This is a genomic window from Pseudomonas sp. P867, assembly GCF_019891455.1.
Classification (GTDB): Bacteria; Pseudomonadota; Gammaproteobacteria; order Pseudomonadales; family Pseudomonadaceae; genus Aquipseudomonas; species Aquipseudomonas synxantha_A.
The window spans coordinates 112,656-227,998 of sequence record NZ_JAFLXB010000003.1 but is presented as its reverse complement, the minus strand read 5'-3'; the positions used below and the strand labels follow the sequence as shown (position 1 = coordinate 227,998).

94 protein-coding genes, 1 tRNA gene and 3 pseudogenes (2 of these 98 cut by a window edge) are annotated in these 115,343 nt (G+C 59.8%); 52 read left to right on the top strand and 46 right to left on the bottom strand.

The window, feature by feature from the left end:
* Together J1G33_RS07435 and J1G33_RS07430 are read right to left on the bottom strand one after the other, a co-directional pair.
* On the bottom strand, nt 1-605 hold the 5' portion of the coding sequence (locus J1G33_RS07435; protein WP_223017873.1) for a stage II sporulation protein M. Its footprint begins 376 nt before the window's first position; 605 of the gene's 981 nt are visible here — the first part of the coding sequence; its start codon is at nt 603-605; its stop codon lies beyond the left edge, outside the window.
* Nucleotides 602-1,294, bottom strand: coding sequence for an RDD family protein (locus tag J1G33_RS07430; protein WP_032879683.1), 693 nt, complete (start codon nt 1,292-1,294; stop codon nt 602-604). Before J1G33_RS07430 ends, J1G33_RS07435 begins: the two co-directional genes overlap by 4 nt.
* A gap of 167 nt (nt 1,295-1,461) precedes the next feature.
* Between J1G33_RS07430 and sbcB the strand changes: the two genes are divergently transcribed.
* Nucleotides 1,462-2,889 carry an exodeoxyribonuclease I gene (gene sbcB / locus J1G33_RS07425; RefSeq protein ID WP_223017872.1) on the top strand — a complete coding sequence of 476 codons (1,428 nt, stop codon included), beginning with the start codon at nt 1,462-1,464 and terminating at the stop codon, nt 2,887-2,889.
* 90 nt (nt 2,890-2,979) lie between these two features.
* Here the strand turns inward: sbcB and mvaT are convergent, their stop codons facing one another.
* On the bottom strand, nt 2,980-3,354 hold the full coding sequence (gene mvaT, locus J1G33_RS07420) for a histone-like nucleoid-structuring protein MvaT (protein ID WP_005790963.1): 375 nt from the start codon (nt 3,352-3,354) through the stop codon (nt 2,980-2,982).
* Between the two features lie 350 nt (nt 3,355-3,704).
* On the opposite strand from mvaT, the gene purU reads away from it, so the two are divergent.
* Nucleotides 3,705-4,553, top strand: a complete 849-nt coding sequence (gene purU / locus J1G33_RS07415; protein ID WP_005790961.1) for a formyltetrahydrofolate deformylase — start codon at nt 3,705-3,707, stop codon at nt 4,551-4,553.
* 124 nt (nt 4,554-4,677) lie between these two features.
* Here the strand turns inward: purU and J1G33_RS07410 are convergent, their stop codons facing one another.
* The 4 genes from J1G33_RS07410 to J1G33_RS07395 all read right to left on the bottom strand — a co-directional run bounded on the left by J1G33_RS07410 (nt 4,678) and on the right by J1G33_RS07395 (nt 9,679).
* A complete protein-coding gene (locus tag J1G33_RS07410; RefSeq protein ID WP_223017871.1) occupies nt 4,678-5,787 on the bottom strand; it encodes a lysylphosphatidylglycerol synthase transmembrane domain-containing protein in 1,110 nt (369 codons plus the stop codon).
* The gene (locus tag J1G33_RS07405) at nt 5,775-6,527 is read right to left on the bottom strand and encodes a polysaccharide deacetylase family protein (protein WP_223017870.1); all 753 of its coding nucleotides are present in this window, start codon (nt 6,525-6,527) and stop codon (nt 5,775-5,777) included. Before J1G33_RS07405 ends, J1G33_RS07410 begins: the two co-directional genes overlap by 13 nt.
* Nucleotides 6,520-7,641: a glycosyltransferase family 1 protein gene (locus tag J1G33_RS07400; RefSeq protein WP_148852631.1), complete on the bottom strand. Its 1,122-nt coding sequence runs from the start codon at nt 7,639-7,641 to the stop codon at nt 6,520-6,522. The genes J1G33_RS07405 and J1G33_RS07400 overlap by 8 nt, the downstream gene beginning before the upstream one ends.
* Nucleotides 7,642-7,789: 148 nt before the next feature.
* On the bottom strand, nt 7,790-9,679 hold the full coding sequence (locus tag J1G33_RS07395) for a methyl-accepting chemotaxis protein (RefSeq protein ID WP_103734708.1): 1,890 nt from the start codon (nt 9,677-9,679) through the stop codon (nt 7,790-7,792).
* Nucleotides 9,680-9,884: 205 nt separating this feature from the next.
* On the opposite strand from J1G33_RS07395, the gene J1G33_RS07390 reads away from it, so the two are divergent.
* Nucleotides 9,885-11,363 (top strand): helicase HerA-like domain-containing protein, encoded by a 1,479-nt coding sequence (locus J1G33_RS07390; protein ID WP_103734709.1) that lies wholly within the window; start codon nt 9,885-9,887, stop codon nt 11,361-11,363.
* A 3-nt stretch (nt 11,364-11,366) separates the two neighbouring features.
* Here J1G33_RS07390 and J1G33_RS07385 read toward each other — a convergent pair whose 3' ends face one another.
* Nucleotides 11,367-11,822: a DciA family protein gene (locus J1G33_RS07385; protein ID WP_005790949.1), complete on the bottom strand. Its 456-nt coding sequence runs from the start codon at nt 11,820-11,822 to the stop codon at nt 11,367-11,369.
* Nucleotides 11,823-12,128: 306 nt separating this feature from the next.
* Between J1G33_RS07385 and secA the strand changes: the two genes are divergently transcribed.
* The 3 genes from secA (at nt 12,129) to J1G33_RS07370 (ending at nt 17,170) form a co-directional block, all read left to right on the top strand.
* Nucleotides 12,129-14,864, top strand: coding sequence for a preprotein translocase subunit SecA (gene secA / locus J1G33_RS07380; protein WP_005790947.1), 2,736 nt, complete (start codon nt 12,129-12,131; stop codon nt 14,862-14,864).
* A gap of 124 nt (nt 14,865-14,988) precedes the next feature.
* On the top strand, nt 14,989-16,206 hold the full coding sequence (gene argJ / locus J1G33_RS07375; protein WP_005790945.1) for a bifunctional glutamate N-acetyltransferase/amino-acid acetyltransferase ArgJ: 1,218 nt from the start codon (nt 14,989-14,991) through the stop codon (nt 16,204-16,206).
* Nucleotides 16,207-16,225: 19 nt separating this feature from the next.
* Nucleotides 16,226-17,170, top strand: coding sequence for a Nudix family hydrolase (locus J1G33_RS07370; protein ID WP_032881235.1), 945 nt, complete (start codon nt 16,226-16,228; stop codon nt 17,168-17,170).
* Between the two features lie 118 nt (nt 17,171-17,288).
* Here J1G33_RS07370 and J1G33_RS07365 read toward each other — a convergent pair whose 3' ends face one another.
* From J1G33_RS07365 to J1G33_RS07355, 3 genes are read right to left on the bottom strand one after another with little or no spacing between them, the layout of a single operon-like run.
* On the bottom strand, nt 17,289-17,867 hold the full coding sequence (locus tag J1G33_RS07365; RefSeq protein WP_005790941.1) for a cob(I)yrinic acid a,c-diamide adenosyltransferase: 579 nt from the start codon (nt 17,865-17,867) through the stop codon (nt 17,289-17,291).
* 2 nt (nt 17,868-17,869) lie between these two features.
* Nucleotides 17,870-19,906 (bottom strand): ATP-binding protein, encoded by a 2,037-nt coding sequence (locus J1G33_RS07360; protein WP_223017869.1) that lies wholly within the window; start codon nt 19,904-19,906, stop codon nt 17,870-17,872.
* A gap of 46 nt (nt 19,907-19,952) precedes the next feature.
* A complete protein-coding gene (locus J1G33_RS07355; protein WP_223017868.1) occupies nt 19,953-20,870 on the bottom strand; it encodes a putative 2-dehydropantoate 2-reductase in 918 nt (305 codons plus the stop codon).
* 123 nt (nt 20,871-20,993) lie between these two features.
* Here J1G33_RS07355 and J1G33_RS07350 point away from each other — a divergent pair, with 123 nt between their 5' ends.
* A complete protein-coding gene (locus J1G33_RS07350) occupies nt 20,994-21,479 on the top strand; it encodes a YajQ family cyclic di-GMP-binding protein (RefSeq protein WP_003193880.1) in 486 nt (161 codons plus the stop codon).
* Between the two features lie 136 nt (nt 21,480-21,615).
* A complete protein-coding gene (locus tag J1G33_RS07345) occupies nt 21,616-22,458 on the top strand; it encodes a mechanosensitive ion channel family protein (protein ID WP_005790935.1) in 843 nt (280 codons plus the stop codon).
* A gap of 181 nt (nt 22,459-22,639) precedes the next feature.
* Here the strand turns inward: J1G33_RS07345 and J1G33_RS07340 are convergent, their stop codons facing one another.
* Nucleotides 22,640-23,938: an OprD family porin gene (locus tag J1G33_RS07340; protein WP_078822193.1), complete on the bottom strand. Its 1,299-nt coding sequence runs from the start codon at nt 23,936-23,938 to the stop codon at nt 22,640-22,642.
* 741 nt (nt 23,939-24,679) lie between these two features.
* Between J1G33_RS07340 and J1G33_RS07335 the strand changes: the two genes are divergently transcribed.
* Both J1G33_RS07335 and J1G33_RS07330 read left to right on the top strand, forming a co-directional pair.
* Nucleotides 24,680-25,105 carry an HIT domain-containing protein gene (locus J1G33_RS07335; protein ID WP_032879698.1) on the top strand — a complete coding sequence of 142 codons (426 nt, stop codon included), beginning with the start codon at nt 24,680-24,682 and terminating at the stop codon, nt 25,103-25,105.
* A gap of 3 nt (nt 25,106-25,108) precedes the next feature.
* Complete coding sequence (locus J1G33_RS07330; protein WP_005790924.1) at nt 25,109-25,315, top strand: SlyX family protein; 207 nt, start codon at nt 25,109-25,111, stop codon at nt 25,313-25,315.
* Between the two features lie 73 nt (nt 25,316-25,388).
* On the opposite strand, the gene J1G33_RS28055 is transcribed toward J1G33_RS07330, so the two are convergent.
* Nucleotides 25,389-25,991, bottom strand: a complete 603-nt coding sequence (locus J1G33_RS28055) for a cold-shock protein (protein ID WP_005790922.1) — start codon at nt 25,989-25,991, stop codon at nt 25,389-25,391.
* A 428-nt stretch (nt 25,992-26,419) separates the two neighbouring features.
* Between J1G33_RS28055 and J1G33_RS07320 the strand changes: the two genes are divergently transcribed.
* The 20 genes from J1G33_RS07320 to J1G33_RS07225 all read left to right on the top strand — a co-directional run bounded on the left by J1G33_RS07320 (nt 26,420) and on the right by J1G33_RS07225 (nt 52,782).
* Nucleotides 26,420-26,893 (top strand): Dps family protein, encoded by a 474-nt coding sequence (locus J1G33_RS07320; protein ID WP_003193874.1) that lies wholly within the window; start codon nt 26,420-26,422, stop codon nt 26,891-26,893.
* 181 nt (nt 26,894-27,074) lie between these two features.
* Nucleotides 27,075-27,428: a ribbon-helix-helix domain-containing protein gene (locus J1G33_RS07315; protein WP_032803701.1), complete on the top strand. Its 354-nt coding sequence runs from the start codon at nt 27,075-27,077 to the stop codon at nt 27,426-27,428.
* 170 nt (nt 27,429-27,598) lie between these two features.
* Nucleotides 27,599-27,820, top strand: coding sequence for a zinc ribbon domain-containing protein (locus J1G33_RS07310; protein ID WP_003193872.1), 222 nt, complete (start codon nt 27,599-27,601; stop codon nt 27,818-27,820).
* A gap of 108 nt (nt 27,821-27,928) precedes the next feature.
* Nucleotides 27,929-29,704 carry an aspartate--tRNA ligase gene (gene aspS, locus J1G33_RS07305; RefSeq protein ID WP_005790914.1) on the top strand — a complete coding sequence of 592 codons (1,776 nt, stop codon included), beginning with the start codon at nt 27,929-27,931 and terminating at the stop codon, nt 29,702-29,704.
* Nucleotides 29,705-29,840: 136 nt separating this feature from the next.
* Nucleotides 29,841-30,587, top strand: a complete 747-nt coding sequence (locus J1G33_RS07300) for a YebC/PmpR family DNA-binding transcriptional regulator (protein WP_032879699.1) — start codon at nt 29,841-29,843, stop codon at nt 30,585-30,587.
* A gap of 171 nt (nt 30,588-30,758) precedes the next feature.
* On the top strand, nt 30,759-31,283 hold the full coding sequence (gene ruvC, locus J1G33_RS07295; RefSeq protein WP_005790910.1) for a crossover junction endodeoxyribonuclease RuvC: 525 nt from the start codon (nt 30,759-30,761) through the stop codon (nt 31,281-31,283).
* Nucleotides 31,284-31,351: 68 nt separating this feature from the next.
* Entirely contained in the window at nt 31,352-31,963 is a 612-nt protein-coding gene (gene ruvA / locus J1G33_RS07290; protein WP_003175802.1) for a Holliday junction branch migration protein RuvA, read from the top strand.
* On the top strand, nt 31,964-33,022 hold the full coding sequence (ruvB, locus tag J1G33_RS07285; protein WP_005790907.1) for a Holliday junction branch migration DNA helicase RuvB: 1,059 nt from the start codon (nt 31,964-31,966) through the stop codon (nt 33,020-33,022).
* A 140-nt stretch (nt 33,023-33,162) separates the two neighbouring features.
* Entirely contained in the window at nt 33,163-33,618 is a 456-nt protein-coding gene (gene ybgC, locus J1G33_RS07280; RefSeq protein WP_003175800.1) for a tol-pal system-associated acyl-CoA thioesterase, read from the top strand.
* Between the two features lies 1 nt (nt 33,619).
* Complete coding sequence (gene tolQ / locus J1G33_RS07275) at nt 33,620-34,315, top strand: protein TolQ (RefSeq protein WP_003193865.1); 696 nt, start codon at nt 33,620-33,622, stop codon at nt 34,313-34,315.
* 23 nt (nt 34,316-34,338) lie between these two features.
* Entirely contained in the window at nt 34,339-34,791 is a 453-nt protein-coding gene (tolR, locus tag J1G33_RS07270) for a protein TolR (protein ID WP_161793227.1), read from the top strand.
* Nucleotides 34,791-35,864: a cell envelope integrity protein TolA gene (gene tolA / locus J1G33_RS07265; RefSeq protein WP_005790902.1), complete on the top strand. Its 1,074-nt coding sequence runs from the start codon at nt 34,791-34,793 to the stop codon at nt 35,862-35,864. Before tolR ends, tolA begins: the two co-directional genes overlap by 1 nt.
* Nucleotides 35,865-35,881: 17 nt before the next feature.
* Entirely contained in the window at nt 35,882-37,162 is a 1,281-nt protein-coding gene (tolB, locus tag J1G33_RS07260) for a Tol-Pal system beta propeller repeat protein TolB (protein ID WP_032803700.1), read from the top strand.
* A gap of 55 nt (nt 37,163-37,217) precedes the next feature.
* Nucleotides 37,218-37,718, top strand: a complete 501-nt coding sequence (gene pal / locus J1G33_RS07255; protein WP_003193861.1) for a peptidoglycan-associated lipoprotein Pal — start codon at nt 37,218-37,220, stop codon at nt 37,716-37,718.
* Between the two features lie 6 nt (nt 37,719-37,724).
* Entirely contained in the window at nt 37,725-38,555 is an 831-nt protein-coding gene (ybgF, locus tag J1G33_RS07250; protein ID WP_148852625.1) for a tol-pal system protein YbgF, read from the top strand.
* A 164-nt stretch (nt 38,556-38,719) separates the two neighbouring features.
* On the top strand, nt 38,720-39,367 hold the full coding sequence (queE, locus tag J1G33_RS07245; RefSeq protein WP_223017867.1) for a 7-carboxy-7-deazaguanine synthase QueE: 648 nt from the start codon (nt 38,720-38,722) through the stop codon (nt 39,365-39,367).
* 123 nt (nt 39,368-39,490) lie between these two features.
* Nucleotides 39,491-39,566 (top strand) — tRNA-Lys (locus J1G33_RS07240).
* A gap of 401 nt (nt 39,567-39,967) precedes the next feature.
* Entirely contained in the window at nt 39,968-41,689 is a 1,722-nt protein-coding gene (locus tag J1G33_RS07235) for a ShlB/FhaC/HecB family hemolysin secretion/activation protein (RefSeq protein ID WP_223017866.1), read from the top strand.
* Between the two features lie 30 nt (nt 41,690-41,719).
* A complete protein-coding gene (locus tag J1G33_RS07230) occupies nt 41,720-52,252 on the top strand; it encodes a filamentous hemagglutinin N-terminal domain-containing protein (RefSeq protein ID WP_262416750.1) in 10,533 nt (3,510 codons plus the stop codon).
* Nucleotides 52,249-52,782, top strand: coding sequence for a DUF2247 family protein (locus J1G33_RS07225; RefSeq protein WP_223017865.1), 534 nt, complete (start codon nt 52,249-52,251; stop codon nt 52,780-52,782). The genes J1G33_RS07230 and J1G33_RS07225 overlap by 4 nt, the downstream gene beginning before the upstream one ends.
* Nucleotides 52,783-53,043: 261 nt before the next feature.
* On the opposite strand, the gene J1G33_RS07220 is transcribed toward J1G33_RS07225, so the two are convergent.
* On the bottom strand, nt 53,044-53,292 hold the full coding sequence (locus J1G33_RS07220; protein WP_223017864.1) for a DUF3077 domain-containing protein: 249 nt from the start codon (nt 53,290-53,292) through the stop codon (nt 53,044-53,046).
* A 381-nt stretch (nt 53,293-53,673) separates the two neighbouring features.
* On the opposite strand from J1G33_RS07220, the gene J1G33_RS07215 reads away from it, so the two are divergent.
* From J1G33_RS07215 to J1G33_RS07205, 3 genes are all read left to right on the top strand, one after another.
* Nucleotides 53,674-55,059 carry an IS4 family transposase gene (locus J1G33_RS07215; protein WP_223017863.1) on the top strand — a complete coding sequence of 462 codons (1,386 nt, stop codon included), beginning with the start codon at nt 53,674-53,676 and terminating at the stop codon, nt 55,057-55,059.
* A 128-nt stretch (nt 55,060-55,187) separates the two neighbouring features.
* On the top strand, nt 55,188-56,033 hold the full coding sequence (locus tag J1G33_RS07210) for a hypothetical protein (protein WP_223017862.1): 846 nt from the start codon (nt 55,188-55,190) through the stop codon (nt 56,031-56,033).
* Complete coding sequence (locus J1G33_RS07205; protein WP_223017861.1) at nt 56,030-56,392, top strand: hypothetical protein; 363 nt, start codon at nt 56,030-56,032, stop codon at nt 56,390-56,392. Before J1G33_RS07210 ends, J1G33_RS07205 begins: the two co-directional genes overlap by 4 nt.
* Nucleotides 56,393-56,489: 97 nt before the next feature.
* Here J1G33_RS07205 and J1G33_RS07200 read toward each other — a convergent pair.
* Nucleotides 56,490-56,651 (bottom strand): annotated as a pseudogene (locus tag J1G33_RS07200) (integrase core domain-containing protein); the annotation flags it as partial.
* Between J1G33_RS07200 and J1G33_RS07195 the strand changes: the two are divergent.
* The 7 genes and pseudogenes from J1G33_RS07195 to J1G33_RS07165 all read left to right on the top strand — a co-directional run.
* Nucleotides 56,641-56,856 (top strand): annotated as a pseudogene (locus J1G33_RS07195) (hypothetical protein); the annotation flags it as partial. The pseudogenes J1G33_RS07200 and J1G33_RS07195 sit on opposite strands and share 11 nt — an antisense overlap.
* A 69-nt stretch (nt 56,857-56,925) precedes the next feature.
* Nucleotides 56,926-59,529 carry an autotransporter domain-containing protein gene (locus tag J1G33_RS07190; protein ID WP_223017860.1) on the top strand — a complete coding sequence of 868 codons (2,604 nt, stop codon included), beginning with the start codon at nt 56,926-56,928 and terminating at the stop codon, nt 59,527-59,529.
* A gap of 288 nt (nt 59,530-59,817) precedes the next feature.
* The gene (locus J1G33_RS07185) at nt 59,818-60,558 is read left to right on the top strand and encodes a helix-turn-helix transcriptional regulator (protein WP_223017859.1); all 741 of its coding nucleotides are present in this window, start codon (nt 59,818-59,820) and stop codon (nt 60,556-60,558) included.
* A gap of 260 nt (nt 60,559-60,818) precedes the next feature.
* Nucleotides 60,819-62,300 carry a TolC family protein gene (locus J1G33_RS07180; protein WP_223017858.1) on the top strand — a complete coding sequence of 494 codons (1,482 nt, stop codon included), beginning with the start codon at nt 60,819-60,821 and terminating at the stop codon, nt 62,298-62,300.
* Nucleotides 62,297-63,448, top strand: coding sequence for an HlyD family secretion protein (locus J1G33_RS07175; RefSeq protein WP_223017857.1), 1,152 nt, complete (start codon nt 62,297-62,299; stop codon nt 63,446-63,448). Before J1G33_RS07180 ends, J1G33_RS07175 begins: the two co-directional genes overlap by 4 nt.
* On the top strand, nt 63,441-64,988 hold the full coding sequence (locus J1G33_RS07170; protein ID WP_103734724.1) for an MDR family MFS transporter: 1,548 nt from the start codon (nt 63,441-63,443) through the stop codon (nt 64,986-64,988). Before J1G33_RS07175 ends, J1G33_RS07170 begins: the two co-directional genes overlap by 8 nt.
* Before the next feature lie 86 nt (nt 64,989-65,074).
* Nucleotides 65,075-65,536, top strand: a complete 462-nt coding sequence (locus J1G33_RS07165) for an SRPBCC family protein (RefSeq protein ID WP_223017856.1) — start codon at nt 65,075-65,077, stop codon at nt 65,534-65,536.
* A 37-nt stretch (nt 65,537-65,573) separates the two neighbouring features.
* Here J1G33_RS07165 and J1G33_RS27835 read toward each other — a convergent pair.
* The 3 genes and pseudogenes from J1G33_RS27835 to J1G33_RS07155 form a co-directional block, all read right to left on the bottom strand.
* Nucleotides 65,574-65,660, bottom strand: a pseudogene (locus J1G33_RS27835) (outer membrane lipoprotein carrier protein LolA); the annotation flags it as partial.
* A gap of 31 nt (nt 65,661-65,691) precedes the next feature.
* Nucleotides 65,692-70,647 (bottom strand): hemagglutinin repeat-containing protein, encoded by a 4,956-nt coding sequence (locus J1G33_RS07160; protein WP_223017855.1) that lies wholly within the window; start codon nt 70,645-70,647, stop codon nt 65,692-65,694.
* Nucleotides 70,648-70,753: 106 nt separating this feature from the next.
* Nucleotides 70,754-72,469, bottom strand: coding sequence for a ShlB/FhaC/HecB family hemolysin secretion/activation protein (locus J1G33_RS07155; RefSeq protein ID WP_223017854.1), 1,716 nt, complete (start codon nt 72,467-72,469; stop codon nt 70,754-70,756).
* A gap of 471 nt (nt 72,470-72,940) precedes the next feature.
* Here J1G33_RS07155 and nadA point away from each other — a divergent pair, with 471 nt between their 5' ends.
* Nucleotides 72,941-73,999: a quinolinate synthase NadA gene (nadA, locus tag J1G33_RS07150; protein ID WP_032879720.1), complete on the top strand. Its 1,059-nt coding sequence runs from the start codon at nt 72,941-72,943 to the stop codon at nt 73,997-73,999.
* Nucleotides 74,000-74,122: 123 nt separating this feature from the next.
* On the opposite strand, the gene J1G33_RS07145 is transcribed toward nadA, so the two are convergent.
* The 12 genes from J1G33_RS07145 to arcD (J1G33_RS07090) form a co-directional block, all read right to left on the bottom strand.
* The gene (locus J1G33_RS07145) at nt 74,123-74,611 is read right to left on the bottom strand and encodes an RDD family protein (protein ID WP_005790850.1); all 489 of its coding nucleotides are present in this window, start codon (nt 74,609-74,611) and stop codon (nt 74,123-74,125) included.
* A 94-nt stretch (nt 74,612-74,705) separates the two neighbouring features.
* Nucleotides 74,706-74,927 carry a cold-shock protein gene (locus J1G33_RS07140; RefSeq protein WP_014719702.1) on the bottom strand — a complete coding sequence of 74 codons (222 nt, stop codon included), beginning with the start codon at nt 74,925-74,927 and terminating at the stop codon, nt 74,706-74,708.
* Between the two features lie 392 nt (nt 74,928-75,319).
* Nucleotides 75,320-76,444, bottom strand: a complete 1,125-nt coding sequence (gene gcvT, locus J1G33_RS07135; RefSeq protein WP_005790848.1) for a glycine cleavage system aminomethyltransferase GcvT — start codon at nt 76,442-76,444, stop codon at nt 75,320-75,322.
* A gap of 39 nt (nt 76,445-76,483) precedes the next feature.
* The gene (locus J1G33_RS07130; protein ID WP_223017853.1) at nt 76,484-77,860 is read right to left on the bottom strand and encodes an L-serine ammonia-lyase; all 1,377 of its coding nucleotides are present in this window, start codon (nt 77,858-77,860) and stop codon (nt 76,484-76,486) included.
* Nucleotides 77,861-78,019: 159 nt separating this feature from the next.
* Entirely contained in the window at nt 78,020-80,857 is a 2,838-nt protein-coding gene (gcvP, locus tag J1G33_RS07125; protein ID WP_223017852.1) for an aminomethyl-transferring glycine dehydrogenase, read from the bottom strand.
* A gap of 10 nt (nt 80,858-80,867) precedes the next feature.
* Nucleotides 80,868-81,251, bottom strand: coding sequence for a glycine cleavage system protein GcvH (gcvH, locus tag J1G33_RS07120; RefSeq protein ID WP_223017851.1), 384 nt, complete (start codon nt 81,249-81,251; stop codon nt 80,868-80,870).
* Nucleotides 81,252-81,661: 410 nt separating this feature from the next.
* Nucleotides 81,662-83,170: a sigma-54-dependent transcriptional regulator gene (locus J1G33_RS07115; RefSeq protein WP_005790844.1), complete on the bottom strand. Its 1,509-nt coding sequence runs from the start codon at nt 83,168-83,170 to the stop codon at nt 81,662-81,664.
* Between the two features lie 209 nt (nt 83,171-83,379).
* Nucleotides 83,380-83,742: a DUF5064 family protein gene (locus J1G33_RS07110; RefSeq protein WP_194439052.1), complete on the bottom strand. Its 363-nt coding sequence runs from the start codon at nt 83,740-83,742 to the stop codon at nt 83,380-83,382.
* 18 nt (nt 83,743-83,760) lie between these two features.
* The gene (gene arcC / locus J1G33_RS07105; protein WP_005790840.1) at nt 83,761-84,690 is read right to left on the bottom strand and encodes a carbamate kinase; all 930 of its coding nucleotides are present in this window, start codon (nt 84,688-84,690) and stop codon (nt 83,761-83,763) included.
* A gap of 151 nt (nt 84,691-84,841) precedes the next feature.
* Nucleotides 84,842-85,852, bottom strand: coding sequence for an ornithine carbamoyltransferase (locus J1G33_RS07100; protein WP_005790837.1), 1,011 nt, complete (start codon nt 85,850-85,852; stop codon nt 84,842-84,844).
* A gap of 12 nt (nt 85,853-85,864) precedes the next feature.
* A complete protein-coding gene (gene arcA / locus J1G33_RS07095) occupies nt 85,865-87,121 on the bottom strand; it encodes an arginine deiminase (RefSeq protein ID WP_122733621.1) in 1,257 nt (418 codons plus the stop codon).
* A 25-nt stretch (nt 87,122-87,146) separates the two neighbouring features.
* Complete coding sequence (gene arcD / locus J1G33_RS07090) at nt 87,147-88,574, bottom strand: arginine-ornithine antiporter (RefSeq protein WP_032879725.1); 1,428 nt, start codon at nt 88,572-88,574, stop codon at nt 87,147-87,149.
* 404 nt (nt 88,575-88,978) lie between these two features.
* On the opposite strand from arcD (J1G33_RS07090), the gene arcD (J1G33_RS07085) reads away from it, so the two are divergent.
* Both arcD (J1G33_RS07085) and J1G33_RS07080 read left to right on the top strand, forming a co-directional pair.
* The gene (gene arcD / locus J1G33_RS07085; RefSeq protein WP_005790831.1) at nt 88,979-90,406 is read left to right on the top strand and encodes an arginine-ornithine antiporter; all 1,428 of its coding nucleotides are present in this window, start codon (nt 88,979-88,981) and stop codon (nt 90,404-90,406) included.
* Nucleotides 90,403-91,266 (top strand): AlkA N-terminal domain-containing protein, encoded by an 864-nt coding sequence (locus J1G33_RS07080; protein WP_223017850.1) that lies wholly within the window; start codon nt 90,403-90,405, stop codon nt 91,264-91,266. Before arcD (J1G33_RS07085) ends, J1G33_RS07080 begins: the two co-directional genes overlap by 4 nt.
* A gap of 571 nt (nt 91,267-91,837) precedes the next feature.
* On the opposite strand, the gene J1G33_RS07075 is transcribed toward J1G33_RS07080, so the two are convergent.
* From J1G33_RS07075 to J1G33_RS07050, 6 genes are all read right to left on the bottom strand, one after another.
* On the bottom strand, nt 91,838-93,187 hold the full coding sequence (locus tag J1G33_RS07075) for a CoA transferase (protein WP_223017849.1): 1,350 nt from the start codon (nt 93,185-93,187) through the stop codon (nt 91,838-91,840).
* 40 nt (nt 93,188-93,227) lie between these two features.
* The gene (locus J1G33_RS07070) at nt 93,228-94,571 is read right to left on the bottom strand and encodes a HAMP domain-containing sensor histidine kinase (RefSeq protein ID WP_223017848.1); all 1,344 of its coding nucleotides are present in this window, start codon (nt 94,569-94,571) and stop codon (nt 93,228-93,230) included.
* 65 nt (nt 94,572-94,636) lie between these two features.
* Nucleotides 94,637-95,095, bottom strand: a complete 459-nt coding sequence (locus J1G33_RS07065; protein ID WP_005790823.1) for a hypothetical protein — start codon at nt 95,093-95,095, stop codon at nt 94,637-94,639.
* A 103-nt stretch (nt 95,096-95,198) separates the two neighbouring features.
* Complete coding sequence (locus tag J1G33_RS07060) at nt 95,199-95,876, bottom strand: response regulator transcription factor (RefSeq protein WP_032879729.1); 678 nt, start codon at nt 95,874-95,876, stop codon at nt 95,199-95,201.
* 100 nt (nt 95,877-95,976) lie between these two features.
* Entirely contained in the window at nt 95,977-96,276 is a 300-nt protein-coding gene (locus J1G33_RS07055; RefSeq protein ID WP_005790820.1) for a YciI family protein, read from the bottom strand.
* A gap of 1 nt (nt 96,277) precedes the next feature.
* Entirely contained in the window at nt 96,278-96,874 is a 597-nt protein-coding gene (locus J1G33_RS07050; RefSeq protein WP_005790819.1) for a septation protein A, read from the bottom strand.
* Between the two features lie 87 nt (nt 96,875-96,961).
* On the opposite strand from J1G33_RS07050, the gene J1G33_RS07045 reads away from it, so the two are divergent.
* The 6 genes from J1G33_RS07045 to rluB all read left to right on the top strand — a co-directional run bounded on the left by J1G33_RS07045 (nt 96,962) and on the right by rluB (nt 101,900).
* Nucleotides 96,962-97,825 (top strand): PHP domain-containing protein, encoded by an 864-nt coding sequence (locus J1G33_RS07045; protein WP_078822167.1) that lies wholly within the window; start codon nt 96,962-96,964, stop codon nt 97,823-97,825.
* A gap of 13 nt (nt 97,826-97,838) precedes the next feature.
* Nucleotides 97,839-98,468 (top strand): L-threonylcarbamoyladenylate synthase, encoded by a 630-nt coding sequence (locus J1G33_RS07040; RefSeq protein ID WP_003193796.1) that lies wholly within the window; start codon nt 97,839-97,841, stop codon nt 98,466-98,468.
* Nucleotides 98,469-98,588: 120 nt separating this feature from the next.
* Nucleotides 98,589-99,287, top strand: coding sequence for a ScpA family protein (locus J1G33_RS07035; protein ID WP_164365898.1), 699 nt, complete (start codon nt 98,589-98,591; stop codon nt 99,285-99,287).
* 12 nt (nt 99,288-99,299) lie between these two features.
* The gene (gene scpB / locus J1G33_RS07030) at nt 99,300-100,214 is read left to right on the top strand and encodes an SMC-Scp complex subunit ScpB (protein ID WP_032879731.1); all 915 of its coding nucleotides are present in this window, start codon (nt 99,300-99,302) and stop codon (nt 100,212-100,214) included.
* A gap of 129 nt (nt 100,215-100,343) precedes the next feature.
* On the top strand, nt 100,344-100,535 hold the full coding sequence (locus tag J1G33_RS07025; RefSeq protein WP_032879732.1) for a DUF1289 domain-containing protein: 192 nt from the start codon (nt 100,344-100,346) through the stop codon (nt 100,533-100,535).
* 144 nt (nt 100,536-100,679) lie between these two features.
* Nucleotides 100,680-101,900: a 23S rRNA pseudouridine(2605) synthase RluB gene (gene rluB, locus J1G33_RS07020; RefSeq protein WP_005790814.1), complete on the top strand. Its 1,221-nt coding sequence runs from the start codon at nt 100,680-100,682 to the stop codon at nt 101,898-101,900.
* Nucleotides 101,901-102,091: 191 nt separating this feature from the next.
* On the opposite strand, the gene J1G33_RS07015 is transcribed toward rluB, so the two are convergent.
* A complete protein-coding gene (locus tag J1G33_RS07015; protein ID WP_032879733.1) occupies nt 102,092-103,051 on the bottom strand; it encodes a hypothetical protein in 960 nt (319 codons plus the stop codon).
* 73 nt (nt 103,052-103,124) lie between these two features.
* Complete coding sequence (locus J1G33_RS07010) at nt 103,125-103,262, bottom strand: hypothetical protein (protein ID WP_003237751.1); 138 nt, start codon at nt 103,260-103,262, stop codon at nt 103,125-103,127.
* A gap of 647 nt (nt 103,263-103,909) precedes the next feature.
* Here J1G33_RS07010 and J1G33_RS07005 point away from each other — a divergent pair.
* Both J1G33_RS07005 and arfB read left to right on the top strand, forming a co-directional pair.
* Nucleotides 103,910-105,328, top strand: a complete 1,419-nt coding sequence (locus J1G33_RS07005) for an amino acid permease (protein WP_032879735.1) — start codon at nt 103,910-103,912, stop codon at nt 105,326-105,328.
* Nucleotides 105,329-105,437: 109 nt separating this feature from the next.
* Complete coding sequence (gene arfB / locus J1G33_RS07000) at nt 105,438-105,851, top strand: alternative ribosome rescue aminoacyl-tRNA hydrolase ArfB (protein WP_003193787.1); 414 nt, start codon at nt 105,438-105,440, stop codon at nt 105,849-105,851.
* On the opposite strand, the gene J1G33_RS06995 is transcribed toward arfB, so the two are convergent.
* From J1G33_RS06995 to J1G33_RS06985, 3 genes are all read right to left on the bottom strand, one after another.
* Nucleotides 105,848-107,044: an MFS transporter gene (locus tag J1G33_RS06995; RefSeq protein WP_005790807.1), complete on the bottom strand. Its 1,197-nt coding sequence runs from the start codon at nt 107,042-107,044 to the stop codon at nt 105,848-105,850. The genes arfB and J1G33_RS06995 overlap by 4 nt on opposite strands.
* 103 nt (nt 107,045-107,147) lie before the next feature.
* On the bottom strand, nt 107,148-107,330 hold the full coding sequence (locus tag J1G33_RS06990) for a hypothetical protein (protein ID WP_032879737.1): 183 nt from the start codon (nt 107,328-107,330) through the stop codon (nt 107,148-107,150).
* 434 nt (nt 107,331-107,764) lie between these two features.
* Nucleotides 107,765-108,076 (bottom strand): DUF962 domain-containing protein, encoded by a 312-nt coding sequence (locus J1G33_RS06985; RefSeq protein ID WP_005790802.1) that lies wholly within the window; start codon nt 108,074-108,076, stop codon nt 107,765-107,767.
* A gap of 161 nt (nt 108,077-108,237) precedes the next feature.
* Here J1G33_RS06985 and J1G33_RS06980 point away from each other — a divergent pair, with 161 nt between their 5' ends.
* Complete coding sequence (locus J1G33_RS06980) at nt 108,238-109,296, top strand: AraC family transcriptional regulator (RefSeq protein WP_032879739.1); 1,059 nt, start codon at nt 108,238-108,240, stop codon at nt 109,294-109,296.
* Here J1G33_RS06980 and J1G33_RS06975 read toward each other — a convergent pair.
* The 5 genes from J1G33_RS06975 to J1G33_RS06955 all read right to left on the bottom strand — a co-directional run.
* Nucleotides 109,253-110,707 carry a TrkH family potassium uptake protein gene (locus J1G33_RS06975; protein ID WP_032879741.1) on the bottom strand — a complete coding sequence of 485 codons (1,455 nt, stop codon included), beginning with the start codon at nt 110,705-110,707 and terminating at the stop codon, nt 109,253-109,255. The genes J1G33_RS06980 and J1G33_RS06975 overlap by 44 nt on opposite strands.
* 220 nt (nt 110,708-110,927) lie before the next feature.
* Nucleotides 110,928-112,256: an imelysin family protein gene (locus J1G33_RS06970; protein ID WP_032879743.1), complete on the bottom strand. Its 1,329-nt coding sequence runs from the start codon at nt 112,254-112,256 to the stop codon at nt 110,928-110,930.
* A gap of 126 nt (nt 112,257-112,382) precedes the next feature.
* Nucleotides 112,383-114,434, bottom strand: coding sequence for a GGDEF domain-containing phosphodiesterase (locus J1G33_RS06965; protein WP_148852603.1), 2,052 nt, complete (start codon nt 114,432-114,434; stop codon nt 112,383-112,385).
* A gap of 229 nt (nt 114,435-114,663) precedes the next feature.
* Nucleotides 114,664-114,873 (bottom strand): hypothetical protein, encoded by a 210-nt coding sequence (locus J1G33_RS06960; RefSeq protein WP_146097885.1) that lies wholly within the window; start codon nt 114,871-114,873, stop codon nt 114,664-114,666.
* Between the two features lie 150 nt (nt 114,874-115,023).
* Nucleotides 115,024-115,343 carry the 3' portion of a Fe-Mn family superoxide dismutase gene (locus tag J1G33_RS06955; protein WP_003212997.1) on the bottom strand. The gene runs 277 nt beyond the window's last position, so 320 of the gene's 597 nt are visible here — the last part of the coding sequence; its start codon lies off the right edge, out of view — the gene reads right to left on this strand; its stop codon occupies nt 115,024-115,026.

The window sequence follows — 115,343 nt, the reverse complement described above, 5'->3', positions numbered from 1 at the left end:
AAGCCGTTGAAAATCAGGAAGAACACGCTGCCCAGGCCAAACAACAGGCCGGCGGCAAACGTCTGGAAGGCGATGCCGATGTTGTGCATCACGTAATAGCCAAACATCATCCAGTCCTCGCTGGCTGCACGCTCGGCAGCGCGCCCCAGACGACTGGCGGCGGGGTCGTACATGCCCTGCATCTCGGCCACCTGTTGGGCGCTGACGATGCTGTAGATCAGGTCGGGGAACAGGTAGACCAGCAGTGCAATGCCCACCAGGCTGCCGAAGAACAGCAGACCGGCGATCAGTACGAAGCGCCACTGTTCGCGTACCAGGCATGGGAAATCGGCGAGCAGGAACGCCAGTATCTTGGCCGCCAGTTGGCTGCGATGACGATACAACTGTTGATGGCCGCGCAGCGCCAGTTGCTGCAGCCGGTCTACCAGGTAGCTGCTGTAGCCACGCTGTTGGGCCAGGGCCAGGTGTTGGCACAGGCGTCGATACTGGTGAGGGAAGTCAGCCACTCCGCCAGCCTTGGCTTTGCCTTGCTCCAACTGCTCAAGTTGCTGCGCGAAGGTTTGCCATTGCTGCTGGTGGCGGCTTTCAAAAAGACTCTGCTTCATGTCGGCCCCAATAAGCCACGGGCCACACCGTTGAGTTGCTCCACGGCGCGTGCCGGAGGCACTTGCAGGGGCGTGGCGAGGATCGCCGCCAGTTCATGAACGCGTTCGGCAGACAGCTCGGCCTGGCGCTCGGCAAAACCGAGGATGGCCCGCTGTTCGCTCAACTCCAGTGCAAAGGGCAGCCGCAGCGCGGCGGCTTGAGGGATACGCGGGCGCACCAGCGGTAGTTCGCGGTAGACCACCAGTGTACCGGCGGCCAGATCGCCCAGACGCTTGAAGTGCGGGTGTTGCAGGCAACTGATCGCACCGAGGAAATAACCAAAAGGCAGCATGTCGACAAAGCGCAGCAGGTTGCGGATCAGCGACGCCGACCAGCCAATCGGGGTGCCGTCATCCTGCACCACCCGCAGGCCCATGACCTGCTTGCCCGGCGAGCAGCCCTGGTTGAGCACTTCAAACAGCACCATGTACCACCAGCTCACCAGGAACAGCAGCAGCGACCCCAGCCCGATGCCAATATTGCCCAGCAGCGCCAGGGGCACCAGCAGGATGCCCATGATGATGCCACGCACACCCAGGTCGAATGCAAAAGCCAATGCCCGGGATGGCAGGCCGGCAGGGCGCAAGGGCAGGTCGATCCCCTCCGGGGTCTCGATTTGGTAATGGGTATCCAAAGGAGCTGGCGGCATTGCGATCCCTGGCAGTGCAAAGTGGTTAGGAGACACGGATGCTAGCAGTGTCGACGCTGGAAGCAACCACTCAAGGTTTTGCTGGATATTTATACAGTAAAGGTATCGCTGGCCCCAGGCACCTTGCAGCGCCTAGACTTTGTCGGTCTTCAGCACAGGAATAGCCCGTGACCTCGATTTTCTGGTACGACTATGAAACCACCGGTATCAACCCGCGCAACGATCGCCCGCTCCAGGTAGCCGGTATTCGCACTGATCTCGAACTCAACGAGGTCGGTGCGCCGATCAATCTTTATTGTCAGCCCGGCGACGATATTCTGCCCCATCCGGCTGCGTGCGCGATCACCGGCATCACGCCAGGCGTCCTGGCACAGAAGGGCCTTGCCGAAGCCGACTTCATGACCCGGGTGCACGCCGAGTTGGCCGTGCCAGGCACCTGCGGCGCCGGTTACAACACGCTGCGGTTTGACGATGAAATGACGCGCTACAGCCTGTACCGCAATTTTTTCGACCCTTACGCGCGCGAGTGGCAGGGCGGTAACAGCCGTTGGGATTTGATCGACGTGATGCGCACTGCCTATGCGCTGCGGCCGGAGGGCATTATCTGGCCTGAGCAGGACGGGCGCGTGACGCTCAAGCTGGAGCGGCTGACCCACGCCAATGGTATCGACCATGGTCAGGCACACGATGCGTTATCTGATGTGCGTGCAACCATCGCCCTGGCGCGATTGGTTCGGCAAAAGCAGCCCAGGCTGTACGAGTGGTTATTTCAACTGCGCAGCAAGCAGCGAGTTATGGATGAGGTGCGGTTGTTGCAACCAATGGTGCATATCTCCGGGCGTTTTTCCGCCGAGCGCCATTACCTGGGCGTGGTCTTGCCCCTGGCCTGGCACCCGCGCAACCGCAATGCGTTGATCGTCTGCGACCTTGGGCTCGACCCACAGGGGTTGCTGGACCTGGATGCACAGACCTTGCGCGAGCGCCTCTATACGCGCCGTGATGAGTTGGCGGACGGTGAACTGCCGGTGCCCCTCAAGTTGTTGCATATCAACCGCTGCCCGGTGGTAGCACCGTTGAAGGTGTTGCGTGCGCAAGACCGCGAGCGTCTGCAACTGGATATGAACACCTATCAGGCGCGGGCGCTGCGGCTAACTGACGCACAGGAAGTTTGGCGCGACAAGTTGGCGGCCATTTACGCCGAGGAAGACTTTGCCTCGAATGCAGACCCGGAGCAGCAGCTCTACGATGGTTTTATTGGCGATCGGGATCGCCGGTTATGTGAACAAGTTCGCATGGCAGAGCCCGCCCAATTAGCACATCAATCGTGGCCGTTCGATGATCATCGTTTGCCGGAATTATTATTTCGCTATCGCGCACGTAACTTCCCTGAAACCTTGAATACAGAGGAACAACAACGCTGGAGACTTTTCTGTCGGCAACGTTTGTCAGATCCGCAGTGGGGAGCACCGAATACCCTGATGGCATTTAAGCAGGCGCGCGAGGAGTTGGCGCTTAGTGCCACCTCATTTCAGTGCCAGGTGCTGGATCAATGGCAGGAGTATGCCGATTCTTTAGCGGCCCGCCTGAGCCTGTAGGCCGGTAATTGCTGAGTATTCAGACAATAAAAAACGCCAGCAAGCTGGCGTTTTTAATGTGTAGCGTATCGGGTGAACGTCCGACCAGGCTTAGCCCAGCAGAGTCGCCCAACCTTCAACTACGTCACCGCCCCACTTGGCTTTCCACTCTTTCAGAGTTTTGTGGTTGCCACCTTTGGTTTCAATCACTTCGCCGTTGTGCGGGTTTTTGTATTGCTTGACTTTGCGAGCACGCTTGGTGCCGGTAGTTTTTACAGCGCCGCGCGGCGCTTTAACTTTCGACTCTGGATCCAGCAGCGCGATGATGTCACGCAGGGATTTGGAGTATTCACCCATCAGGGTGCGCAGTTTGCCTTCGAATTCCAGCTCGGTTTGCAGCTTGTCGTCTTGGGACAGGTTCTTCAAACGGGCTTGCAGCTCTTTGATTGCTTCTTCGGTGGCGCGGTATTCGTTGATCAGGGACATGTGGACTACCTTATGTAGAACGCTGATTGACAGGGTGAGTGGCCTAATAATAGTCAGGCAATTTCACCAAGTAAACATTTAAGAAAATATTTATGTGAAGCAGATTGAATGTTTGTGGCAAAGCGATGCAAAAGTGTTAATTGGCAGCCGTTACGCCGAAAGATAAATACCTTAATTTTTCGCTAACTGTCTGGGCGTGCCGTTGTACGGTCATATAGCGATGGTAAAGCCTTACGCTATTAAGGGCTGTTGCCACCAGGCGGCTGCAGAATAAGGCGCAAGGAATACTGCAGTTTTTCTGCGCAATCGCTAGAATAGCGGCCTTTGCGAAGTTCTGGAGTTTCCCCCTAATGCGCACTTTTCGGCTGGTGATTGCTTGCCCGGACCGGGTTGGCATCGTTGCCAAGGTCAGTAACTTTCTGGCTTCCCACAATGGTTGGATCACCGAGGCGAGCCATCACTCGGACGATCTCAGCGGTTGGTTTTTCATGCGTCACGAAATTCGTGCCGATACGCTGCCCTTTGGCCTGGAAGCTTTCCGCGAGGCGTTTGCGCCCATCGCTGAAGAGTTTTCGATGACCTGGCACATCACCGACACGGAACAGAAAAAACGCGTGGTGCTGATGGCCAGCCGCGAATCCCACTGCCTGGCAGATCTACTGCACCGTTGGCACAGCGACGAGCTGGACTGCGAGATCGCCTGCGTGATCTCCAACCATGACGACCTGCGCAGCATGGTCGAGTGGCATGGCATCCCGTACTACCACGTACCGGTCAACCCGCAGGACAAGGAGCCGGCATTCGCCGAGGTTTCGCGCCTGGTCAAGCAGCACGAAGCGGATGTGGTGGTGCTGGCGCGCTATATGCAGATCCTGCCACCTGAACTGTGCCGCGAATACGCCGGCAAGGTGATCAATATCCATCACAGTTTCTTGCCATCGTTTGTTGGGGCCAAGCCGTATCACCAGGCTTCCCTGCGCGGCGTGAAATTGATTGGCGCGACGTGCCACTACGTCACCGAAGAGCTGGACGCCGGCCCGATCATCGAACAGGACGTGGTGCGTGTCAGCCACAGTGACAGCATCGAAGACATGGTGCGGTTTGGCCGGGACGTCGAGAAAATGGTGCTGGCGCGTGGCCTGCGTTACCACCTGGAAGATCGGGTATTGGTACACGGCAACAAGACCGTGGTGTTCTGATCGTTCGGGTTTGGTTGAATAAGCAGGGGCCTGGGAGTAAAACTCCTCAGGCCCTTTTTTATTCCTGCTATCAAGGAGGCCTCTATGACCGATCCACTCGATAAAGCCACCTCCAGGGCGCCCGCTACGGTGGGCGAGGGTTGTCTGAGTCGCTACGACCCGCAGGCACTGGGCGCCGAGGATGGTACTGAGTTTCCCGATGCGGCCCGTTTGTGGGAACAGCTGCAGGCGCAGGACGAGCCGCCTCTCGACCCTGTAAAAGACGCTTGAACAGCGGTTTGCCGACCATCAGCACAAAGACCGGGGCGCCGGCCAGCAGATAGAAGTAATAGGTGACCGCCCGCCAGATCAGGATTGCCGCTGCCGCAGTGGACTTGCCGACCATGGGGGCCAGTAAGGCCGCTGATGTCAGCTCTGCCGCTCCCGCCCCGCCCGGCAACAGACTGAACTGCCCCGCCGTCAGGGACAGCATCTGGATCAGGAAGCTCAAGGCCCACTGCACATCCCCGCCCAAACCGCGCAGCGCCAGGTACAACACGCTGTAGCGCAACAACCAATGCAGGCTGGTCAGCGCGAACACACCGAGCAACAAGGGCCAGGGTAATTTCAGTGTGGCAGTGAACGCCGCGAGAAAACGCAGCAACCTGCGAGCCCAGCGCCGACGGGTGGGGGCCCTTACCCTAATGGCCTTGAGCATCGCGCCGGCCAGGCGAATCAGCCGACGATGAAAACGCACCACCGCCAGGCCACTGATGATCCCGCCTATCATCGATATGACACTGAGCCCCAGCAACCATTCCAGGCGCGGGTTGAGGCTATGGAACAGCGCATACAAAACGATTCCCGCCAAGGCGCACAGAAAAAACAGCAAATCGCTCAACTGGTCCATGGCGAATACCGCGCTCGCACGGGCAGGGCGTATGCCATTGCGCGCCAGCAACGCCATCAGGGTCAGCGGTCCGCCGCTGCCGCCGGGCGTGGCGCACATGGCGAACTCGGTCGATATCACTGCCCCCAGGCTTTTGAGCCGTCCCAGTTGGCTGCCTTGCTCGCCCAGCAACAGGCGCAGACGCAGGCTGTTGATCAGCCAGCAGCCGATAATCATGGCAAACATCCCCGCTAGTTGGGGTAAGGGAAACTGCCGCAGGCGCGCGACCGTTTCGCCGCCGCCCAGCCATACGGGTATCAACAGTGCGACCAAGAGGGCCAACAGCAGCCAGATCAATCGGCCCATGACTGCGTCTTCAGCCAGGCGGCCTTGGTGTGGGGACGACGACCCGCGTTGAGCAGGCGTTGCAGGGTTTGCAGCCAATAACGACGGGAAAACTCGTGGCGCATGTCCACCGGGTGCAATCCCAATCGGATCAGCGGCGCCTCGCGCCAGCGCTGTTCGCGCCGGTCGCTGAGCACTTTGGACAGCCCGCGGCGCCAGGCGCTGCGGGCACTCCAGACCAGACCCGGGGCATCGATAGGGGTGAAGTCAGGCAGGCGATAAAGATGCTGCGGGTCGCTGGTGTAGCAAAGCGGTAACTGGCGCAACGCCTGGCGGGTGCCTTCGCTCATCAACCAGGCCGGGGCGACAAAGCCGTGCAACGGCCAGTCATTGCGCTGGAATATTTCGATGCCGGCAGTAAGACGCCGTAACGCCTCGGCCTCGGACAACTGGTAAAACTCGCCTTCATGGGTGTAGATGCGCCGCATGAACCACTCTTTCGGCGAACGCGGCGCAGGTTGGTCGTCGCAGTGGTAATAGCCGTGCAAGGCGAGTTCGTCGCCCTTGGCGACGCGGCTGTCGAGCAGCTGGCGAAAATCGCGGTGGGCTGCCAGGGCATCATGGTGATGGAAGTCCGGCACCACCAGCCAGGTGATGGGCACGTTGCCCAAGGCATCGACGGCCTCGACAAAGGGCCGGTAGTCGGCCCAGGTGCTCGGTGCCACGTCGTGCAGCACCAGCATCAGCGCAGGTTCAGCCATGGGCGAGCATCGGCTTATGACTGCCCAGCACCGAGTGGTAATGCCCCAGCAGGCTGTCGACCACCGTGTCCCACGCGTAATGCTGCTCGACATGGCGCCGAGCCTGGGCGCCCAAACGCCGGCTGTCGGTGCTGAACAGTTCGCGCACCGAATCGGCCATCGCCTTGGGGTCGTTGGGGGCACACAGCAGGCCACAGCGCTCATCGACAATCTCGGTAAAGGCCCCGGCCGCGACGGCGACGACCGGGATGCCACTGGCCATGGCTTCCAGAATCACCAGGCCGAAGGTTTCCTGGTCGCCGCCATGCAACAAAGCGTCGGCGCTGGCCATCAGCCGGGCGACATGGTGAGCGGGGCGGAAACCATCTATCACAGTGACATTGTCCGGCACGCTGGCTGGCATACCGGAGCCCACCAGCAACAAGTGGTAGCCCTCGCCCAGGCGCTTCATGCAGTTGAGCAGTACCGGCAGGTTCTTCTCCTTGGAACCGCGTCCGGCGAAGATCAACAGCCGTGTATCTTGGCCAATTCCCAGTTCGGCACGCAGGCCGGGGTCGCGCGCATCCGGGGTGAAGGTGTGCAGGTCAACCCCCAGAGGTTGGACGAAGACGTTTTTTACCCCGAGTCCACTGAGTTTGTCGGCCATTACCTGGCTGGGGGCGAGCACCCGGTCAAAATTCCCATAGAGTTTGCTGACATAGGCTTCAACGTTGGGAGTAAACCAGGGCCCCATGCGGTTGCTCACCAGCAGCGGCAGGTCGGAGTGGTAGAAGCCGATGATCGGCACATCCAACTGACGCCGGGCATCCAGCGCTGCCCAGGCAGTCAGGTATGGATCGCCGACTTCGATCAGATCGGGCTGTAAATCGTGCAGGACATTTCGCCAGGGCGCCAGGCGAAGGGGGAAGCGGTAACCCTTGCCAAAGGGCAGGGCAGGGGCCGGTACTTTGAAGACCCCGTCCTGTTCGCTCAAGTGCGCGCCGGGGATCAACAGGCTATGGCGAATCCCGGGCTTGAGCGCCAGACGTCGATGCTTGGCATCGAGGTAAGTGCGTACGCCACCGCTTGCCGGGGCGTAGAACATGGTTATGTCAGCGATATGCACGATGAACATCCCTCCGATCCATTGCTCTCCCTAGATGGACCTGAGGTAAGGATAGATGTTCGGTTTAGATTCGCAGGATGAAGGTGGCGGGAGCGGACAAATGCACTGTGTAGGAGCGAGCTTGCTCGCTCCTACAGGTGGATTAAGGTGGGGGACCTCAGATCCGGAAGCTACCCACCAATTGCTTCAGGCGCGAGGCCTGTTGTTCCAGGTCCGAGCAGGCGCGCAGCGTCGATTGCAGGTTTTCCACCCCTTCCTGATTGAGGGTGTTGATCTCGGTGATGTCCATGTTGATCGACTCCACTACCGAGGTCTGTTCTTCAGTGGCGGTGGCGACCGACTGGTTCATGCCGTCGATCTCGCCAATGCGCTGGGTCACGCTGTTCAAGCGCTCACCGGCCAGGTTGGCGATTTCAACGCTGTCCAGGCTGTGACGCTGGCTTTCACTCATGGTACTGACCGAATCGCGCGCGCCCACTTGTAGCTCCTCGATCATCGTTTGCACCTGTTGCGCCGATTCCTGAGTGCGATGGGCCAGGTTGCGCACTTCATCGGCCACCACCGCAAAGCCACGCCCGGCTTCCCCGGCGCGCGCCGCTTCGATGGCGGCGTTGAGCGCCAGCAGGTTGGTTTGCTGGGAAATGCTGGTGATCACTTCCAGAATCTGGCCGATATTCACTGTTTTGTTGTTAAGTGCTTCGATATTGCTGCTGGAGGCGCTGATCATGCTCGATAACTGCGTCATTGCCTTGATATTGCGCTCAACCACTTGCTGGCCGTCTTCAGCCAAATGCCGGGCGTCGCTGGCCTGATTGGAGGCTTGCGCAGCGTTGCGCGCGATCTCTTGGGCGGCGGCACCCAGTTGGTTGATGGCGGCGGCGACGCTGTTGGTGCGGTTGGCCTGTTCGTCGGAGTTGACCATCGACGAATTGGAGGCGCTAACCACGCGCAGCGCCACTTCATTGACCTGCTCGGTGGCTGACGACACTTCGCGAATCGAGGTGTGGATGCGCTCGACGAAGCGGTTGAAGGCCGTACCCAGGGTGCCGAACTCATCGTTGTTCTGGATGATCAGGCGCCGTGTCAGGTCACCCTCGCCGTCGGCGATGTCCTGCATGGCCCGGGTCATCAGGTGCAGCGGTTGCAGCAGCACGCGGATCAACATGCCCAGCAAGGCGATGATGATCACCACCGCGATGATCGTGGCGATCACGGCTGATGTACGGAACTCACTGAGCATGGCGAACGATTTGGCTTTATCCACCGACACACCCAGGTACCAGTTCACCGATGGCAGGCCCTTGATCGGGGTGAAGGTCACGATGTTGGTTTTGCCGTTGGCTTGTACTTCGCTGAAGTCGCTGCTGATCTTCGGCGTGTCCTTTGGATACACGTCAGCCAGGGTCTTCATCACCAGGGTTTTGTCCGGGTGCACCAGCACCTTGCCGTCGGCACTGACCAGGAAGGCATAACCCATGCCGCCGAAATCCAGCGCGCCAATGTTATCCACCAGGGTTTGCAGGCTCAGGTCGCCGCCTACCACACCGATACTTTGGCCCCCCTTGGCGCTGGGGGTGGCCACGGAGATGATCAGTTGCCCGGTGGCCGCGTCTATATAAGGTTCGGTCAGGGTTGAGCCATTGCTGGCCTGGGCGCCCTTGTACCAGGGGCGAACACGCGGGTCGAAGCCGTCGGGCATCTTGGTGTCAGGGCGAATGGTGAAGGTGCCCTGGCTGTCACCCACGTAGGTCGCCATGAACGAAGACGTCAGCGCTTTCTGTTCCAGCAGGCTGGCAACCACGGACGGTTCAGGATTGATGGCAATGTTTTGCGCAGCGTTTTCCACCAGGGCGATACGCCCGGTGAGCCAGGTCTGGATATTGCTGGCGGTAACGTCGCCCATTTCGTGCAGGTAGTTATTGAGGTCGTCACGAATCGCATTGCGCTGCAGGTAGTCGTTGTAAAGGGTAAACAACGCGAAGGCGGCGATGACGATAAGGGAGGCTGCAAGCAGGATCTTGTGGCTGAAGCGCAGATTTTTATTCATGGCTTGTAGGGTCCGCTAAGGTCTTAATATCCGAGGCGCGTCCTATAGGGGAGGCGCAAAATGGCAGCGTTAAAAAAGGTGTGGTATTTCTGGTGATAGCTCCGTTGGTCCATATCGGAATTATCTGACCATTTTTTAGTCTTTGTCGGGCTTACATCCGTCTATATCGACCTCGCGGCACTAAAGATTAACCATAGGTGACGAAATGCCTGACTCCACACAACTGCTTATCGGTGCCGGCCTTGACGGCCAGCCCATCGCCCAGTCCATGCGCCTGGCCAACCGTCACGGGTTGATCGCCGGCGCCACCGGCACCGGCAAGACCGTCACCTTGCAGCGCCTGGCCGAAGCCTTCAGTGATGCGGGCGTGGCGGTGTTCGCCGCTGACATCAAGGGCGACCTCTGTGGCCTGGGCGCCGCCGCCAACCCTCAGGGCAAAGTGGCCGAGCGCATTGCCGGTATGCCGTTCCTGGATTACACGGCCCAGGCGTATCCGGTCACCCTGTGGGATATCCACGGGCAGTCCGGTCATCCGCTGCGCACCACCATCAGCGAAATGGGCCCGTTGTTGCTCGGCAGCTTGTTGGAGCTGACTGACAGCCAGCAATCGGCGCTCTATGCGACCTTCAAGGTGGCCGACCGCGAAGGTCTGTTGCTGCTGGACCTCAAGGATCTCAAGGCACTGCTCAATCACCTGCGCTATCACCCGGAGCTGCTGGGTGAAGACGCGGCGTTGATGACCACCGGTTCCAGCCAGGCGCTGTTGCGACGCCTGGCTGTGCTGGAGCAGCAGGGCGCCGAAGCCTTGTTTGGCGAGCCGGCCCTGCAACTTGAAGATATTCTGCAACCGGCCAGCGATGGCCGCGGGCGCATTCATCTGCTCGATGCCAGCCGGCTGGTGCATGAAGCGCCGAAGGTCTACGCGACCTTCCTGTTGTGGCTGCTGGCAGAGTTGTTTGAGCAGTTGCCGGAGCGTGGCGATGCCGACAAACCGCTGCTGGCGCTGTTTTTCGACGAGGCGCATTTGCTGTTCGCGGATACGCCAAAAGCCTTGCAGGAACGTCTGGAGCAAGTCGTACGCTTGATCCGCTCCAAAGGCGTCGGCGTGTACTTTGTCACCCAATCACCGGGCGACTTGCCGGATACGGTGCTGGCGCAACTGGGTTTGCGCATTCAGCATGGTTTGCGTGCGTTCACCGCCAAAGAGCAGAAATCCCTGCGGGCGGTGGCCGATGGTTTCCGGCCCAACCCGACCTTCGATACCTTGTCGGTGCTCACAGAGTTGGGGACGGGTGAGGCGTTGGTGGGAACCTTGCAGGAAAAGGGCACCCCGGAAGTCGTCCAGCGCGTACTGGTTGCTCCCCCGCAATCGCGGATCGGGCCGCTCAGCGCAGCAGAGCGTGCGGCGTTGGTCGCCAGTTCGCCGCTGTTGGGCCGCTATGACAAGCCGGTTGACCGGGAGTCGGCCTATGAAGTGCTGATGGCTCGCAAGGAACTTGGGCCCACCGAGGAAACCGCACCGACCGCCGAAGAACCGAGCTTTACCGACAAGGCCGGTGCATTCCTGGGGACTACTGCCGGCAAGGCGCTGAAGTCAGCCATGCAGCAGGCGGCCAATCAAATGGGGCGCCAGTTGGTGCGTGGCCTGTTGGGCTCGTTGCTGGGCGGCAGCAAACGCAAGTAGTGTTCAGGCTTTGGGCCGGGCATGGGCGGCCAGCCGTTCCAGGGCTGCGCGCAAGCCTGGGTCGCTGATCCCTTCGGCCGTTGCCTGCAGGGTTTCGGCCGCATTTTCCGACAGGTCCATCGTATGCCCCACTGCGCCTTGCGGCACGGTGGGCGGCTGTACCTTGAACTGAATGCGCGTCAAACCGGCGAACTCGTCAAAGACCATCAACTGGCGCTGCAAGCGTTTTTGCTGATAGCGCAAGCGTGTGGCCCAATGGCCATCAGTGACAATTAATAGCAGATTGCCTTCTCGCCAGGACGCCACATGACAATGCTCACGTGCGGCCGGTTGCAACTGGCTTTCAAGCAGGCGCTGCAAACGGCCCAAGCGTTGCGCATGGCCAAAGATGGCTTTCAACGGCTTGGCTTCGCGAAGCAACACGCCGGGAGCGCGGGCTGTAAGAGGGCGAAATGCCATGTTTAGACACCTTAGGTAACAGAGCGGTTATCTTACCAGAAAGCGCCGGTACGCCCCGCGGCCATGCCTTGGCTGGGCTTTACCCATGAAATCAATAAGTAACTTCTGCGCTCTATGGGTTGAAGTTCGCGCAAAAGCCCTTATTTTAAACAAGCCCTCTCATAGCGCCGCGCCTGCATCGGGAAACAACGTTACTTTCCTCACCCACGATTCCGGGTAGAATGCGCGTTCGCAATGCGGCCGTGAGGGCTGCTCGGGCCACTCACGGTGCGCCCTCCATCCCTATGTGTGGAAGAACCTGCCGATATGTTTGCGCCTTTGTTAAAGAAACTTTTTGGAAGCAAGAATGAGCGCGAAGTCAAACGCATGCTCAAGACGGTGCAGCTGGTCAATGCCTTCGAGGAGCAGATGGTTGCTCTGTCGGACGAGCAATTGCGCGCCAAGACCCAAGAGTTCAAGGCCCGCATAGCCAAAGGTGAAACCCTCGACAAGCTGCTGCCCGAAGCCTTCGCGGTCGCCCGCGAAGCCGGTAAGCGCGTTATGGGCATGCGCCACTTCGACGTCCAGTTGATCGGCGGTATGACCTTGCATGAAGGCATGATTGCCGAAATGCGTACCGGTGAAGGCAAGACCCTGGTGGCAACCCTGGGCGTTTACCTCAACGCACTGTCCGGCAAGGGCGTGCACGTTGTGACGGTGAACGACTACCTGGCCCGCCGGGACGCCAACTGGATGCGCCCGCTGTATGAATTCCTCGGCCTGACCGTCGGCGTGGTAACGCCGTTCCAGCCGCCGGAAGAGAAGCGCGCTGCCTACGCCGCCGATATCACCTACGGCACCAACAACGAATTCGGTTTCGACTACCTGCGCGACAACATGGCGTTCAGCATGGAAGAAAAATTCCAGCGTGAACTCAACTTTGCCGTGATCGACGAAGTCGACTCCATCCTCATCGACGAAGCCCGTACGCCGCTGATCATCTCCGGTCAGGCCGAAGACAGCTCGCGCCTGTACACCGAGATCAACAAGTTGATCCCGCGCCTGGAGCAGCACATCGAGGAAGTCGAAGGCGTGGTGACCAAAGAAGGTCACTTCACCATCGACGAGAAGACCCGCCAGGTCGAACTCAACGAAGCCGGTCACCAGTTCGTCGAAGAGATGCTGACCCAGATCGGCGAACTGGCCGAGGGTGAAAGCCTGTACTCCGCGCACAACCTGGGCCTGTTGACCCACGTGTACGCCGGCCTGCGCGCCCACAAGCTGTTCCATCGCAACGTCGAATACATCGTGCAGGACGGCCAGGTCGTGCTGGTTGACGAACACACCGGTCGTACCATGCCCGGTCGCCGTCTGTCCGAAGGCCTGCACCAGGCCATCGAAGCGAAGGAACACCTCAACATCCAGGCCGAAAGCCAGACGTTGGCGTCCACCACCTTCCAGAACTACTTCCGTCTGTACAACAAACTGTCCGGCATGACCGGTACGGCCGACACCGAAGCGTTCGAATTCCACCAGATCTACAACCTGGCCGTGATGGTCATTCCGCCGAACAAACCGTTGGCGCGTAAAGACTACAACGACCTGGTGTTCCTGACTGCCGAAGAGAAATACGCGGCGATCATCAATGACATCAAGGACGGCATGGCCAAGGGCCGCCCGATCCTGGTGGGTACCGCCACTATCGAAACTTCCGAGCACGTGTCCAACCTGCTTAACAAGGAAGGCATCGAGCACAAGGTACTCAACGCCAAGTTCCACGAAAAGGAAGCCGAGATCATTGCCCAGGCCGGTCGCCCTGGCGCGCTGACCATCGCTACCAACATGGCCGGTCGTGGTACCGACATCCTGTTGGGCGGCAACTGGGAAGTGGAAGTGGCCTCGCTCGACAACCCGACCCCTGAGCAGATCGCCCAGATCAAGGCTGACTGGCAGAAGCGCCACCAGGCCGTGCTGGAATCCGGTGGCTTGCAGGTGATCGCCTCCGAGCGTCACGAATCGCGCCGTATCGACAACCAGCTGCGTGGCCGTGCCGGCCGTCAGGGGGACGCCGGTTCCAGCCGTTTCTACCTGTCGCTGGAAGACAGCCTGATGCGCATCTTCGCCTCTGATCGGGTGAAGAACTTCATGAAGGCCCTGGGCATGCAGTCCGGTGAAGCGATCGAGCACCGCATGGTGACCAACGCCATCGAGAAAGCCCAGCGCAAGGTCGAAGGCCGCAACTTCGACATTCGCAAGCAACTGCTCGAGTTCGATGACGTCAACAACGAACAGCGTAAAGTGATCTATCACATGCGTAACACGTTGCTGGCCGCCGACAATATTGGCGAGACCATCGCTGACTTCCGTCAGGACGTGCTCAACGCCACCGTCAGCGCCCATATCCCGCCACAGTCCCTGCCTGAACAGTGGGATGTTGCCGGCCTGGAAGCCGCGTTGAAGAGCGACTTCGGTGTCGACTTGCCGGTTCAGCAATGGCTGGACGAAGACGACCACCTGTACGAAGAAACCCTGCGCGAAAAACTGATGGCCGAACTGCTGGCCGCGTACAACGAGAAAGAAGAGCAGGCGAGTGCTGAAGCACTGCGCACCTTCGAGAAGCAAATCGTGCTGCGCGTGCTGGACGACCTGTGGAAAGACCACCTGTCGACCATGGACCACCTGCGTCACGGCATCCACCTGCGCGGTTACGCCCAGAAGAACCCGAAGCAGGAGTACAAGCGCGAGTCGTTCACGCTGTTCTCCGAGCTGCTGGATTCGATCAAGCGCGATTCGATTCGCGTGCTGTCCCACGTTCAGGTGCGTCGCGAAGACCCGATCGAGGAAGAGGCACGCCTGCGTCAGGAAGCCGAGGCGCTGGCTGCGCGCATGCAGTTCCAGCATGACGAGGCTCCGGGCCTGGAAGCGCCTGAAGCGTTGGGTGAAGAGGTCGACGTGGCCCTGGCTCAAAGCCCGGTTCGCAATGATCAGAAACTGGGCCGCAACGAGCTGTGCTTCTGCGGTTCGGGCAAGAAATACAAACACTGCCACGGCCAGATCGAATAAGATTTTCGCCTGACGCTGCAACACCCCCGCGCCGCGACCGGCACCAGCCGTCGCGGCGTTTTGCCATTAATTCCCACCGTCGATAGCGACGGCACAGACATCATCTATTTCAAGGAGCGCATACATGGCTGTTGGTCTTGGTCCTTTGCCCACATTGCACCCGGTCGCCGGTTTTGAACTCGGTATCGCTTCGGCCGGCATCAAGCGCCCGGGGCGCAAGGATGTGGTAGTGATGCGCTGTGCCGAAGGCTCGACCGTGGCAGGTGTATTCACCCTCAACGCTTTTTGCGCCGCGCCAGTGATCCTGGCCAAGCAGCGGGTGGCCGGGTCGATTCGCTACCTGCTGACCAATACCGGCAACGCCAACGCCGGCACCGGCGAGCCTGGCCTGGTGGCGGCTGCGCGCACCTGCGCCAAGCTGGCGCAACTGGCCGGCGTGGACGCCAGCCAAGTGCTGCCGTACTCCACCGGCGTGATCGGTGAGCCGCTGCCAGTGGAAAAAATCGAAGGCGCCCTTCAGGCTGCGCTGGATGACCTGTCTGTGGATAACTGGGCGGCTGCGGCCACCGGCATCATGACCACGGACACCTTGCCAAAAGGCGCGAGCCGCCAGTTCGTGCATGACGGCGTGACCGTCACCGTGACCGGTATCAGCAAGGGCGCAGGCATGATCCGTCCGAATATGGCCACCATGCTCGGTTATATCGCCACCGACGCCAAAGTCTCCCGCGATGTGCTGCAGCGCCTGATGCTCGATGGCGCCAACAAGTCGTTCAACCGCATCACCATCGACGGCGACACTTCCACCAACGACTGCTGCATGCTGATCGCCACTGGCCAGGCCAACTTGCCGGAAATCACGTCCACCGAAGGCCCGCTGTTTGCGGCGTTGAAACAGGCCGTGTTTGAAGTGTGCATGGAGGTGGCCCAGGCCATCGTGCGCGACGGCGAGGGCGCGACCAAGTTCGTTACGGTTGAAGTCAATGGCGGCGGCAACCATCAGGAATGCCTGGATGTGGGTTACACCGTGGCTCACTCGCCGCTGATCAAGACCGCACTGTTTGCATCGGACCCGAACTGGGGGCGTATCCTGGCCGCCGTTGGCCGTGCCGGCGTGCCGGACCTGGACGTGAGCAAGATCGACGTGTTCCTGGGCGACGTATGCATCGCCAGCCGCGGTGCCCGTGCCGAAACCTACACCGAAGCCCAGGGCTCGGCGGTGATGCAGCAGGAAGAAATCACCATCCGCATCGAACTGGGCCGCGGCGAGTGCAGCGAAACCATCTGGACTACCGACCTGTCCCACGAATACGTGAAGATCAACGCGGAATACCGTACCTGATACCAAGAGGAAACTGGTGGTGAAACGAGTGCATGTAGCAGCAGCGGTGATCCGCGGTGTCGACGGCAGGATCCTGTTGGCGCGCCGTGCCGATACCCAGCATCAAGGCGGCCTCTGGGAATTTCCCGGCGGCAAGGTGGAGGCCGATGAGTCGGTCGCCACGGCCTTGTCCCGTGAATTGCAGGAAGAACTGGGTATCCAGGTCACCACGGCGCGGCCGCTGATCAAGGTGCAGCACGACTACCCGGACAAGCAGGTATTGCTGGATGTCTGGGAAGTCTCGGCTTTTACCGGCGAGCCTCATGGGGCCGAAGGGCAGCCGTTGGAATGGGTGTCGCCGCGGGACTTGCTCAACTATGAGTTCCCGGCGGCGAATGCGCCGATTGTTGCTGCTGCGCGCCTGCCCGCCGAGTACCTGATCACCCCCGGTGAGCTGGAAACCCCGATGTTGTTGCGTGGTATCCAGAAGGCCATCGCTGGTGGCATCAAGCTGGTTCAACTGCGTGCGCCCAACGGCTATGACCCCAAATACCGCGATCTGGCGGTGGATGCGGTTGGCTTGTGTGCCGGCAAGGCACAACTGATGCTTAAAGGGCCGTTCGAATGGCTGGGGGATTTCCCTGCCGCCGGCTGGCACATGACCTCGGCGCAACTGCGTAAGTATGCGAGCAAAGGCCGACCGCTGCCGAAGGATCGCTGGTTGGCGGCTTCTTGCCACAACGCCGAAGAGCTGGCACTGGCAGAGATGATGGACGTGGACTTTGTCACCCTGTCGCCGGTACAGCCGACCCAGACGCATCCGGATGCGCAGCCTTTAGGTTGGGAGCAGGCGGCGCAGTTGATCGCCGGGTTCAGTAAGCCGGTGTTTCTGCTGGGCGGGGTTGGGCCTGCGCAGCGGGAGCAGGCCTGGGAAGCCGGGGCGCAAGGCGTGGCTGGGATTCGGGCCTTCTGGCCGCAGGTTTGATGTTGCGCTGACGGGCCCTATCGGGAGCAAGCCCCCTCCCACACTTGAATGTATTCACAATTCAAAATGTGGGAGGGGGCTTGCTCCCGATGAGGTCTTGCCAGTCACCCGATAAATCTCAGTGTGGCTTGGCAGCCGCCTGCCACAACACTTCAGCAACACCTTGGCGCCGGGCAATCACCCTGGCCGCCACAAACAGCAAGTCCGACAACCGATTGATATACGCCAATCCCACCCCCTCCAGCGGCTCCAGCGCATTCAGGTGCTGACACCGCCGCTCCGCACTGCGCGCCAGGCTACGACACACATGGGCTTGGGCGATCAACGCCGAGCCGCCAGGCAGGATGAAGTTCTCCAGCGGCCCAACCTCCTCATTCCAGCGATCAATCGCCGCTTCCAGCCGATCCACTTCCGCCGCATTCAATGCCTTGTACACCGGCATCGCCAGCTCGCCGCCCAGGTCGAAAAGGCGATGTTGGCAAGGTGTGAGCACCTCAATCACATCCATTAGCGCCGGATGCTTGCCGCTTTGCTCTTCAAGGTTGGCCAGCAGCAAGCCCAACTGGCTGTTCAGCGTATCCACCTCGCCAATCGCCTCCACGCGTGGGTGGTCCTTGGGCACGCGGCGGCCGTCGCCGAGGCCGGTCTCGCCCTTGTCGCCGGTACGGGTGTAGATCTTCGACAGGCGAAAGCCCATGGTCAGTGCTCCAGTTGGGTAAGTTCAGTGGGGGGCAATTGGCTGCCGGCAAGCGGCAGGCGCAAGGTAAAGCACGTGCCCTGGCCCAGGGTGGAATGCACTTCCATCTGGCCCTTGTGGTTGTTGGTAATGATGAAATACGACACCGACAGCCCAAGCCCGGTGCCCTGGCCGATTTCCTTGGTGGTGAAGAACGGCTCGAACGTGCGTTTGCGCACGTTTTCGCTCATGCCGATGCCGTTGTCTTCCACCTGGATTTCTGCCCACGGCGGGTTGAGGCGGGTGCGCAGGATAATGCGCCCCGGTTCGCTGTCGTCTTCACGCAGGTGAATGGCCTGGGCGGCGTTCTTCAGCAAATTGAGCAGCACTTGTTCCAGCTCGTTGGCGGTGCCGGGCACGGGGCCCAGTTGCGGGTCGAACTGGCGGATGATCGCTTGGCCCTTGAAGTCGAAGCCGATGGTGAGGTCGAAATCGTTGCCGGCAATTTCCACGGCCTGGTCGATCAAGGCCGGCAAGTCGCAGGGGGCCATCTGGCGATTACTGCGCCGGCTGAAGCTGAGCATGTGGGTGACGATTTTCGCGGCGCGGGCGCCAGCTTGCTGGATGCCGTCGAGCAACTGCGGGACTTCGCGGCCTTGCAGGTAGCGATTGACCGTGTCCAGTTCAATCCCCACTTGTTCGGCGAGCTCCAGGTTCTTGGGCAGGTCGGGGGACAGGCGGCGGCGAATGTTCTGCACGTTATGCAGGATGGCGCCCAGAGGGTTGTTGATCTCATGGGCCATACCGGCCGCGAGGCCGCCGACCGAGAGCATCTTCTCAGATTGCACCATCATTTCTTCCAGGGACAGGCGCTGGGTGATGTCGTCGATCCGGATCACCACGCCGCGCCCGGCACCGCCCATCAATGGATAGAACGTCAGGGCGTAATGCTTGGGCTCGTCGTCCTTGATCCAGGTGACCCGTTCTATCCGCTCCACCGAGTGTTGCTCCACCGTTGCCTTGATTTGTGGCAGGTACGGCTTGAGGGGCTGGAAGGCCAGAAAGATCGGCTGGTTCAGGGCTTCGTCCAGGCGCGTGCCGGAGAGAGCAGTGGCTTCCTGGTTCCACTGAGTGACGTAGAGCTGTTCATCCAGGGCGATCAGCGCCGAGGGCATCGAGTCGATGATGCTGTTGAGGTAGTTCTGGAAACCGGTGAGTTTTTTCTCGATCTTGCTGCGCACCTGAACTTCCAGTTCGAGCTTGCGGTTGGTATGCCGGGTTTCTTCGGCCAAACCCTGGGCCTGGTCGTAGGCGGCCTGGGAGTCGTCGCGGGCGCGCTTGAGTTGCTGCTCGCGGGCTTCGATACGCGACAGCATGGTGTTGAAAGCTTCGGCCAGGCTGCCGATTTCATCATGGTTGCCAGGCCCTGCGCGCAGGGCGTAGTTCTCTTCGCGGGTGACCTGGCGCGAAAGCTCTTCCAGTTCATGGATGGGGCGGGTAATCAGGCGTTTGATCTGCCGGGCGATGACCAGCCACAGCAACACACTGAAGATCAGGATGCCCAGGCTCGCGGTCAGCGTGCCGGTATAGAAGGCCACCGGCAGCTCACTTGTGGCCACCAGCAACAAATGCCCGGAAGGCTGGTTGCCACGGGGCAGGGTGATGACCTGGTTGCTGCGAAACTCGGTAACACGCCACGCTTCAATATGCCGGTAGTGGTCCGGCAGGTGCAGGCGGTCGCCGTGTTGCATCTGCGCCAGGCGGTTGCCTTCGCCGTCATACAGGGCGGCGGCGCGCAACGGTGAATAGCTGGTCAGTTCGTTGAGCAGTGCCTCGGCCTTGGTCGGGGATTCAAGCGCCTGTGCGGCAAGCGACGGGTTGGACACCAGCCGACCGATGGCCTGCAAGGCCTGGGGGGCCATGCTTTCCTGGGAGATCCAGTAAGCAGCGCTGATAAACGTCAGGTTGGCCACCAGCAATACGGTGGTCAACAGTACTAGCAGGGCCGCCAGCAGTTTCTGCCCTACCGGTAGATTTTCAAGACGCTGGCGCAGTGGCATCAGGGGGTTCCCAGGTGATAGACAGGTAGGCAGGGTAGCGCGTGCCTCAGTCGCTGGCCAATCCGCGTGCGAGCAAATGCGTCACCAGGCGCGTGTGCACCTGTTGCAGATGCGGCACTGCCAACTGATGGCGGGCCGCGGCCTGGCAAGCGTAGCCCAGCAGGTAGCTGATCTCGGTACGTCGGGCGTTGGCGACGTCCTGGTACATGGAGGAATAGTTGGCGGCGGTGGCCTGGATTACTCGCTCGACTTCGCTGTGCAAGTCCTGTGCAGCCGCAGGCTGGCCGCAGCGCTCCAGCAGTTCGGCCAGCTCGGCGCAGAGCGTGGCGACCTCGCAGTGGTGGGCGCTTAAACCGCCGTTGCGGCAGTGGTACAGCACGGTCAGTGGGTTGATGGCGCAATTGAGCGCGAGCTTGCGCCACAGGCGCGTCAGGATATCGGTGGCCCATTCATGGGGAATGCCCGCCGCTTGCAGATCATCCAGCCACAGCGGTGGGGTGGGATGGCTCGCGTCACCCAGCCAAGTGTAGCCATGGCCGGCGAATACCACGCGCCAATCGCCATCGCGAAATGCACCTTCAGTGCTGGAGGCAAAGATGCAGCGCGCCGACGGCCATTGCGCAGCCACCGCGTCCTGGCTGCCGAGGCCGTTTTGCAGCAGGATCAATTCGGCGTCCGGCGCCAGCCGATGCTGCAACTGGGCGATGGCGCTTTGAGCGTCGTAGGCTTTGCATGCTACTAGCAGACGCCGAATCGGCTCTGGGCTGTCAGGCGTTTCGCCGATGACCGGATAAGTGTGTTCCACACCGCGTTCCACCAGGGTCAGCCCTTGGCCGGCGCGATAGCTGGCCAGGCGCGCCTGGTTACGAAGAATCAGCCTGACGGGCACGCCGGCGCGCGCCAGTCGCGTGGCCCAGAGGGTGCCCAGGCTGCCGGCGCCAAGAATATGCCAGGGGGTCGACATCAGTGTGTGCTCCATAAGGTCGCCAGCGGTGAATGGCGCGAAAGAACCGCTATAATGCCCCGGAATTTTAGCTCGGGCGTGCTCCATCTCTACTGAGCCCGCCCCTTATATTGGAGAAATCACATGCCTTCGTTCGACGTGGTATCTGAACTGGACAAACACGAAGTCACCAACGCCGTCGAGAACGCCGTCAAGGAACTGGACCGTCGCTATGACCTGAAAGGCAAGGGCAGCTTCGAATTCAAGGAAAAGGAACTGACCGTCAACCTGACCGCTGAAGCCGATTTCCAGCTGGAAGCGATGATCGAGATCCTCAAGCTGGCCCTGGTCAAGCGCAAGATCGACGTGCAGTGCCTTGAAGTCAAGGACGCCTATGCTTCCGGCAAGCTGATGAAGCAGGAAGCCGTGCTCAAGGAAGGCATCGATAAGGAGCTGGCGAAGAAGATCGTCGCCCACATCAAGGACGCCAAGCTCAAGGTCCAGGCCGCCATTCAGGGCGAGCAGGTTCGCGTCACCGGCAAGAAGCGCGATGATCTGCAAGAGGCTATTGCGGCCCTGCGTGCCAAGACTTTCGATATGCCGCTGCAGTTCAATAACTTCCGCGACTGATGGCACTTTGGGGAACCTGTGGGTGTTTTTGACGTCCCACGCCCCAGAATCAGTGCCTACAATTGAGCCCTTCGGGGCTCAATTGCGTTTTCAGGCAGTCAATAGAGCCCTATCGCCGCACCACAGGAGAAAGTAGATGGATTTGAACGCTGAAATGGATCACCTGATCAAGACCTCCCAGTCTTGGATCCCCATGATCATGGAATATGGCAGCCGGGTATTACTGGCAGTGATCACCCTGGCCATTGGCTGGTGGCTGATCAATGTCTTTACCCATCGTGTAGGCCGTTTGCTGGCCGTGCGCAACGCCGACCTGGCGCTGCAGCACTTCGTCACCAGCCTGGCGAACATTGCGCTGAAAGTCATGCTGATCGTCAGCGTGGCCTCGATGATCGGCGTGGCAACCACCTCGTTCGTCGCCGCCATCGGTGCGGCAACCCTGGCGATCGGCCTGGCATTGCAGGGCAGCCTGGCGAACTTCGCTGGTGGTGTGCTGATTCTGCTGTTTCGTCCGTTCCGCATCGGTGACTGGATCGAAGCGCAGGGCACCTCGGGTACCGTCGATAGCATCCAGATCTTCCACACCGTGATCCGTACCGGTGACAACAAGACAGTGATCGTGCCGAACGGCATCCTGTCCAACGGCATCATCACCAATACCAACCGCCAGCCGACCCGCAAGGTGGTTTTTGATGTGGGCGTGGACTACGAGGCCGACCTGCAAAAAGCCCGTGAAGTGTTGCTGGAGCTGGCCAAAGATCCCCGCGTGCTGGCTGATCCTGCGCCTGTAGCGGTGGTATCGACCCTGGGCGACAGCTCCATCACCGTTTCGCTGCGCTGCTGGACCAACACCCCGGATTATTGGGACGTGGTGTTTATGTTTAATGAACTGGCACGTGACCGTTTGAAAGCGGCAGGGATTGATATTCCGTTTCCACAACGGGTTATTCGCGTGATGCAGGAAAGTGCGCCGAAATAACTTGGCGTACTGCTATCGAAGTTGGCCGAAAGGTCAGCTTTGATAAACTAGTTACTTAGCTTGCTAGTTGTTTTGTTGGTTGAAACAAAACTGCAATAAAAAAGCCGCTCCCTGTTAAACAGAGGAGCGGCTTTTTGTTTAAGGCCGAAGCCTCAAGCCATCGTTGTAATTAAACCGGCAATTACAAGATGTTCAGCGGGTAGTTCGCAATCAGGCGCAGTTCGTCGATCGAAGGCGAACCGTAGTAAACGCCATCCCCGGAACGATAAGTCGCTTGACGCAGGCGCAGGCTCAGGTTTTTTGCCGGGCCGCTCTGGATCACGTACTTGGCTTCGATGTCGCGTTCCCATTCTTTGCCGTTGCTGGTAGTGCCGGTGTTGGCGCCGCTACCGGTAACGTAACGCGTCATGAAGCTCAGGCCAGGAATGCCGAAGGTTGCCATGTTGATGTCATAGCGCGCCTGGTAGGACTTCTCGCCTTCGGCGTTGAAGTCGGAACGGGCGATGGAGTTGGCCAGGAACACCGTGCCGCCGCCGTCTACGCCGTAGCCGTAGTCGCCGTCACCGGTAACCTTCTGGGCTGCCAGGGTGAAGGTGTGCGCGCCGATTGTGTAGGCACCCTGCAAGCTGAACGCGCGGTTGTCGAGCTTGGTCACGCCATCCTTCTCTGCACGTTGCAGGCCGGCGCCATCGCTCTTGGTATCGTAGATGTTGAAGTCCAGCGCGAACGACTGGTCATCGCTCAGGGCGTGGGTCCAGTTCAGGTTGCTGTAGTACTTGCGGAAGTAATCTTCGGTTTTCGCGTAGTACAGGCTACCGGTGACTTCCGGAGTGAAGGCATAGACGCCGCCGACAAAGTCGGTTTTGGTCAGGCCCAGGCTGTCATGGTAGGTCTGGTTTTGCGCGACGCTTGAGGTGAAGTGGCCGCCCTCAAGCTTCAGGCCCTTGATCTCGTTGCTGGTGATCGAGATACCTTGTGGCAGCTCCGGCAACAGACGGCTGTCATCAGAGGCGAACACCGGTGCGGTGGTGTATTGGTCACCCACTTTCAACACGGTATTGGAGATGCGGAACTTAACTGCGCCGCCGCCTTTGGAGTAGTCGTCCTGGGAGCGACCGTCGGAACCGGTAGGGAACAGACCTGTGCCGGCGCGACCCTTGCCGCTGTCGAGCTTGAGGCCCATCAGGCCGATCACGTCCACACCGACACCAATGGTGCCCTGGGTGAAGCCCGATTCGTACAGGGCATTGAAGCCCAGGCCGGTTTCTTCGGCGCGGCTTTTACGCTTGCCGTTGACGGTGCTGTAACCGCCCCCTGGCTCATTACGGAAGTCACGGCTGAAGTACAGCGCGCGAGTATTGATGCTGAACGTGCTGTCTTCAACAAAGCCCTTGGAATCGTCCTGGGCGGACGCCATTGCGAACTGCGAGGTGCCTGCTGAAACAGCCAGGGCGATCATGCTCCACTTCATCACGCGCATCGTGATTTGCTCCTTTGGTTTTAGGAAGAGTACTGCCGTCCCACCTGTATTTTTATCTGGGCGGCTCTTTCTTTTTTTGCCGGCGCAAAGTTATCTCACGCAGGCTCTATTGACGATACTTACTCAATTATCCTTTCAGCTTCTTTACGAGGCTGTCGTAAATCGCTAGATCCATGTCGCAAATTCACAGCCCAAAATGTATCCAGGCTGACAACTTCAATGCTGTTTTCAGACTTCTTTCAAAGTTTGAACACTTCCTTGATACGCACTGAAACGCTACTACTTTTATCGCGAAACACCTGCTTCCAGACGGGTGCCGTTGCCGACGATACGGGGGTGAATGCAACAAGCGTGCTCAAACCGGCGACCGAATGTCATTTTTTCGTGAAAAACGTGATGGGAATGTAAAAACCGCATAAGCACGGGCCTCTTACGCCGTTTGGTTTGGGCTTGACGTCCAGGGTGTTACCACTGTCGGGTGCCCCGCAAAACCTTCACTTGGGTAAAACGTTACCGGTTCACCCCCATCAGTGGGTAGTTGGCGGATCCCTTTGACGCACGAGTGGGTCATTTTGGTGCGTGCCCTAAAGGCCCGGTCTAGCGTAGATCAACTGTTTTTCTGCCTCCAAAAGGTGCATTTTTTCACCCGCCCGCCTCAACAGTGCCAGGATTGGCCGTGAAGCCTTGGGCGTTCAAAGGTATGCTGGGCGCCTGTCCCGACCTGCCGAACGGAGTGCCCACGTGTTCGCCTTAGATCAACGCCTGCAACAAGACACCTTGGCCATTGGGGACTTCCCGCTCTGTCGCCTGCTGCTGTCCAATGACGCCAATTACCCCTGGTTCATTCTGGTGCCACGCATCGACGGTATCAGCGAAGTGTTTCAACTGGATGTCGCAGATCAACAAACCTTGTGGCAAGAAACGACGGCCCTGGCGCAACTGCTTAACGAGGGGCTGGCCGCTGACAAGATGAACATCGGTGCGCTGGGTAACGTCGTCAGCCAATTGCATGTGCATGTGATCGTGCGCAAACGCGATGACGCGGCCTGGCCGGCGCCGGTGTGGGGCAAGCATCCGGCCCGGCCCTATACCCAAGAGCAAGTGGCGGCGATTCGCGCTCGATTGCGTGCGCTGTTGCCTGCCGACTTCATCTTTACCCAGGACTGAATCATGGACCTGCAAGAGCGCGTTACCGACCTGGAAAGCCGCCTGGCCTTCCAGGACGACACCATCGAGACCCTCAACGACATCCTGGTCACACAGCAGCGGGCGGTTGAACGCCTGCAATTGCAAATGACGGCCTTGCTCAAGCGCCAGGAAGAAATGGGCGGCCAGTTCGAGTCATCTGAAGAAGAAGCGCCGCCGCCGCACTATTGAAATGCACAGGCCATAAAAAACCGCGATCCAGCCAACGCCGGATCGCGGTTTTTTTTGCTGCGAAGGCTTGGGATCAGCGACGCGGCAGGGCAGCGATGACGTCTTCGGCTTGCAGGCCCTTGTCACGGTTCATCACCGAGAACTCCACGCGCTGGCCTTCGACCAGCACGCGATGGCCTTCGCCACGGATAGCCCGGAAGTGGACGAAGATATCGTCGCCCGAATCGCGGGAAATGAAGCCGAAGCCTTTGGAGGTGTTGAACCACTTGACGGTACCGGTATCCCGGTTAGTCATGTCGTAGTTTTGCGACGCGGCCGCCGGAGACGAACGGTAGAAGCTGATGGCCAGGTGAAGAACAATGGCAACCACAGCAATCACCAGGCTGAGCAGGATAGCCGGATGGCCACCCACTTCAGGCATAGGCGCCAAAAGGGTGAGGGTTTGAACAACAACAGTCAGCACCAGCAGCGCACTGACCAGGTTTTGCAGTTGATGACGCGTGCCTTTGTTCCAGTAAGGGATTACCGGTGCGAGCGTCAGGTTAAGAAGGCCGAACAAGGCCAGGTACAGAGCGTCATGTTGTTGCAGGTAGGGCAGGCTTTCAGGCTGCAGGCTCGGGATAAAGGACAGCAGCAAAGCTGCAACGCCCGTTAGCAGGTGGACGATTTTCAACATTTTGATTAACTCACGTTAAGACGGATCACAAGGAAGAGCTGACTGGCACGGTTCGCTTCTGAACAATGGGAGGCGTTGAGCACGTGCACGGGTATCAGCCTATGTGAAGTGCCGCAGGAATAAACGGCAGCCACACGGCGTCTATTTAACAGCAAAGGCTGTGCCTACTCAAATCAAGCATTTCGGGGTGTTGCGACGGCAACGGCATTTGTGCAGCAAACGCTTGTCCTAGACAGGTGCAGGATTTTTTGGCGGGCGTTGCGAGACCGTTCCTACGGCTAAAAAGGCTTGCCAATTCGCGAGTTGCAAGCGATGCGGGGCGATTTGCCGCAGGTCGCCTGGGCGTGACGGGCTGCATGCGGCTCGCTCTCTTGCTAGAGTGGTCCTGCACCTGATCAATGAATACTCGTCAATTGAAGGGGAAAAACATGGCAATCGATATTGGTATCAGTGAAGAAGACCGTAAGTCCATCGTCGACGGACTTTCACGACTGCTGTCCGATACCTATGTTCTGTATTTGAAGACCCACAACTTCCATTGGAACGTCACAGGCCCCATGTTTCGTACGCTGCACTTGATGTTCGAGGAGCAGTACAACGAATTGGCGCTGGCGGTGGACTCCATTGCCGAGCGCATCCGTGCCCTGGGCTTCCCGGCGCCGGGCGCCTATTCAATCTACGCCCGCCTGTCTTCGATCAAGGAAGAGGAGGGTGTGCCGAGCGCCGAAGAGATGATCAAGCAACTGGTGGCCGGTCAGGAAGCGGTTACGCGTACCGCCCGAGGCATCTTCCCGCTGCTGGACAAGGTCAGCGATGAGCCGACGGCCGACCTGTTGACCCAGCGTATGCAGGTACACGAGAAAACCGCGTGGATGCTGCGTTCGCTGCTCGAAAACCAGTAACTGTCGAACCCGGGCGGCGCTGTTTCAGCGCTGCCTGCTTGTTTCCCTGCGCTTCCTGGCGTTGTCCTACGACTAACGACTCCCCGTCTTCTGGCTGCTGCACGCTGGGTGCTGTTTTATAGGCCCATCGTTCAATGGGAGAAGCCCATTGGCTGCTGTTTGGCAATGGAGTGTCGGGTGTATGTCACGTGGAATGGGTAAAGGAGTGATGGAAACCTGTGGTTTTCACAAGATAAAGGTCGACCCTTTTGCAAAAGGGTTCGATATGGGGCTGGCCAAGCCCTTGTCGCGGTCGGTCAGGCTCAATGGGTTTTCGACCTGCCTGCGGCTTGAGCAGATCTACTGGAACATCCTGACGGAGATCGCCAGGATCAATGCCTGTTCGGTCAGTGCCTTGTTGTCCTATGTCGATCGGGAAGTGCATTTGCGTTACGGAGGCGTGAAGAACTTCAGTGGGCTGGTGAGGGTGGTGTGCGTGGTTCACGTGCTCAAGGGCCGGGTTGCTCCCGCCGCTGAGGGCACCTTCGCGTCGTAGCCCGGCGGCCCTGGGCCCGGCCTTCATCCTTGTGGGCCGGCCCCGGGGCAGAAAGCCGGCTGCGCTGTGTCGATTTACCAGATATAATCCCGCGCTTTGCTGCGCATGCCGGGGCTTTATGCACAGGGCAGGGCGTGGCGCTGTAACGATCTGATCGCCGAGACATCTCCATGCCCATGTACGACTATCAATGCGCTTCCTGTGGTCACCAGTTGGAAGCCATTCAGAAGATCAGCGCAGCGCCGCTGGTCGATTGCCCTGCCTGCCAGGCACCTGAGTTGAAGAAGATGTTGTCCATGCCGGGCTTCCGCCTGAGCGGCAGCGGCTGGTACGAGACTGATTTCAAGACCGGTGCCAAGAAGAACCTGGCCGGCGGCGACAAAGCAGACTGAGTTGAACTCTACGCGCAGGCTCCTGCATTATCCGTCCCCTGCTTTAATGTACGGTGACGAGGCGGGCCTGCCACCGAATTTCGAATTACGAGAAGTGAAACCACGACCATGATGCGCAGCCACTATTGCGGCCAACTGAACGAGACCCTGGAAGGTCAGGAAATCACCCTTTGCGGATGGGTTCACCGTCGCCGCGACCACGGCGGGGTGATCTTCCTCGATATCCGTGATCGCGATGGTCTGGCCCAGGTGGTGTTCGACCCGGACCGCGCCGAGAGCTTCGCCGCCGCCGACCGCGTGCGCAGCGAATACGTCGTCAAGATCACCGGCAAGGTTCGCCTGCGTCCTGCCGGTGCCGTGAACAAGAACATGGCGTCCGGCGGCATTGAAGTGCTGGGCTATGAGCTGGAAGTGCTGAACGAGTCGGAAACCCCGCCGTTCCCACTCAACGAATACTCCGACGTGGGCGAAGAAACCCGCCTGCGCTACCGCTTCCTGGACCTGCGTCGTCCGGAAATGGCCGAGAAGCTGCGCCTGCGTTCGCGCATGACCACCAGCATCCGTCGCTTCCTGGACGAGAACGGCTTCCTCGACGTCGAAACGCCGATCCTCACCCGGGCTACCCCGGAAGGCGCGCGCGACTACCTGGTGCCTAGCCGTACCCACGCCGGCAGCTTCTTCGCCTTGCCGCAATCGCCGCAGCTGTTCAAGCAACTGCTGATGGTGGCCGGCTTCGACCGTTACTACCAGATCGCCAAGTGCTTCCGTGACGAAGACCTGCGCGCTGACCGCCAGCCGGAATTCACCCAGATCGACATCGAGACCAGCTTCCTCGATGAAAAAGAGATCATGGGCCTGACCGAGCAGATGATCCGCAACCTGTTCAAGGAAGTGCTGGACCTGGAGTTCGGCGAATTCCCGCACATGACCTTCGAAGAAGCCATGCGCCGCTACGGTTCCGACAAGCCAGACCTGCGTAACCCGCTGGAACTGGTGGACGTGGCCGACCAGCTCAAGGATGTCGACTTCAAGGTGTTCAGCGGCCCGGCCAACGACCCTAAATGCCGCATTGCTGCCCTGCGCGTACCTGGCGGCGCGAGCATGCCGCGCAAGCAGATCGACGACTACACCAAGTTTGTCGGCATCTATGGTGCCAAGGGCCTGGCGTACATCAAGGTCAACGAGCGCGCCAACGGCGTTGACGGCCTGCAATCGCCGATCGTGAAAAACATCCCTGAAGCCAACCTGAACACGATCCTCGATCGCGTCGGTGCCGTTGACGGCGACATCGTGTTCTTCGGCGCCGACAAGGCCAAGATCGTCAGCGAAGCCCTGGGCGCGCTGCGTATCAAGCTCGGTCACGACCTGAACCTGCTGACCTGCGAATGGGCACCGATGTGGGTCGTCGACTTCCCGATGTTCGAAGAGAACGACGACGGCAGCTTCAGCGCGTTGCACCACCCGTTCACCGCGCCGAAGTGCTCCCCGCAGGAGTTGGAAGCCAACCCGGCAGGCGCACTGTCCCGTGCCTACGACATGGTGCTCAACGGTACTGAGCTGGGTGGCGGTTCGATCCGTATCCACCGCAAAGAGATGCAACAAGCGGTGTTCCGCCTGCTGGGCATCAACGAAGCGGAACAGGAAGAGAAGTTCGGCTTCCTGCTCGACGCCCTGAAATACGGCGCGCCACCGCACGGTGGTTTGGCGTTCGGCCTGGACCGTCTGGTGATGCTGATGACCGGCGCCCAGTCGATCCGTGAAGTGATCGCCTTCCCGAAAACCCAGAGCGCTGCGGACGTCATGACCCAGGCCCCGGGTGTGGTGGATGCCAAGGCGTTGCGCGAACTGCACATCCGTCTGCGCGAGACGCCGAAGGCTGAGTAAGGCTGCAGCGTGAAAGCGCGATAAGGTTGTACGCAGTCAAAAAGGCGCATCTTCGGATGCGCCTTTGCGTTTAAAAGAGGGAAATCCCGCCGGGGGCGGGATTGATAAGGTTTCTAGAGAATTTCGGAGTTGTGTTATGGCTGGCCATTCCAAGTGGGCGAACATCAAGCACCGCAAAGAGCGTCAGGATGCCAAGAAGGGCAAGATCTTCACCAAGTGGATTCGCGAACTGACCGTCGCAGCCCGTCAGGGCGGCGGTGACCCGGGCTCTAACCCGCGTCTGCGCCTGGCGCTGGACAAGGCGCTGGGTGCCAACATGAGCCGCGACATCATTGACCGCGCCGTGGCTCGTGGTGCCGGTGCGGCCGACACCGACGATATGGTCGAACTGACCTATGAAGGCTACGGCCCGGGCGGCGTGGCGGTGATGGTCGAATGCATGACCGATAACCGCAACCGCACCGCCGCAGCCGTGCGCCACGCGTTCAGCAAATGCGGTGGCAACCTCGGCACGGATGGTTCGGTGGCCTACCTGTTCGAACGCAAAGGGCAGATCACCTTCGCGCCTGGCACCGATGAAGACGCGCTGATGGAGGCCGCGATGGAAGCGGACGCCGACGACGTGGTCACCAACGAAGACGGCTCTATCGATGTGTTTACCTCGTTCGCCAGCTTCTACGCCGTGCGTAATGCCCTGCAAGCTGCTGGTTTCAGCGGCACCGACGCGGAAATCGTGATGCTGCCGACCACCAGTGCCGAGCTGGACCTGGAGGGGGCGCAGAAGGTGTTGAAGATGCTGGATATGCTTGAAGACCTGGATGATGTGCAGAATGTGTATTCGAATGCCGACATCCCTGAGTCTGTGGCCGAACAGCTCACTTAAGAACGATGAATATCCCAATGTGGGAGGGGCTTGTGTGGGAGGGGGCTTGCTCCCGATGGCGGTGGGTCAGTCACAAATGTACTTACTGACACTCTCTCATCGGGAGCAAGCCCCCTCCCACATTAGAGTCTCTGTGTATCAAAAAATGTGTTTATCCAACCCGCAGGCGTTATGACTTTAATCCTAGGTATCGACCCCGGTTCGCGCATCACCGGTTTTGGCGTGGTGCAGCAGACCCCGCGCGGCTGCATCTATGTTGCCTCGGGCTGCATCCGCACCGGCGCAGGGGAATTGGCCGAGCGGCTGCAGATCGTCTATCGCGGCGTACGTGAAGTCATCCAGACCTACGGCCCGGTCACCATGGGCATCGAAAAGGTCTTCATGGCCAAGAACGCCGATTCGGCTCTCAAGCTCGGCCAGGCCCGTGGCGCTGCCATCGTGGCGGGTGCCGAGGAGGGCATGGAGATCGCTGAATACACCGCGACCCAGGTCAAACAGGCCGTGGTCGGCACCGGTGCAGCCAACAAGGAGCAGGTGCAGATGATGGTCATGCATATGCTCAAGCTCACCTCAAAACCGCAGATCGACGCCTCCGACGCCCTGGCTATCGCCATTTGCCATGCACACACCCGCTCCAGCCTGTTGCCTCACGGCTTGGGCACCGCACGTAGTCGTGGCGGGCGGCTGCGTCTCTGATAGCATCAGCGCAATCGTTATTTACGGTCAGGCCCTGACCTGACCCTCAAGCCTTAAGGATCTGAACCGTGATTGGACGCTTGCGCGGCACCCTGGCTGAGAAACAGCCGCCGCACCTGATTCTGGATGTGAATGGGTTGGGTTATGAGCTGGAAGTGCCCATGACCACGTTGTACCGCTTGCCGTCGGTCGGCGAGCCGATAACCTTGCACACGCATTTGGTAGTGCGTGAAGACGCGCAACTGCTCTATGGTTTCATCGGCAAGCGCGACCGCGATTTCTTTCGCGAGCTGATTCGTCTCAATGGTGTAGGGCCAAAATTGGCCCTGGCGTTGATGTCGAGCCTGGAAGTGGATGAGCTGGTACGTGCCGTTTCCGCCCAGGACACCTCGGCCTTGACCAAGGTGCCGGGTGTGGGCAAGAAGACCGCCGAGCGCTTGCTGGTGGAACTCAAGGACCGTTTCAAGGCCTGGGAAGTTGTACCGAGCATGTTCGCCCTGGTGCCGAACCAACCGGATATGCCGGCAGGGCAGGTCGCCAGTGCCGAAAGCGATGCGGTCAGTGCGCTGATTTCCTTGGGCTACAAGCCCCAGGAGGCCAGCAAGGCGGTATCGGCCATCAAGGACAAGAACCTGAGCAGCGAAGACATGATCCGCCGAGCCCTGAAGGGAATGATTTAAGTGATTGAAGCTGATCGTCTGATCGCGGCCACCGGCCCGCGTGACCGTGAAGAAGTCCAGGACCGGGCCATCCGCCCCCTGAGCCTGGCCGAATACATCGGCCAGCCCACCGTGCGCGAGCAGATGGAGCTGTTTATCCAGGCCGCGCGCGGGCGCAGTGAGTCCCTGGACCACACCCTGATCTTCGGCCCGCCGGGTTTGGGCAAGACTACCCTGGCCAATATCATCGCCCAGGAAATGGGCGTGTCGATCAAGTCCACCTCCGGCCCGGTGCTGGAGCGTCCTGGAGACCTGGCGGCACTGCTGACCAATCTTGAACCCCATGACGTGCTGTTTATCGACGAAATCCATCGGTTATCACCGATTGTCGAAGAAGTGCTGTACCCGGCGATGGAAGACTTCCAGCTCGACATCATGATCGGCGAAGGCCCGGCAGCCCGTTCGATCAAGCTCGACCTGCCACCTTTCACCCTGGTGGGTGCGACCACGCGTGCGGGTATGCTGACCAACCCGTTGCGAGACCGTTTCGGCATTGTTCAACGTCTGGAGTTCTATAGCACCGCTGATCTGGCGACCATCGTCAGCCGTTCGGCGAGCATCCTTGGCTTGCCCCTGGACCCGGAAGGCGCCTTTGAAATCGCCCGGCGCGCCCGCGGCACGCCACGTATCGCCAACCGTTTGCTGCGCCGCGTGCGCGATTTTGCCGAAGTGCGTGCCAAAGGGCACATCACCAAGGCGGTCGCGGACCTGGCCTTGAACCTGCTGGACGTGGACGAGCACGGCTTCGATCACCAGGATCGACGTCTACTCTTGACCATGATCGAGAAGTTCGACGGTGGCCCGGTCGGCGTGGACAGCCTGGCGGCGGCTATCAGTGAAGAGCGCCATACCATTGAGGATGTGCTGGAGCCGTACCTGATCCAGCAAGGCTATATCATGCGTACACCGAGGGGCCGGGTGGTGACGCGCCATGCCTATTTGCACTTTGGGCTAAACATTCCGTCACGATTGGGCGAGATGCCTGCGGTAGACGAATTCCTTGATGCAGTGGACGATTAAAAAGCTAACGCCGGACGATTTATCTGAGCTTTGTGCTGTCCCAGTGTCTGGCGTCGTCATTTGAGTCACTGCAAAAGCGTTCAGGAATGAAAAAACAGTTGTCCAGCCGGATTGGCAACCTGAGGAGTAAGCACTAGAGTATGCGCGCGCAAAACGGGGATCAGTCGTTCGCACATCGCTGTCGCGTTTATTACGAGGACACCGATGCCGGCGGCATCGTGTATTACGTCAACTACCTGAAATTCATGGAGCGGGCTCGAACCGAGCGGCTACGGGAGCTGGGCTTTGCCCAATCCACGCTGGCAGGGGAGGACCTGTTATTCGTCGTGCATTCCAGCGAGGCGCGTTATCACGCACCGGCGCGACTGGACGATGAATTGCTGGTCAGCGCTGAGGTCATCGAATTGAACCGTGCCAGCCTGCGATTCAAACAGCAGGTCAGGCGGGCAACGGATGCAACGCTGCTCTGTGAGGGGCAGTTCCTGGTGGCATGTGTACGCACCAACAGTTTGAAACCTCGGGCCATTCCCGAAACTCTACGCGCGGCCTTTGCCGCCGTGAGCGGCGCGGGTAAACAATCAAAGCAGGAGATTTAGCGTGGAACCTACCGTCGTCGACCATTCCTCCATGTGGAGCCTGGTCAGCAATGCCAGTGTCGTGGTTCAACTGGTCATGCTGACCCTGGTAGCCGCATCGGTTACCTCTTGGGTCATGATTTTTCAGCGCAGCAACATGCTGCGCGCCGGTCGACGTGCCCTGGAGAGCTTCGAAGAGCGCTTCTGGTCGGGTATCGACCTGTCCAAACTGTACCGCCAGGCCGGCAGCAACCCGGACCCGGATTCGGGCGTCGAGCAGATCTTCCGTGCCGGTTTCAAGGAATTCTCGCGCCTGCGCCAGCAGCCGGGTGTCGACCCTGAAGCGGTGATGGAAGGCGTGGCCCGTGCCATGCGCGTGGCCATCTCCCGCGAAGAAGAGAAACTCGAGCAGGGCCTGCCGTTCCTCGCCACCGTCGGTTCCGTCAGCCCGTACATCGGCCTGTTCGGTACCGTATGGGGGATCATGAACTCCTTCCGCGGCCTGGCCCAGGCCCAGCAAGCCACACTGGCCACCGTGGCTCCGGGTATTGCCGAAGCCCTGATCGCCACCGCGATCGGCCTGTTTGCCGCTATCCCCGCAGTAATCGCCTACAACCGTTTTGCCGCAACCAGCGAAACCTTGATCGGCCGTTACTACACCTTCGCCGATGAATTCCAGGCGATCCTGCACCGTAAAGTGCACACCAGCGAAGAATAAGCAGGTAATTCCCAATGGCTTTAATCGCTCGAGCTCGCAAAAAGCGCAAGCCGGTCGCCGAGATGAACGTAGTGCCCTACATCGACGTGATGCTGGTGCTGCTGGTGATCTTCATGGTGACCGCGCCGATGCTCAACCAGGGCGTGAAGGTTGATCTGCCCAAGGTTTCCAGTGAAGCCTTGCCGCAGGACAACAACACGCAGGTCCTGACCATTTCGATCAAGGCTGACAAGACCTATTACTGGAACCTTGGCAGCGAAGTCGACACCCAGAAGCAGCAGGACAAGGCCCTGACTTTGCCGGCGATGACCGATGCGGTGACCAAGATCATTCGCTCCGGCAACGAAGGCGGCAAGCACACTCAGGTATTTATCCGCGGCGACAAATCGGTCGACTACGGCTCCGTCATGGGTGCCATGGGCGGGCTGCAGAAAGCCGGCGTCGGTAACGTTGGCTTGATTACCGAGGCGCCCTGATGCAGCAACAGCGAGAGCCGTCCGCCTCGGAAAGCTACTTCTGGCCTGGCGTGTGGGCGATAGCCCTGCACGTCCTGGTGTTCGGCATGCTGTTTGTCAGCTTTGCCATGACCCCGGACCTGCCGCCAGCCAAGCCGATCGTGCAGGCGACCCTGTATCAGCTGAAATCGAAAAGCCAGGCCACCACCCAGACCAATCAGAAGATTGCAGGTGAGGCCCAGAAGTCGGCTGCGCGCCAGACTGAAGTCGAGCAGATGGAACAGAAGAAGGTCGAGCAGGAAGCGGTGAAGGCTGCTGCGGAACAAAAGAAAGAAGAGGCGGCTCAAAAGGCCGAGGAATCGAAAAAGGCCGACGAAGCCAAGAAAGCCGACGAGGCGAAAAAGGCTGATGAAGCCAAGAAAGCCGAGAAAGCTGCCGAAGCCAAAAAGGCTGAAGAGAAACAATTGGCTGATATAGCCAAGAAGAAATCTGAAGAAGAAGCCAAGAAGGCTGCCGAGGAAGAGGCCAAGAAAAAGGCCGCTGAAGAAGCCAAGAAAAAGATAGTCGAAGACGCGAAGAAGAAAGCCGCCGAAGACGCCAAGAAAAAAGCTGAAGCAGACGAGGCGAAGAAGAAAGTCGCCGACGAAGCGAAGAAGAAAGCTGCCGCCGACGCCTCCAAGAAAAAGGCCCAGGAAGCAGCACGCAAATCCGCCGAAGAGAAAAAGGCCCAGGCCCTGGCAGATTTGCTTTCCGACACGCCGCAGCGTCAGCAAGCCCTGGCCGATGAACGTGGTGATGAAGTCGCGGGCAGTTTCGACGATCTGATTCGAGCGCGGGCAGCGGAAGGCTGGACACGTCCACCTTCGGCACGCAAAGGCATGACAGTAGTGCTGCAGATCGGCATGTTGCCGGACGGTACGGTGACTTCGGTCAGCGTGGCCAAGTCCAGTGGTGACGGTACGTTCGACAGTTCAGCGGTTGCCGCAGTCAAGAATATTGGCCGGTTGACCGAGATGCAGGGAATGAAACCAAGTGACTTCGCTCCCTATCGTTCATTCAAGATGACATTCACACCTGAGGATCTAGCCTTGTGAGAAACCTTCTTCGAGGAATGCTTGTCGTTATTTGCTGTATGGCAGGGATAGCGGCGGCGGATGAAAAGAACATCCTGGTAACCAGCGGCAGCGATCGGGCTACTCCGATTGCAGTCGTACCCTTCGGTTGGCAGGGCGGCAGCGTGCTGCCGGACGACATGGCCCAGATCGTCAGCGACGACCTGCGTAACTCCGGTTACTACGCGCCGATCCCCAAAGGCAACATGATCAGCCAGCCCAACCAGGCCAGCGAAGTCGTGTTCCGTGACTGGAAAGCCGTGGGCGCGCAGTACGTGATGGTCGGCAACATCACGCCGGCCGGTGGTCGCCTGCAGATCCAGTACACGTTGTTCAACGTGGCTACCGAGCAGCAGGTATTGACCGGCAGCGTATCGGGTACCGCCGAGCAACTGCGCGACATGGCCCACTACATCTCGGACCAGTCGTTTGAAAAGCTCACCGGTATCAAAGGGGCGTTCTCGACGCGCCTGCTGTATGTCACGGCTGAGCGTTTCTCGGTAGACAACACCCGCTACACCCTGCAACGTTCGGACTACGACGGCGCACGTGCAGTGACCTTGCTGCAGTCCCGCGAGCCAATCCTGTCGCCGCGCTTCGCGCCGGACGGCAAGCGTATTGCCTACGTATCGTTCGAACAGCGTCGCCCGCGCATCTTCGTGCAGCACATTGATACGGGTCGTCGCGAGCAGATCACCAACTTTGAAGGCCTCAACGGTGCGCCAGCCTGGTCGCCGGATGGTTCGCGCCTGGCTTTCGTGCTCTCCAAGGACGGCAATCCGGATATCTACGTGATGAACATGGCCTCGCGCCAACTGAGTCGCGTGACCAGCGGCCCGGGCATCAACACCGAACCGTTCTGGGGTAAGGATGGTTCGACCATCTACTTCACCTCCGACCGTGGCGGCAAGCCTCAGGTCTACAAGGCAAACGTGAACGGTGGCGGTGCTGAGCGTGTGACCTTTATCGGTAACTACAACGCCAACCCCAAGCTTTCGGCCGATGAAAAGACGTTGGTGATGATTCACCGTCAGGATGGTTTCACTAATTTCCGGGTTGCGGCCCAGGATTTGCAGCGCGGAACCGTTAAAATCCTTACAGATACCAACCTTGATGAGTCAGCCACTGTTGCGCCCAACGGCACCATGGTAATCTACGCCACCCGCCAGCAGGGCCGGGGAGTCTTGATGCTCGTGTCCATCAATGGACGCGTAAGGCTCCCACTTCCTACCGCACAAGGCGAAGTCAGAGAACCATCCTGGTCCCCTTACCTGAACTGACGCGGCGCTACAAAAAGAAGTACTTAACACACTGGGGTTCATTAGGAGTTTCACGATGGAAATGCTGAAGTTTGGTAAGTTTGCTGCTCTGGCTCTGGCTCTGTCCGTAGCCGTTGGTTGCTCCTCTAAAGGCGGCGACAATGCCGGTGAAGGCGCAGCTGTTGATCCAAACGCTGGTTACGGCGCTAACACTGGTGCGGTCGACGGCTCCCTGAGCGAAGAAGCTGCTCTGCGCGCTATCACCACTTTCTACTTCGAATACGACAGTTCGGACCTGAAGCCAGAAGCCATGCGCGCTCTGGACGTTCACGCCAAGGACCTGAAAGCTAACGGCGCTCGCGTTGTTCTGGAAGGTAACACTGACGCCCGTGGTACTCGTGAGTACAACATGGCACTGGGCGAGCGTCGTGCGAAAGCCGTTCAGCGCTACCTGGTACTGCAAGGTGTTGCTCCAGGCCAACTGGAACTGGTTTCCTACGGTAAAGAGCGTCCAGTTGCAACTGGCAACGACGAACAGTCGTGGGCTCAGAACCGTCGCGTCGAACTGCGTAAGTAATTCGTCATGCGAACGTGCCGTCGTGCTCTGACTGTATTGGCTCTCAGCCTCGCCCCGCTTGCGGTGTGGGCTGCGGTTCCTGTAACGGATAGCAACTCAGGCTATAACAATAGCGGGAGCAGTTATCCGCCAGCAGGTTATGGCACGAACGGCGCCTATGCTGGGGGAGCGGCTACGTCCGCTCCCTCGGCACAGGGCGAGCTGTTCAACCAGCTGCAACGCATGCAGGATCAATTGGCGCAGCAGCAAGGCACCATTGAAGTTCTGCAAAATGAAGTGCGTCAGCTGAAGCAAGAAGGCCTGGAGCGTTACCAGGATCTTGATCGTCGTATTGGAGCCGGTGTTGCACCTGCCGCTACTCCTGATAATTCTGCTGCCGGTGGCGCGCCAAGCGCTGCTGCCGGTGGCGCTGCAGCTGGAGCCGCCGCGGCTGCCCCTGCCGCCAGCAGTGAACCGGGTGATCCGGCGAAGGAAAAGCTGTATTACGATGCAGCCTTCGACCTGATCAAGGCCAAGGATTTCGATAAGGCCAGCCAGGCCTTTACCGCATTCCTGCGCAAGTACCCCAACAGCCAGTACGCGGGCAATGCCCAGTACTGGTTGGGCGAGGTCAACCTGGCAAAGGGTGATTTGCAGGGGGCAGGCCAGGCTTTTGCCAAGGTCAGCCAGCTGTACCCCAAGCACGCCAAGGTGCCGGACTCGCTGTACAAGCTCGCTGACGTAGAGCGCCGCCTGGGTCATACCGACAAGGTCAAAGGCATTCTGCAACAGGTGGTTGCCCAGTATCCGGGTACCTCCGCCGCGCAGTTGGCCCAGCGCGATCTGCAACGCTTGTAAGCAATACCGCCCGTTTAGAAGAAACCCGCGCCTGGCGCGGGTTTTTTCGTTAGAATCCACGCCCTTTTATGAAACACGCTTCCTGGGGTTGGCGCGTTGGCGCAATCCCTTGAAGTGCCTGACGGAGGCGGACAGCCTGTTTAGCTGTTACGCCCGTGGCGACTATGCAAGACACATTACGTATTACCGAAGTCTTTTACTCGTTGCAGGGTGAAACGCGCACTGCTGGCCTGCCCACCGTATTTGTGCGGCTCACCGGCTGCCCATTGCGTTGCCAATACTGCGACAGCGCCTACGCCTTCAGCGGCGGCACCGTGCGCACCCTCGACGACATCCTGGAACAGGTTGCCGGCTACCGGCCGCGCTACGTCTGCGTGACGGGCGGTGAGCCGTTGGCGCAACCCAATGCCATTCCCTTGCTCAAGCAGCTGTGTGACGCCGGTTACGAGGTCTCACTGGAAACCAGCGGCGCCTTGGACATTTCCGCTGTCGATCCGCGTGTAAGCCGGGTGGTCGACCTCAAGACCCCCGACTCCAAGGAAGCCCACCGCAACCGCTACGAGAACATCGGCTTGTTGACGGCCAACGACCAGGTCAAGTTCGTCATCTGTTCCCGCGACGATTATGACTGGGCGACTTCCAAGCTGATCCAGTATGGCCTGGAGCGTCGCGCGGGCGAGGTGCTGTTCTCGCCCAGCCATCACGACCTGAATGCCCGTGAGTTGGCGGACTGGGTAGTGGCAGACAACCTGCCGGTGCGCCTGCAATTGCAGCTGCATAAGTACCTGTGGAACGACGAGCCGGGGCGCTGATCCGGCTGCTGCGAGAGACGTTCTGCCCACCGAATTACCGTTCAAATGCGTTTTTTCTGATTTATTTCAAATAAGGTGTTGAATAATCCTTAGAAATCAGTATTATACGCGCCACCACGCAGCGGGTCGTTAGCTCAGTTGGTAGAGCAGTTGGCTTTTAACCAATTGGTCGTAGGTTCGAATCCCACACGACCCACCATTTTTGGCGGTTTAGAAAATCCGGAAGGCCCACGCAAGTGAGGATTTCCGGGTTTTTTTTTGCCTGCCATTTGGCCTGTCCGAGTCGACGTTGGGTCAACGTCTGCTCAGATTTCCGTTGTCGTCCAGACATTCCTTAAATCAATCAAATACTCATACGCGGACCGGTGTTGGCCGAATAGTCCGGTCGTTCGTGTGCGTGTTCAATGTGTATCAAATTTGATACCACTGGTCGGAAAACAACCAGAAACTTCAAGCGAGATCTGTTCCTATTTTATTTTTTTCGTTAGCCATCAGTTGGTTGCGTGTTTTTTAGGGCTTTTCCTAAAGTTTGGTCAGATTATTGGCGAGAAAGGTGGTCGATGTTAATTTGCCACCCTTCGTAAATTCGATGGATCGAACATGTCTGCCTCACTGCCACGGACTCGGTATTCACTGAGCATTGCCCTGCTTGCCTGCCTCGCTTCCCACTGCGTGATGGCGGCAACCCTGCCGGGTGATCAGGACCTGATCCGCGAGCGGCAAAACCGCCTGTTGGAAGATCAGCAGCGCCGTCTTGAGCAGCTCAAGGAACTGCCCGGCAAAGCGGCCAGGCCCGAAGCGCCGGCAGCCCCGGTGGACAGTCGTTGCTTCCCGATCCAGACCATTGAACTCCAGGGTGCCGACCACCTGCCTGCCGCTGAACGCGAGCGTCTACTCAAACCGTACGCCGGTCAGTGCCTGGGCGTTGCACAACTCAATGCCCTGCTCAAAGACATCACCAACTACTACATCGACAAAGGCCTGGTGACCAGCCGCGCCTACTTGCCGCAGCAGGATATGTCCAAAGGGCATCTGCAAGTCCTGGTGGTGGAAGGCAAGCTTGAAGGCCTGAAGGGCGCCGACAGCAGCAAGCTGTCGGACCGCGAACTGGCCATGGCCTTTCCCGGCAAAAGCGGCGAGATATTGAACCTGCGAGAAATCGAGCAGGCTGTCGATCAACTCAACCGTTTACCGTCCAATCAGGCACAGATGGAGCTGACGCCGGGCGAGGCCGTGGGCGGCAGCTCGGTAATGGTCAAAAACAACCCGCAAAAGCCATGGCGTGCCAGCCTGTCGCGTAACAACGATGGCCAGAAAAGCACCGGCGAACAACAGTGGGGTACCGGCTTTGAATGGGACAGCCCGCTGGGCCTGGCCGATCAACTGATTCTGCGCGGCGGCCACGACGCCGTCAGCGATCACCAGAAAACCTCCAAGAACGCGATGCTGTACTACAACGTGCCCTGGGGCTGGTGGAACTTCAGCTACAGCTACAACCAGAGCGACTACCGTTCGGTCGTCCAGGGCGATGGTTTCGACTTCAAGCAAACCGGGGACAGTGAAAACCATCAGTTGCGCGCTGAGCGGGTGATCCACCGTGATGCCGTGAGCAAAACCTCGCTCAACGTCGGCCTGTCCCACCTGCGTACCAACAATTACATCGAAGACAGCCGCTTGGCCGTCAGCAGCAATCGGCTCAGCGAGTTGCAGTGGGGCATCAACCACGGTCGGCGAGTTGGCAGTGCTTTTGTCAACATTGACCTCGGTATGCAGGACGGCATTGGTTTGCTTGATGCCCAGGCCCAACATGAGCGCGATCAGAACGGCAATCGACTGGCCAACTCCCGCTACCGCAAATACACCACCACCGTCAGCTACCTGCAACCGTTCACGCTGTGGGGCGAGTCGTTCAGTTTCACCAGCCTGGCCACCGGCCAGCGCAGTGAAGACGTGCTGTTCAGCCCCCAGCGCATGAGCCTCGGCGGCTCGGCGTCGATACGTGGCTACAAGGACCAGCAACTGACCGGCGACAGTGGCGGCTACTGGCGCAATGACCTGCGCTGGAGCCGCCCGGTGACCCTCGGTTGGCTGCGCCCGGTGTTCGGTGAATACGGTGCCAGCGTGGGCTACGACCAGGGCGTGATCCGCAACGGTCGCTACAACGGCGAAGTGCACGGCCGCGTCTCAAGCAACTCGCTTGAGCTGTTCGCCCGCGGCAAACACGTCAGTACCAGCGTGACCTTTGCCCACTCGCTGGAACGACCGGCCGCGCTGTTTGAGCGTGAAGCACCGATCTACTTCCGCATGGATTTCTTCCTGTAATTCAACGCCCAGTTGCAACGAGAATTTGAAATGGATGTTCGCCAATTTGCCTTCCTGGTTCGCCAGCCATCTGCTGCCCTGAAAAGCCGTGACGCGTTCCTCGGCCTGCCCAAACGTGGCCTGGCGCTGATCCTGGCCAATGCGCTGTTCTGGCAACCGCTGCTGGCCCAGGCCGAAGGCATCGTGGTCAGCGCCCCCGGCACCACAGTGGGCACGGCGGGCAATGGCGTGCCGGTAGTGAACATCGCCACCCCCAATGGCAGTGGCTTGTCCCACAACCAGTTCAAGGACTACAACGTCGGCACCAACGGCGTGATCCTCAACAACGCCACCGAACGCACTCAATCGACGCAACTGGGCGGCATCATCCTGGGCAACCCGAACCTGCAGGGCCGCGCTGCCAATATCATCCTCAACGAAGTCAACGGTGGCAGCCCGAGCCAATTGCGCGGCTACACCGAAGTGGCGGGCCAGTCGGCCAAGGTCATCGTCGCCAACCCCTACGGCATCACCTGCAGTGGCTGCGGCTTCATCAACACCCCCAACGTTACCCTGACCACCGGCAAACCCATCCTCGATAACGGCCGCCTGGACCGTTACCAGGTCGATGGCGGTGCCGTGACTATCGACGGCCAGGGCTTGAACGCCAGCAACGTCGACCGCTTCGAAATCATCACCCGCTCGGCCAAGATCAATGCGCAGATCAATGCGCGCAACTTGAGCGTGGTTGCTGGGCGCAATGATGTAAATGCGCAGACCTTGAACGCCACCACCCGCGCCGATGACGGCAGTGCCAAGCCGGAGCTGGCGATTGACTCGACGGCGTTGGGTGGGATGTATGCCGGGGTGATCAAGCTGGTGGGGACTGAAGCCGGTGTGGGCGTTAAGCTCGACGGTGCGTTGATGGCCAGTGGGGGGGATATTCAGCTCGATGCCAATGGACGCTTGAGCATGGCTAATGCCAAAGCCAGCGAAGCGGTGGTGGTCAAGGCCGGTCAATTAGACGCTGCTGGGGCTGTGTATGCCGGCACGCGAATCGATCTGCAAACCACAGCGGGCCTGAACAACCAGAAAAGCCTGGCGGCCCGCGACAGTATCACCGTTACCAGCGGTGGCACGGTGGTCAACAGCGGCATCATCGAAGCCGGTGTCAACGCTGATGAAAGCCGCAATGCCAATGGCGATGTCAGCCTGCACGCGGCGAACCTGAGCAATAGCGGCAGCGTGGTTGCCAGCCGAACCCTCACCGCGACAGCCAACCAAACCTTGAACAATCAAGGTGGCACATTGAGCGGTATAGGCGCCGTGGTTAACGCCGGCCAACTCGACAACCGTGGCGGTCGTGTATTGGGGAAGGACTCGCTCAAGGTCACGGCCACCGGCCTGGATAACCGCACCAACGGTCTGCTGCACAGTGAAAACAGCACCGACGTTACGGTAACCGCTGCACTGGATAACCAGAGCGGTCGCGTAATCGGCCTCAAGAACCTGACGCTCAACGCCGGCCAACTGACTAACGATAACGGCCTGGTCGCCAGCCAGGCGCAGGCCCGTGTAACCGCCGGGCAATTGAGCAACCAGGCGGGTGAAATCTCTGCCGATCAGACTACCGTGATCGCCACGACCCTGGACAACCGTTCAGGCAAATTGCTGGGCAGCAACCTCAACGTAACCGCCAGCGGTGCCATCGATAATCGCCTGGGGATTTTCTCTGCCACCAGTCTGCTGACGGTACAGGCGGCCAGCCTGGATAACCGCGACAAAGGTTCCATCGCCAGCCAGGGCGTGATGAACCTGACCGTCGCCGGGCTGCTGGACAATCGCAATGAAGGCAACCTCGTCAGCCAGGGGGCTCATCAAATAACCGCAGGGCAGTTGAACAACAGCCAGGGCGGCCTGGTGTCCAGCAAAACTACCCTGGCGTTGCACGGCGACAGCCTGATCAACCAGGGTGGCCAGGTCATTGCCGACGGCGCGCTGACCCTCACCGGCGGCGATCTGGATAACAGCCAAGCGGGCGTGATCAGCACCAAGGCCGTAGCGCACGTGCAACTGAATCAGTTGAACAACAGCAACGGTGGCAAGTTGGGCAGCGATGGTGCGCTGACCCTCAACGCCGACCGGCTCGAAAACAGCGCCGGTCGCATCAGCGCCAAGGGCGACTTGCAGGCAACGGTCGGTGTGCTCAATCAACAAGCGGGCGAACTCGTCAGCGACGGTGCGCTGAACCTGACCGGCACATTCCTGGATAACCGCAACGGCGGCCTTATCGCTGCCACCCACGGCGTGGACCTGCGCAGCCAGACCATCCTTAACCAGCAAGGCGAGATATCCAGCCAGGCAAAGGTGCTGGTGGTCGCCGATCAACTGAACAACACCACCGGCAAGGTGATCGGCGACAGCGGCCTGACGCTCACGGTCCAACGTCTGCTCAACCAGAGCAAAGGCCTGCTGGCGGGGCGTGAGAGCCTTGTGTTGAACGGCGCCCAACTGGATAACAGCCAGGGTGGCCGTGTCACCAGCCAAAAAGACCTGAACATCACCCTGACCGGCGACTTGCTCAACCAAGGGCAGGGCACGCTACTCAGCGAGGGCGCGTTAACCATCCAGGCCGGTACGCTGGACAACAGCCAGGGCGGCATTTTGTCCGCAGCCAATGCGCTGTCGATCACCACTCAGGGCCAGTTGAACAACCAGGCAGGCAAACTACTCGCCGATGGCACAGCCACGCTGGTCAGCGCTGCGCTGAACAACAGCCAGGGCGGTGTGATCAGCGCCAAGCAGCAGGTTGATGTGCGCAGTGCCGGCCTGAATAACAGCCAGCGCGGCAGTATCAGCAGTGACGCTGGTATCACCCTCAACGCAGGGCAACTGGACAACAGCCAACAAGGGTCGATCTTCGCCAAGTCAACGGTCAAGGCAACCCTGAGTGGGCTGGACCAGCATGACCGTGGTGAGCTGGTCAGCAACACCAACATCGAACTGGACTTGAACCATGGGCAACTGATCAACCGCGACCACGGCCTGATCGCGACACCGGGCCAACTGCAGCTGAACAACCTGGGCAACGTCGACAACAGTCAGGGCGGTGAAATCTCCAGCACCCAGTCATTCCTGTTGATGGCCGATGCGCTGAACAACCGCGGCGGCAAAGTCATCAGTGGCGACAGCCTGCAGGTACGTATCGCCAAGGCGCTGGATAACAGCGTGGAAGGTGTACTGTCCGCCAAGAGCGTTCTGCAAGTGGCAGCCGACAGCCTGGACAACCAGGCCCGTGGCGCGCTCGCCAGCCGTGGTGCGCTGGACCTGAAGGTCACCGGTGTGCTGGATAACCATAACCAGGGGCAGATATCCGCCGCTACGGTTTTGACTACCACCTCAGGCTCCTTGAACAACAGCGACAAGGGCAGCCTCTCGGCCGGTGTGCTACAGACGCTCAACACCGGTGTGCTGGACAATCACCAGGGCGGACGAATCGTCAGCGACGGTAGCCAGACCGTCACTGCCGCCAATGTGGATAACCGTGCGGGTGTGATCGGCAGTCAACAGGCGCTGAACCTGACCACTGCCAACCTCGATAACACTGCCGGGTTGATCAACAGCCAGGCGGACCTGACCCTGACCGGGCAAACAGTCGACTCAAGCCTGGATGGCGAAATCTCAGCCAAGGGCGACTTGAAGCTCATCGTCCAACAGCTGATCCAGCGTCAGGGCCGCTTGATCGGCGAACGCGCCGTAACCCTCGACCTGCAAGGCGGCAATCTCGATAGCAGCGCAGGCTTGATCAGCGCCAAAGGCCCGCTGACCTTCGCGCGCCTGGCCAACCTGACCAACCGCGAACAAGGCGAAATCTCCAGCCAGACGGCGTTCACCGTCGCCGCCAAGCGCATCGACAACGGTGATCGCGGGGCCATCCTCAGTGCCGATCAACTGCGCCTTGAAGCGGATACAGTGGTCAACGCCAACAAGGGCTTGATCTCCGGCTGGAACGGTCTGACGGTGGTCGGCAATAGCCTCGACAACAGCTCCGAGGGCACGTTGTCGAGCAAGAGTGGCACGTTGCACACCGACCTCACCGGTGTATTGGATAACCACGCGGCGGGTGCCCTGGTCAGCCTGGGCAAACAAACGCTCACCGCGGGCAGCCTGAACAATGATCAGGGGATCATCTCCGGCCAGGCTGATGTAGACCTCAACGTTGCCGGTCGCCTGGATAACAGCAACAACGGCCTGATTGCTGCGACTCAACACCTGGGCTTCAATAACGCCCAGAGCCAAATCATCAACCGTGCTGGCCGGATCAATGCCGGCAACATCAGCCTTATCGGCCAGAGCATGGATAACAGCGCCGGTCAGCTGATCAGCCAGGGCACCTTGGACGGCACCCTCAGTGGTGCGCTGATCAATGCCAACAACGCCCGCCTGGCCAGTGGCGCAGCACTGTTGCTGAGCGCCGCCAGCCTGGACAACCGAGGGGGCCAACTGGTCAGCCAGGACCGCCTTGATCTGACCCTCGCCAATGGCGACCTGGATAACAGCGCCAAAGGCACACTCGCCAGCCAGAAAGACCTGGTGATCAGGCTGTTGGCCGGTGACGTTCACAACCAGCAAGACGGCCTGATGTTCAGCCAGAAGGGCAAGCTCGACCTTACCGCCCGCAGCCTCACCAACTATCAAGGCACGCTGCAAAGCCAGACCGATAACCGCCTGCGCCTCAGTGGCGCCCTGAATAACCAGGGCGGCCGCGTCGACAGCCTCAGTGGCAACCTGGACCTGGAAACCGCCAGCGTCGCCAATACCGCAGGTGGCATCCTCAACAGCAGCAAAGGCTGGATCAAACTGGTCACCGGCCTGTTCGATAACGGCAGCGGCATCACCCAGGCACAGTCGTTGAACATTGAAGCCAAAGGCGGCCTGCTCAACCAGTTGGGGCATCTGTCGGCCCTTGGCGGTGACAGCCAGATTGTCACCACCACCCTGAATAACCAGGGCGGCGGTATGTATGCCGACACCTTGCTCAAAGTCACGGCCGCGAACTTCGATAACCAGGGCACTGAGGTCGGTAATGGTGGCAAGGTCGGCGCCCGCGCAATTGATTTCGGCCTGACAGGCACGCTGAGCAACAGCTATGGCCTGATTGAAAGCGACGACACCCTGCGCCTTGCCGCGCAAACCATCAACAACGTCAGCGGCAACCTGCGCGCCATGGGCCGGGTCGGCACCACCGATATTCGTACCACGGGCCTGTTCGATAACCGCTTCGGCGCGCTGGAAAGCGCCAACGAAACCCTCAACCTGCAAGCTGGCAGCCTGGACAACAACGGTGGGCGCATCGTGCATACCGGCACTGGCACGTTTGACCTGACCTCCGACCAGGTCACCCGTGCCGGTGGCAGCTTCGTCACCAACGGCCAACTGGATATCAAGGCAGCAAGCTGGACCAACAGCAGTGTGATCCAGGCCGGACGACTGAACTTGGACATTGGCCAATTCACCCAGACCGCCAGCGGCCAATTGCTCGGCGCACAAAGCCTGACCGGCACCGGCGACACCTGGACCAACGACGGCCTGCTGGCCAGTGACGGCACCCTCAAGTTGACCCTCACCGGCGGCTATAGCGGTAACGGCCGGGTCAGTAGCCTGGGCGACATGACCCTCGCCGCCGCCAACATGGACCTGGGTGAGAATGCTCGTATTGGTGGTGGTGCAATCACCCAGGTCACGAGCACCAACGTCCTGACCAATCGTGGTCGCGTGACCTCGGTAGGCGACCTGACGGTCAACGCTGGCGCCCTGAAAAACTACGGCACCCTGGGCGGCTCCGAGAATGTTCGCCTCAACGCCACGCATCTGCTCAATGAAAAAGGCCTGTTGTTCAGCGGCAAGGACATGACCTTGCGCGTCAACGACTTCAGCAACCGTTTTGGTGATGTCTACAGCCTGGGTGGCCTCGACATCGCACGCGATGATGCCAATGGGCGCAGTGCACTGATTGAAAACGTCTCCGGTACCTTGGAAAGCGACGGCAACATGCGTTTGCTGGCGGATACCCTGAGCAACCGACGTGACCAGTTCACCACGGAGAAAAGCCTGGTTTCCGGGAGCATCGGTGTTTACGGCAACGATTACTGCAAAGGTAAAGGCTGCGAACTGAGTTTCAGCGGTGTCGAAACCTATGAGGACGTCATCAAAGGCAGCTCCGCCTCCGCGTTCATCAATGCCGGTGGTGATCTCACGGTAGGCAGCCAGACGTTCGATAACCTCTACAGCTCGGTATCGGCCGCTAAAAACATCCTGATCAACACCGACGTGCTGAACAACACCGGCGCTGCCGGCGGTGAGCAGCGTCATTTCGGCTACGCCTACTACACACGTAACCGGTCGGCTTACTCATTGCTGATGAGCGAAGTCGAACAGTTCAACCGTAGCAACGATCCCAGCTCAAGTGACTATAAGCCGGGTCAGTACACGTTCGACCAGTTCATTGAGAAGACGAGGTTCTCGGATACCTACTTCACATCACCTATCGACTACACCGTGCCCACCGCTGGCAGCGTGATCGCCCAAGCGGTGATCCAGGCAGCCGGATCGGTCACCGTTAACGCAACCAAAGAAATCAACAACAGCGTCATCCGCCCGAACGCTACCAACATCGATACCCCGGCGGCCAACCGCAACACCAACTCCGACGTATTTGCCTCCACGGTAAAACCGGCAATCACCGCGCAACTTCCTCCGGACCTGGCCCAACGCCAAGTCAACCCGGTGACCTTACCCGGCTTCAGTTTGCCGACCAGCCAGAACGGCCTGTTCCGTCTCAGCGGCCAGGCAGCGAAAGGCGGCGCAGCGAGTAAAGCGGACACCGCCACCGGGGACTTTAGCGTCAACGGGCGTGTCATCACCGCCGCTGACCGCGAGAAAACCCTCGACTACACCGCCGTGCAAGAACGCGGTTTCAACCTCGACGGCCAGCCCGTCAGCGGCGCAGTCAACGGCCAGGGCCCGCTGGCTCTGGACAATCGCCCCCCCTCGATCACCCGCGTGCAAGGCCTGCCAGACATTACTCCGGTAGATAACAGCCACAAATACCTGATCGAAACCAACCCGGCGCTCACCGACCTCAAGCAGTTCATGAGCTCCGACTACCTGCTGGGCAAACTCGGCTACAACCCCGACGCCAGCTGGAAGCGCCTGGGCGACGGCCTGTACGAGCAGCGCCTGATCCGCGAAGCCGTGGTGGCCCGTACCGGTCAGCGTTACATCAACGGCATCGCCAGCGATGACCAACTGTTCCGCTACCTGATGGACAACGCCATCTCCTACAAGGACTCGCTCAACCTGCAACTGGGCGTGTCCCTCACTGCCGAGCAAGTCGCGGCGCTGACCCACGACATCGTGTGGATGGAAGAAGCCGAGGTCAACGGCCAGAAAGTCCTGACCCCCGTGCTCTACCTGGCCCAGGCCAATAACCGCCTGGCCCCCAACGGCGCGCTGATCCAGGGCCAGGACGTGAGCCTGATCACCGGCGGCGACCTGCACAACAGCGGCACCCTGCGTGCCACCAACAACCTGAACATGGTCGCGGGCAACATCGACAACAGCGGCCTGATGCAAGCCGGCAACCGCCTGGAAATGCTCGCCACCGACTCGATCCGCAACAGCCGTGGCGGCATCATCAATGGCCGCGACATCAGCGCCACCGCCGTGACCGGCGACATCATCAACGAGCGCACCGTCACCACCTTCAAACAGGACGGCCAGGGCTACCAACTGCGCAACGACGTGGCCAGCGAAGCCTCACGCTTCGAAGCCACCGACACGCTCAAGCTGAACGCCGGGCGCGATTTGCTCAACGTTGGCAGCAACCTCAAGGCCGGTGGCAACGCCAGCGTGAGCGCAGGGCGGGACGTGCTGATCGCCAGCCAGACCGAACAGGACGACTACGCCTATCAGCGGCGGCGCATCAGCGGCACCGAGCAAACCATCCTGCAACACACCTCCGCCGTGGACGTGGGCGGCAACCTCGCCATCGACGCCCGCCGCGACATCGCCGTGGTCGCCAGCACCGTCAGCGCCGCCAAAGACCTCAGCGTCAAGGCCGGCGAAAACCTGACCCTGGCCGCCGCCGCCAACGAACAGCACGATTACTCCAAAGGCAAAAAAGGCGGTACCAAAACCACTACTCAACTGGACGACGTCACCCAACAAAGCGCCAAACTCAAAGCCGGCGGCGACCTGATCGCCATAGCCGGCACCGACCTGACTTTGGTTGCCAGCAAGATCAGCGCGGGTAACGAAGCCTATGTGCACGCTGATAACGAATTGCAAATGTTGGCGGCGCAAGACAGTCATTACTCGCTGTATGACATGAGCAAGAAGGGCAGTTGGGGCAGCAAAAAGACTCAGCGTGATGAAGTGACCGATGTGAAGAATGTCGGGAGCGAGATCAAGACTGGGGGGGATTTGACGCTGGAGAGTGGAGGTGATCAGAAGTATCAGGCGGCGAAGCTTGAGAGTGGTGGGGATATTGCGATTGTCAGTGGTGGGGCGGTGACGTTTGAGGCAGTGAAGGATCTGCATGACGAGAGCCACACCAAGAGCAAGGGAGATGCGTTCTGGACATCGTCAAAAGGTAAAGGAAATACCGATGAGACCCTGCGCCAGACCCAAATGGTGGCTGAGGGCAATATCGCGATCAAGGCTGTGGACGGCCTGAAGATCGACGTCAGGCAGGTCAACCAGCAAACCGTCAGCCAATCGATTGATGCGATGGTCAAGGCAGATCCGCAATTGGCCTGGATTAAAGAGGCCGAGGCTCGTGGGGATGTGGACTGGAGGCAGGTCAAGGAGATTCACGACAGCTTCAAGTACAGCAACTCGGGGTTGGGGCCTGCGTCGCAGATCATTATTGCGATTGTGATGGCGGCGGTGGTTGGGCCGTTGGCAGCGGGTGCGGCTGCCAGCGCAGGGGCGGGCGTTGGCGTGGCAGCTGGAGCTGGAGCTGTGGCAGCAGGAGCAGCGACCAACGCTACGGTCAGTGTGGTTAACAACCGTGGCAACTTGGGCGCGGTACTCAAGGACGTGACTTCTTCGGATGCGATGAAGGGGTATGTGATTGCTGGCGTCACTGCTGGCATGACCGCTGCTTATTTTGGTGATTGGACGGGGACTCAAACAAACACAATCACTGGGAAAGTCACGACGCCAGGTCTACTGAATACGTGGAGCGGTGTCGGTAAATTTGCCGCCAACCAGACGTTGCAAAGCGGCACATCCATGCTGCTGAGCAAGGCGCTCGGGCAGGGCGGTAGCGCCAGCGACGCGCTGAAAAGCGCGCTGTTCAACACTTTGGCGGCAGCCAGTTTCAACCTGGTGGGGAATTACACCGAAGGCGTAATTGCCGATGGCTCGGCGCCCAAGATTGCGATTCACGCGATGGTGGGTGGTTTGCTGGCTGAGGCTACGGGCGGCGACTTCAAAACCGGTGCGCTGGCAGCGGGGGCGAATGAGGCGCTGGTTACTCATCTGGATACGCTGGTCAAAGGCAACGAAGAGCTGCTGACGATGAGTTCGCAGATCGTGGGTGTGCTGGCGGCGGCGTCGCAGAAGGATGCAGATGCGGCCACGATGGAGAAGGGGGCTTGGGTTGCGAAGAATGCTACGCAATACAACTACCTGGGCGATCATCAAAAGGCTCAGAGAGCGAAAGAGCTGGAAGAAAGCAAAGATTCACTGGAAACACTCAGGATCAATACGAAGTGGGAATTGATCGACGCCGGGCAGGACGCCGGCTTTGCGGGTGGGGCAGTGGTTGGGGTGCCGGAAGGGCTACTTGATACGGTCAAGGGCATCTTGGAAGTTGCCGTCAGTCCGATAGAGACGTATCAGGCGTTGAGATCTGTGCTTGAGAGCGGGGATGTGCTGGGTAATGTCTCGGACGCCGTGAAGCAGTCCTACATCGCACGAATTGACAATCTGGAAGCGGAGTATGAAAGAGCTGGGGCGGGTGGATCATTTAACGCAGGGCGTGAAACCGGGAAGCTGATAAGCGACGTGGTGGCGCTTGGGACGGGAGTTGGGGGAGCGCTAAAAAGCGGGGCCTTGCTCGTCGAAAAGGTCACTGCTAAGGTTGTTAAGGTAGAGTTGGCGGGTGCAAAAGGTGGAACAGCGCTATCAAATGATGTTCTAGTCGAAACGCGTATTGGCAATGGTACGAAGGGTCAAGGTAGCGGAAATAAAGTCGACCAACTCCCGAACCAACAAGTTGTTGGTGCTGACGGAAAACCAATACCTGTGTACTCGGAGAGGCCCAATGGTCCTTATGCCACACAAGAGTTTCCATCGACTTCAGTTGCGCATGGTTTTCCCGATGTTGTCGATAACTATGCAAACAGTGCGACTAAATTTTCGCTCAGCAACGGCTCATCGCTTTACCAAGCATCAGGTAGCTACAACGGGGTGGCGGGTAGGTTTGAATGGATTGTAGATCCGAAGTTGGGTGGTGTAACACACAGAATGTTTGTGCCAAATGGAACTGTTAACGGTATACCGGTGAAACCATGATTCAAGCAGTCTTTGAACGAATTACCAAATATGGCTTGATTGACTGGGCCGTTTTGCTCCAGGGCGTCTGTGGCGTCCCTAGCCTTTTTGGGCGCTTACCAGCGTTTTGTGTGGAAAACTTTGCAAACGCTGAACTTGAAAAGGCGACTGGGAATAATCCCTTGCTTGATGTGATTGTTAGCTTGGCTAACGATAGTGACCTGCCTATATCTGAGCTATGCTCGCAATTGCAAAAAATGAGCAAACTTCAAAACGCGGACATGCAAAGGGCCAGGAGAATATGGCGAGCTGTTGCATTGGAAGAACTGTTAACAAATTTAGACTCAGACCCGCTCTATGGGTTGATAAAGTTGACTGAGTTTTGGTCAAGTTGGGAGTGGCCTGCTGATGCTCCACTGTCGATGACGCTTGACGCGATGACTTTGCCGGAAGATCAATACCACTCTGCATCGAACTATGATCACGTTGTTCACGAACATGAGCAATGGTTGAAAGATGAACTGGCTGCTTTGCGCTCTAGTAAAGCTTAAACCTACTTTAATAATCTCGATGCCGGCCTTGCTTTGGAGGGAAAAGGAACAGATTTATTGTTGAATTCTGTTGGCGGTTCGTTCTTTAATAACGTTCTTTTGTTGTGTCTGCTAGTTTTATGTTTGGCGAAGATGGATGTCTATAGGCATCATCTTTTTTGTGAAAAATTCAATTGTTTAAATGTAAGTTATAGGTGGGGTAGGCCACGATTTTCGAGTAAAACTGGGTAACCTACCCTCATCTCTTTTCTCTATTAACAATCAGAGGGGTACTGGGCTTGTTTTTTTCAGAGCATCGTTCACTAGAAGGTGCGCACTTTCGATTAGCTGGGCCAAACCAAAGGTTTGAAGTCGCTGTGATCCGCTTGAAGAAAACGCTTGCTCATTAGCCATAGCTGACGCCGAGGCCAAAAGCTCACTTGCATTCACTAATGCTTCTTCGGAGCTCAAGTCTAGCCTTACGTTGAAAACGCTGGTAGGAAAGTCATCATCATTTACTTGTGTTTTCATGAGCGGCACTCCAATGCACCACACATTGAATGAGCGTCAACGGCAGAGCGCGAACACCTCATCACGACTTTTATTTCAATAACTCGACAGTTTCGATTTGTAGAAGACATCCACTCGATCCTCAGACAGTTAAGGGACCACCACCATCGTTGCGACACGAGTGGGTGGTGGACCGTGCGAGGGTCGCAAACCGGTGTCCGAGGGTACCGGCCGGGCAAAAGCCCGTCTCACACGGTCCACCATCAGAAAAAAGGGGACAGATTTGAATGGCACTTCCTTAACAGCTAACCAGCTGATATGACTACAGAAAAATGAAAAAAGGCCGTCCTTGGTCTACGGTGATAGTTGCGAACACACACCACTCGAACAAGGACAGCCCGCGTGAATCGTAGACGTCAAATCGTCAGGCATCAACAGCAGCGCATTCAGCAGCACGCCAAAAACAGCAACGCCCATGCATTCTTTAAGCTGCTAGCCGATCCGGCGCTGCTACAGCGTGCCGAGTCAGTGATTCCCAAGCATCGTCAACGCTTATTCCCGCCGACTGAAACACTGTCGATGTTTCTGGCTCAGGCCATGAATGCCGACCGTTCTTGTCAGAAGGCCGTGAATGATTTTTCGATCAAACGTTGCTGCGATGGGCTAAGCCCCAGCAGTGTCTACACCGGCGCTTATTGCAAAGCACGGGCGCGGTTACCGGTAGAGATGGTTTCAACATTGTTGCGCTCCACGGGATCCTCGATGAGTAACAACGTGCCACCGTCATGGCGCTGGATGGGCCGCCCGGTACGTCTCGTGGATGGCACCACAGTGACCATGCCAGACACTGCGGCCAATCAAGCTGCCTATCCGCAATCTCGTGGCCAGAAAGCAGGGTTGGGCTTTCCCATTTGTCGTTTGGTAGGAATCATTTGCCTGTCCAGTGGTGCCGTTTTAGACGCCTCACTGGGGCGCTTTCGAGGCAAAGGTGGCGATGAGCAGACGTTACTCAGAACGATGCTCGATACACTGAATCGAGGCGATATTGTGCTGGGCGATGCCTACTACGCGACATACTTTTTGCTGTGCGAACTGCGACGTCGCGGGATTGACGGCGTGTTTGAACAATACGGCGCCAGACGGCGCAGTACGGACTTTCGGCTCGGGCAATCGCTTGGGTCGGAGGATCATTTGGTTGAGCTGAAAAAGCCCAAGAAGCGACCTTCTTGGATGAGCCAGGCTTCTTACGAAGAAGCGGCTGAAACACTGACAGTACGTGAACTGAAAACCGATGGAAAAATCCTGGTAACCACTTTGAACTGCCCGCAACAAGTGCCTAAAGCCGGGCTAAAATCATTGTACAAAGACCGTTGGCATGTTGAATTGGATCTGCGCAATATCAAGACAACGCTGGGTCTTGAAACGCTGAGCTGCAAGACGCCTGGCATGGCTGTAAAAGAATTATGGGTGTATCTGCTAGCGCATAATTTGATTCGGATGATCATGGCCCAATCAGCGCTGTTAGCGGATTGTTTGCCACGCGAGCTTAGCTTTAAACATAGCCTCCAATTATGCCTTGCGATGCAGCAGTACGGTGCCGACGAACAAGACGATGGGGTACCGAATTTACTCAGGTTGATCGCCAGGAAACGTGTCGGAAACCGGCCGGGACGGATTGAGCCTCGCGCCATAAAACGAAGGCCCAAGCCTTACCCGATGCTGATGCAGACGCGCTCGACGGCTAGGGCCGAGGTCAGGAGAAATGGACATCCGAAGAAGGTTAAGTAAGTGCCATTCGGGACAGATTTATTTGGTTGGCCTGTCCCATCCTGAAAATTTTGAGGATTTACTTTCTCTGAATAAATAAATCTGTCCCCTTTTTTGTCTATGAGGATGCCGCCGATTTTGTAGCAGATATGAATATCTGCGGGAAAGACGTGACCTGCCAGCAGAAAACGTGGAGGGCAGGTAAGTACGACAATATCAGCCTCGGAAATTATGAAGAGGCCATGAAAACCGCTGGCCCGGCGTGGGCAAAGTCTCAGATAACAACGCTCGAAGGTGGTTTGTTTGCGCTTAAATCGCTCAACTGCCAAACAGATGTGTGTTTTAACTACAAGCAGACATTGGAGGCTAGGGCGTATGAGAATCTGGATAAGCTCCAGACGTTGGTTAACACCTATGAACCTTATATTGCAGGCATAGCTGGTGGTGTTGCTGGAGGCGTGCGTCCTAGGCAGCCTACGCTTCGAGAGGGTGAGACAGCAGGTGCGCAGGCTGGTAAATCAGAGGCGTACTGGAGCAAGGTTAAAGCGGAAACCGGAGGTGCAAAAGCAACAGCGGGTTCTGTGGAAAAGCAAGCGACACCCAGTTTTTCCAATCAATTTCCAGATCACCCAACAGGTGTTCCAACGCTAATCTCAGATACAAAGTTGACTCAAGGGGCTGGAAGATATAACTATGTCGTTCTTCAGGATGGTCAGTTAGTGATCGGACGAAAATTTAATGATGTAGGTGGTGGTCACATTGATCTAGCGAATGGCAAACCCGTTGTTGCTGCGGGAGAAGTGAAAATTGTGAACGGCGAAGTTAAATATATTGATAACACATCAGGGCACTATGAGCCCTCTGGTCGGGCTGCTCAAGCCGCAGCAGAAAATGCTTTCTCTCAAAAAGGGCTTGAAGTGGGGGGGGAATATATAGAAAAAGTATGGGTGCCAGATCCTAGCAATTCAAGAAAAGGTGCCTGGGTGCCGAAATGAATGACGTCATTAAAGAGTTTGATGAACTTTGCGATATAGCTATAGCCGCTTTTGGTGAAGAGCTAGACATTTCCTACGAGATGTCTTTGTTAAATATTTTGGAGTTTATAAAAAAGCATCCTGGCTATAAAGAAGATTTTATAGATAGATTTAAATTGATCTTAATGTCTGGAAACTCGCCATTTGAAGTTGTGGCATTTTGTATGCGTGAGCTTCAGTGGCCCGAAATTAAAGAATTTGTAATTTCAAAGATGAATCCTTCCGAGGACCCTCGTAGCGAGGCCCTGCGAAGCACGTTAACGGCATATGACGAACTTTGGCCTGATGCGGATCTTTACCGTTACTATGGAGTGAATTAATTGGTGCAAAAGGAATAGCGCAAGCTTCACGGAAAGTGGAAGTCAGTTCTGGTGGTAAAGGTGCATTGTCTAGACCTGAAATAGGATTACACCTATTTCACCCTGGCGCCCGGTGCACCGCGTCGGGCGTTTTGTATTTCAAAGACAGGTGCGGACGCTCGCGGTTGTAGATCGACACTGACTCACTCACCATCTTCTTCGCCTGCATCAAATCCTGTTGTCGCTGGAGCAAAAGCTCTGTCTTCAATATCCCTTCTACCGCGAAGAATACCTTCACCCTGGAGACTGTATTCAAGGACAAGGACGGTAAAGAACTGGGCCGTGTGCGCAAGAGTGAGTCGCTGCGTACCTGGATGCAATTGTTGTTGATCGTTGCCGTACCTTTCCGCCAGGACACCCACGAGGTGGTGCAAGCTCTGACCCGCAGCACGTTGGATGAGGCGGTGCAGCGGCGCTTGTTGTAGTCGTTCGTTTTATATCTGTAATCGCCATGGGTTTGTGGCGTTGCTTTCTGTCGTACATGGAGTTTTCAAATGAAGCGAAATCCGTTCAAGCAAAAACTGTTGGCCGTAGTGGTCGGTGCAATCAGCAGCCAGGCATTGGCCGTTGAAGTGGATCTGGGTCAAGGCAAAACCTCATGGAAGGGCGAGACGTTTAACGAGTCTCTGACCTTCACCGGGAGGCTAACTGAAGCAACCAATCAAACGCCCACCCCTGAGTCTGGCACTACTGCGTTGATGGGCGTCAGTGTTTCTAATACCAGCATTCAAGGTTCGCTGATCAATCGTGCTGATATTGTGATGACCTCCGATGGGCGTTCCATTCGGGCGTTTGCCGTGGACCCATTCGGTTTTGCAAACGACGGCTCAACCCCCAGTACAATTACGGGTGATCTGATTCAGGCCGGTAACATCACCATGAACAATGGGGGTTATGAAGGTTTTGAAATCGGTGATGCCGTGATCGGCGGCAGCGTCATCAACTCGGGCACGATCAAATCAACCCCCATTGTACCGGGCACCTCTGCTGTCAATGGCACGTTTGGCGGCGAGGGCATGTTCCTGCATAACACCCAAGTGGCAGGCGACGTCGCTAACACGGGCGTGATCGAGATGGTGGGGGATGATGTGGTGGGTCTGGCGGTGGATGGCCCGCAAGCGTACCCGATCAATATCGGCGGAAAAATCATCAACTCCGGTACCATCACTGCAACGGGCCAGCGCGCCTGGGGCATAGAAGTTGAAACCACCACGAGCCCGCTGCGCATTGAAAACAGTGGCCTGCTGTCTGTGAACGGCGCAGATGCTTCCGGTATCGTTTTTTATGCAGGCACCGTCGACTCGATCCTCAACACCGGCACCCTCGAAGTCAAAGGTACAAACGCCAAAGCGATCGATCTCCTGGGCGCCACCTTCACCCAAAACAGCCCCACCGGCTCCCGCGGCATCATCAACCGCGGCACGATCACTGCCGATGGCACGGCCATCTCTGTTGACGCAGCCGAGCAAACCTCCACCTTCGAAATCAACCAGCAATCCGGTGAAATCCGCAGCAACTCCGGCATCGCCATCGACGCAGCCAACCGCGCCACCCTCAACTGGACCGGCGGCAAAATCGTCGGTGATGTGCTCAACGTCAACGCGGTGAACATCGCCGGCCAGGCTGACTTTTCCGGCAGCCGCATCATCGCGCCGGTGTCGATCAACTCGGGCTCTCTGAACCTGTCGGCCCCTGGCACGGTGCTCACCGGTGACCTCAACGTCGCCAGCGGTGCAGGCATTGATATGCGCCTGGCCAACAGCGTAGTGCCGACCACGCCATACCTGACGATCAGCGGTGCGGCGAATTTCGCCCAGGCATCGAAAGTGACCTTGAGCGCCACCCCTGGTGATTTCACCGCCGTGCCGAGCGGCACCGAGTACACCTTGCTGCAAGCCAGCAGTGTGCAGAACAACGGCCTGTCGGTTGCCAGCACTTCGTCGTTGCTGGACGTACTGAGTTACTCGGCCGACGCACAAACGGTCAAGGCCGTGGTGGGGTTGAAGAGCAATCAGCAAGTGCAAGAGGACCTGACCGGCGCGGGCGCCACTGAGCCGGTTGTCACTGTGGTCAACGAAGCAAAAAATGACGTGCTCGGGCAGTTGGCAACGGATGATCCGGTGTTCCAGGCCCTGGCCAACGCGGGCACGGCGCAGCAGTTGGCGCTGGTGGGCGAGCAACTCAAGCCGGACGTCAACCGTGGCGCGCTGGACGTGGCCTTGTCGGGCCAGACGGTGATCAATGGTGCGATCCTCAATCGTCTCTCGGGCCAGCGTGATAATCGCGAAGCCGTGGGTGTGTGGTTGCAAGGCTTGAGCAGCAACATGGATCAGGATGGCCGCAGCGGCGACAACGGTTATTCGGCCAACAGCAGCGGCATGGCGGTGGGTGTGGATGGTCGGTTGAACGACAGCACCACGGTGGGTGTGGCTTACAGCTACCTCAATTCCAACATCCATTCGGACCTGGGCACCAAGACCGACGTGCAAGGCCATGCGCTGTCGTTGTACGGCAACTGGGCGCTGCAGAACTGGTTTGTCGACGGCAGCCTGAGCTATGGCCATAACGACAATGACAGCAAGCGTCGTGTGGCAGGCACAACCGCCAAGGGCAGCTACGACAGCAATGTGTTGTCGGCCAGCGTACTGGGCGGCTACAGCTTCAAGCTGTCGGATGCTGCCGTGATAGAGCCGCGAGTGGCGGCACGTTATTCCAACGTGCGCATGGACAGCTTTACCGAGAAGGGCTCTTCGGCGGCACTGAGCACCGGCTCGCAACGCTATGAAGTGGGCGAGTTGGGCGCGGGTGTGCGCTTGGCCGGTAACTTCCCGTTGACCACCGGCAGCCTGCAACCGGAGGCCACATTGATGGCCTACCACGACCTGATGGGCGACCGCGTGGCGCAAACCTCCAGCTTTGTGCTGGGCGGTTCAGCGTTTACCGTCACGGGCGCTTCGGTCGCACGTGACAGTTACGAAGCCAGCCTGGGCCTGAATTATCAGGTGTCGGCGCTGACGGTGGGCGCCAGCTATACCCGCCAGGCGCGTAGCGGGTTTGATGCTGATGGGGTGATGGTCAAGGCGCGTTACGCGTTTTAGGGGTAAACCCGAACAGGGGCTCTTTGCGAGCCCCTGTTATCCCCAAAAGCAATAATCTTTTTTTCTTGAAATTCGCTCGCCGATATTTTGGTTTTTTTAATTTTTACTCGACGTTTTTTCACAGTACCCACCCTAATACGCAATTCCCCGCACCCTTTCTTTGTTTAGTATTGGACCCAGTGGCCACTGAGTCCCAATGGGTCACTCTGTTCAAAAAAAGGAGAAGCGACATGATGCCCAAGGATCCTTCCAACAGTGGCCGGCCTGACCTGCTCGCGGCTTGCTGAAATGAACGTGCATACCCCATTGGCGGCCCTCGCCGGTAACTATCTTCACGGCGATATTGTGGCTGCTCACCGACATGACGAGGGTCAGTTGGTCTATGCCATCAACGGTGTGATGCTGGTGTCGGTGCAGCAGACAACCTGGGTGCTGCCTTCCGGGCACGCGCTGTGGGTGCCCCCGGCGATGGAGCATCAGATCCGCATGACCGGCGAGGTGCGTATGCGCACCTTGTTGATCTCGCCGGGGGCGCATCGCGGCTTGACGCATGAGTGTCAGGTCATAAGGGTTTCGCCGTTGTTGCGCGAGCTGATTGTTGCCGCGGGCGATGAGCCTGACAGTGAGCCGGCGTTGCTGCGCCATCTACAGATTGTCGATCTGATTTTCTCCGAGCTCGACCGGGCGCAGCGGGTGCTGGCGCATGTGCCGATTCCGGATGAGCCGCGGCTCAAGGCGCTGTGTGCCGACTTTATCGACAACCCTTCCCAGGAGTCGACACTGGAGAGTTGGGCACTACAGCTCAATATAAGTTCGCGCACCTTGGCGCGGCTGTTCCGGAAGGAGTTGGGCATGAGTTACGGCGAATGGCGCAAGCGCACGCGGTTGCTGCTCAGCATGCAGCGGCTGGCCAGTGGCGTGTCGATCCTGGAAGTGGCGTTGGAGCATGGTTATCAGAGCCCGAGTGCGTTTACTGCGATGTTCAAGCGCACCATGGGTTATACCCCGAGTAACTGTCGATTGGTGTGATTTGATTTGGCGATAGGCTTCCCTGTCAGCCTCGGTTCAAATGTGGGAGGGGGCTTGCCCCCGATGGCGGTAGGTCAGTTACAGATTTGCTAACTGATACTCCCTCATCGGGAGCAAGCCCCCTCCCACATTTGCCCCGAGTACTGCCAAGCCACCCCGCACCTTGTCCCAATCAAAACGATGGTTGTCCAGAACTCGGGAGATGCACACCCCGTTGCGCTTTTACCCTGCGTCTCTACTTGGCCTTCTGGATTTCTTTGATGGGTTCGCCTTCTTTTTCCCCACGGCATGGCCGTCTCTCACTGCTCGGCGTGGCGGTGGCGTTGTTGGTGGGTTGTTCATCCTGGGTTGCCCACTCGCCAGCACAGCCACATCCCGAACGAATCAATGCCCTGAGCCATCTGCCGCAAGGTGTTTCGGCCCAGGCATTACCCGAGCGCTGGTGGCAGTTGTACAACGATCCACAGCTCGATGGGCTGGTGCAGCAGGCATTGCTGCACAACCGTGACCTGGCGGCAGCCCAGGCCCATGTGCAGGCGATGCTGGCCGGGATCATGCAGGCTGATGCCGAGCGTTGGCCGGCCACCCAGGCGTCACTGGGGGCGGCTTATGGCAAGACCGCCGATGATCAGACCCTGGCCAAGGCCACCGATAGCCATGCACCGTCAGAATGGGCGTTCAACCCGGGCTTCGAGCTGGCGTATCAAGTGGATGTGTGGGGCCAGGTCCAGCGCACGATCGAACGAGCCCAGGTGCAAGCCGCGGCGGCGCAGGACGCCGAAGACCTGTTGCGCATCACGGTCGTGGCGCAAACCACCCGCGCCTATGTGAATGCTTGTGCCCTCGGTGCTCGTGCCAAGGTCCAGCGTCATTCATTGGACGTGGTCGGGCGCAGCCTGGTGTTGATCGATCGCCAGCGCCAGGCCGGTGTGGTGACGGACCTTGAATACACGCGTATGCAAGCCTTGCAGGGCGAAACCCAGGCCTTGCTGCCGATGCTGGAGGCGCGTCGACAGGCTGCGCTGTATGAACTGGCAATGCTGACCGGCGTGGCTGATTTGGAACAAGGCGCTGGCGCTGCGAGCTGTGAGGTGGTTCCACACCTCAATGCCGAACTGCCGGTGGGCGATGGCTGGCAATTATTGGCGCGCCGCCCCGATATCCGTCAGGCCGAGAGAGCGTTGCAGGCGGCTACGCTGCAAGTGGATATCGTCCAGGCCGACCTGTACCCGAAGGTGACCTTCGGCGCCTCGGTGTCTTCATCGGCCAACAGGCCCCATGAGCTGGGCGACAGCAGCGCGGTGATGTTCGGCATCGGCCCGCTGATCACCTGGCAGTTCCCCAATTGGCGCGCCAACCGCGCACGGGTCAACCAGGCGCGGGCGCTTGAGCAGGTGGAGGTGGCGCAGTTCGAGGCCAGCGTGCTCAAGGCCCTCAAGGAGGTGCGCCAGGCCCTGGCCTTGTATGACGGCGAACGCCAGCGCCACGCGGCCTTGAGCCAGGCACTGGACAGCAGCCGCCACGCCTACAGGTTGGCCCAATTCAACTATGACGCCGGGTCTATCGACTTTCTGGATGTGTTGGACAGCGAACGTGAACTGATCCGTTTGCAGGCCACGCGCGCCGATGCCGATGGCCAGTTGCTGCAACGCCAGATCAGCTTGTTTCAGGCGCTTGGCGGTGGTTGGCAGCCTTCAGCGCCCACCCACGCTCACACCACTTTTTCCGGTACCCAACCATGAATATCGCCGTTGATGAAAAAACTGCTGTCCAGGATGAACAGGCGAATACGCGCAACCCACGTCGCAAAAGGCATCTGCTCCTGCTGGGCGGCGCCGCGCTGTTGATCGCTGCAGTGGTGTTCGGCGTGTACTGGATGACGGTCGGCCGGTATCTGGAACAGACCGATGATGCCTATGTGCGGGCCGACTGGATTCCTATCAGCCCGAAGGTCTCAGGCTATGTGGCCGAGGTGGTGGTGGAGGACGATCAGCCCGTCAAGGCCGGGGACGTGCTGGTGCGAATCGAGGACCGTGACTACCAGGCGCGCTTGGCACAAGCTCGTGCAGAACTGGCCGAGACCCAAGCCTCGGTGGCAGCGCAAGAGGCCAACCTGCACGTCACCGATAGCCTGATCGCCCAGCAAAAGGCCGGGGTTGCCCAGGCTGAGGCTCACGCCCGCAGTGTGGCCGCAGAATTGCGCCGCGCAAGCCTCGACCAGCGCCGCTACGAAGAGTTGGTGCGCGACCACGCCGCCAGCGCCCAGCGTCTGGAAACGGCCGCCGCCAGCTACACCCAGGCCAATGCCGCGGTAGAAATTGCCAAGGCCATGCAACGCCAACAGGAAACCCGCTTGACCGTGGCCGTCACCCGACGCCAATTCGCCGAAGCTTCGCTCCAGCAGCAGATTGCCCGGCGCAGTCAGGCCCAGGCGCAGTTGAACCTGGCGACCCATGCCCTGGAAGACACTTTGATTCGCTCGCCCATCGACGGCGTGGTAGGGCAGCGCAAAGTGCGCACCCGCCAGTACGTCGCGCCAGGCTTGCCGCTGCTGGCAGTGGTGCCCTTGCAGCAGGCCTACGTGGTGGCCAACTACAAGGAAACCCAGTTGCGCGACATGCGTGCCGGCCAACCCGTGGACATCAGCATCGACAGCTATTCAGGACGCAAGCTCAAGGGCCATGTGATGAGTTTCTCGCCAGGCTCCGGGGCGGTGTTCGCGCTGTTGCCGTCGGACAACGCCACCGGCAATTTCACCAAGATCGTGCAACGCTTTCCAGTGAAGATCGTCATTGATGAGCATGACGAAGGCGGACCTATTCTGCCGGGCATGTCGGTGATCACCACGGTGGACACTCGCCCAGATAAGCAGGGCGCTGCACATGACTGAAGCGGCTGAAAAGAGCGTCTCCTTTCGCGCCTGGGTGGCGGTAATCGGGGGGCTGTTCGGCTGTTTCATGGCCGGCATGAACGTGCACGTGACCAGCGCCGCGCTGCCGGAGATCGAGGGTTCCCTGGGGGCGACGTTCGAGGAAGGCTCGTGGATCTCCACCGCCTACCTGGTCGCGGAGATTGTGATGATCCCGCTTACCGCGTGGCTGGTGCAGGTGTTCTCTCTGCGGCGTGTGATGCTCGTGGGCTCGTTTGTGTTTTTGGTGGCGTCGATTGCCTGCTCCTGGGCGCCCAACCTTGCGGTGATGATCATCATTCGAGTGATCCAGGGCGCAGCCGGCGCGGTGCTGATCCCGTTGTCATTCCAGTTGATTATCACCGAGTTGCCGCCCAGCAAGATCGCGATGGGCATGGCCCTGTTCGCCCTGTCCAACAGCGTCGCCCAAGCTGCCGGGCCGTCCATCGGCGGCTGGCTGACCGATGCCTATTCCTGGCGTTGGATCTTCTACTTGCAACTGGCTCCCGGCATTCTTTTGCTGCTGGCGGTGGCATGGTCCATCGATGCCAAACCCATGCAGTTGAGCCTGCTCAAGCGCGGCGACTGGGGCGGCATCATCGCCATGATCGTCGGCCTGGGGGGCTTGCAGATTGTGCTGGAAGAAGGCGGGCGTAAGGACTGGTTCGGCTCCGATTTCATTGTGTGGATGTCGCTGGTCGCAGGCGTTGCCCTGGTGTACTTCGTACTGTCGCAGCTGTATGGCAGCCGCTCCTTTATCAACCTGCGTCTGCTCAAGAGCTACAACTTCGGAGTAGCCAGCGCGGCGATGTTCATCTTCGGCGGGGCCACGTTCGGCCTGGTGTTCCTGGTGCCCAATTACCTCTCCCAGTTGCAGGGTTACAACGCTCGGGAGATTGGCATCAGTCTGATCGCCTACGGCATGGTGCAACTGGTACTGGCGCCGTTCATGCCGCGCTTGATGAAGTGGCTCAACCCGAAACTGATGGTCGCCAGTGGCTTTTTCATCATGGCCCTGGGGTGCTACCTCGGTGCGCACCTGGACGTGGACAGCGCTGCCAACGTGATCATTCCTTCCACGGTGGTACGCGGTATCGGACAGCCGCTGATCATGGTGGCGCTTTCGGTACTGGCGGTGTCCGGGCTGGCCAAAGACGAAGCCGGCTCTGCCTCGGCGTTGTTCTCCATGCTGCGTAACCTGGGTGGCGCCGTGGGTACGGCGGGTCTGACGCAGATCGTCGCCCTGCGCGAACGCTTTCACTCCGAGCGGGTAGGGGAGTCGATCACACTGTTTTCCCCGTCCTTGCAGGAACGCCTGCGCGCCAGCATGGCTGACAGCGAGGGTTTTATCTTCAACCAACTGTTGCCCGCTCAACAGCAGGTTATCGAGGGCTTGATCCACACCGTGCGTCGCGAGGCGTACCTGATGGCCTATAGCGATGCGTTCTATGTGTCCTGTATCGCGTTGATCTTGTGTGGTGTCGCGGCCTTGGCATTACGGCAGTCAGCCAAGAACGCTTAACCACGCCAAGGAGGTGTTGAACTTGTACAGCCCACTGCGATTGGTTGGAGCCCACTATCTGCCCCCCGGAAAAGAGGAGCTCTCTCATGCAACAACCCGATACCCTGGTCCGTAACCCGCTCGGCAACCCTGTAGTCGCCCGCGTCACCGTGAATGGCGATGCGCGCAGCGTGTGGAGTATCGTCGGAGATTTTGCGGGTTTCGCGAAATTCATTCCGGCGTTGTCCCATATCGAAATGACGGGCGAGGGCGTGCGTTCGGTCCGCAAGAAACTGTTCAAGGACGGCAACGTGGTGATTGAGCAACTCAACACCCGTGACGACCAAGCCATGACGATGACCTGGTCACTGATTTACACCTCACTGAATATCGGCAACCTGTGGGCGCTGATGGAAGTGGCGCCGCAAGGCCCGGACCAGAGCCTGGTGACCTGGACCATCATTGGCCAGCCCTGCACTGGCGGCAAGGAGGATATGCCGGCGTTCGAAGCGTTCCTGCAAGGCTTTGCCGATGATGCGATGAAGAACCTGCAGGCGCTGTTCAACTGACATGACGAGGGTGCTGGCACGCTGAGAATACGCCTTTTGTAGGAGCGAGCTTGCTCGCGAAAAACCTGAGGGCGCCGCGTACTTTCAACAGGCCAGCGCCATCGTTAACGTTCTTCGCGAGCAAGCTCGCTCCTACAGTGGGCCGGTATTAGCCTTTAGTTGATGGCCTGATCAATCCCCGCCTGCAAGGCCTGGCTCTCTCGATGGCCACCGGCGCGCAGAAGGCCCAGGTTCAAGGCTTGATCCTTGCGCGTAGCGTCGTCCTGTTTCTGGGTCAGTTCGTCCTTGGCCCCGAGTGCGAGGTTGACCGGTGATTTGGAGACATTCAGCCCGACATCGGCGCGGTAGTCGCTGCCTGCCAGTGTGGTTGCGGTGACCCTGGAACCGCCCAGCTCGACCTTGCCATGCTCGGCACTGATCCGCGCACCCGTGAGGCGCGTATCACCACCGACCTGCAGACTGACGCCCTGGCTGCCGCGAATGCCTGACGCCTGAGCGACGCTGTCCTTGATCACATGGCTGACGTCCAGGTTCAGGGTCGGGGTGTAGTTGGTGTTGCCACTCTTGTCACCGAACAACACGCTTTCAGCCGTATCGGCCACCTTGCTGCCGGTGGTGTTCTTGCCGCTGACAACGTAGCTGTCGCTGGTTTTTGGCCAGACCTTGTCCTTGAAGCCCGACAGGCGCGTGCCCAGCGCATCCTTCTTGTCTGCCAGGTAAGCCTTGGCCTTGTCCACGCGGGTGCCGAACGCGCCGCGGGGCTCGGGGTTCACGTCGTAACTGGCGCTGCGGGTGAGTTTTTCTTCCAGGCGTTCCTTGGCGTTGACCACGCTGTCGAGCACTTTGTCCTTGGCCGCAGCCAGGTGCCCGGTGCCCTTGTCGACCACGTTCTCCAATTTGTCGCGATGCTTGTCGAACGCGCCTTCGGCCTTGGCTTTTACGGTGTCCTTGAGCGGGCCGCTGGCCTTGGCGAGTTTATCGACCACGCCAGGCTGGTTTTTCTCGACATCCAGTTTGGCATCGACATGAACCTGGGTGCTGTTGACCTGGTCCTTGCGGCTTTCGACAACGAGGTCGCCGCCCACCTTGCCGCTCACCTGCTCGGCGTCGATGCGTGCGCCCGCCAGACGGGTATCGCCGGCACTGTTGATGACCACGGTATCGGCCTTGATCAGGCTGTCGTGCTGGGTGGTGCCTTGCACGTGATCCACATCGACCTTGGCCCGCGCATTGATGCCGCGTTGGGTCTTGGGTGTCTCGTGCTCACCGGCGTCGGCCAAGGTGGTCTTGCCCACACTGGCGCCCGCGCCCAGGGTCACGCCCCAGCTGTCATGAGCCTGGGTCGACTGTGCCGACTCCTGCAGGACGCCGCCGTTTTGCGCGTCGAGGTTGACGCTGGCCGCGCTGACCTGAGTACCCTGCAAGTGAATGGCATCGGCTGCATCGGCACCGCTGGCGAGGCTGACCTTGCCGTTGCTGTGCAGTTGTCCGACGACTACGCCCTGGTCATCTTCGGCCACCTTGCCGATGTTGAAATTGGCGCTGAGGTTGCCGGTCTTGCTGCTGCTTTCGGCGCTGCTGGTTTTGCCGGCGCCAAGGGTCAGGCCGCCGCCCAGGTTACTGCCGTTGCTGACGTGGCGGTGGGTGGCGGCTTGCAGGTCCAGCTTGCCGCCGGCATTGAGGCTGATATCGCCGGTCTTGGCGGTGCCGGAGCCGATCTGCGTGCCTTGCAGGGTCATGTCGCCGCCGCTGCCGAGTTGGATCGGCCCGTTGCCCTGGAGCGTCGCGACGCGTGCCTGGCTGTCCTGGGTGTCGAGGCGCTGGTTATCCAATTGCACACCGGCACCGAGGTTGATGTTGGTGCCATTGGCGCCGGGCGCTGTGCCCACGGTCAATGACGCGTTACCGCGCAACGTGCTGCTGGTGTTGCTCTGGGTGTCGTTAGCCTGGTTGAGCGCCAACTCACCGCCGGTCTTGAGGTTGACGCCTGCCTGGCCGCCGTTGAACTGGCTGCCTTCATAACTTGCATCGCCCTTGGTCTGGAGGCTCACGCCCTGGGTGCCCGCGTAGCTGCCGACCACTGCCGTGCTGCTGGCTTGGCGTACATCACGGCTGCCGCCACTGCCGCTGCCGCGTACATTCACGTCCTCGCCGGTGGTGGTGTAGACCCGCACGCCGACCTTGGCGTCCACGCCTTGCTCGCTGCTGCTGTGGGTATTGGCTGCCGCCTTGGCGATATGCTCGCCGGCATTGATGGTCAGCCCGCCCTTGGTGGCGCGGTATTGCGTGCCCTCATCCTGCAACTTGCCGATGCTATCGACCTGCACCGTGGCGCCACTGAATTGGCTGACCACGGCGGTGTTGTCCTGTTGTGTGCGGGTGCTGTGGGTATGCCCGACTTCCACGTCCAGCCCGACATTGGGTTGTTCGAATGCATCCAGCAAACCCGGCTGATGGAACTTGGCCTGGGCCACGCCTTCAACAGCTTTTTCGATCGGGCGGGTAATGCCTTTGTATTCCACATTGGCGCCGACATCGGCGGTCCAGCCGTTTTGCTTGTGGGTACTGGTCTCGGTGGAATGGGCGGCCAGGTTGTCGATGTGGCCCGCGTTGACCCGCAGCTCGGTGCCGGCCTTGGCCTGGGCACCCTCGCTGGTGAAGGTGTTGCCAGCATTGATGGTCAGCTTGCCGGTCGCGGCCACGGTGCTGGTTTGCGCGGTAGTTTTTTCAGCGGTGTCGTGGCTGCTCTGGTGGCTGAACTGAGCACCATTGCCTGCCCGATCAATGCCGCCGGTGTAGTAGAAACTGCCGCCGGTGGTGGTCTTGTCGACGGCTTCGGTGCGCTGGTCATGGGCGGCCAACAGCTCGACGTTTTTGCCGCTCAGGCTTGCATCGCCTTTGGTTGCCTGGAGGTTGGAGCCGCTGATGCTGACGTCACCACCGGCGTTAATCGCCACACTGGCGCCGTTGATGCTTGAAGCCTGCTGTCGGGTGGTGTCGGTCTGGCGGGTTTGCTGCTGGTCTTCATAGCTCAGGCCCGCACGGTACTGGCGGCTGACACCTTCAGTTTCCTTGGCGTAGCCATCGAAGCCGCGGGTATGGGTACTGGTGGTGTCGTGGGCGGTGTTCTGCGCCGCAACGACCTTGATATCGCCCTTGGCATTCGCTTGCAGTTCACCCGCGGCAGACACCTGGGAGCCACTCACCGTGATGTCCTTGGCGCTTTGCAGCTTGAGGTTGCTGTCCGAGCGCAGGTTACTGGCAACCACGGTGCTGTCCTTGAGGTTCTTGCGGCTTTCATCCTTGGAGATGCCGAAGAACTTACTGTCATTGCTGTAGCGGTTGTCGTGGGAGGTGTCTTGTACGCCGTCGATCACCAGCGAGCCTTTGTCGCTGATCACACTGGCCTGCTTGCCGCCTCGGGCCTGGCTGCCGCTGATGCGCACGTCGTCGGCCTGGACGATCAGCTTGCCGTCGGCATTCACCTTGCTGGCGGTGTTCAAGGTCTTGCCCTGGTTGCCGTCGCCGTTCTTGCCGAAGAAGCTGCCGCCGGTGAGGTCGCCTGCGTAGGTGTTGTCACTGCTGCTTTGGGTGCGGCTGGCGCTGGTGATGTCCACTTGGCGGCCTGCCAATTGGATGTCCCCTGGGGTTTTCAGCTCGGCGCCCTGCAATTGCAGTTTCTGTTTACTGGTCAGCTCCAGCGTGTGGCCGGCCTTGAGGCTGCTGGTGATGCTGCGCTGTTCGCTGCTGGATTTGTCCCAGTTGGCTTTCCACAGGTGCTTGCGATGGTTGCCCTGGTCGCGGGTCTCATGGGTTTCGGTAGCGGCAGTCACCTGCAGGTCGGCGCCGCTGTTGACGCGCAAGGCGTGGCCCGCTTCGACGTGGCTGGCTTTGATGTCGGCCTTGGCGCCGGAAGACAATGCCGCGTCCTGTTGGGCGACGAGCGTGTTGCCGTGCTGGCGGGAATCCTTGTCGGTGGTGGTGCGGTCGTAGGTTTCGTAGGTGAACAGCAAGTTGCTGTTGTTCCACTGCTCACGTTTTTCCTGAAGCTTGCGGCTTTCCAGGCTGCTGAGGGTCAGGTTGCGCCCGGCATCCAGCTTGACGTTGCGCCCGCCTACGTCAGTGGCGGCCAGGTTCAAGTCCTTGGCGCTGTGCAAGTCGACGTCGCCCTGGCGGCTCTGTACCCCGGCGCGGGTGGCGTCGAGGCTGTTGGCGTGGACTTGGCCGCTGACATCGAGGTCACCGGCCGAGCTGATCTTTACACCGTCAGTGCCTTGCACCTGCACACCACCCACACGTACCCCGGCCCCTTCGGCGGTGCTGATGATATTGATGCGCCCGGCCTGCATCGCGCCGAACAGGCGTGCGTCGATGCGTTGCTCCTGGGCCTTGCCGGCCGGGTCGACCTGGCGTACCTCGCCGCTGGCGAAATCCACCTGGTTGCGACCGACCGTGAGGTTCAATTGATCACGGGCACTGAGGCGACCCTCGCTGTCGATGCGTGGCGCGATCAGCTTGATGGAGCCCTCGCGGTTGTGCAGGCCCTGGCCCTGGATCGTCAGTTGGCCGTTGGCATCGCGGGTGCTCAAGGCTTGCAGCTTGCCGTCGTTGAGTTCCGGGCGGCCCACCACCAGGTTGGCATTCGGGGTGTTGATGAAGCTGCCGCCATTGACCGAAATGCCGTTGGGGTTGGCCAGCACATAATCGGCGGCCTGGCCGAAAATCTCCTGGGCGCCGTTGAGGGCCGAGGCATTGCGGCTGATCACTTCGTTGAGGATCACGCTCGCCGCCTGGCCCTGGAACTGCGGGTTGGCGGCCAGTTGCCCGGCGAGTTGGGATTGGCCGGCCTGCAAGGCGTTGTTCAACACCAGGCCCTGGCGGTCGACGTTGTAGTCCAGAAACTGGTTATGGGACAGGCCGCCGGCATTCGGCGCGACAATGTTGACGATGGGCACACCGCCCTGGTCTTGCAGTTGCGGCGTGCCGCCGGGGCCTGTGACGACGGTCACGCCGCCAGCCAGTACCAACTGTGGCAGCAGAAACAGGCTGGCAATGGCCCAGCGCAGTTTGCCCTGGGGAGAAAGGTGAAAGCTGTGTGAAGTAGTCGGCATAAATAATTTCGCTCTGTGTTGGCTGATCCGCGACGTGCGTTGTTCGTTGCAACGCTGCTGTGGTGGTCAGGTACGGCGGTTGTCTCAGGCTAAAAACAGCGGTGGTTCATATTTGCAGGCTCAGGCGTGTCAGCCAGACCTCCGGCTCCTGGCGAAAGCCTGTGGGGGTGTTGAGGTTGCGTTGGTAATCGATGTCCAGTTGCACGTTCTTCCAGCTCAGGTTGAGCCCAGCACTGGCACCGCTCAGGCGTTGGCTCTGGGCGCCGTGTTCGTGCTTGACCCACGCATTGTCCAGGCCCAGGCGCGGGGTGAGCTTCACCGGCAAGCCCGTGTTGAGCGGCAGGCGCAAGGTGTTGCGCCATACCGCACCCATGGCGCCGGAGCTGCTGTTTTCGCGGTAGCCACGCACGGCCGAGTCATCGGTGATCAGCAGTTGTTCGATGGCAGGCAATGCATCCTCGCTGTACTGCACCGACAGCTGGCTTTGCCACTGCCATGGCTGCGCCGACCATTGGCCGTTGCGCCATTGGGTGAGGTTGGCGCGGTACTTGTGGAACTGTGCCTTGGGGTGTTTTTTTTGCACCTGGTCGGCATCCCGATCGGCGCCGAACCACGTCAGGCCCTGGGCGTAATTGACGTCCAGGTTCCATACCGCACTATTGAGCCAGAACAGGTTGAGGCCCGCTTCTGCCACCGTGAGCGTCGGGCTCTGAATGTCCAGATGGACCTTTTGCAGGTAACTGTCGACGTCCTTGTAGGCCAGTTGCAGGTTGGCGCTCAGTTGGTGGCTCTGGTCGCGCCACAGCACGCGGTCGCTGCGCAGGCTGAGCTGATCGGTGCGGCCACTGTTGTAAAGCGTCGTGCGGCTGAGCTTGAACGGTGAGCGGTATTCGGCATGGCTGGCGAACAGGCTGTAGGTCCAGTAACCGTAAGGGATGGAATAGAACAGGCTGTGGCTGCGGCTGTAGCGTGGCCCATGGTTGAGCGTGTCACTGAAGCTCAGGTTGAGCGAGTCGTTGATTTGCAACGGGCTGTCCAGGCTCACGCTGATGGCGTTGCGATCACGCCCGGTGCCGGCGCTGCCGAGGTTATCGACCCCAAGCCCGAGCGCCCAGCGCGAGGCACTGCTGCGCGAGCGCAGGATGATGCGTGAGGCGCCGGGTGTGCTGCCGGGGGCGATGTCGGCGGTCAGGTCCACCGAGCGCAGGCGGTTGAGCTGGTCCAGGCCCTGCTCCAGGTCGCGCAGGTTCAGTGGTTTGCCGAGCATCCCGGGGAATGCCCCGCCCAGCGCCACCGGCAGGCTCTGATCGGCCAACTCGATGGCCTCCAGGTAGCCTTCTTCGACATGAATATCCAACGGCTGCCCGGCGGCCGGCGCACTGATCAGGTACGGCCGGCTGGCGATGTAACCGGCCTCGACGTACAGCTGGGTGATCTGCGCCAGCAGACGGTTGATCTGCGTGACGCCCATGCACGGGGCCACGTAGGGTTGGATGTGTTTGTCCAGCTCGCTGCGGGTGAACAGCGTAACTCCGGCCAGACGCGTACCGCTCAGGGGCCAGCAACCTTCATCCTTGGCAGTCTCTTTTGGCATGGCCGGCGTGGCCGGTTGCGTGCCGAAACTGCCGCGCTGCATTTGGCGCTGGCGTTGCTCCAATTGTAATTGCTGCAAATCGCGCTGCTGTTGCTGCTGCAAGCGCAGGGCTTCCTGGCCGGGCTGTGGGCCATCGGCGGCAGCCACCGGCAGCGCCCACAGGCAGAGCAGGGCGATGCCCAGTTTCCGGGTACAACACAGGTGTGCGGTTGAGAGCTGATGTGGCACTCGACTTCCTTAAACGTAGAAATACACGCGATGCATCCGCCCGAGCCAAATAGTGAACTCAGCGGGACTTGCCACACTTGAGTGAGTGGTAGACGGTTTGTTACATCGCTGTAGGATTTATCACACAATACGTAAGAAAGGTCGCGTAATTAAGTGCTTTTATGCACATTTTTGGTGCGGCATGAGGTGTGCAGGCCCGTCATTCCTGCGTTTAAAGGCGTGTAAGTGGCAGAGGGATGGTTTGGATTGTTGTCAAGACTTCGCCTAATCGGCTGGGCCCGATCAAGGAACGGCAGCTTGCCTCGTTGCCAGATTAGGCTTTTGAATCCATTGGATATTCTGTAGCCTTGCGCAGCTTCCGCTTTACCCGTGCTTGATGAACAAAAACACTTCGTCCGGCGGCGCCCGAAGGGCTCCCGAGCCGGTGGTACACTCGACTTTCGCGCTACTGCGCCTGCAGGTCTTGCGAACATGACGCACATTTCCGAACGCCTACTGGTTCAAGCCCACCTCGACGCCAAACAGCCCAAGGTTCTCAGCGTTGCTGAAGAGGCAAGCTTGCGTACTGCCATCGCCGCCGAGCTCAAGGCTCAGGACGCGGTGCTGGTCGCCCACTTTTATTGCGACCCGGTGATTCAGGCCCTGGCCGAAGAAACCGGCGGCTGTGTTTCCGACTCCCTGGAAATGGCCCGCTTCGGCGCTGCCCACCCAGCCAAGACCGTGCTGGTGGCCGGTGTGCGATTCATGGGGGAGACCGCCAAGATCCTCACCCCGGAAAAACGCATCCTGATGCCTACCCTGGAAGCGACGTGCTCCCTGGACCTGGGGTGCCCGGTGGATGAGTTTTCCGCATTTTGTGATCAGCATCCCGAGCGCACCGTGGTGGTGTACGCCAATACCTCGGCCGCGGTCAAAGCCCGTGCCGATTGGGTGGTGACCTCCAGCTGCGCACTGGAAATCGTCGAGAGCCTGATGGACAACGGCGAGACCATTATCTGGGGCCCTGACAAACACCTGGGCACCTACATCCAGCGCCAGACCGGCGCCGACATGCTGCTGTGGGACGGTGCCTGCATCGTGCACGAAGAGTTCAAGTCCAAGCAGCTGGAAGACATGAAGGCGCTGTACCCGGATGCGGCGATCCTGGTGCATCCGGAGTCACCGACTTCGGTGATCGAATTGGCGGACGCGGTGGGTTCCACCAGCCAACTGATCGCTGCGGCGCAACGCTTGCCGAACAAGACCTTTATCGTGGCGACTGATCGCGGCATCTTCTACAAGATGCAGCAGCTGTGTCCGGACAAGGTCTTCATCGAAGCACCCACCGCCGGCAACGGCGCCGCGTGCCGCAGCTGCGCGCACTGCCCGTGGATGGCGATGAATACGCTGGAGCGTACATTGCAGTGTTTGCGTGAGGGCAGTAACGAGATTTTCGTCGAGCCGTCGGTGATTCCGCAGGCGGTGCGGCCGCTCAAGCGGATGTTGGACTTCACCCAGGCTGCGCGGTTGAAGCTGGCCGGCAACGCCTGAACACAAATCAAAATGTGGGAGCTGGCTTGCCTGCGATAGCGGAGTAACAGTCACAGGTGTTTGGCTGCAAGACCGCTATCGCAGGCAAGCCAGCTCCCACAGTTGATCGGCGATGTGCTTGAGTTACTTCTTTTGCTTCGGGATCCGCACCAGCTGCGTATCCGAATAGATGTCATGCCAACTGCGTTTGTGTTTATCGAACAACGACCAGATAAACCCCAACCCCACGCACAACCACGACGCAATCGACACCACAAAACGCAGTAACGCCTGCCACAGGCTGATCCGCGAGCCGTCGGCGTTTTGCACGCGTACGCCCCACACCTGCATGCCCAGGGTTTGCCCCGAATGGGTCCAGAACTTGGCGAAGAAACCAAACAGCACAAACAACAGGATCGTCGACAACAACGGGTCACCGTCCAGCGCGCCGGACTCGGTGAGTGTGCGCATCTTCGCTTCGCCGATGAAGGCGATCCACACCAGCTTGTAGATGAACGCCGTGACGATCAGCAGGGCGGTGCACAACAGGAAGTCATAGAACATCGCTGCCAGGCGGCGGCCCAGGCCAACGGCGGGGAATTCGCCCTGGGGGCTCAACAGGGGTTTGGACATGGCAGGGCTCTCTGGAGAAAGCACGCAGTTTACGCAATGGCGCCCATAAAAAAGCCCCTGATGTCATATCAGGGGCTTTTTGTCGCAGCAAGGATCAGCCTTCTGCTTGAACTTCGTCAGCTTGCAGGCCTTTCTGGCCCTGAACTGAAACGAAGGTGACCTTCTGGCCTTCCTTCAGGCTCTTGAAGCCATTGCCCTGAATAGCGCGGAAATGCACGAACAGATCCGGGCCGCTTTCAGGAGTGATAAAACCAAAACCTTTTTCGTCGTTGAACCACTTGACGGTACCGCTCTGACGTCCACCTTTATCCGACATTTTCTTCTTTCCTTTGACGCTAAAAATTAATGACAGCCCCTTTCACACGAAAGAGTACTGGGCTGGGTTGCAGGAAAGTTAAGAGACGTCGAACGGGTTGTAGCAACTACTTCAGCTACTGCCCAGGTCCAGGTTCCAAGCGACCCATGCAAACACAGTGAGCAAACTCTACGCCAACTAATATGAAAAAAACAAGCCCTGCGCAAGGCCCCGGTTTTACTGGGGTGCATGACACTTTGTTGAATGCTGAGCAGCTGACTTATTCGATAGAGTAGTTCACTTGTTATAGGGCTATTCCTATAAAATGACTATCGCAAATGCACTGTTTTATGGCGGTTGCGTTACAGTTTAGTGCACGTTAACGCAACCGCGTTACTTATGGAAACAATCCGTCAGCCGCGATAGTAACGTTGCGGCACAAATGGCATTTTACTTACACGTAGTGGCACCTTTTTCCCACGCACCAACGCAGACACTTCGGTATCCAGCGCAGTGAAGGCCGTGTCCAGGTAACCCATGGCCAGCGGGCCCCCCAGGCTCGGGCCAAAACCGCCGCTGCACACGGTGCCGATCACGGTGCCGTGTTCGTCGACAATCTCTGCACCTTCACGCACCGGGGTGCGCTCCTGAGGCAGCAGGCCCACGCGCTTGCGGCTGACGCCAGCTTGTTGCTGAGTGAAGATCCGGTCGGCGCCGGGGAAAGCGCCGGCACGCGGGCCATCGGCACGCCGGGCCTTGGAGATCGCCCACAACAGGCTGGCTTCGATCGGGGTGGTGTCGGTGTTCATGTCGTGGCCGTACAGGCACAGGCCGGCTTCCAGGCGCAGCGAATCGCGGGCGCCCAGGCCGATAGCCTGTACTTCGGCTTCGGCCAGCAGGCTGCGTGCGAGGCTTTCGGCATTTTCAGCCGGCACGGAGATTTCGAAGCCGTCTTCACCGGTATAGCCGGAGCGACTGACATAGCAGTCCACGCCCAGCAAACGCAGGGTGGCAAATTGCATAAAGGTCATCCGGGTGACTTCAGGTGCCAACCGCGCCAGCACCTTCACCGCAGCCGGGCCTTGCAGGGCCAGCAGGGCGCGTTCTTCGAACAGCGGTTCGATGGTGCATTGGTCGCCGATGTGTTGACGCAGGTGTGCCAGGTCCTGGTCCTTGCAGGCGGCATTGACCACCAGGAACAGTTCGTCGTTGCCCAGGTTGGCCACCATCAAGTCGTCGAGGATGCCGCCTTGCTCGTTGGTGAACATGGCGTAGCGCTGCATGCCCACCGGCAGGTCGATGATGTCGACCGGCACCAGGGTTTCCAGGGCCTTGGCGGCATTGGCACCGGTCAGGCGGATCTGGCCCATGTGCGACACGTCGAACAACCCGGCCTGATCACGGGTGTGCTGGTGTTCCTTCATCACACCCAGCGGGTACTGCACCGGCATGTCGTAGCCGGCGAAGGGCACCATGCGTGCGCCCAGTTCGAGGTGCAGGGCGTGCAGAGGGGTTTTCAACAGGGTTTCGGTGGACATATTCAGCTCCTGAAAAACGTGCCGACGCGCTTGTGGGCGTCAGCACTCGATAATGTTGACCGCCAAACCGCCACGGGCGGTTTCCTTGTATTTGCTTTTCATATCGGCGCCGGTCTGGCGCATGGTGCGGATGACCTTGTCGAGGGATACAAAATGCTGCCCGTCGCCCCGCAGGGCCATGCGCACCGCATTGATCGCCTTTACCGAGCCCATCGCATTGCGCTCGATGCACGGCACCTGCACCAGCCCGCCAATCGGGTCGCAGGTCAGGCCGAGGTTGTGTTCCATGCCGATCTCGGCGGCGTTTTCCACTTGGGACACGCTGCCGCCCAGCACTTCGCACAGGGCGCCCGCGGCCATGGAACAGGCCACGCCCACTTCACCCTGGCAGCCGACTTCGGCGCCCGAGATCGAGGCGTTTTCCTTGTACAGGATGCCGATGGCGGCGGCGGTGAGCAGGAAGCGCACCACGCCGTCTTCGTTAGCGCCCGGGATAAAGCGCATGTAGTAATGCAGCACCGCCGGCACGATCCCCGCTGCACCGTTGGTGGGCGCGGTGACCACGCGCCCGCCATTGGCATTTTCTTCGTTGACCGCCAGGGCGTAGAGGTTGACCCAGTCCAACACCGACAGCGGGTCGCGCAGGGCGGACTCGGGGTTCTTGCACAACTGCCTGTGCAGCGCCGCCGCCCGGCGCTTGACCTTCAAGCCTCCGGGCAAGATGCCTTCGTTGCGACAGCCAGCGTCGACGCAGTCCTGCATGACCTGCCAGATTTTCAACAGGCCGCTGCGGGTTTCCGCTTCAGGGCGCCATGCGCTCTCATTGGTCAGCATCACCTGGCTGATGGACAGGCCATAGGTGGTGCAATGGCCGAGCAGGTCCTTGGCGTGCTTGAACGGGAAGGTCAAGGGCGTGGCATCTTCGACGATCCGGTCGGCGCCGGCAGCGTCTTCATCCACCACAAACCCACCACCGACCGAGTAGTACTCGCGGCTGCGAATCTGGATACCGGCGGCGTCAAAGGCGCGGAAGATCATGCCGTTGGGATGATAGGCGAGGGGTTTGCGAATCATCGCCAGGTGTTCTTTCTCGTTGAACGCAATGCTGTGTTCACCGAGCAGGTTGAGGCGCCCGTCACTGCGCATCTGCGTTAGGCGGGCAGCCACGGTTTCGGTATTGACGGTGTCCGGGTGTTCGCCTTCCAGGCCCAGCAGTACGGCCTTGTCGCTGCCGTGGCCTTTGCCGGTGGCGCCGAGCGAGCCATAGAGTTCCACTTTGATGCCGGTGGTGGCGCTCAGCAGGTTGTCACGCTTGAGGCCCTCGACGAATCGAGCCGCCGCACGCATCGGGCCGACGGTGTGGGAGCTGGAGGGGCCGATGCCAATCTTGAACAGGTCGAACACGCTAAGGGACATGGTTGTTCTCCGGTTTCTTATTATTCTTGAGGCCGTACTCGGTCAAGTGTGGGAGGGGGCTTGCTCCCGATGGCGGTGCGTCAGTCACCAGATCTAATAACTGACCCTCCGCTATCGGGAGCAAGCCCCCTCCCACATTTAGACTGAGTACCTCTTCAGTTATGCATAGCTCTCGATCGACGGGCACGCACACACCAGGTTGCGATCGCCAAACACGTTGTCGACCCGGCCAACCGGTGGCCAGTATTTGCCTTCGATCAATGACGGCACCGGGTACACCGCTTGTTCGCGGGTGTATGGATGCGTCCACTCGCTCACCAATTCAGCCGCGGTGTGTGGTGCGTTTTTCAGCGGGTTATCGTCCTTGTCCAACGTGCCGTTTTCCACTGCACGGATCTCTTCGCGGATGGCGATCATGGCGTCGCAGAAGCGGTCCAGTTCTTCCTTGGATTCACTTTCGGTCGGCTCGATCATCAAGGTGCCGGCCACCGGGAACGACATGGTCGGCGCATGGAAACCAAAATCGATCAGGCGCTTGGCCACGTCGTCCACACTGATGCCGCTGCTGTCTTTCAACGGACGCAGGTCGAGGATGCATTCGTGGGCCACCAGGCCGTTGCTCCCGGTATAGAGCACGGGGTAATGCTCTTCGAGGCGACGGGAAATGTAGTTGGCATTCAGGATCGCTAACTGCGACGCGCGCTTGAGGCCGGCGCCGCCCATCATGCTGATGTACATCCAGGTGATCGGCAAAATGCTCGCGCTGCCGAACGGTGCGGCGCATACCGCGCCTTCCTTGCGTTCCATGGCCGCGTGGCCGGGCAGGAACGGCGTGAGGTGCGACTTGACGCCAATCGGGCCGACACCCGGGCCGCCACCGCCATGGGGGATGCAGAAGGTCTTGTGCAGGTTCAGGTGGGACACGTCGCCACCGAACTTGCCCGGTGCGCAGAGGCCGACCATCGCGTTCATGTTGGCGCCGTCGATGTACACCTGGCCGCCGTTGTCGTGGATGATTCCGCAGATTTCGCGGATGCCTTCCTCGAACACACCGTGAGTGGACGGGTAGGTGATCATCAGCGCGGCAAGATGCTCGCGGTGTTCGATGGCCTTGGCGCGCAGGTCTTCGATGTCCACGTTGCCGCGCGTATCGCAAGCGGTCACCACTACGCGCATACCGGCCATGTTGGCGGTGGCGGGGTTGGTGCCGTGGGCCGACGACGGGATCAGGCAGATGTCGCGACGTTCTTCGCCACGGCTCTGGTGATAGGCGCGGATGGCCAGGAGGCCTGCGTATTCACCCTGGGAACCGGCGTTGGGCTGCAAGGAGATCGCATCGTAGCCGGTGGCCGCGCAGAGCATGGCTTCCAGTTCGGTGGTCAGTTGCAGGTAGCCGGTGCTTTGCGCGGCGGGGGCGAAAGGGTGCAGGGCACCGAACTCGGCCCAGGTCACCGGGATCATTTCGCTGGCGGCGTTGAGTTTCATGGTGCACGAGCCCAGCGGGATCATGGTGCGGTCCAGGGCCAGGTCCTTGTCGGCCAGCTTGCGCAGGTAGCGCATCAGCTCGGTTTCCGAGTGATAACGGTTGAACACCGGGTGGCTGAGGATCGGCGACTGGCGCAGCAGGGCGCTCGGCAGGGTGCTTTGGGTTGCAGCAAAGGCCGGCAGGGTTTTGCCGTCGGCGAAGATGGCCCACAAGGCCTGGATATCAGCCTGGGTGGTGGTTTCGTCGACCGACAGGCCAACACGCTCGGCGTCCACGACGCGCAGGTTGATGCGCTGGGCGCGGGCCTTGTCATGCAGGGCGGCGGTGTGGGTGCCGGTGTTGATTGTCAGGGTGTCGAAGAAGTGTTGCTGCTCGACTTTCAAGCCCAGGGCCGTCAAGCCCTTGGCCAGGATCGCGGTCAGTTGGTGAATGCGCTGGGCGATCTGGGTCAGGCCCTTGGGGCCGTGGTACACGGCGTACATGCTGGCGATGTTGGCGAGCAGCACTTGGGCGGTGCAGATGTTGCTGGTGGCTTTCTCGCGGCGGATATGTTGCTCGCGGGTCTGCATCGCCAGGCGCAGGGCCGGCTTGCCGAAGCGGTCGACGGAAACACCGACCAGGCGCCCTGGCATATCACGCTTGAATGCATCCTTGGTGGAGAAGTACGCCGCGTGCGGGCCACCGAAGCCCAGCGGCACGCCGAAGCGTTGTGCGCTGCCAATGGCGACGTCGGCGCCGAATTCACCCGGCGGGGTCAGCAGGGTCAGGGCCAGCAGGTCGGCGGCCACGGCTACCAGTGCGTTGGCGGCGTGGAAGCGCTCGGTCAGTTCGCGGTAGTCGAATACATCGCCGTTGCTGGCCGGGTATTGCAGCAGGGCGCCAAAGAACGCGCTGACATCGGTCAACTCGCGCTCATCGCCGACCACCACCTCGATGCCCAAGGGTTCGGCACGGGTGCGCAATACGTCGAGGGTTTGCGGGTGGCTGTGCACCGAGGCGAAGAAGGCGTTGCTGCCTTTGTTCTTGCTCAGGCGCTTGCAGAAGGTCATGGCTTCGGCGGCGGCGGTGGCTTCGTCGAGCAGGGAGGCGTTGGCGATCGGCAGGCCGGTAAGGTCGCTGATCAGGGTCTGGAAATTGAGCAGCGCTTCCAGGCGGCCCTGGGATATCTCGGGTTGATAAGGTGTGTAAGCGGTGTACCAGGCCGGGTTTTCCAGCAGGTTGCGCAGGATCGGCGACGGTGTATGGCAGTTGTAGTAGCCCTGGCCGATGTAGGTTTTGAACAGTTGGTTCTGCCCGGCAATGGCCTTGATCTTCGCCAGGGCCTCGGCTTCGCTCAAGCCGTCTTCCAGGCCGAGCACGCTGGTGCCCTTGATGCTTTCCGGGATCACGCTGGCGCTGAGGGCTTCGAGGGAATCAAAGCCCAGGCTGGCGAGCATTTGCTGCTCATCTTCCTGACGCGGGCCGATGTGGCGGGCGATGAATTCGTTGGCGGTGGTCAGATTAACGGTCATGGCGCGCTCCTCAAGCTTCAGCGTTGGCTTTGATCAGACGGTCGTACGCATCCTGATCCAACAGCTTAGCCACTGCCTCGGCGTCGGCGGGTTTAAAGCGGAAGAACCAGCCTTCGCCCATCGGGTCTTCGTTGACCAGTTCCGGGCTGCCATCGAGTTTGTCGTTAACTTCCAGCACTTCACCGTCCAGCGGCATGTAGACGCCGCTGGCGGCTTTGACCGATTCCACGGTGGAGGCTTCGGTGCCCTTGTCGTAAGCCTGCAACTCCGGCAGTTGCACGAAAACCACATCACCCAGCGCGTTCTGCGCAAAAGCGGTGATACCCACGGTGACGCTGCCATCGGCTTCGGCGCGCAGCCATTCGTGATCTTCAGTGAAACGCAACTCGCTCATGGAAACTCCTCAGGGCCAGAATCGTCTGGTGGACGGGATTGGAATAATGGGGAGTTGCTTAGCAATATTGCGGCCAAGGTTATTAATTCGTTATAAATCAACAGGTTAATAAAATCGGTTATGACGTTAGTGCATTTAGCTGTAGCGATTTCGCTACAGTCGAGTGCTTGAAAAAAAGCCTATGTGGATCAAAGCCTTGCATGGCGCGTAAAAAACAGGGTTGTAGCGATATCGTTACGCTGTAGCGCTTTCAGTACACTGAATGTCGTTCCTGGACCAAATTTTGGAATGCTCTCCAAATGTGGGAGGGGGCTTGCTCCCGATAGCGGTGTATCAGTCAAAGATTTATGGCTGACACACCGCTATCGGGAGCAAGCCCCCTCCCACATTTGTTTGTATTCCAACTTGAATCAGGGCTTGTTGGGGATGCCGTACTTGCGCAAGCGATGGGCAATCGCCGTGTGGGAAGTCTGCAACCGGCTGGCGAGCTGGCGCGTCGAGGGGTAGCTGGCGTAGAGCTTTTCCAGCAGATCGCGCTCGAAGTCTTCCACCGCCTGTTCCAGGCTGTCGACTTCGCCATCGCTCTGGCGCGCCACCGACGTACCGGCGATGTCCAGGTCGCCGATGTCTACCAGGCTGCCCTCGCAGATGGCGGCGGCGCGGAAGATCACGTTTTGCAGCTGGCGCACATTGCCCGGCCAGCGGTTGCCCAGCAGCGCTGGATAGGTGCCGGGCGCCAGGCGGCAGACCGGGCGCTGGATCTGCGCGCAGGCTTGCTGCATGAAATAGCGGGCCAACAGCAGGATGTCCTGGCCGCGTTCGCGCAGCGGCGGCACTTCAACGTTAAGCACGTTGAGGCGGTAGAACAGGTCTTCGCGAAAGGTGCCCTCACTGACCATTTTTTCCAGGTCGCGGTGGGTGGCGCTGAGGATGCGCACATTGACCTTCACCTCACGGTCACCGCCCACCCGACGAAAGCTGCCGTCATTGAGAAAACGCAGCAACTTGGCTTGCAGGTACGGTGACATCTCGCCGATCTCATCGAGAAACACCGTGCCCTGGTTCGCCAGTTCCATCAGCCCTGGCTTGCCACCGCGCTGGGCGCCGGTAAAGGCGCCAGGGGCGTAACCGAACAACTCGCTTTCGGCGAGGTTTTCCGGCAGCGCCGCGCAGTTCAACGCCAAAAACGGTGCACTGTGGCGCGTGCTGATCGCGTGACAGGCGCGGGCCACCAGCTCCTTGCCGGTGCCGGTTTCGCCCTGGATCAGCAGCGGTGCATCCAGCGCCGCCACCCGTTGTGCCCGTGCCTTGAGGGTGCGGATCGCCGGGGATTCGCCCAGCAGCGCATCAAAACCTTCGGCATGGTCGTGGTGCAGCGCCGATAGCTGTTCGCCGATGCGGTTGGGCTGGTAGAGGGTGAGCAGGGCTCCGGCGTCGGTGATCGGCGTGGCGTCCAGCAGCAGGGTCTGGCCATTGACGCTGATCTCGCGCAACGGCAAGCGAAAGCCATGCTCCAGCAAGGTCTCCAGCAGCGCGGGGTCGTTGAACAGCTCGGCGATGCTTTCGCCGGCCGGTTCGCGCCCGTACAGCGCGATCAATGCCGGGTTGGCCAGCAAAATCTTGCCCGCGCTGTCCAGGGCCAGCACCGGGTCGGTCATGGCTGCCAGCAGGGCGTCCAGTTGCAGGTGGCGGCGTTGGCCCGGAAGGATGTCAACCACCTTCACCGCTTGCACGCCGTGCACGCTGAACAACGCATCGCGCAGTTCTTCAAGCACCTCGGCGCTGAGGGTGGGTGCGTCGATATAGACGTTGGGCGGCACCATCTCCACCGCATCCAGGTTGAGATTGCGCCCACCGAGCAAGGCCAGGACTTCCTGGGTGATGCCGACGCGGTCGATGAAGCTGACGTGGATACGCATGGGGCGATTGGCAATTCTGGAGAGCAGAGGCGGCAAGTATGCCTTGGCGCGCGGCGCAGGTGAAATCTGACAAATGATGGAGATCAAAATGTGGGAGGGGGCTTGCTCCCGATTGCGGTGGATCAGCCAATCAACCTGTGGCTGACACACTGCTATCGGGAGCAAGCCCCCTCCCACATTTTGAACTGTATTGTGTCAGTGCAGGCGTGTTACTCCAGGTGTTCGGGTTTGACTGGATCACCTGATTTCACATCCAGCTGATGCCGCACATCCTCAAACATCAGGTCGTACTGCTTGTGCATCGAACCGTTCAACACCGCGACCTTCGGCATGCCGTATTTCTGCGCGATGTTCATCGCATGCCGCGCAAAGTCGAATGCCTGGTCCTTGGGCAGGAAGAACTCCTCCTTGAGGTCCTTGCCCTGCACCGAACCGTGCAGTTTGAATAACATGCCTTTGCCTTCCTTGGGGTCCTGGCTGACTTCATAGTCGATGCACAGGTTGTAGCTGTAGTCGTCCTTGTTGAGCGCGTGACGTTCGACGTGCAAGTGACCGGGTTCAAAGATAGCCATAGGCGTTTCTCCTCTACTTCACAGATAGGTGATGCCAGGTGTGGCCGTGCTGATGCGGGTGCCGGCGCTGCCCTGGACGATGGCTTCGATGTCCGAGAGTGAACCGATCACCGCGGTTTTGCCAGTCTGGCGGGCGAACTCGCAGGCTGCCTGTACCTTGGGGCCCATGGAGCCCGCGGCGAAGCCGAGTTTTTCCATGTCGTCCGGGTGGGCCTGGCCGATGGCCTTCTGGGTTGGCTTGCCGAAGTCGATAAAAGCGGCATTGACGTCGGTGGCGATTACCAGCAGGTCGGCGTCCAGTTGCGCGGCCAGCAAGGAGGAGCACAGGTCTTTGTCGATCACCGCTTCAATGCCGCGCAGCTTGCCGTCTTCGCCATACATCGTCGGGATGCCGCCGCCGCCGGCGCAGATCACGATGGCTTTTTTCTCCAGCAGCCATTTGATCGGGCGGATTTCAAAGATGCGTTTGGGACGCGGGCTGGCAACCACACGGCGGTATTTGTCGCCATCGGGTGCGATGGCCCAGCCTTTTTCGGCGGCGAGTTGTTCCGCCTCGGCTTTGGCATACACCGGGCCAATAGGCTTGGTGGGGTTCTGGAAGGCCGGGTCCTTGGCGTCCACTTCCACCTGGGTGAGCAGGGTGGCGAACGGCACTTCAAAGTCCAGCAGGTTGCCCAGTTCCTGTTCGATGATGTAGCCGATCATGCCTTCGGTTTCAGCGCCCAGTACGTCCAGCGGGTAGGGTGAGACGCTGGTGTAGGCCGCCGCCTGCAACGACAGCAGGCCGACTTGCGGGCCATTGCCGTGGGCGATCACCAGTTCGTTGCCGGCGTGGATCTTGGCGATCTGTTCGGTAGCGATGCGGATATTGGCGCGTTGGTTGTCCGCGGTCATGGGTTCACCACGGCGCAGGAGGGCGTTGCCGCCCAGGGCTACGACGATGCGCATAATGCAATCCTTTTAGGGTGTGAGCAGAGCCCAATGTGGGAGGGGGCTTGCTCCCGATGGCGGCAGGACAGTCAATCTATCTATAGCTGAGCCACCGCTATCGGGAGCAAGCCCCCTCCCACATTTTTGAACCCTGTTCCGACAGTGAGAATTAGATATCCGCCAACGCCGACACCAGGATCGCCTTGATGGTATGCATGCGGTTTTCCGCCTGCTCAAACGCGATATTGGCCGGCGACTCGAAGACTTCCTCGGTCACTTCCACACCATTGGCCAGGTGCGGATAGCGCGCAGCGATGTCCTTGCCGACCTTGGTTTCGCTGTTATGGAACGCCGGCAAGCAGTGCATGAATTTCACCCGGGGGTTGCCCGAGGCTTTCATCATCTTGGCGTTGACCTGGTACGGCAGCAGTTGCTCGATACGCTCGTCCCACGCTTCCACCGGCTCGCCCATGGACACCCAGATATCGGTGTGGATGAAGTCCACGCCTTTCACTGCTTCTTTCGGGTCTTCGGTGATGGTGATGCGCGCGCCGCTTTCCTCGGCAAAGGCCTGGCACTGTTTGATGAAATCTTCATGGGGCCACAGCGCTTTCGGCGCGCCGATGCGCACGTCCATGCCGAGCTTGGCGCCGATCATCAGCAGCGAGTTGCCCATGTTGTAGCGGGCGTCCCCCAGGTAGGCGTAGCTGATGTCATGCAGCGGCTTGTCGCTGTGTTCGCGCATGGTCAGGGTGTCGGCGATCATCTGGGTCGGGTGGAATTCGGCAGTGAGGCCGTTGAACACCGGCACACCGGCGAACTTGGCCAGCTCTTCGACGATTTCCTGTTCGAAGCCACGGTACTCAATGGCATCGAACATCCGACCCAGGACGCGGGCGGTGTCTTTCATGCTTTCTTTGTGGCCGATCTGCGACGACACCGGGTCGATATAGGTGACGTGGGCGCCCTGGTCATGGGCCGCGACTTCGAAGGCGCAGCGGGTGCGGGTCGAGGTTTTTTCGAAGATCAACGCGATGTTCTTGCCTTGCAGGTGCGGACGCTCGGTGCCGGTGTATTTGGCGCGTTTAAGGTCGCGGGACAGGTCCAGCAGGTAGTTCAGTTCGCGAGTAGTGTGGTGCATCAGCGACAGCAGGCTGCGGTTACGCATATTGAAAGCCATGATGGAATCTCCTTAATAGTCGATAGGGTCGCGGATGATCGGGCAGGTCATGCAGTGGCCGCCGCCACGGCCACGGCCGAGCTCACCGGCGCTGATGGTGATGACTTCCACACCGGCCTTGCGCAGCAAGGTGTTGGTGTAGGTGTTGCGGTCGTAACCGATCACCACGCCGGGTTCCACGGCCACTACGTTGTTGCCGTCATCCCACTGCTCGCGTTCGGCGGCGAAGCTGTTGCCGCCGGTCTCGACCACGCGCAGGGCCTTGAGGTTGAGCGCTGCGGCGACGGTTTCGAGGAAGTTGGTTTTCTCCCGTTGAATGTCGATACCGTGAGGCTTGCTTTCGTCAGGGCGCAGGGTGAACGGCACGATCTGGTTGACCACTTCCGGGAAGACGGTGACCAGGTCGCGGTCGCAGAAGCTGAACACGGTGTCCAGGTGCATCGCTGCGCGGGATTTGGGCAGGCCGGCCACGATGACGCGCTCCACCGCTTTGTTCTTGAACAGGTTGCGCGCCAGTTGGCCGATGGCTTGGTGGGACGAGCGCTCGCCCATGCCGATCAACACCACGCCATTGCCAATCGGCATCACGTCGCCGCCTTCCAGTGTGGCAGCGCCGTGCTCCTGGTCGGGGTCGCCGTACCAGATCTGGAAGTCCGCGTTGGTGAACTCCGGGTGGAACTTGTAGATGGCGGAGGTCAGCAGGGTTTCCTGGCGTCGGGCCGGCCAGTACATCGGGTTGAGCGTTACGCCGCCATAGATCCAGCAGGTGGTGTCGCGGGTGAACTGGGTGTTGGGCAGCGGCGGCAGGATGAAGCTGGCGTGGCCGAGGAAGTCGCGGAACATCTCGATGGTCTTGCCACCAAAGCTGCTCGGCAGGTCATCGGCCGAGACACCGCCAATCAGGAACTCGCTGATCTTGCGCGGCTCCAGGCTACGCAGCCACGAGCCGACTTCGTCGACCAGGCCCAGGCCCACGGTGTTGGCGGTGATCTTGCGTTGCAGGATCCAGTCCAGCGCTTCGGGGATGGCGACGATATCGGTGAGCAGGTTGTGCATTTCCAGCACATCAATATCCCGCTCGCGCATCTTGGTCACGAAGTCGAAGTGGTCGCGTTTGGCCTGGGCCACCCACAGCACGTCATCGAACAACAGCTCGTCGCAGTTGTTGGGGGTCAGCCGCTGGTGGGCCAAACCTGGGGAGCACACCATGACTTTGCGCAGTTTGCCGGCTTCGGAATGTACGCCGTACTTAACTTTTTCCGTGGTCATTACAGATCCTCCAGTGAACATACAATTACAGAGTCAGGAAGCCGTCGTAGAGCCCATAGGCCGCCACCAGGGCGCCAATGACCACTGCGGCAAAAATCAGCTTCTCGACGTTGGTGAAAATCGGTTTGCCCAGTTCACGCTTGGCCTTGGCGAACAGGATCGCGCCGGGGGCGTAGAGCAGGGCGGAGAGCAGCAGGTACTTGGTGCCGCCGGCATAGAGCAGCCAGATCGCGTAGATCAGGGCGACGGCGCCGATGAACAGGTCTTTCTTGCGCTCCTTGAGCGCGTTTTCGTAGGTCTCGCCGCGCACCGCCAGCAGCAGGGCGTAGGCCGCTGACCACAGGTAAGGCACCAGGATCATCGAGGTGGCGAGGTAGATCAGCGACAGGTAGGTGCTCGCGGAAAACAGTGTGATCACTAAAAATATCTGCACCATCGCGTTGGTCAGCCACAGGGCGTTGACCGGCACATGGTTGGCGTTTTCCTTGCGCAAGAACTCCGGCATGGTGTGGTCCTTGGCGGCGGCAAACATGATCTCCGCACACAGCAGCACCCACGACAGCAACGCGCCCAGCAGCGAGATGATCAAGCCGACGCTGATCAGCACCGCACCCCAATGGCCCACCACATGCTCAAGCACGGCAGCCATCGACGGGTTCTGCAACTTGGCCAGTTCCGGTTGGGTCATGATCCCCAAAGACAGCACGTTCACCAGCATCAGGAACAGCAGCACGGTGATAAAACCGATCACGGTGGCCTTGCCCACGTCGCTGCGTTTCTCGGCACGGGAGGAAAAGATGCTCGCGCCTTCGATGCCGATGAACACCCACACAGTGACCAGCATCATGTTGCGCACCTGGTTCATCACGCTGCCCAGGTCAGGGTTTTTTACGCCCCAGATGTCTGCGGTGAAGATGTCCAGCTTGAACGCGAACAGGGCGATGAGCACGAACAGCAGCAGCGGCACCACCTTGGCAACGGTGGTCACCAGGTTGATGAACGCTGCTTCCTTGATGCCGCGCAGCACCAGAAAGTGCACCGCCCACAGCAGTACCGAGGCACCTATCACCGCCGCTGGCGTGTTGCCTTCGCCAAAGATCGGGAAGAAGTAACCCAAGGTGCTGAACAAGAGTACGAAGTACCCGACGTTGCCCAGCCAGGCACTGATCCAGTAACCCCAGGCCGATGAGAACCCCATGTAATCGCCAAAACCGGCCTTGGCGTAGGCGTACACCCCGCCGTCGAGATCGGGCTTGCGGTTGGCAAGGGTCTGGAACACGAATGCGAGGGTCAACATGCCGATGGCGGTGATCACCCAACCAATCAACACGGCGCCTACGTCGGCACTGGCGGCCATGTTTTGCGGGAGTGAAAAGATCCCGCCGCCAATCATTGAGCCCACGACAAGTGCAACCAGCGCACCAAGCCTAAGTTTTCCGGGAGAATCAGACATTGCGTGACTCCAATGCAGGAGAAGAGAGATCACAGAATAATTCCGTGCGCTAATAAAACAGCTGACTCAGATCAGTTCATTGGCACATTCCATTGTGAATTAACGACTTAGGGTGGCAGTTGCGGGGCGACACGGCCTGTGCAAAGGCGCTCGCTAGAGCGGTCTCCTACAATGTGGTTAATCATTTGGTCCGGGGCATGGGTGTTGACGCTAGTTCGTATTTGCGAATGTGCAAACTTTTTGTATGTTGCCTGACGAGCGCTTCATAATTGCCGTATTTAAATTCTAAATAAGCCTAAACTTCCGGCGTTTACATACCCTTATGTTATGAAACGCTAGCGTCATTAAATTGAATTAGTTGAGTGCGCGGTGGTCGGCTCAAACATTTATTGCGAGGAACCTGCATGTCCCAACCAGCCCAGAAACTTCGGCTCAGTGCCCTGATCGCCCTGGTAGTAGGTTCGATGATCGGCGGCGGGATCTTCTCGCTCCCGCAAAACATGGCGGCCCGCGCCGAAGTAGGCGCGGTGCTGATCGGTTGGGCCATTACCGCGGTTGGCATGTTGACCCTGGCGTTTGTGTTCCAGACCCTGGCCAACCGTAAACCGGAACTGGATTCCGGGGTGTATGCCTACGCCAAGGCCGGCTTCGGCGATTACATGGGGTTCTCGTCGGCCTGGGGCTACTGGATCAGTGCGTGGATGGGCAACGTCGGCTATTTCGTGTTGCTGTTCAGCACCCTGGGTTACTTTTTCCCGGCGTTCGGTCAGGGCAATACACCACTGGCCATCGGTTGTGCATCGCTGTTGCTGTGGGCGGTGCATTTTCTGGTGATGCGCGGAATCAAGGAAGCGGCATTCATCAACCAGATCACCACCGTGGCGAAGATCGTGCCGCTGCTGATGTTTATCGTGATCGCCGCCGTGGCGTTCAAGGCCGACATCTTCACCCGTGATATCTGGGGCCTGGGCAATCCGCAGATGGGCAGCGTGGTCGAGCAGGTGCGCCACATGATGCTGGTCACGGTGTTTGTGTTTATCGGTATCGAAGGCGCCAGTGTGTACTCGGCGCGGGCCGAGAAACGCTCGGATGTGGGGCGCGCGACGGTGATTGGTTTCCTGGGCGTGCTGGCGCTGCTGGTGCTGGTGAATGTGCTGTCGTTGGGCATCATGGGCCAGCCGGAACTGGCGCAGTTGCAGAACCCGTCCCTGGCGGGCGTGCTGGAACACATTGTCGGGCCCTGGGGAGCGATATTGATCAGCCTCGGCCTGGCGGTTTCGCTGCTCGGGGCATTGCTTTCGTGGGCGTTGCTCTGCGCGGAAATCCTCTATGCCACTGCCCATGACAAGACCATGCCGGCGTTCCTGAAAAAGGAAAATGCCAATCAGGTGCCGGTTAACGCGTTGTGGCTGACCAATGTGATGATCCAGGCATTTCTGGTGATCACGCTGTTTTCGGCCAGTACCTACACCACCCTGATCTACCTGGCGTCGTCGATGATTCTGGTGCCGTACCTGTGGTCGGCGGCCTATGCGGTGCTGTTGAGCGCGCGCGGCGAAACCTATCAAGGCGCTCAGCGCCGACGCATGAAGGATCTGCTGGTAGGCTTGATTGCCCTCGGTTACGCGGTGTGGCTGTTGTATGCGGGCGGTTTGAAATATTTGCTGCTGTCGGCGCTGCTGTATGCACCGGGTGTGATCCTGTTTGCCCTGGCCAAGCGGGAGCAGGGCCGCCCGTTGTTTACCTCGCTTGAAAAAGGCATTTTCGGTTGTGTGATCGCGGGCGCCGGGTTGGCTGCGTACGGGCTGTATAGCGGGGTATTGTCGCTGTGAGGTTGGCCTATCAACCGCCTTACGACTGGGCGGCGATGGTGGAGTTCTTATCGGCCCGGGCAATCACCGGGTTGGAAACCGTGGTGGCCGGAGTGTATCGACGCAGCATCAGTGTGGGCGGGCGACATGGCTGGATCAGCGTCGCGCCGGGGGCGGGGGATTGGCTGGAGGTGACGGTCGACTTTCCCGAGCCGGTCGCGCTGCCCGAGATCGAGCGGCGCCTGCGCAGGATGTTTGATCTGGACGCCGTGCCCGCCGTGATCAATCTGCAATTAGCCAGGGACCCGTTGATGGCGCAACTGGTTGCGGCTCGACCAGGGCTGCGGTTGCCGGGTACCTGGGACGGCCTGGAGTTGGCCATTCGCGCAGTGCTGGGCCAGCAGATCACGGTGGTGGCGGCGATCCGGTTGGCGGGCAAGCTGGTGGCGCAGTATGGCCAGCCGTTGCAAACCCCCCACGCCGGTATTACTCACCTGTTCCCGGCACCCGAGGTGCTGGCGGCGGCGGACCTGGCGGCCCTGGGCATGCCCAAGGCGCGAGGTCGCACCTTGTCCGGTGTGGCCCAGGCGTTGTTGGATGACCCTCGGATTTTCGAGCCCAAGGCCAGTCTCAAGGACGGTGTTGCACGCTTGGTGGCATTGCCGGGGATTGGCGATTGGACCGCGCAGTACATCGCCATGCGCCAGTTGCGCGAGGCGGATGCGTTTGCATCGGGGGACATCGGCTTGATCAATGCGCTGGCGGCGCTGGAAGGCGGGCCGGTGTCGGCACGGCAGTTGCTGGCGCGGGCAGAGGCGTGGCGGCCGTTGAGGGCGTATGCAGCGCAGCATTTGTGGACGTCGTTGAACCGCGGGGATTGATGGGGGCTGTACTGGCCTCATCGGGACATGGGTATCTACACAACTTCTGGTATGGCGCTGTAGCTGTGGGAGGGGCGGTGCGACGATTCGACTTGCTCCCGATGGCGGCCTTAGGGCCGACCAGGATGCCGGATCAAACCGAGTACATATCCGTTATTTAGGTAACGGCCACTTAGGGTTCCGCTCTTACAGAGGTTCACTTTTGGAAGGACCCAAAAGTAAGCAAAAGGTCCTCGCCCCACCACTCGGCACCTCGCTCAGGCTCGGTGTGCCCGTAATCCGACAGGGATTTGGGGGGGCGCCGCCACGCGCCATCCATGGCGCGGGGCGGCTAAACCGGCATCCCTGCCGGTTTACCCCCCAAATCCCTGTCGAATTCCGGCCAGCGTGGTTTAACGGGGCGCCCAAGATCAAAAACAGATCAAGAGCGGCTCGCTTCGCATCTTGGTTACTGGTGACTGCTACGAAGTTGTGTAGATACCCATGCTCATCGGGGGCAAGCCCCTCCCACATTTGATGTGTGAATACATTCAAAAGTGGGAGGGGCTTGCCCCCGATGGCGGTCTTCAGTTCACCACTGAGGCCGGTGCGCGCCCAATTCCCCTGCCGGCAAATCCCACTGCAACGGCGTGCCACTGATGCTCAGCGGCGCCAGTAACCGATGGGCCTGGCCCCAGGTGGTCTGCTCTACCACCAAGCCTTGATCATTGATGTCTTCGCCGCGCAACGCTGCCTGCTGCGGCACCTGTCCTGCGTCCACCAGCAATTTGGCCGTGCGCGCCAGTGACAACCGCGCCGAACCGCCCCGACCTGACGCAAACCGCTCGCTCAAGGCCTGGATCGCACTGGCGGCCATCAGGTAACCGGTAGCGTGATCCAGCGCCTGCACCGGCAGCGGCACGGGCTTATCCGCCTGCTTCCAGGCCATGCCCGCCTCGGCGATCCCGCTGCTCATCTGCACCAGGCTGTCAAAACCGCGACGGTTACGCCACGGACCGCTCCAGCCATAGGCATTGAGGCTGACGTCAATCAGCCCGGGGGCGATATGTTGGCGCTCGCCGAGGGTGTAACCCAGCTGTTCCAGTGCATCGGCGCGGTAACCATGGAACAGTACGTCGGCGTCCTTGAGCAAGGCTTCGAATACCTGCCGGCCTTCAGGGCTTTTCAGGTCGAGGCGGGCACAGCGCTTGCCCAGGGTCATTTCCGGTACCACGCCCGGTTCGTTCCAGGTTGGCGAATCGATGCGCAGTACATCTGCACCCAATCCGGCGAGGAAACGACTGGCCACGGGGCCGGCCAATACGCGGGTCAAGTCCAGCACCTTGATACCCGCCAGCGGGCGCGCAGGTGAGCCAAGCCAGGGTTTGTCGATACCAGGGTCGAAGACCTGACGCTGTATCAACTCTTCGGCATTCACCGCCAAGCCTTGCGGATGCTGCTGCCAGGCTTGCCACGTACGCATCTGCGCCGCACAACCGCCGGCGTCGACAATGGCCTGTTCCAGTTCTGCGGCGTTCCATGTAGCGACTTTGGTCGCCATCTCGGCGCGGTCGGCCACAGGCCCAAGCACCCGTTCGGCCGCTGCACGGTGATGGGGTGCGTTGGTGTGCAGACGAATCCAGCCCTCGGCGCTGGCGTAGTCACCGGCCACTGGGTCCCACAGCGGCGGTACTTGCCAACCCACTGGGCGAATCGACGAAGAAAACCACAGCGAGGCGAGACGCCGATCCACGCTGACGCTGGGCAGCCGCCCGGTCTGTTGCTGGATCAACTGGGCAACAGCCTGGCCAGCGGCGCCGATGCTGGCGACGGCCAGGTCGGTCACGGCGAAGGACGAGGGCAGCGCGCCTGCCGAGGTCTCGGGCAGCGCAATGTGCGGTAAATCGAGTGCAGCTTGGATGGGAGTCAGCAGGTCAGTCATCTAAGGCCCTCCGTAAGAGAAGGGCCACTATAGAAGAACATCACACCGGTGTGGCAGCCCCTGGGACCAAGGGCAGTTCGATGCTGGCGACAAAACCGCCGTCGGGATGATTGGCCAGGATCAGGGTGCCGCCATGGCGCTCGGCAGCACGGCGGGCGATGGCCAGGCCCAGGCCATGACCTTGCGCAGTCTGGCCCGGCGCACGGTAAAACGGCTCGCCCAGTTGGCCCAGGTGTTCGGTTTCAACGCCGGGGCCGTGGTCGCGTACGCTGATCAGAATGCGCCCGTTTTGATGCTGGGCCTGCAATTGAATCGGTTGGCCGGCCGGGTTGAAGCGTTGGGCATTGCGCAGAAGGTTATCCACGGCGCGCTCGATCATGGTCGGCCAGCCCTTGAGCCGCAGGTCGACGTCGGTGCTGAGGTGCACCACTTGCTCGGGCGCGCCGAGCTGGGCGTCCTTTTGCAGGGTCTTGAGCAATGGGTTGAGGTCAATGTCTTCGGCGCTGGCGTTGTCGGCGTCGACCCGCGCCAGGACCAGGATTTCGCTGATCAAGGCTTCCAGGCGGTCGCATTCGCGGGTCAGGCGCGGCCAGAGTTTTTCCCGCTCTTCGGGGCTGGCGCGCTCGGCCAGGGCCAGGGCGATACGCAAGCGTGCCAGGGGCGAGCGCAGTTCGTGGGACACGTCGCGCAGCAACTGGCGCTGGCTACCGATCAGGCTTTGCAGGCGCGCGCCCATGCGGTTGAAGTCATTGGCCAACACACCGAATTCGTCGCGCCTGTTGGCCAGTTGCGCCAGGCTGTTTTGTTGATAGGTGGTTTGCCCCAGGTCATGCACCGCGCCGCGCAGGCGGCTGAGTGGGCGGGTGATGGACAAGGTCACCAGCAGGCTGAACAGGGTCAACACCACCAGGGTGATTGCCAGGGCACTGAGCGGCCACAGCAGGCTACTGCGGTGCCAGGCTTCCAACTCCGGGTGGGGAATGCGGTAGATCAGCAGGTAGGTGTCGCCGGTTTTGTCGCTGGTGTACTCGGCTGTCAGGCGCCGCCAGGGCAGGTGGCCGTCCTGGCTGTCATTCTGCCGGGCTTCAAAGGCGGCGGCGCGACGCGGGAAGGTACCGCGCACCACCGGCTCGCCGCTCTCGTTAAGCACTTGCACATCGATGTGGTACTGGCGTTTACGCTGTTGCAGCAGGTCCTGGGCGGCTTCCTCACCCTGGGCTTCGTAGAGTTGCGTCCACTCTTGCGCCAGGTTGTTGAGGCCGGGGTGGCGGCTGAGAATCCAGGCGTCCTGGTTGAGCATATGCCCAAGCAGAATCGACAACCCGCCAACCAGGGCGATGGCCAGCCAGAAACTCGCCAGGATACGCCAGAACAATGAACGCACAGGAAACCCTCAAACAGGAAAAGCCCAGTGGTGTGAACCACTGGGCCGTAGGCATTACGTTCGCATTATTGCGCTTTTTGCGCTTGCTGGGCTTTCCATTCCTGGAATTGCTTCCACTCGGCACGGCGCTCGGCTTGCTTTTTGACGATCTCGTCGTATTGCTTCTGCTGGTCAGGCTTGAGCACGGCGCGGATATTGGCCTGGGTTTTCTGCTTGCCGGCGGCGATCTCGTCCTGCATGGCTTTCTGGTCAGCGGCCGGGAGTTTGTCCAGGTACTTTTGGGTCAGGTCTTTGCGAGCGTGCCATTGGTCACCCATCAGCTTGCGGATCTGCTCACGCTGTTCCTTGCTCAAGTCCAACTGGCTGAACGGGCCGCCTTTACCACGCGGGCCGTGTTCACCGTGGCCCGGGCCGCCCATCATGTGGCCTTCGTGGCCGCCCATCGGGCCTGGGCCTTCAGGCATGGCCATGGCAACGGTAGGCAGTGCAGCGGCGAGCATCAAAGCGATAAGGGTCTTGCGCATGGTGATTCTCCTGTCTCTATTCCGGTGAGTCCGGATGTGAGTAGGTTACGCAGCGCAAGGTCAGCCGCCGTCAGCGGAGGGTAAAGATTTGGTAAGGCTGCCTCTAGAGGCTGTAGTAGTAGCCGCGACTGCGCAGCGCCACGATCCGCGGCCGGCCATCCGGGTGCGGGCCGATCTTTTTGCGCAGGTTGCTGACGTGCATGTCCAGGCTGCGATCGTAAAGGGTCAACTTGCGACCCAGGGCGATCTGCGCCAGTTCCTGTTTATCGAGGGGCTCGCCGGGCTGGCGCAGCAAGGCTTCGAGCAGGCGGCTTTCGGAGACGGTCAGGGTGAACTCCTGGTCATCGATGCTCACCACGCCGCGCACCGGGCTGAAGCACAGGTCGCCCAGCTCAAGCTGGGTCGAGACCGCGGTCGGGTGGCTGCGGCGCAATACGGCACGCAGGCGGGCGGTCAGTTCGCGCGGATCGCAAGGCTTGGCCAGGTAGTCGTCGGCGCCCAGCTCCAGGCCGAGGATGCGGTCCAGGGGTTCGCCCCGCGCCGAGAGCATCAGCACCGGCAGTTCCGGGTGGTCGTTGCGCAGTTGCTTGAGCAGCTCCAGGCCGCTGCCGTCGGGCAGCATCACGTCGAGCACCACCGCCGCCGGGGCGGCTTCGGCCAAGGCTTTGCGGGCGCTCAGGCCATCGTGGCAGGCGCGCACCTGGAAGCCTTCCTGGCTCAACCAACTGCTCAGCAGCTCACAGAGCTCCTGGTCATCATCTATCAGTAACAGCTCGCTCATGACTCACTCGATTTAGCCATTGTCGACGGCGACGACCCCACCGGTGCCGCCGTGAGCCATTAGGAGTGCGCCGAAACGATTAGGTTCGACGCAGCCGGGTTCAAGGCAGGACTTGCTTGAACGGCTTGATCACCACATCAGCGTAGACGCCTGCTGCGACATAGGGGTCGGCCTTGGCCCAGGCCTGGGCGTCGGCCAGGGAGGCGAACTCGGCGACAATCAGGCTGCCGGTGAAACCGGCGTCGCCCGGGTCATTGCTGTCGACCGCCGGGTGCGGGCCGGCCAGTACGATACGGCCTTCGGCTTGCAGCTGTTTAAGGCGCTCGACGTGGGCGGGGCGTACGCTCAGGCGTTTTTCCAGCGAGTTGGCAATATCGGTGGCAATGATGGCGTAGAGCATGTCAGTCCTCGGTTTTCGGCGTGGTAGGCGCGGTGTCATGCAGGTGACGCGACAGGTAGATCCCTTGGCCGATCAGGAACAATACGGTCATGCCCAGGCTGCCGAACACCTTGAAGTCGACCCAGTAGTCCTGGAAGGTAAAGGCCACGAACAGGTTGGCGGCACCGCAGAACAGGAAAAACACGATCCAGGCCACGTTCAGGCGCACCCACACCGGTTCCGGCAAGGTCAGCGCGTGGCCCATGATCCGCTTGATCAGCAGGCGGTCACCGATGAAGTGGCTGCCGATAAAGACCAGGGCAAACAGCCAGTTGACCACCGGGGCTTTCCATTTAAGGAAGGTTTCGCTGTGGAAGGCCAGGGTCAGTCCGCCAAAGACCAGGCAGGCGATAAGGGTCAGCCATTGGCTTTTTTCCAGCTTGCGCTGGGAGATGAAGATGGCGCCGTAGACCACGATGGAGCTGATGATCAGTACGGCAGTGGCACTGTAGATACCCCCGAACGACAGCTCGTGACCGGCGATTTCGATGACCCTGGGGTCGAGTTTGGTAACGATGAAAAACAGCAACAGCGGGATGAAGTCGATGAATTGTTTCACAGTAAGAGCCAGAAGCTGGATGTGGCGGCATAATAACAAACATCCTTGGTTGCGATAGCGCCAGCTGACTTGAGGTTACATACCCACGTGAATGTTGATTTGCACTGCCACAGCACGGCCTCCGACGGCGCCCTGGCGCCCGCGGTACTGGTTGCGCGTGCGTTTGAAAAAGGCGTGCAAGTGCTGGCGTTGACCGACCACGACACCCTCGAGGGTCTCGATGAAGCCCGCGAAGCCGCGCGTTCTTTGGGCATGCAACTGGTCAACGGGGTGGAATTGTCCTGCACCTGGGGCGGCGCCACCATTCATGTACTTGGCTACGGTTTCGATCAGAATGCCCCGCCGTTGGTGGCGGCCATTGCCCAATTGCACGATGGCCGCTGGCTGCGGTCCGAAGAAATAAGCCGCAAGCTCAGCCTTAAAGGTATGCCCGGCGCCCTCGACGGCGCCCGTGCCATCCAGCAGGAACTGGGTGACAGCGGCAACGCACCGGCCCGTCCGCACTTTGCCGACTGGATGGTGCGCGAAGGCTATGTCAAGGATCGCGCCGAAGCCTTTCGCAAATGGCTGGGGGCCGGCAAGTTGGGCGATGTGAAGCTGCATTGGCCGACCCTGGAAGACACCGTCCAGACCTTGCGGGCTTCCGGGGCCTGGGTCAGCCTGGCGCATCCCTGGCATTACGATTTCACCCGCAGCAAGCGCCGCAAGCTGATCAGCGACTATATTGGTGCGGGTGGCCACGCGATCGAGGTGGTCAACGGGCATCAACCGGCGGAACAGGTCGGCAGCCTGGCGATCCTTGCTCGCGAATTTGGTCTGCTGGTCAGTGCCGGCAGTGATTTTCATGGCCCAGGCGGCTGGTCCGAGATTGGCGAGTATCGCCAGGTCCCGGAAGATCTGCCGCTGTTGTGGGGGCGATTCAAGCATGACCCCATTATTGCCACCGTCTGAACAGGTAGAGCACGTGAGTCAATTCTTCCAGATTCATCCGGAAAACCCTCAGGCGCGCCTGATTAAACAGGCCGTGGAGATCATCCGAGCCGGCGGCGTGGTGATCTATCCAACTGATTCGTCCTACGCCATCGGTTGCCAGATCGGCGACAAAGGCGCGGTCGAGCGTGTAAGGCGCCTGCGCCAGCTGGACGACAAGCACAACTTCGCACTGATTTGCAGCGACTTGTCTCAACTGGGCCTGTTCGCCAAGGTCGACACCGGTACGTTCCGCCTGCTCAAGGCCCATACGCCGGGGCCTTATACCTTCATTCTCAATGCCACCCGCGAAGTGCCGCGCCTGTTATTGCACCCCAAGAAGCGCACCATCGGCCTGCGCGTGCCGGAACACCCGATAGCCCTGGCGCTGTTGGCCGAGCTGGGTGAGCCGCTGATGAGCGTGTCGTTGATCCTGCCCGGTGAAACCGAACCGTTGTACGACCCTTACGAAATGCGGCGCCTGCTGGAAAAGCATGTCGACCTGATCATCGATGGCGGCTACGGCGGCAACAAAGCCTCGACGGTGATCAACCTGGCTGACGGCGAGCCTGAAGTGGTGCGTGTGGGCTGTGGCGATCCGGCGCCATTTATGGTCGAGGCCTGAATGGCGGCCGTGGAAACCGCTGATCCCCAGGCCGGCGCCCAGCAGGAACTGCCGTTCGCCATGGTCTATGGCCAGGCGGTCATGGAAATGCCCCTGGACCTGTACATTCCACCGGATGCCCTGGAGGTCTTCCTGGAAGCCTTCGAAGGCCCGCTGGACTTGCTGCTGTACCTGATCCGCAAGCAGAACATCAATATCCTCGACATCCCGGTGGCAGAAATCACCCGTCAGTACATGGGCTACGTCGAGCTGATGCAGTCGGTGCGCCTGGAGCTGGCCGCCGAGTACCTGGTGATGGCCGCCATGCTCGCCGAGATCAAGTCGCGCATGTTGTTGCCGCGTTCGGAGACCGTCGAAGCCGAAGAGGATGACCCGCGCGCCGAACTGATCCGCCGCTTGCAGGAGTACGAACGCTTCAAGGCCGCCGCCGAAGGCATTGACGGCCTGAGCCGCGTGGGCCGTGATGTGGTGGTGCCCAAGCTCGACGCACCCGAGGCCCGTGCGCGCAAATTGCTGCCGGACGTGAGCCTGGAAGAATTGCTGATGTCCATGGCCGAGGTGCTGCGCCGTGGCGATATGTTTGAAAGCCACCAGGTCAGCCGCGAAGCGCTGTCTACCCGCGAGCGCATGAGTGATGTGCTGGAGCGCCTCAAGGGTGGTGGGTTTGTGCCGTTTGTCGAGCTGTTCACCGCCGAAGAAGGCCGACTAGGTGTGGTGGTGACCTTTATGGCGATCCTCGAACTGGTCAAGGAATCCTTGGTCGAGCTGGTGCAGAATGAGCCTTTTGCGGCTATCCACGTGCGGGCGCGAGCCGAATAACGAGCTGAATCGATGAATCTGACTGAACCCCGCGAACTGGCACCCTTGCTGGAGGCCTTTCTCTTGGCCTCGGGCAAACCGCAATCCCTGGAGCGCCTGTTCGAACTCTTTGAAGAAGCTGAACGCCCGGAGCCGCCGGTATTCAAGAAGGCGCTGGAGATCCTGCGCAAGTCCTGCGACGGCCGTGCCTTTGAGTTGCGCGAAGTGGCGTCGGGTTATCGCCTGCAGATCCGTGAGAAGTTTTCGCCGTGGGTGGGGCGCTTGTGGGAAGAGCGGCCGCAGCGTTATTCGCGGGCAATGCTGGAGACCATGGCGCTGATCGCCTATCGCCAGCCGATTACCCGTGGCGAAATCGAGGACGTGCGTGGTGTGGCGGTCAACAGCCATATCGTCAAGACCCTGCTGGAGCGCGAGTGGATCCGCATCGTGGGTTACCGCGACGTGCCCGGCAAACCGGCGATGTTCGCCACCACCAAGGTGTTCCTCGATCATTTCAACCTGAAGAACCTCGACGACCTGCCGCCCCTGGCTGAACTGCGCGAAATGGAGGCCGAGCCGGTGCTCGACTTCGACGATGCGCCGGTGCCGCAAAGCCTGCAGGAACTGGCCGATGCCAGCGCCGAGCCGGAGGAGCCCAAGGACGAAACCAGCTTCCATACGCTGTTGTTGGAGCTCGATGATATGGAGCAAGGGATCAAGACTGATTTTGACGACCTGTTGCGTGATGCTGCCGACGAGCCGCAGACCGAGGTGAACGTTGAACCCGAGCCCGAAGTCGAAGAAGACATCCTCGGCGTCGCCGATGCCCGGGAAAAACTGCTGGCCGCCGTCGCCGCCCTGGAACAGCCGCCGTTGAGCGACGAAGAAGACGAAGCCCGGGCGCTGGCCGAAGCCATCGAAAACGAACGCCGCCAACTCGAAGACTGACGCAATAAAAACTGTGGGAGGGGGCTTGCTCCCGATAGCGGAGTGTCAGGCAGCAGATGCATCAACTGATCCACTGCTATCGGGAGCAAGCCCCCTCCCACATTGGATCTCCACTGTCTGGGAGAAAACATGAGTTCCACCAAAGACCCGTGCATCAGCATCTGCAAGTTCGCCGACGACATCTGCGTCGGCTGTGGCCGCAGCAAGCGCGAAATCCGTGCCTGGAAGAAGCTCGACAAAGTCGACAAGCGCACGGTGCTGGCTGAAGCCGAGCTGCGATTGCTGGCGCTTGGTGCCACCGGTCGGCGGAAAAGCAAATGACTTGGACGTTATCGACTAGTCTGTGATGCGCAACACGCGCCATGCGCGTATGATTCGCGACCCCTTGCCGACCTATTCGGCCAAGGCCCCGCTTTCAAGACCCCTCAGGCCACGCCTGAATCGACCCACCGGGAGGTGCTTACGATGAATGACCAAGACCAGAAAGACCAGGAAATCGGCCCAGCAGGCGAAAAGCTGCAAAAAGTGCTGGCGCGTATCGGCGTGGGCTCGCGCCGCGACGTCGAAGCCTGGATTACCCAGAAGCGCATCAAGGTCAACGGCGTCGAGGCTACCCTCGGCCAGCGCGTCGACCTGCACGATGCAATCACCATTGATGGCAAGGTCATCAAGCGTGAAGAGGCCGCCGAATCGGTGCGCCGCGTGATCATGTACAACAAGCCCGATGGCGAAATCTGCACCCGTGACGACCCGGAAGGCCGTCCGACCGTGTTCGACAAGATGCCCAAGCCCAAGGAAGGCCGCTGGATCAACATCGGTCGTCTGGACATCAACACCACCGGCTTGCTGATGTTCACCACTGACGGCGAACTGGCCAACCGCCTGATGCACCCGTCCTACGAGATGGATCGTGAATACGCCGTGCGTGTACGCGGTGAAGTCGATGACGAGATGATCGAACGCCTCAAGGCCGGCGTGGTGCTGGAAGACGGCCCGGCCAAGTTCACCGACATCAAGCAGGCGCCAGGCGGCGAAGGTTTCAACCACTGGTACCACTGCGTGGTGATGGAAGGGCGTAACCGTGAAGTGCGTCGCCTGTGGGAATCCCAGGGGCTGGTGGTCAGCCGCCTCAAGCGCGTGCGTTTCGGCCCGGTGTTCCTGAACTCCGACCTGCCGATGGGCCGCTGGCGCGAAATGAGCCAGTACGAAGTCGACATCCTCAGCGCCGAAGTTGGCCTGACGCCGGTCGCCATGCCGCAGATGAACGCCAAGAGCAAAGACAAGCTTGAGCGTATGCAGCGTAAATCGTCGCGCCCTGTTGCGCGTACCGAGCGCGTGGCTCGCACCCTGCGCCCGGCGCTGAATGCACCGGCAACCGGCGGTCGTATTTCTCGCGAGCCGCAGATCGAAGGTGAGCGTCGCCCAACCGCACCGTCCCGCCAGGAAGGTGATCGTGCACCACGCACACCGCGCCCGGCCCGTGGCGAAGCGCCAAGCGGCGGTCGCAGCAACCGTGGTGAAGCCGATCGCCCGGCCGACAATGCCAGTACCAAGCGTCCAGCCAAGCCAGCGGCGAACAAGCGCCCTGGCCCGAAACTGGTAGCTGATGAACCATCTGGCAAGCGCCGTGGCGCCCCGGCAGGTTCGGGTCAGCGTCCTGGTTTTGGTCGCAAGAAGCCGCAGTGATGCGTTAAGCGCTGCATAAAAACGCCAACCCTAGGGTTGGCGTTTTTTTTGATCTGAATTTGAAATGCAATCAACTGTGGGAGCTGGCTTGCCTGCGATAGCGGTGTGCCAGTCACCTTTGTGCTAACTGACCCACCGCTATCGCGGGCAAGCCCGGCTCCCACAGGGATATCTACACGTCTGATGATCTTTTAAAAGGCAAAGGAGCCATCAAACACTGGCTTGTCATCCAGCGCCAACACCCCACTGGCAAAGATCAAATCCAAGTGATGACTGCCTTTCTGCCCGCCGCCCAGGCCCAGGTGCAGCCCGCAATGGCGCTCCTCGAACCCGGCATTGCGCGCATACAGATCCTTGACCCCTTCGTTGGTGCCAATCCCTAGCTCCTCCACCCGACGGTTGGACGGGTTGGCATTCAGGTACTTGTTGAAATCATCCGCCAGCCCCGGCACGTCGCTGGCCACGCTGCAAATGGTCGAGTTCTCGATCCACAATTCCAGCGGTGATTGCAGCACGCCGTATTTGCGCGCAAACGGAATAGTGCTGAGGAAGGTACCGACAAACCGCACCTGGCCGTTGATGGCTTCACTGTGGGTGGCGATTTCGCCGGGGGCCAGGTCGTGGTTGCCGACGCCGTTGATATTGGTCCACTTCTTGATGCTGCTCATCGGCGCTTCAAGACGTGAACCGTGCTTGTCGGTAAAGCTCAGTACATTGGCCTGGGACATGCGTCGGATCAGCGTGGCGTTAAGGTCGGCAATACGCTGTGGCTCGACGCTGAAGGTGTCGTAGAAGTAATCACCATAATCCTTGAATAGCAGGGATTTCTTCCAGTGCTCGGCCATCACGCCGTGCAGGGCGCGGATAAAGTCCGGGCCTTCGGCGCGTGGGTTGGGCAGGGTGGAAGAGTCGTAGAGAAACAGGTACAGGTCACAGTCTTCGATGGCTTGCACCAGGGCTTCGCTGGGAGCCAGGTCCAGGCGTTGCAACTGGAAGTTGAAGCGGGCGGCGCTGCCGTGGGTGATTGCCTGGGCGATGGCGTCGTAGCGTTCGGTATGGCCCAGCAGCACGGTGGGGCGACTCAGGCCGCTGAGGGCTGGGTGGTGTGCGAGGTAGTAGAGAAAGTGTTCGACGGCGCGGGCCTTGTCCATGACGGGTGTCCTTCTGTGCCTTGGGTAAGGGGGCAGGTGCCGTGCACAGCACCTGCCGGATGCCTGCCGGGTATTAGAAAGGCCACATCGCGGTGCCGAAAGGCACAACGGCATCGGCTTGCATCATTTCAACGGCGGCCTCATGGGTCGGTGCTTCAAACCAATCGTCGAGTTGCAGTTCGGTTTCCAGGTCTTTTTCCAGTGCTTGCATGGTGTATCTCCTAGAGGACGTTGATTGAGAACGGCTTGCCCGCGGGCTTCGTGGGCAAGTGGAAAGAACCTAGAAGAGAGTGTTTCAAAATGCAAAAAATTTATTGACACGGTTTCATTTGGATTTTTTCTTCTGTTTTTGGCGAGCTATTTTTTATTCAGAAAAAACAGCGTATTGGCTGAACCGTTTATTCAGAAAATCCCCACTGACAATTTTCCGTTGGCTGGCCGTAAAACCTGGCTGTAACGCAGTATTTCCGTATCGTAACGATAAGTTTACGAATTTGCCCCGAAAGTCTTGGGTGACCTGTAGCTGTAAGGATTGGCTGACAGTTTGTCGCGTGCACTCTGTTGGGGCGTGCCGAAGCTGTCGAGCGGTGTACAATGCGCCGCGTTTTACTGTGACCCCCCTTGCGTACCCACGCAAAAGGCCAAGACCTCAGGGTTCGATCCCCCTGATCATTCCGCCTGGCCACGAGCCGGACGGGTTCGATTTCGTCACAGATAAAAACAAACAGGTGACGTATGACCATTAGAAAGACGCTGTACTCCTGGTGCCTGCGCTGGGGTTTGAACGGCGCTGCTTGAGTCGGTAATTCAAGGCAGCAACCTGCATTCATATCCTCAAACCTTGCGTGAGACCCTTTCATGAGTGGAACCCATTCCTCTTCAGGCGAGCTGAAACGCGGCCTGAAAAATCGGCATATCCAGTTGATCGCCCTCGGTGGCGCCATCGGCACCGGTCTGTTCCTGGGCTCGGCCGGGGTGCTCAAATCCGCCGGCCCGTCGATGATCCTGGGCTATGCCATCTGCGGCTTTATCGCCTTCATGATCATGCGCCAGCTTGGCGAAATGATCGTCGAGGAGCCGGTAGCCGGTTCGTTCAGCCATTTTGCCCACAAATACTGGGGCGGTTTCGCCGGCTTTCTGTCGGGCTGGAACTGCTGGATTCTTTACATTCTGGTGGGTATGTCGGAGCTGACCGCTGTCGGCAAATACGTGCACTACTGGTGGCCGGAGATCCCGACCTGGGTGTCTGCGGCGGCTTTCTTCGTGCTGATCAACGTGATCAACCTGGCCAACGTCAAGGTCTTCGGTGAAGCCGAGTTCTGGTTTGCCATCATCAAGGTGGTGGCAATTGTCGGCATGATTGCCTTGGGCAGCTACCTGCTGGTCAGTGGCAGCGGCGGCCCGCAAGCCTCGGTGAGCAACCTGTGGGACCACGGCGGGTTTTTCCCCCATGGTGTTGGCGGGTTGGTGATGGCCATGGCGATCATCATGTTCTCGTTCGGCGGCCTGGAAATGCTTGGTTTTACCGCCGCCGAAGCCGATCAACCACGCACCGTGATCCCCAAGGCGATCAATCAGGTGATCTACCGCATCCTGATTTTCTACATCGGTGCCCTGGTGGTGCTGTTGTCGTTGACGCCGTGGGACAGCCTGCTGGCGACCCTCAACGCCTCCGGCGATGCCTACAGTGGCAGCCCGTTCGTGCAGGTGTTCTCGATGCTGGGCAGCAATACCGCCGCGCATATCCTCAACTTCGTGGTGCTGACGGCGGCGCTGTCGGTGTACAACAGCGGCACCTACTGCAATAGCCGTATGTTGCTGGGCATGGCCGAACAGGGCGACGCGCCCAAGGCCCTGGCGAAGATCGACAAGCGTGGCGTGCCGGTGCGCTCGATCCTGGCCTCGGCGGCGATCACCCTGGTGGCGGTGCTGATGAACTACCTGATGCCCCATAACGCGTTGGAACTGCTGATGTCGCTGGTGGTGGCCACGCTGGTGATCAACTGGGCGATGATCAGCTTCTCGCACTTCAAGTTCCGCCAGCACATGAACCGCACCGGCCAGGTGCCGCTGTTCAAGGCGCTGTGGTATCCGTATGGCAACATTATCTGTGTGGCGTTCGTGGTGTTTATCCTGGGCACCATGTTGATGATTCCAGGCATTGACCGCTCGGTGTACGCGATCCCGGTGTGGGTGGCGTTCATGGGGGTGTGTTACTGGATCAAGAACAAGCGGGCGCAGCAGTCCGTGGATATGGCGGTCCCCGCGGTGAAGTAAGCGTCAATGTTGTTAAGCAGACCCGGCCTTGTGCCGGGTTTGTTGTTTGAGGGGATGGCCAAGGTGCATTCGCGTATCCTAGGGCTTCTTCCGGAGGACCGTGTTAGTCATGCTGGTGATTTCCAATAACGTACAGCTGCCCGATGCCGAGATCGAGCTGACCGCCATTCGCGCCCAGGGTGCCGGTGGTCAGAACGTCAACAAGGTGTCGAGCGCAGTGCACCTGCGTTTTGACATTCCTGCCTCGTCCTTGCCGGAGTTCTACAAGGAGCGCCTGCTGGCGCTGCGCGACAGCCGTATTACCAGCGAAGGTGTGCTGGTGCTCAAGGCCCAGCAATACCGTACCCAGGAGCAGAATCGTGCCGATGCGTTGGAGCGCCTGGTGGAGTTGATCCAGAGCGCCACCAAGGTCGAGAAAAAGCGCCGTCCGACCAAGCCCACCCTGGGGTCCAAGAAGCGCCGCCTGGAGTCCAAGACCAAGCGCGGCAGCATCAAGGCCGGGCGAGGCAAGGTCGACTTCTAGGCATCGCGCGTTTCCCGGGCCTTGGGTGCCTGGCGGTACAGGTACAGACTCAGCAGCAAACCGGCGGCGGCGGCGAGGGCGGCGAACAGGAAGATCGATGCAAAGCCGAAACCTGCTGCCACGGCGCCCGCCAGTGGCCCGGTGATGCCCAGGGACAAGTCGATAAACAGCGAATAGGCGCCTACCGCCGAGCCACGGCTGGAGGCGGGCACCAGGTTGACCGCCTCCACGCCCAGCGCCGGAAATACCAGAGAAAAGCCGAAGCCGCTCAACGCCGCGCCAGCCAGCGCCAGTTGGGCATCCGGCGCCAGCCACAGCAACAGCAGGCCGAGGACTTCCACCGACAGGCAGGCAATCGCGACGCGAAAGCCGCCAATGCGGTTGATCAAATTGCCAAACAGCAAGCGTGCGCCGATAAAACTGGCGCCGAACAGGCTCAAGGCCCACACCGCGTTATCCCAGTGCTGGGTGGTGTAATACAGGGTGATAAAGGTGGCGATGGTGCCAAAGCCGATGGAGCCCAGCGCCAGCGCGCAACCGTGTGGCAACACGCGGCCCAGCACATTCATGAACGGCAGACGTACGCCGGGTACAATCGGCGCGGCTTGTTTTTTCCAGGCCAACAACACGCCCAGCACGGCGAGCAGAATGATGCTCACGCCCATGCTCCACAGCCCGAACCGGCTGACCAACAGCACCCCCAATGGTGCGCCGACCGCCAGCGCGCCGTAGCTGGCGATACCGTTCCAGGAGATGACTTTGGCGGTGTTCGCCGCGCCAACGCGGCCGATGCCCCAGCCGATCGCGCCTGAACCCACCAGGCTTTCGGCGCTGCCCAGCACCAGTCGACCGATCAACAGGCTGCCCAGGCTCACTGCCGGCAGGCTGGAAAACCACGCCGCCAGCAACATGAACACGCCACTTGAACCGCAGCCCACCAGGCCAATCAGCACGGCGCGCTTGCTGCCCAGGTTGTCGATAATCTTGCCGGCATAGGGGCGGCTCAACAGGGTCGCCAGGTATTGCACGCTGATGACCAGCCCGGCGATCACGGCGCCATAGCCCAATTGGCTATGCACATAGCCCGGCAGTACAGCCAGGGGGATGCCGATATTCAGGTAGCCGATAAAGGTAAACAGCACGATGGAAACGACTTGCAGCGTGACGGCCATGGGTCGCTGGGTATCTGGCATGGGAGAGGTCCACTGTCGCAGCAGGTAAAGATAGGCTGCTAATGATACCGGCGCGCAGGCCGGGCAGGGCGGCAAAAATGTAAAACCTCGGATCAAAGATGCATCAGGCTTGGGCGGGAGCCAGCAATTGAGTCGTCACCAGGGCTGCCAGGGCATTTTCCTGGGTGCCGAAGCGCTTGAGCAGTGCGGCTTGCTTGTCTGCACTGAGGCGGTTCCAGACTTCGACCATCTGCAAGGCAGCGTCGAGCACGGCGGCATCCGGCGTATCGGGAAGGGTTGTGGTCATGATGAGCGTCTCGAATGATTCAGGCAGTGTGGAAAGCGCTCAAAGGTGCGCTTTCCACACGGTCTGGTACGGCGTCAGTCTTGGCGTTTGCTGTCGACTGGTTTTGCTTCTTTGGTCGCAGGCTGCTTGTTGCTGGCCTGCTGCGGTGTTGGCTGCTCGGTTGGGTGCAGGCTTGGGAAGGGGAGATTAGGTATCTCGTGCATCGTCGTCGCTCCTCGCAAGGTCTGTGTTCAATCGCAGGTGATTGCGCGCTCTCAAAAAGCCTTGGCAGGATACAGCACCGTAAATGACAAAAAGACTTTTATCTCGGCGGATGCACAATTTTTCATACTTGCGACGCAAGTGACATGAGGTCACACCTAGGGGGCGTTCTTAATTAGTTTCCCCGCCGCGTTGTCGCCCGGCGCGACGGGGAAACTAATTGAGAACGCCCCCTAGAACGGTACCTTGCCCAGGATCATGTCGCGGTACATCACGAAATCCCCCAGCAAGCTATAGAACGGGTGCTGAAAGGTCGCCGGACGGTTCTTTTCGAAAAAGAAGTGGCCAATCCAGGCAAAGGTGTAGCCAGCGATTGGCAAGGCCAGCAACAGGAGCAGTGACCCCCGGCCTATGGCGTACGCGAGGATACCGATCACCAGGGTGGTGCCGATGAAATGCAAGCGCCGGCAGGTGCTGTTGCCATGTTCGCTCAGGTAGTACGGGTAAAACTCGGCAAAGCTGTTGAATTTTCTGGTGTTTTCCACGGTGGCCGGCCCTCTGGTTGTTGTGCCGCCCAACAGGTGTTCGGCGGGGAGCTTATTTGAGTCTAGAGTGATCAGTGGTATCAGCCAGTGACAATAGATGCCACTTTAGTATCCTTGGCTTCCTGGCTGCCGTTTGAGCCTGCTTTCAATAAGAAGACGCCATGAGCGAACGAACAACTTCTGCAAGCTGGGCGATGGGGATAGTCAAGGCGTTGGAAATGGACGGCCTGGATTGCCGTGCGTTGTTCAAGCAACTGGGCCTGGACTATGCCGCCCTCAGTGACCCGGACGCGCGTTTTCCCCAGGATTCCATGACCCGCCTGTGGCAGCGGGCGGTGGAGGTGTCAGGCAACCCGGCGATTGGCTTGAACATGGGCAAGGTGGTGCGGCCGGCCTCGTTCCATGTTGCCGGTTATGCACTGATGTCCAGCAACACTCTGGCTGAAGGCTTTATGCGATTGGTGCGCTACCAGCGCATCATCGCCGAAAGCGCCGACTTGAGCTTCCGACTCTTACCCGAAGGCTATGCGTTGATTCTGACAGTGCATGGCGATCATCTGCCGCCGACCCGGCAAAGCGCCGAAGCCTCGCTGGCCAGTGCGCTGGCGCTGTGCGGCTGGCTTACCGGGCGCACCCTGCAACCGCGCAAAGTGCTGCTGCAGGGCGATCAACCAGCGGACCTGGCGCCGTACAAACAGGCCTTCCATGCGCCGCTGCAATTCAATGCGCCCTATGACGCGCTGATCTTCGAGCAAGCCGACATGGATGCACCGCTGCCCACGGCCAACGAGGCCATGGCGCTATTGCATGATCGTTTTGCCGGTGAATACCTGGCGCGTTTCTCTGAAAGTCGCGTCACCCACAACGCGCGACAGGTGTTGTGCCGCCTGCTGCCCCAGGGGGAGCCCAAGCGCGAAGCGGTGGCCCAGACACTGCATCTGTCCCAACGTACCTTGCAAAGACGTTTGCAGGAGGAGGGCACCAGTTTCCAGGCCTTGCTCGATGACACCCGCCGCGAGCTGGCCGAGCAATACCTGGCGCAGCCAAACATGACCTTGCTGGAAATTGCCTACCTGCTGGGGTTCGCCGACCCGAGCAACTTCTTCCGCGCGTTTCGCCGCTGGTTCAATGCCACGCCCGGCGAGTACCGGGCACGGCTGCAGGAAATGTCGTCGGTCAGTGGCGCCAAAATGCCGGAATACACAGCACAAACACGGTAATGATCTCCAGTCGACCCAGCAGCATACCCAGCGACAGAATCCACTTGGCTGCATCCGGCAGGGTGGCGAAGTTGCCGGCCGGGCCGATGGTTTCACCCAGGCCCGGGCCGACGCCGGACACGGTGCTGGCGGCACCGGTCAGCGCGGTCATCCAGTCCACGCCCAGCAGTGACAAGGCCAGGGCGATGGTGCAGATGGTAATGGCAAAGAAAAATGAAAAGGTCAGGATCGACCGCACAATTTCTTCGTCGAGGCGATGACCGTTGTACTTTTGCTTGATCACCGCACGTGGGTGGATCAACTGGTTCAAGTTGGCCTTGAGCAGGATATAGGCGACCTGGAAACGGAAGATCTTGATGCCGCCGGCCGTGGAGCCCGAGCAGCCGCCGATAAAGCCCAGGTAAAAGAACAGCATCAGTGAGAAGTTGCCCCACAGGCTGTAGTCCCCCAGTGCAAATCCGGTGGTCGTCATTACCGAAGTCACATTCAGCGCCACATGGCGCAAGGCATCGAGCCAATGCAGGTCGGTGGTCCACCAGTACCAGGTGCCGAGCACCAGCCAGGTCACGAGCAATAGGCCGAGCAAGCCTTGCACCTGCTGGTCCTTGATCAGCGCTCGACGGTTGCCGCGCAACGTGGCCACATACAGGGCGAACGGCAAGCTGCCGAGGATCATCACCACCACCGCGACCCAGTGCACGGCCGGTTGTTTCCAGTGCGCGAGGGACTCATCCGAGGTGGAGAACCCGCCGGTGGAAATCGCCGACATTGCGTGGTTGATCGCATCGAACAAACCCATTCCGGCCCACCAGAATGCCAGGCTGCCGAGGATGGTGATGCCCACATACGCCGCCACGATCAGCCGCGCCACCATGTGCGAGCGGGGCATGACCTTTTCCGAGCGGTCCGAGGATTCGGTCTGGAACAGGCGCATACCACCAATACGCAGCAGCGGCAGGATCGCCACCGCCATGCCGATAAAGCCGATACCGCCGAGCCAGTGCAGCAGCGAACGCCACATCAGGATGCCCGGCGACATGCTGTCCAGGCCGCTCAGCACGGTGGAGCCGGTGGCGGTGATGCCGGACATGCTTTCAAAGAACGAGTCGGTGTAGCTGATGTGCTGGGTCAGCAAAAAGGGCAGGGCGGCGAAGATGCACACCACCACCCAACTGCTGACGGTCAGCAGGTACATGTCCCGGGGGCGCAAGTGCACATGCTCCGGGCGACCGGGGATGACCAGGGCCAACCCGGCGATAAAGGTGATCAGGCTGGCCCACAGGAATGAGGGCAGGTCGCTGGTGCGTTCGAAGATCACCAGGGTGGCCATCGGGATGACCATGGCGACGGCAAGGGTGATCAGGAAGATGCCGATGATGAAACCGATGATACGTAGGGTCGGCAACGCCATGAAGTTCGCTCGGGTGATTGGGCAGAGGCGCCATTCTACCGACGGTGCTGGGCATGTAAACCAGAGTGCTTGAGGTTACACGGAGCAAAATGTGGGAGGGACTTGCTCCCGATAGCAGCTGATCAGCGCAGAATGTATCTGCTGATCCACCGCTATCGGGAGCAAGTCGAACCGTCGCACCGCCCCTCCCACAAGGTCGCCTTTTTCAGTACCGCAGGGATCAGAACTCGTGATCAGCGCTGTCCGGGTTCAGGTCACCGATGCCCAGCTTGCCGGCAGCGGCCTCGATCGAACCGGTCTGCTTGACCAGGGCGGCAATCGCGTCGCGTACGATCTGGTTGCCCTTGTCGTTGCCTGCGGCGATCAACTGGTCGTAGTGCTCGCCGGCGTTGGCGCGGTCGACCATGACCTGGATCTTCGCTTCGGTTGCCGCCAGGTCCGCCTTGAGGGCGGCATCGGCAGCCGGATCGGCCTTGGCTACCAGGGACGACAGGCTGGCGCCGGTCAGCTTGGTGCCGTCAACGCGGGTGTATTCACCCAGATAAACGTTGCGGATGCCCTTGGCGTCGTAGAACTGCGAGTTGTGGGTGTTGTCGCTGAAGCAATCATGTTCGTCTTCCGGCGAATTGGCTTCCAGGGACACCTTCATGCGCTCGCCGGCCAGCTCGCCCAAAGACAGGCTGCCCATGCCGAACAGCATTTTACGCAGGCCGTCGGTAGCCGGATCCGACTCCAGGGTGGCGCGATAGTTGTCTTCGACGTTGGGTTTCCAATTGCCGACCATTTCTTCCAGGTCGCTGACCAGCAGTTGAGTCACTGCGCGCAGGTAAGTGCGGCGGCGCTCATTGTGACCGCCGGTGGCACCGTCACCCGTCAGGTAGTCAGAGGCCGGACGGTTGCCCGCGCCTGGGCCGGTGCCGTTGAGGTCCTGGCCCCAGAGCAGGAATTCGATGGCGTGGTAGCCGGTGGCAACGTTCGCCTCGGAACCGCCCAGCTCATTGAGGCTGGCGAGTTTTTCCGGGGTGATTTCCTTGACGTCGATCTTGTCTTCGCCGACCTGGATCTCGCTGTTGGCAATGATGTTGGCGTTGGCGCCCGGGTTACCCAGGGCGTGCTCGTAGGACTTGTCGACGTAGTCGATCAAGCCTTCGTCCAGGGGCCAGGCGTTCACTTGGCCTTCCCAGTCGTCGATGATGGTGTTGCCGAAGCGGAACACTTCACTTTGCAGGTACGGGACGCGCGCGGCGATCCAGGCGGTACGGGCCGCTTTCAGGGTTTCGTCGTTCGGGTTGGCGAGGAAGGTATCGACCGCGGTCTGCAGGGTTTTTGCGGTGGATTCGGCATCGCTGTATACCGCAAACACCATGTCTGCGTAGTGCGCGACAACCGCCTTGGCGGCTGCTTCGTCGACCTGGCCGGCAGCCGGTGCGGTTGTGCTGGCGGCGGCGGGTGCTTGAGGCGCGGCGGCCTTGTCTTTACCTTCGCCACAACCGGCGAGAGAAATGGCAATGGCCAGCAGACTGGCGGTGGCCAGGGGCATACGAATCATGGCGAACATCCTGCTTCGAGTGTGAATAGGGCGCGCGGGGAGCGCAAAAGCTGCGACATAATGCGAAAGATTTGCATTTTGTGTAAAGGCTTATACGCGGGAAATATTTGGTATTGGTTGGTTAATTCACAGACTCACCGCGCTATTGCGCTCGGACTGCTTCAAATAAGCCGCCAGCTCCCGCGCCTGCAGCGGTTTGCTGTAGTGATAACCCTGACCCTCATGGCAGCCTTCGGAGATGATGTACGCCTCTTGTTCGGCGGTCTCCACGCCTTCGGCAATCACCTGCATACCCAGGCTTTTGCCCAGTTGGATAATGGCGCGCACGATCGTTGCGTCATCGTCATCATCCTGCAGGTCCTGGACGAAGCTTTTGTCGATCTTGATCTTGTCCAGCGGCAAGCTTTTCAGGTAGCTCAGGGATGAATAACCGGTGCCGAAGTCATCAATGGCGATCAGCGCCCCGGAGCGACGCAGGCTCAGCAGGTGCTGGGCGGCGGTGCTGATGTCTTCCATCAGGCCGGTCTCGGTCACTTCCAGTTCCAGGCTGCGGGGCGGCAAGCGATAGATCTGCATCAGGTTGTTGACCACCCGCGGCAACTCGGTGTGGTGCAGTTGCACGGTGGACAGGTTGACGGCGATGCGCAGCGTGGTGAAGCCCTGATCATGCCATTCGCGCAGTTGCCGGCACGCCTGGTCCAGCACCCATTCGCCGATCGGGATGATGGTGCCGTTCTGTTCCGCCAGCGGAATAAACAGATCCGGCGGTACCAGGCCGTGTTCCGGGTGTTGCCAGCGCAACAGGGCCTCTACGCCGACTACGCGATGGTCGCGGTAGCTGATTTGCGGCTGGTACACCAGGTGGAACTGGTCGCGGCTCAGCGCATCGCGCAGGTCCTTTTCCAATTCGCGGCGCCGGCGCATTTCGCTGTCGACGCTGGCGATGTAGAACTGATAGCGGTTGCGCGAGCGGCTCTTGGCCAGGGTCATGGTCTGCTCGGCTTTTTGCAGCAACTTCTCGGTGCTGTCGCCATCTTCAGGGAACAGCGTGATGCCGATGGTGGCACGCAGCCTGATCAGGTCATGCTCAAGTGCGAACTCCGCCTCCAGGTCATCCAAAATGCTTTGCGCCAGTTCGGCGGCTTCGTAAGGCTGGTCGATATCGGCCTGCACCAGGGCGAACTGGTCGCCTCCCAAGCGGGCAAGCGTGCCGAGGCGTCCGCTGTGGGCGCGCAGGCGATCGGCCAGGGCCAGTAGCAGTTTGTCGCCGGCCTGGTAGGTGAATTGTTCGTTGACGCTCTTGAAATCATCCAGCCCAACGCACAAGACCGCCACTCGGCGCTGCCTGCGGCCGGCGTCAGTGAGGATCTTGTCCAGCTGTTCCTGCAGCTTCTGGCGGTTGGGCAGGCCGGTCAGGAAGTCATATTGGGCCATGCGCAACAGGCTGGATTCGGCCTCGTGGCGCAGGTGGGTATTGCGCTCGATGGACTCGAGCAACTGGTTGGCGGTGTTTATCCACTGCCCCAGTTCGTTGCGTTCGTGGCCCTTGAGCTGAGGGATCTTGTGTGCGCTGGGGCGGTCCGGGTTGATCGATGTCAGGTGCTGGATAATCCGTGAAAGCGGTTTGGTCAGCATCCAGTGATACACCAGGTACAGCACCAGCCCCATGGCCAGGGCGCGCAATACGCCCGCGATAAAGATGATGACCGAGCTGACCAGAAAACCTCTGCCATAGGTGGCGGTATCCAGGGTGATACTGAGGTCGCCGTAATATTCGCTGTAGGGGCCTTTGCCGACCAATGCGGTGGTAAAGGAGCGTTCCTGGCCCAGAATCAGGTCGGTCAACCAGCGGCTGGGGGATTGCTGTAACGCACGGCTTTTTTCCGCCAGCATGGTCTCGTTGGGATGACCGATGGAGGCCATGCGCACGGCGTCGTCCTGGAACAACCCTTCGATCACTTGCATACCCATCTCGCGGTCCAGGCTGTAGACGGCCTGGGTCGAGGGGTCGCGAAACATGTCGAGGATACGTTGCGCATCGCCAGCCACAGCCTGGCGCGTCTTGTAGGCATCAAAAACAATCTGCGCCACGCTCAACGCCACGCCGACGATCAAGGCCGACAGCAGCACAACCCGTAGCAACTTCACCGACAAGCTGTTTTTGAGTTCCAGCTTCAAAGGGGCATTCCTTGTCTCATGCGGGTGGCCGTCAATATGCCATGAGTATTGGCAATCTGAGGATGGCAGTCAAAGGGACATTGGGGGCTGAGCTCAATTGAGGTTTGAGCTGGATAAACGCAGGTGGGCGCCCGCGGATATTCGGGCTTGTCGTAAACAGGAAAGGCTAGGGGCTGCACGCTCGGCAGGAGAGAAGGCGGAGGAGATCCGCCTTCGAGTGGGTGACGATTTAAGAAAAATTGATCTGACCCTGGGGCTTTGGCTGTTCCCCACCGATCCTGGCGCCTTCACCGACCATGTCCAGGACTTTGTTTGCCATGTCCAGGACTTTGTGTCCCGCGCCCATTGCGCCGTTTGCCAGATCCATCCCTTTATCAGCAATACCCGCCACCATTGGGATTGCACCCATAACCCCTGCTGCCATCGAAATAGGATCCATCGTCATTCTCCACATTGGTTTAGGAGGTTTATTCCTCCTGGCGTTTGTGTGGTGAATTGTTACTGTTGAGTTCCGCTATTTCCGGGCGGTCTGCCTGGCGAGCACAAAAAAGCCCGGCAATCGCCGGGCTCTTTTTACTGAACGCGCTGCTTAGGCAGTGAAGGTCTTGCCTTCGAACTGCTCAGCCACGAACTTCCAGTTGACCAGGTTCCAGAACGCTTCCACATACTTTGGACGCACGTTGCGGTAGTCGATGTAGTAGGCGTGTTCCCATACGTCGCAGGTCAGCAGCGGGGTGTCGCCGCTGGTCAGCGGGTTGCCGGCGCCGATGGTGCTGGCCAGGGCCAGGGAACCGTCAGCCTTTTTCACCAGCCAGCCCCAACCGGAACCGAAGGTGCCGACGGACGTCTTGGTGAACTCTTCCTTGAACTTGTCGAACGAACCGAACGCCGCATTGATGGCCTCAGCCA

Bases quoted from the DNA above. Each gene is read 5' to 3' on its own strand.
- J1G33_RS07430 (WP_032879683.1), bottom strand. From the start codon at position 1,294: ATGCCGCCAGCTCCTTTGGATACCCATTACCAAATCGAGACCCCGGAG.
- mvaT (WP_005790963.1), bottom strand. From the start codon at position 3,354: ATGTCCCTGATCAACGAATACCGCGCCACCGAAGAAGCAATCAAAGAG.
- purU (WP_005790961.1), top strand. From the start codon at position 3,705: ATGCGCACTTTTCGGCTGGTGATTGCTTGCCCGGACCGGGTTGGCATC.
- J1G33_RS07410 (WP_223017871.1), bottom strand. From the start codon at position 5,787: ATGGGCCGATTGATCTGGCTGCTGTTGGCCCTCTTGGTCGCACTGTTG.
- J1G33_RS07405 (WP_223017870.1), bottom strand. From the start codon at position 6,527: ATGGCTGAACCTGCGCTGATGCTGGTGCTGCACGACGTGGCACCGAGC.
- J1G33_RS07400 (WP_148852631.1), bottom strand. From the start codon at position 7,641: ATGTTCATCGTGCATATCGCTGACATAACCATGTTCTACGCCCCGGCA.
- J1G33_RS07395 (WP_103734708.1), bottom strand. From the start codon at position 9,679: ATGAATAAAAATCTGCGCTTCAGCCACAAGATCCTGCTTGCAGCCTCC.
- J1G33_RS07390 (WP_103734709.1), top strand. From the start codon at position 9,885: ATGCCTGACTCCACACAACTGCTTATCGGTGCCGGCCTTGACGGCCAG.
- J1G33_RS07385 (WP_005790949.1), bottom strand. From the start codon at position 11,822: ATGGCATTTCGCCCTCTTACAGCCCGCGCTCCCGGCGTGTTGCTTCGC.
- secA (WP_005790947.1), top strand. From the start codon at position 12,129: ATGTTTGCGCCTTTGTTAAAGAAACTTTTTGGAAGCAAGAATGAGCGC.
- argJ (WP_005790945.1), top strand. From the start codon at position 14,989: ATGGCTGTTGGTCTTGGTCCTTTGCCCACATTGCACCCGGTCGCCGGT.
- J1G33_RS07365 (WP_005790941.1), bottom strand. From the start codon at position 17,867: ATGGGCTTTCGCCTGTCGAAGATCTACACCCGTACCGGCGACAAGGGC.
- J1G33_RS07360 (WP_223017869.1), bottom strand. From the start codon at position 19,906: ATGCCACTGCGCCAGCGTCTTGAAAATCTACCGGTAGGGCAGAAACTG.
- J1G33_RS07355 (WP_223017868.1), bottom strand. From the start codon at position 20,870: ATGTCGACCCCCTGGCATATTCTTGGCGCCGGCAGCCTGGGCACCCTC.
- J1G33_RS07350 (WP_003193880.1), top strand. From the start codon at position 20,994: ATGCCTTCGTTCGACGTGGTATCTGAACTGGACAAACACGAAGTCACC.
- J1G33_RS07345 (WP_005790935.1), top strand. From the start codon at position 21,616: ATGGATTTGAACGCTGAAATGGATCACCTGATCAAGACCTCCCAGTCT.
- J1G33_RS07340 (WP_078822193.1), bottom strand. From the start codon at position 23,938: ATGCGCGTGATGAAGTGGAGCATGATCGCCCTGGCTGTTTCAGCAGGC.
- J1G33_RS07330 (WP_005790924.1), top strand. From the start codon at position 25,109: ATGGACCTGCAAGAGCGCGTTACCGACCTGGAAAGCCGCCTGGCCTTC.
- J1G33_RS28055 (WP_005790922.1), bottom strand. From the start codon at position 25,991: ATGTTGAAAATCGTCCACCTGCTAACGGGCGTTGCAGCTTTGCTGCTG.
- J1G33_RS07320 (WP_003193874.1), top strand. From the start codon at position 26,420: ATGGCAATCGATATTGGTATCAGTGAAGAAGACCGTAAGTCCATCGTC.
- J1G33_RS07315 (WP_032803701.1), top strand. From the start codon at position 27,075: ATGTCACGTGGAATGGGTAAAGGAGTGATGGAAACCTGTGGTTTTCAC.
- J1G33_RS07310 (WP_003193872.1), top strand. From the start codon at position 27,599: ATGCCCATGTACGACTATCAATGCGCTTCCTGTGGTCACCAGTTGGAA.
- aspS (WP_005790914.1), top strand. From the start codon at position 27,929: ATGATGCGCAGCCACTATTGCGGCCAACTGAACGAGACCCTGGAAGGT.
- J1G33_RS07300 (WP_032879699.1), top strand. From the start codon at position 29,841: ATGGCTGGCCATTCCAAGTGGGCGAACATCAAGCACCGCAAAGAGCGT.
- ruvC (WP_005790910.1), top strand. From the start codon at position 30,759: ATGACTTTAATCCTAGGTATCGACCCCGGTTCGCGCATCACCGGTTTT.
- ybgC (WP_003175800.1), top strand. From the start codon at position 33,163: ATGCGCGCGCAAAACGGGGATCAGTCGTTCGCACATCGCTGTCGCGTT.
- tolA (WP_005790902.1), top strand. From the start codon at position 34,791: ATGCAGCAACAGCGAGAGCCGTCCGCCTCGGAAAGCTACTTCTGGCCT.
- tolB (WP_032803700.1), top strand. From the start codon at position 35,882: ATGCTTGTCGTTATTTGCTGTATGGCAGGGATAGCGGCGGCGGATGAA.
- pal (WP_003193861.1), top strand. From the start codon at position 37,218: ATGGAAATGCTGAAGTTTGGTAAGTTTGCTGCTCTGGCTCTGGCTCTG.
- ybgF (WP_148852625.1), top strand. From the start codon at position 37,725: ATGCGAACGTGCCGTCGTGCTCTGACTGTATTGGCTCTCAGCCTCGCC.
- queE (WP_223017867.1), top strand. From the start codon at position 38,720: ATGCAAGACACATTACGTATTACCGAAGTCTTTTACTCGTTGCAGGGT.
- J1G33_RS07235 (WP_223017866.1), top strand. From the start codon at position 39,968: ATGTCTGCCTCACTGCCACGGACTCGGTATTCACTGAGCATTGCCCTG.
- J1G33_RS07230 (WP_262416750.1), top strand. From the start codon at position 41,720: ATGGATGTTCGCCAATTTGCCTTCCTGGTTCGCCAGCCATCTGCTGCC.
- J1G33_RS07225 (WP_223017865.1), top strand. From the start codon at position 52,249: ATGATTCAAGCAGTCTTTGAACGAATTACCAAATATGGCTTGATTGAC.
- J1G33_RS07220 (WP_223017864.1), bottom strand. From the start codon at position 53,292: ATGAAAACACAAGTAAATGATGATGACTTTCCTACCAGCGTTTTCAAC.
- J1G33_RS07210 (WP_223017862.1), top strand. From the start codon at position 55,188: ATGAATATCTGCGGGAAAGACGTGACCTGCCAGCAGAAAACGTGGAGG.
- J1G33_RS07205 (WP_223017861.1), top strand. From the start codon at position 56,030: ATGAATGACGTCATTAAAGAGTTTGATGAACTTTGCGATATAGCTATA.
- J1G33_RS07190 (WP_223017860.1), top strand. From the start codon at position 56,926: ATGAAGCGAAATCCGTTCAAGCAAAAACTGTTGGCCGTAGTGGTCGGT.
- J1G33_RS07185 (WP_223017859.1), top strand. From the start codon at position 59,818: ATGAACGTGCATACCCCATTGGCGGCCCTCGCCGGTAACTATCTTCAC.
- J1G33_RS07180 (WP_223017858.1), top strand. From the start codon at position 60,819: ATGGGTTCGCCTTCTTTTTCCCCACGGCATGGCCGTCTCTCACTGCTC.
- J1G33_RS07175 (WP_223017857.1), top strand. From the start codon at position 62,297: ATGAATATCGCCGTTGATGAAAAAACTGCTGTCCAGGATGAACAGGCG.
- J1G33_RS07170 (WP_103734724.1), top strand. From the start codon at position 63,441: ATGACTGAAGCGGCTGAAAAGAGCGTCTCCTTTCGCGCCTGGGTGGCG.
- J1G33_RS07165 (WP_223017856.1), top strand. From the start codon at position 65,075: ATGCAACAACCCGATACCCTGGTCCGTAACCCGCTCGGCAACCCTGTA.
- J1G33_RS07160 (WP_223017855.1), bottom strand. From the start codon at position 70,647: ATGCCGACTACTTCACACAGCTTTCACCTTTCTCCCCAGGGCAAACTG.
- nadA (WP_032879720.1), top strand. From the start codon at position 72,941: ATGACGCACATTTCCGAACGCCTACTGGTTCAAGCCCACCTCGACGCC.
- J1G33_RS07145 (WP_005790850.1), bottom strand. From the start codon at position 74,611: ATGTCCAAACCCCTGTTGAGCCCCCAGGGCGAATTCCCCGCCGTTGGC.
- J1G33_RS07140 (WP_014719702.1), bottom strand. From the start codon at position 74,927: ATGTCGGATAAAGGTGGACGTCAGAGCGGTACCGTCAAGTGGTTCAAC.
- gcvT (WP_005790848.1), bottom strand. From the start codon at position 76,444: ATGTCCACCGAAACCCTGTTGAAAACCCCTCTGCACGCCCTGCACCTC.
- J1G33_RS07130 (WP_223017853.1), bottom strand. From the start codon at position 77,860: ATGTCCCTTAGCGTGTTCGACCTGTTCAAGATTGGCATCGGCCCCTCC.
- gcvP (WP_223017852.1), bottom strand. From the start codon at position 80,857: ATGACCGTTAATCTGACCACCGCCAACGAATTCATCGCCCGCCACATC.
- gcvH (WP_223017851.1), bottom strand. From the start codon at position 81,251: ATGAGCGAGTTGCGTTTCACTGAAGATCACGAATGGCTGCGCGCCGAA.
- J1G33_RS07115 (WP_005790844.1), bottom strand. From the start codon at position 83,170: ATGCGTATCCACGTCAGCTTCATCGACCGCGTCGGCATCACCCAGGAA.
- J1G33_RS07110 (WP_194439052.1), bottom strand. From the start codon at position 83,742: ATGGCTATCTTTGAACCCGGTCACTTGCACGTCGAACGTCACGCGCTC.
- arcC (WP_005790840.1), bottom strand. From the start codon at position 84,690: ATGCGCATCGTCGTAGCCCTGGGCGGCAACGCCCTCCTGCGCCGTGGT.
- J1G33_RS07100 (WP_005790837.1), bottom strand. From the start codon at position 85,852: ATGGCTTTCAATATGCGTAACCGCAGCCTGCTGTCGCTGATGCACCAC.
- arcA (WP_122733621.1), bottom strand. From the start codon at position 87,121: ATGACCACGGAAAAAGTTAAGTACGGCGTACATTCCGAAGCCGGCAAA.
- arcD (WP_032879725.1), bottom strand. From the start codon at position 88,574: ATGTCTGATTCTCCCGGAAAACTTAGGCTTGGTGCGCTGGTTGCACTT.
- arcD (WP_005790831.1), top strand. From the start codon at position 88,979: ATGTCCCAACCAGCCCAGAAACTTCGGCTCAGTGCCCTGATCGCCCTG.
- J1G33_RS07075 (WP_223017849.1), bottom strand. From the start codon at position 93,187: ATGACTGACCTGCTGACTCCCATCCAAGCTGCACTCGATTTACCGCAC.
- J1G33_RS07065 (WP_005790823.1), bottom strand. From the start codon at position 95,095: ATGCGCAAGACCCTTATCGCTTTGATGCTCGCCGCTGCACTGCCTACC.
- J1G33_RS07060 (WP_032879729.1), bottom strand. From the start codon at position 95,876: ATGAGCGAGCTGTTACTGATAGATGATGACCAGGAGCTCTGTGAGCTG.
- J1G33_RS07055 (WP_005790820.1), bottom strand. From the start codon at position 96,276: ATGCTCTACGCCATCATTGCCACCGATATTGCCAACTCGCTGGAAAAA.
- scpB (WP_032879731.1), top strand. From the start codon at position 99,300: ATGAATCTGACTGAACCCCGCGAACTGGCACCCTTGCTGGAGGCCTTT.
- J1G33_RS07025 (WP_032879732.1), top strand. From the start codon at position 100,344: ATGAGTTCCACCAAAGACCCGTGCATCAGCATCTGCAAGTTCGCCGAC.
- rluB (WP_005790814.1), top strand. From the start codon at position 100,680: ATGAATGACCAAGACCAGAAAGACCAGGAAATCGGCCCAGCAGGCGAA.
- J1G33_RS07015 (WP_032879733.1), bottom strand. From the start codon at position 103,051: ATGGACAAGGCCCGCGCCGTCGAACACTTTCTCTACTACCTCGCACAC.
- J1G33_RS07010 (WP_003237751.1), bottom strand. From the start codon at position 103,262: ATGCAAGCACTGGAAAAAGACCTGGAAACCGAACTGCAACTCGACGAT.
- J1G33_RS07005 (WP_032879735.1), top strand. From the start codon at position 103,910: ATGAGTGGAACCCATTCCTCTTCAGGCGAGCTGAAACGCGGCCTGAAA.
- arfB (WP_003193787.1), top strand. From the start codon at position 105,438: ATGCTGGTGATTTCCAATAACGTACAGCTGCCCGATGCCGAGATCGAG.
- J1G33_RS06995 (WP_005790807.1), bottom strand. From the start codon at position 107,044: ATGCCAGATACCCAGCGACCCATGGCCGTCACGCTGCAAGTCGTTTCC.
- J1G33_RS06990 (WP_032879737.1), bottom strand. From the start codon at position 107,330: ATGACCACAACCCTTCCCGATACGCCGGATGCCGCCGTGCTCGACGCT.
- J1G33_RS06980 (WP_032879739.1), top strand. From the start codon at position 108,238: ATGAGCGAACGAACAACTTCTGCAAGCTGGGCGATGGGGATAGTCAAG.
- J1G33_RS06975 (WP_032879741.1), bottom strand. From the start codon at position 110,707: ATGGCGTTGCCGACCCTACGTATCATCGGTTTCATCATCGGCATCTTC.
- J1G33_RS06970 (WP_032879743.1), bottom strand. From the start codon at position 112,256: ATGATTCGTATGCCCCTGGCCACCGCCAGTCTGCTGGCCATTGCCATT.
- J1G33_RS06960 (WP_146097885.1), bottom strand. From the start codon at position 114,873: ATGGATCCTATTTCGATGGCAGCAGGGGTTATGGGTGCAATCCCAATG.